Source organism: Arthrobacter sp. CDRTa11 (genome assembly GCF_026427775.1).
Taxonomy (GTDB): domain Bacteria; phylum Actinomycetota; class Actinomycetes; order Actinomycetales; family Micrococcaceae; genus Arthrobacter.
The window spans coordinates 2,344,732-2,460,074 of record NZ_CP044532.1 but is presented as its reverse complement, the minus strand read 5'-3'; the positions used below and the strand labels follow the sequence as shown (position 1 = coordinate 2,460,074).

Sequence of the window (115,343 nt, the reverse complement as noted above, 5' to 3'; positions counted from 1 at the left end):
GCAGGGAATCCCATGCGCTGAGAGCACCCGGTACCAGTGGTCCGCGGTCTGGCCTGTGGTCCGGGCCGTGATGGTGCGATCGAGATCATCGATGTGGGCTACGCGGGCGGTGTTGGTGGCAAAGCGTGGATCCTTCGCTGCCCCGGGAATGCCAAGGGCGCTGCACAGCTGCGTGAACTGCCGGTCGTTGCCAACAGCGATGACCACCGATCTGTCCGAAGCGGGGAACAGCTGGTAAGGCGCGATCGAAGGGTGCCGGTTTCCCAGGATGCCCGGAACCGCGCCCGCTGCGGTGTACCCGACGCTCTGGTTGACCATGCTGGACAGCAAAGTGCTGAGCAGGTTGACCTCCACAAGCTGGCCCCGGCCGGTTGTCTCCCGTGCCCGCAGGGCGGCCAGCACGCCGATCGCGGCATGCAGCCCCGTCAGCACGTCAACCAGGGCGACGCCGGCCTTGACCGGTTCACCGGGTGCCGGCCCGGTGACGCTCATCAGCCCTCCTACGGCCTGGACCAGCAGGTCGTAGCCAGGCAGGTCCGCGGCGGCATCGTCCGATCCGAACCCTGTGATCGAGCAGTAAACCAGCCGTGGATTGATCGCGGCCATCTCGTCGTAGGACAGCCCGTGCCGTGCCATCGTTCCGGGGCGGAAGTTTTCGATCAGCACGTCAGCCCGCCGAATCAGCTTGACCAGGTCCTCATGGTCTGCCGCTGCTGACATGTCGGCAGTGAAGGAGCGCTTGTTGCGGTTGACCGACAGGAAGTACGTCGCCTCATGATCTTCGGTAAACGGCGGACCCCAGTGACGGGTGTCGTCACCGGAACCGGGACGTTCGATCTTAATGACGTCGGCGCCAAGGTCACCGAACAACATCGTCGCGTACGGCGCGGCCAGGACCCTGCTGAAATCTGCGACGACGATCCCCGCCATTGCGCCTGCTGACGGACCGCGTGAGCCGGTGTCAGTCATTGGAACTCCTTAGTTAGTGATCAACGCCGGTGATCAGTGACCGGCCGCGCGGACCGCGTTGTTGAACAGTGGCGTCCGGACGATCAGCATGATGGCGGCGGCCGCCAGCGGCAACGCCGTCACCTGCAGCAGGCCGGCTCCTTGCCAACCGACGCTCGGCACCAGAGCTGCGAACAGGAGGCCGGAAAAGGCGGCCGATCCGTAGTAGCAGGTGACGAAAAGACCGGCGGCACGGCCCACCTGGTGCGGACGGACTGCCCGCTGGATGGCACTGTTCATGTTGGGGAAGAAGACGCCGGTACCGAATACACCCATGAGGCAGGCGAAGACGCACTGCCAGGCGAACGATGCCTGGACCTGGTAGATCAGCACACCGAGCACCGCCATCACCACCAGGGAAACGATCAGCAGCAGCCTCTGGTTGATCCGGTCCCCGATCCAGCCGCCGAGCAGGCCGGCCAGGCCTCCCAGGCCCACGAAGCTCAGCGCCACTGCTGACTCTCCGGTGGAAATGCCCAGCTGAGTTGTCAGGAACGTGGGGTACAGGCCCAGGAAGCCGTAGAGGGCGATGGAGCCGCAGCCCGCTGCCGCCGCGATCGCAATGGAGTTGCGGTTGTAGGCCTTGGCCGGCATGTAGTCATAGGATCCTTCGACGCCGGTCAGGCTGATCGCCCGTTCGGTGAATTTGCGGCTGACAGTGAACGCTACGACCACTGCGAGCAGCAGCCCTATCACCCCGAAAATGATGAAGGGGGCCCGCCAGGTTCCGAACTGGCCGGCGAACATGATGCCGAGGGCGGGTCCAAATGTTGCACCCAGTCCGAACGCGAAGCCCAGTATGCCCAGGGCGAGGCCTCTGCGATGGTGGAAGAACGCGCCCACCGCGGCGAACAGCGCTGCGGCCTGCATCCCCTCACCCAGCCCGGAGATGATTCGGTACACGGCCATATCGGCCCACGAGGAGGCAAGCGGCGTGGCCAGGGTGCCCAGGGAATAGATCACAATGCTGACTATCAGGACGGCTTTGCGTGAGAAGCGCTCCACCAGGAACCCGGCAGGGATGCCTGCGATGGCCATCCCCAGGGTGAAGATTGTAGCCAGCAGTCCGCCGGCCTGCAGGCTGAACCCGTTCTCTTTGCTGATAGTTCCCAGCAGCGGAAAGAAGACCTGCCTGTCCATCGCATTGAGCATAAAGGTCACTGCCAGCACCCCGAGCGAAACGGCAGCAACCACCTTGGTGGGCATGCCCTCGGGGTTGTCCTTGACCCGTGATGGTGCGGGGCTGGACGGAATCGCATCCATCGAAATGGCGTCCATGGGTTCAGGGTAGGTGGGCACGGCGGGCCCGGAGGCAGATCCAGCTGCAGCCGGGGCCTGGCCTGTGCTGGAGGGGGTCGAGTGGGACATCTTTGTCTCCTAGTCGAGAGAGTTGCGTTCTCATGTGGATTTAATCGGCTCTGGAATTAACCGATGATCAGCGGAATTACATGAACTACGGCAGGTGGCCGATCCTGATCACACCCGGAAGTCTCCTCCCTCTGGTCAGGTGGACCACCTGGTGCGCCGCACTGTACGGGCTGCCATTCTGCGTAACGCAAGTCTGTGCAGCTGATGCGGCGGGATATGGAACTTGTGCTAACGATAGCACCCGGCTGCGGCAAGTCAAGCGTCGACTTGCCAGAAGCTCGGAAAACTCTTCCGTGTTGACTGCAGGCCCATCGGTGCTATCGTTAGCATCAGGAAGTGGCGACGCCGGCTGGTTTGAATCCTGGCACCAAGGAGCCTCACGCGGACTGGCGTCAAAGGATGGGCGTGCCAGGCCAAGCCACATCAGTACACTGATCCCAGCCCAGTTCCCGGTAGTATCCGCTTACCGGCTTGCACAGGAGGAACGATGGTCACGACCAAGGATATCGCTGTACATCTGCAGCTGTCGGTCTCCACCGTTGGCCGGGCGCTGGCGGATGACGCCCGTATCAGCGACCAGACCAAGGCGCGGGTCCGCCAGGCAGCCTCCGAGCTGGGATACGTAGGCAACCATGCTGCCCGGATGATGCGCGGGGCTCCGAGCAACGTCGTAGGGCTGGTCATCCCGGACATTCGAAACAGTTTCTACTACACGATTGCCCACGAACTGTCCGCAATCATGGCCGGTGAGGACTATCAGTTGATGCTCGCCGAGACATTCGATGACAGGCTCATTGAGAGGCGCCACCTTCGTGAGCTGTCGGCGAGCCATGCGGCGGGGGTTGTCATCGCCCCCACCCCCAATCCACACAGCGATTCGATCAATATGCTGAGCGGAATGCCGCACGTCCAGCTGCTGCGCAAACATTCATCCTTGGGTGCCCAGTGGTTCGGCCTTGATGACCGCAGGGCGCTCAAGGATGCCACCACACACCTGCTGGATCTGGGCCACTCCCGCATCGCCTACATCGGAGCGCCCGCCGACCTGCCCACCGGCCGGGAGCGGCTCGAAGGCTACCGCCAGGCATTGCGGGAAAAGAACATTCCACAGCGCTCACAGCTGATCGAACTGGGCCCTCCGGCGTCCCCCGAGCATGCGCGGGAGGCGGCGCGCCGGTTACTGAACCGGCCCAGCCCGCCCACCGCCGTCGTCCTCGGCTCCGTCCTCCATACTGTGGGGCTGCTGGATGGATTGCTGGAAATGGGCGTCGACGTCCCCACGGAATTGTCTGTGGTGGGCTTCGGCGATCAAAGCGGATTCTCCTGGTGGGGACCCGGCCTGACTACCGTCAGCCTGCCCATCGGAGATGTGGCCACCTCCTGCGGCCTCTGGTTCATTCGCAGGCTCAACAATCCACCCGCCGGGAATGACCCCTACGAGTCCGCGTCAGTGGGCTGGCTGGTGCCGCGGGGCAGCACTGCTGCACCTCCCGCGGCATCGCGCGAGCGCTCTGCCTGAACCGCATCACCTAAAAGAAGCTGCGCCTCCTGCGCAGACACCCATAATGCGGATGCTAACGATAGCACCGTGATGATCCCATTGGAGATGGACAAATATGCTGCCACCGGTCGATCTACGTCCGCCGTTCAACATCACCCGAACCAGCCACCTGCGGCTGAATGTGGCTGACCTTGCGGCGAGCCGTGATTTCTACACCACTGTCCTCGGCCTGGTGGTCACCGAGGAGGACTCCTCCACTGTGTACCTGCGGGGCCTGGCGGAGGCCTGTCACCACAGCCTGGTGTTGGAGCAGAGCGCCGACGGCGGCACGGCCCGCCGGATAGGATTCCGAGTCTTCTTCGACGAGGACCTGGACAAGGCCTACCGCTGGTTTCGTGACCGGAGCCTCCCGGCCGAGTGGGTGGACATGCCACACCAGGGGCGGACGCTGCATGTCGCAGACCCTGTCGGGACGCCGCTGGAGCTGTGCGCAACCATGGAGACCAGGCCCCGGCTGCACATCAACTTTGAGCAGTACAAAGGCGCCCACGCCCAGCGACTGGACCACTTCCAGCTGCTCACGCCCGACGTCTACGAACTGTGCGCGTTCTACAGCGAACTGGGCTTCCGCAACTCGGAGTACCTCGAGTACGGCGACGAGCTTGTGGGCGCCTTCATGTACCGCAAGGGCACCTGCCTTGACCTGGCCATGGTGCCCGGCGACGGTCCAAGCCTCCATCACTTCGCTTACACCGTCTCCGAGAGCCATGACATCTTCACCGCCTGCGATTTCGCCGGCATCCTGGGCTACGGCGACCAGGTGGAACGCGGCCCCGGCCGGCATGGACCCGGCGGCATGCTCTTCGCTTATCTGCGTGATCCGGACGGCCACCGGGTTGAGGTCTTCAACAGCCACTACCAGACCATCGATCTTGAGACCGAGCCGGTGCGCTGGGACGCCGCATCGGTGAGCACCAACGCCCGCTGGGGCCTGCCCGCCCTGGAGCAGTGGTACTTCGAGGCCTCGCCCTTCGTCGGCGCCCCGCTGAAGTCCCCGGCTGTCCGTCCTGCCCCCATGACGCTGGAGAAGTTCCTGGCCAGCCCCCAACTCCCCTGATTGCCGGCCCCGCTGATCACCAGCCCCGCTGACCCCCAACCCGACTGGAGACCCACATCATGTCCCGAGTTCCTTCCCTGTCCCGCAACGACGCCGCTTCGGTCCACCAGCAGCCGCTGTGGGACCGCATCGAGGCGGAGCGCAAAATGCCCACTGCCAATATCTTCCGCTCACTGGCAAATGCCCCCGTCCTGCTCGACGCGTTCCTCTCCTATGCCAACGCCATGCGTGACAGCTCCGTGCTGAGTCCCAAGCTGCGGGAGCTGGCCATCCTGTCCGTGGGCCATGCCACCGGCTCTGAATATGAAATCGCGCACCACCAGTCACATGGCCGGAAAGCCGGCCTCACGGATGAGCAGCTTGCTGCAGTGGCTGAGGGCACCAGCATTCAGCTGTTCAATGACGCCGAACGCGCCGTGATAGCGCTGGCACGGGAATCCACCATCAACGTGAACGTGTCCGATGCCAGCTGGGCGGCCGCCGCCAAGCACCTCGATGACCAGCAGATGGTGGAGCTCACGCTGACCATCGCCTGGTACAACTCAGGCGTACGGATAATGGGCCTGCTCGGCATCGAACTTGAGGACAGCTACCGCAAGTAGCTGCCTGCCAACCCCCTCCCCAGAATCACCACCTTTTCCCAGAAGGAGCCGTCAATGGCGACGATGCGCGCAGCCAGACTGCATCAGATCGGCGACCCGATGTCGATCGACACCATCGAAGTACCCAAGCCCCGACCCACCGACGTACTGGTCAGGGTCAAGGCCGTCGGCATTGTGCCGAACATGGCCAACGTAATCAACAACTGGCCCACCTGGTTTCCGCACCAGCCCATCCCCAATTTCCCGGCGATCTTCGGGCTTGATCCCACCGGGGTGGTGGAAGAGGTCGGAGAGTCCGTCATCAACGTCAAACCTGGTGACCGGGTGTACGTCAGCCCGCTCCGCTCCTGCGGCAGCTGCTACGCCTGTTCAGGGGGAACCCCCAGCCGCTGCCGCTACTACACCCTCAACGGATACTTCAGCACGTCCCTCGACGGTCAGCGGATCTTCGATCTCTACCCTTACGGCGGGTTCAGTGAGTTCATGACCGCGCCGCAGCAGGCCCTGGTTAAGATTCCGGACAACCTTCCGTTTGAGCTGGCAGCCCGTTTTGGCTACATCGGCACCGCTTACGGGGCGCTCCGCCTGGCAGATGCCGGACCCGGCACAGTGGGCCTGATAGACGGCATTACCGGCACCCTGGGCGTGGCCGCGACTGTGCTCTGTTTGAGCATGGGCGTTGCAAAGATCCTGGGCACGGGGCGCAACGAGGAGCTGCTTCAGCGCGTGAAGGCACTGGCGCCGAACAGGATAGAAGTCATGAACCTCGGCGGGCAGTCGTCCGGGGAGTGGGCCAAGGCGCAGACACGCGGCGACGGCGCCCACTTCGTGATCAGTGCGCTCGGGGCCCGGGCGGACGCCGCAACCATGGTGGATTCCATGCGCGGGGTCCGGCGCGGCGGCCGCGTGGTGAACGTCGGCGGAGTTGCTGACGAGGTTCCGGTGGACATGAAATGGCTGATGGACGAGCAGGTGCAGATCATCGGCTCGAACTGGTTCACCGCAGCCCAGGGCCAGGAGATGGCAGACATGATCGAGACCGGCACCCTGGACCTCACCTACCTTGAGACCGAGGCGTTCCCGCTGTCGGACGTCAACAATGCAATCTCAGGGCGGTTGAAGGACCCGCGCGGTGGCTTCAGCAACTATGTCGTCATTCCCTGATAAAAAATTGCGGCCGGCCGTCCCTCTGGGGACGGCCGGCCCGTGGTGTCCGGGATACACCCGGACACCACTCAGGACACCACTGAGGCGCCGGCGCCGGTGAGCACAAACGCCACCGTTGCCGGCGCCTGTGTCTTGTTCCGCCAGGCATGGCGTGCGGCGAGCTGCACAACGGTGTCACCCTGCGTCAGCAGCACCTGCGCGCCGTCGTCGAGCTCCAGCCACAGCTCCCCTTCCAGCACCACTCCATAGTCGACACTGCGCGTGCGGTGCATCCCGTCCGGCTCGAACACCTCGGCGAGATCAGGAGCGTAGGAGGCCATCTCCTGCCCTGCGGCGTCCGGATCGAATCCCGGGCTCATCATTACGGATTCCGGTGCGTAACTCACAATCACGAAGCTTGCCCCGCCGGGGCCCGGCACCACGGGCCCATGGTTGTCAGTGGGCTCCGTTTCGGGGATGGTTCCGGACGGCAGGTCCGGCGTAAACCAGACCCGGACCTGAGCCTGCCCCGGCATACTCTCGAAGGCATGGCTATTGGGCACGGGTCCGTCGGAGACGAATACCGACTTTCCAGATTCGTCCATGCCGGTCACCACTCTGCGTACAGTCACGAAAAATCCTCTTCCTCTTGTGCAATCGTTAGCACTATCTCGTGCTTTGATACGCGGCGTCAAGGGATGCAAGCGACATCCAGCACTTCCCTTCCGCTGGCCCATTTAGTCGGCTAAGCGTCTGGTATTTCCAAAGGTTTGTGCTATCGTTAGCATTATGCTTGAAGAAGACAACCTCGACGACGCCCTCGCTCCAGCTGGAATCGTCCTTGCCCAGGCAGGCCTCCCCGAGGAAACCCCGGCCATCTGGCTGATGCACAGCGGCCGGGCGCTTCCCCTGCAAACCTGGGCCGGGCGCTGGCCTTGCGCGAGGTTTACCTCAGTCACCGATTTGATCGGGCATTGGGGAGCCGTTCACGCGGAGCTTCGGCAGCTCCTCGAGCTCCCGCAGACGTCGGCGACCATCAGCGAAGAGGGTGTTCCAGTGGCTTCGCTGCGGCTGGAGGCTCCCTTCCAGCCCACGCAGGTGTTCTGCACCATCGGCAACTACCGCCGGCAGGTCATCGAGGCCGCAGTGGATGCCGGCGGCCCCGCCGACGCCGCGAAGTTGGCGGCCGCCACCACCCAGGCGCTCAACCAGCGGCGCCGGGACGGCAGCCCCTATGTTTGCCTGACCAGCAACGACAGGGTGGGCCCCGCTGTTGGCGAGCTGGCCCTGGAAGCGGAGGTGGACACCCTGGACTGGGAGGTGGAAATCGGTGCCGTCATCGGAGGTTCAGGCTCCCGCTTGACTGTGCCGGAGGCTGAGGCAGTGATCGCCGGCTACTGCGTGGTCAACGACCTGACCATCCGCTCCCGCATCGTCCGGCCGGACCTGCCTGCGCTGGCCTCGGACTGGCTGCAATGCAAGGGCATGCGGGGATCCCTGCCACTCGGACCCTGGTTCGTGCCCGCCTGGCAGGTCCCGGACCCGTCCGCCCTGCGGCTTCAGCTTTCGCTCAACGGCTCGCCCATGCAGGACGACACGGCCGACGACATGGTGTTCACCATTCCCGAACAGCTGTCCTACCTGTCCCAACACACCCGCCTTCGCCCCGGAGACCTGCTCTGCACCGGCTCCCCCGCCGGGTTCGGCATCCACCACGGCCGTTTCCTGCGTCCCGGGGACACCGTGAGGGCTTCAGTAACCGGGCTCGGCGAGCAAAACACCCGGTTCGTTGGTCCCAGATCTTTTCCCAGCCCATCCCACTCAAACCTGGCCGCTTCAGGCCTAACCACCACCTAAGGAGAGCAGACTCATGACGCTGCAGCAAACAGTCCTGCTGACAGACCGGGCGTGGCCCGACGACAGTATCGAACGCGGCATCATCGAAGACGCCGGCTTCCGTCTTGTCGCCGGCCCGGCCGACCCCGCACCGGTTGAGGCCATTGACGCCCTGATCGCCGAACACCAGCCTTCCGCCATCCTCACCTGCTGGGCAACAGTGTCCGCCGAAGCAATCGCTTCCTCGGCCCCCTTGCGGGTTGTTGCCCGGATGGGCGTTGGCCTGGACAACATTGCCGTGCCCGCTGCCACGGATCGCGGCGTGCAGGTAACCAATGTGCCGGACTACTGCGTCGAGGAGGTCTCCGACCACGCCGTCGGGCTGGCCCTTGCCTGGACGCGCGGCCTGGTGGCCGCGGACCGCGAGGTACGAGCCGGACGATGGAACCCCGCCGGTGCCCGGCTTCGCCGCCTTTCCAACCTGACCTGCGGCGTTGTGGGATACGGCCGCATCGGCAGAGCCACTGCAGCCAAGCTCAAGGCGCTCGGAGCCCGCGTGGTGATCAGCGATCCGCACCCCCCGGCCGACACCGGCGGTAGTGAGGTAATGGCATTGGACGGCCTCCTGGCCGCAAGCGACATCGTGGTCCTGCACGCTCCCCTGGTCCCGCAGACACATCACCTGATCGGGGCCCGCGAACTGGCCCTGCTACCGCAGGATGCCTTCCTGATCAATGTCAGCCGCGGCGGACTGGTAGACACCGCAGCACTGCTGGCCGCCCTGCAGTCAGGCAAGCTCGGCGGAGCAGGACTGGATGTCCTGGAGGAGGAGCCCACGGTTCCCGCCGGGCTGCTGGCCCACCCTGGCGTGATCGTTACACCACACATCGCTTTCGCCTCCGACGCTTCGGTGATCGACCTGCGGCGCAGCGCTGCCGAGGAAGTGGTCCGCGTCCTGCGCGGCGAACCCGCAAACTATCCCTGTAACACCCCTTCCGTCCTCGCCACAGGAGTGTCATTGTGAGCATCATCCGCACCGTCCACGGCCGCCAGATCTTCGATTCCCGCGGCCGCCCCACCGTCGAGGTGGACATCACCCTCGAAAACGGCGTCAGCGCCCGGGCATCGGTTCCCTCCGGAGCCTCCACCGGTACGCACGAGGCCCACGAACTGCGCGATGGAGACGCATCGGTGTTCGACGGCCTCGGCGTCACCTCCGCCGTCGAGCATGTGAACGGTGAGATCGCCGCGGCGCTCCGCGGCCACGATGTCGACAACCAGCGGGCCATCGACGAAACGCTGCGGAACCTGGACGGAACCTCCACACTGTCGCGGCTCGGCGCAAACGCGGTGCTGGGAACCTCACTGGCGGTCTGCCGCGCCTCCGCTGTGGCCAGCGGACTGCCGCTGTACCGCAGGATCGCCCAGCTCGCAGGCGTCGACGAGCCCGTGCTTCCGATGCCGATGGTCAACATCCTTTCCGGCGGCCTCCACGCAGGCCGCGGCATGGACGTCCAGGATTTCCTCGCGGTACCAGTCGCGGCAACGTCCGCACTCGAAGCCATCCAGCTCACATCACGTGTCCGTGCGGCTGCGGCTGCCCTTTCTGCCAAACGGGGACTGCCCACGCTGTTGGCGGACGAGGGCGGACTGAGCCCTGGCTGCCGAACGGGCGAGGAGGCTCTCGAGCTCATCACCGAGTCCATTCTGGCCGCCGGACTGCGGCCCGGCACAGACATAGCCATCGCCATCGACGTCGCTGCCGCATCCCTGTACGACAGTGAGGCAGGTGACTACCACCTGCGACGGCAGGAACGGCACCTCAGCACAGCCGAAATGATTGACATGGTGTCCTCATGGGTTGACCGCTTCGCTATCGTCTCAATTGAAGATCCGCTCGGCGAAGACGACTGGGACGGCTGGCAGACCCTGACCAAACGCCTAGGTCACAGGATCAGGCTGATTGGCGACGACCTGTTCACCACCAACAGCGAACGGCTGGCCAGAGGCATCTCCCAGGGTGTTGCCAACGGCGTCCTGGTCAAAGTGAACCAGAACGGCACGCTGACCGGCACCCTTGACGTGGTGGCCGAGGCGCGCGCCGCTGGTTACGCCCCGGTGGTATCGGCGCGCTCCGGTGAGACCGAAGATGACTTCCTGGCAGATCTGGCTGTGGGCAGCGCCGCCGGGCAGATCAAGATCGGGTCCGTCAGGAACTCTGAGCGGCTCGCCAAGTACAACCAGCTGGTGCGCATCGCCGAGGACCCCACGCTGGACTTCAGGAACCTGCCGGCCCTGGCCTTGACCGCGGACGGTGGCCGGTGAACGTCGCCGGACCCCAGGAGCGGGTGCAGGAGTTCCTGCTCCGTCACGGGCTGATGGAGCCGGGTGAAGAGGCGATACTGAGTCCCTTGACCGGCGGCGTGAGCTCGGACCTCTGGCAAGTGTCGCTGCCGGGCCGGACGCTGTGCGTCAAGGGAGCATTGGCCCGGCTGAAGGTGGCTCACGAATGGCTCGCTCCCCTGTCCCGCAACCGCGTGGAATACGATTGGCTGCAGTTTGCCGGGACCGTCGCTCCCACACAGGTCCCACAGGTCCTCGCCTACGATGGGCAGGCCGGATTGTTCGCCATGCAGTTCCTCCCCGCCGAGGACTACCCGGTGTGGAAGGACAGCCTCCTCACCGGACAGGTTGACCCCGCTGCCGCGCACGCCGTCGGCGACCTCCTCGGCAGGCTGCACTCAGCAAGCACCAAGGATCTTTCGCTCCCGGGCAAGTTCGGCACCGACAGCAACTTCGACGCCCTGCGCATCGAGCCGTACTTCCGGGTCACTGCACGTGCCAACCCGGACCTGGCGGACCGGATCGATGTCATCGCCGAGAGAACCGCCGGCACTCACTTGGCGGTGGTTCACGGCGACGTCAGTCCCAAGAACATCCTCCTGGGTCCGGACGGTCCGGTGCTGCTCGATGCCGAGTGCGGCTGGTTCGGTGACCCGGCGTTCGACGTCGCATTCTGCCTGAACCACCTGCTGCTCAAGGCGATCATCCTGCCGGACCATACGGCGCAGCTGCACAGCTCCGCCCGCATGCTGCTGGACGGATATGCCCGCCATATTGACTGGGAGCCTGCCCCGGACCTGACGGCGCGCGCCGCGGCCCTGCTGCCGCTGCTCGCCCTGGCCCGGGTGGACGGAGCCTCGCCGGTGGAGTATCTGACACCCGAGCAACGCGGCCAGGTCCGCAACGCCGCGAGGGACCTGCTGGCCCGACCGGCACCGGCCCTCGACACGGTCCTCAAGGAATGGATGCAGATGGCAGGCGCTCCAGCGGCCGGCGCGACACCCATGAAGGAGCAGACCAGGTGACCTTTTCCCTGTCCACCGTTCGGATCGACGGAGTGCCCACTCCTGTGCTCCGGCTCCCTGACGGTCCCCTGTACAGACTCGCCGACGTCGCACCGGAGGTTCTCGACGCCAATCCGGCGGGCGGGCTCATGACCGTCTTCGCCAACTGGGAGACCTCCGAGCCTCGGCTCCTCGCTGCCGTCGAAACCCTCACCGGCAGCGGGGCAGGTCACGTGCCTGAGCCAGCCCGGCCCGAAGACTGGCTCACGCCGCTGCAGTACCCGAACAAGGTCATCTGCGCCGGCGCCAACTATTACGACCACGTGGTCAACGACGGCGGTCATGCCGGCTTTTCGAAGGAAGACAACATTCCGGTCTTCTTCCTTAAACCGCCCAGCACCACGCTCGTCGGCCAAGGCAAAGCGGTAAGGTACCCCAGCCAGACGGAAAAGTTCGACTACGAACTCGAACTGGCGTTTGTCATCGGCCGGCGCGGCCGGCACATCCCGGTGGAGCGGGCCCGTGAGCACATCGCAGGCTACACCATCGCCCTGGACCTGTCGGCCCGTGACTGGCAGCGCCACCCCAAGCACCTGGTCAAATTCGACCTCTTCGGCGGCAAGGTCTTCGACGACAGCTGTCCGCTTGGTCCGGGCATTGTGCCGGCCCGCTTCATCGACGACACCAACCTCCAGCTGCAGTTCTGGCTCAACGGAGAGCTGCGGCAAAATGCCAACACGTCGGACCTGATCTGGTCTGTTCCCGAGCTGGTCTCCCTGATCAGCGAGCATGTGACCCTCGAACCTGGCGACGTTGTGCTCACGGGAACTCCCGCCGGTGTTGGCCTCAGCACCGGAACCTGGATGCACCCCGGAGACCAGCTTGAGGGACGGATCAGCGGCCTTGGATCCATCAGCGTGCAGATCATTCCCGCCGACACCGACCAGCCAGCCTGACACCCCACCAGATTCTAAGGAGCAGACCATGAAGGCAGCCGTTCTGACCCAGACCGGAACAGTCCCCACGTACGACGATTTCCATGAGCCGGAGCCTCACAGCGGCCTTGCAGTCATCGAGGTTGCCGCGGCCGGGGTACATCATCTCGATCTGGCCAAGGCCTCGGGTGCATACGGAGATCCCGGCACCATGCCGTACGTGATAGGCGCCGACGGCGTGGGCAGGACCTCCGCCGGACGTCGCGTCTTCTTCACCTCACCGGTTTCGCCGCACGGTTCCTGGGCCGAACGCACCGTTGTGGCCGAGGAGGACCTGCTGGACCTCGCGGACGACGTGGACGACGTTACCGCGGCCGCGCTCGGCAACACCGGACTTGCCGCCTGGCTGGCCCTCACCTGGCGGGCCGGGCTCCAGCCGGGCCAGAACGTGCTGGTGCTCGGCGCAACCGGTGCACTGGGTTCCATCGCCGTCCAACTCGCCAAATCCCTCGGCGCGGCAACGGTGGTCGCTGCCGACCGTGACCCGGGCCGCCTCGCCCTGTCCCGGAAACGGGGCGCCGATGCCACCGTGACCATTAGCCCGGACACCGACCTCGTGGCCGCCTTCCGCAACACGGTCGGTGACAGCGGATTCGACGTCATTATTGACCCGGTATGGGGAGAACCAGCCCTTGCCGCTATGCACGTAGCTGCCCGGGGCGCCCGCCACGTCCAGATCGGCCAGTCCGCAGGCGCAACCCTTGAACTGCCTGCCGGCATCGTCCGCGCAGCCCGCCTGGAGCTCCTCGGGTTCGCCCACATGGATCCGCCGGCGCAGGTCCGGCGCGAGGCCTACCTGCAGCTGACAGGCCTCGCGGCCACCGGAGCTTTGGCCGTCGACACGATGACCCTTCCGCTGGCCGACTGCCAAAGGGCGTGGGAGCTTCAGCAGCAGGGTGCGCCCCGCAAGCTCGTCCTAACCCCTTAGTGCCACTCAGCAACACCATCCACCGGAACGCGCCCTGAGCTACATCAGAGCCAGGGGAAGGAGCACCATGATTAACCAAAGGACCCCCTACGCCGTAGAGGTCAGGATCAGCCACCGTAACGAACTCGAAGACGAACTCGACCAAGCCGTAGAGGGTGCGATCCGAGAAGCCCACAACGCCCCCGGGCACGGCGTGCTGGTCACCCGCCATGACGACAAGACTTTCACTGTAGAGCTCTCCCACGAGGTTCCCCACGGGACTATCAGCGAATTAGTCCTTTACCCCTAGCTAATCATCGGGGAATGATGCGTTTCTCCTGAAGCCGCTTCAACCAATAGATGATTGAGTCCTCGGTGTCGTAGCAATCTTGGAAACCCGCCAGGCGCGCCTTGATGGGGCTCGTCACAATCCTGTCCGGAGGATTCGGCTGGCCATGGGCAAAGGCATGATCAGCAAACTGCCAAGCCCCGCCAATGACTTCGTGCATGGTCAGGGGCCTTAGCCCGCTGTCCCGCACAATCTCGTTCCAGACCCCCGTCTCCCCCGGCATCTCGGCCGCCAACGACCGGCTGAGCGGCTCATCGACGTCCACTCCGAAATGCCCTGCCAGGTCAGGCCACACGTCTTGCCACACAAGCACGTCACCGTTGACCACGTTGTACGTTTCGGGACTGCCTCGGGCCATCCTTGCTACAGATTGGATAGTGATCCATACACAAGATGACCGACTCAGAGAAGAAGAACACTGACGTATAAAGTCTGCGGCGAATAAAGTCTGCGGCGAAACTTCAGGGCCGAGTTGTCAGGTTACCGGGCGCGTCAGCACCTCAGCGCCAGGCACCCGCCAGCATCTGTCGTCAAGCATTCAGGTGTCAGAGGTCGAGTCCACGCCTGTTAGTCATTCCCGCTCCCCCACAATTATTGAATGACTAGAAAGCCAAAGCAGCTTCGCTGTGCAAACGCACTGCTATCGTCTCAGTCTGTTTCGGGGCCGCTGCAGAACTGGCAATCTTCTTCACACCCGACCTCGTAGCGAGTTGACACGTAACCGCCCGATTTCGTTCGGTTGTTCGTCACTGGATTCTCCTCAATTGTTTGGTCTGCCTGGGGATGTTAGAAGTGGAGTGACTGGGTAGTGAGGAATTCTTCGATGCCATGGGCACCCCGTTCCCTGCCAAAACCGGACATCCGAAACCCCCCGAAGGGCGCATCGGGATGTGTGGCCGCGCCGTTGATGGATACGCTCCCGGTACGGATTCGTGCAGCGACCTTGCCCGCCTCAGCGGAGTCGGGTCCCCATACCGCACCGCTGAGTCCGTAAGGGGAATTGTTTGCCATGGCCACCGCTTCGTCGATGTCGCTGTATGGCACTACGGCCAGGACCGGTCCAAACACTTCTTCCCGGGCGAGTCCGCCGTCGGCGTCGGTGAGGTAGGCCTCAGCCGGAACATAGAAGCCTGCGGGGTCGCCCCAGACTGGACCGGAAGCAAGGAGTTCAGCGCCGGATTCGCGGGCAGCGGCCGTCAGGCTAAGCACTTTGTCCCTCTGGTCAGCGGTTGCGACAGGGCCAAGCACCGTGCTGGCTTTCGAGGGATCGCCAACAGGGAAGGAAGCAACCTGAGTTTTGAGTGACGCGGACACCTGTGCGAGGGCCTCTGATGGAACGAGGAGTCGGGTCAGAGCGGCACAGGTCTGACCCGAGTTTTGAAAGCTCTTTTCAAGGGTTTTGCTTACTGCCAGCTGAACGTCGACGCCAGGGAGTACCAGGCTTGCTGACTTTCCGCCCAGTTCCAGAGAAACCTGTTTGATGTGCTGGCCTGCTATGGCGGCGATTCTGGCACCGGCGCGGGTGGATCCTGTAAAGGAGACGAAGTCAATTGCCGGGTGGCTTATGAGAGCCTCTCCTGTGGTGGGTCCGTTCCCGAAGACCACGTTGAAAACTCCTGGCGGCAGACCCGCTGCTGAGGCGACGTCGGCGAGGATAGCTGCGTTGGTTGGTGCCACTTCGCTTGGTTTTAGGACTATGGTGCAGCCGGCCATAAGTGCAGCGGCGACCTTTGAGGCTATCTGATAGAGCGGGTAGTTCCACGGCGTGATGCACGCGACCACGCCGACCGGCACCTTGCGGATCCATGTAGCGTCCAGTTGTTCATCGACGAGGACTTCAGGTCCGAGCCTTGCCGCGCTTTTGAACGTTTCGACGGCAGGAGTGACCTGCATTCGGACACATCCGTGTCGGGGGGTGCCCACTTCCAGCGTGATTCCCTCGGCAAGTTCTTCTGACCGGGCAGCGAGGCCGTCGGCGATACGGGCCACGACGGCCGCCCTTTCGCTCACCGCGGTATCACGCCAGCCCGCGAATGCCTCCGAGGCGGCAAGGCTGGCGTGGTTCACATCATGGACACTTGCAGCCGTGACCTGGCCGATGCGGCTGCCGTCCGCCGGGTTGTACACATGCAAAATGTCTGTTCCGGTGGCGGGAGTCCAGCGCCCTCCGGCGAAGATGCGGCTCAACTCTGCGATTTCAGCCATTGTCCTTTTTCCTCAGCGTGTATAGAATCGTATAGGAAAGTCTATAGGAGATTTAGGGATGGGTAAATATGCAAACCGCTATTTCAGAAACCGGTTCGGGCCCGAAGATTCGGGCAGCGATCGAGGAGCTCCCGCCCTACAGCGCGGGCAGGAGCGTCCGTGACGCAGCGGGCGAGGGTGCAGTTCTCGAATTGCTGGGCCTTGCTGCGAACGAAGGGCCGTATGGTCCATTTCCTTCGGCTGCCAAGGCTGCACTGGAACAGGTAGGCCGGGCCAACTTGTATCCCGAGTCAGGTTTCCGCACTCTTCGTGGAGAACTCGCTGACATGCTTGGGGTCGATATTGCAGAGGTTGCCGTTGGCGCCGGCGGGATCGGACTGATCCACCATCTCTCAATAGCGCTCCTGGATGAGGGCACAAACATCGTTGTTTCCACACCCACTTTCCATGCATATGCCTTGGACGCCCGAAAGCAGGGTGCCACAACGCTCAGTACACCTGTCCGCCAAGACGGAAGTTACGATCTGGGTTCTATGCTGGGTCTTATCAGCGAGGCAACGCGCATTGTCTATGTTTGCAACCCGAACAATCCCACGGGCGGCATTGTCAGCAGGGAAGAGCTGCTCAGCTTTATTGCGGCCGTCCCGGAGCACGTGACGATTGTCGTGGACGAGGCCTACTTTGAGTACGCCAAGTCTCCGGAGTACTCGGACACAATCGCCGAAAGGGACTTCAAGCGTCGTAACTTGGTCACGCTGCGGACCTTCTCCAAGGCCTACGGCCTGGCGGGTCTGCGCGTCGCGTACCTGGTGGGGTCCCCCGAAATTATCGGGGCTGTCCAAAAGGTGCAGAGCAACTACGAAGTGTCCAGCGTCGCCCAGGCTGCGGCATTGGCAAGCCTGCGAGAGCACGAAGAACTCGAACGCCGTGTGGGATTAAATGAGCATGGCCGCAACGAACTAACCGAAGGCCTCCGCAACCTCGGATTTGAGCCATTAGTCTCACACGCGAATTTCGTCTACGTCCGAGTAGGTGACGCGAAGGCGTTCACCAAAGCACTTGAGGCGGAGGGCATTATCGTACGCCCCGGAAACGCCATGGGTGATCCTTCAAGCGTTCGGATCACCGTAGGAACCCCGGAACAGGTGAACGCTACGATTGCAGCTTTGGACAGAGTCGTGACGAAAGGTCTGACCAGCGGTGCGTAAAGGCATTCCTATGGAAGCTCTTCGAAAATGAAGGAGATCGCATAGGATTAGCTATACGCTTTGTAGGCTGTTGGTTGCTGATGCGGAAACGGGCAGACCATGAGCCTTGATTTCGTCCACAAAGTTGCTCCGAGAGGGAAACATGACAGCTGTCCAGTCTAAGGTCGACTTTGCCCATGAAATATTGCGGACACGCATTGTGGGCTCTCAGTATGCGGCCGGACAGCGTCTGATCATCGACAACCTCGTCAAGGACATCGGCGTCAGCCAGGCCCCCATCAGGGAGGCACTTCGTCGGCTGGAAGCCGAGGGACTGGTTGAATACGGGACAAACTCGGGACCTTCCATCGTTCAGCTTGATAAGACACATTGGTTCAATCTCATGGAGATGAAAGCCGTCCTGGAGGCGTACGCCACCCGCGCCGCAGCCCCCCTGCTGTCCGGTGAGGAGATCTCAGCCCTCCGCGAGACCAACGGTAAGCTGTTGGGCGCCTTGGAGGAGTTCGATTTTGAGGCATGGACAACGCTGAACCGGCAGTTTCACGAGATGATTCATAGTCGCTGCCCCAATGTTCTCCTGATCCGGGAACTTCAGCGGCTCTCCCAGTGGACGGACACAGTCAGCAGCTTGGTGTTCGCCCGCGAACGCGGCATCATCATTCAGACCTTGGGACTATCTGCCGGTAAGGAAACCATCGGCTTCCATACACGGATCATCGACGCCATCGAGAACGGCGAAGCCGACACAAATCTCGAAGAGATAAGCCGCGAGCACACGCTGGTCCTGGTGCGCCGTGTCCAGGAGAAACTGAGCAATCGCAGCGCAGCCTAACCGGATTCCAATCCCCGAAAGAGCGGAGCGGCTCCTAAGGGGCCGGCCCGCCTTTTCGTTGGCTAGCTGCCAAAGCTCGACGTGTCTACTCCTCCACAGGCTGCATGTCCGGGGAAGGGCCTCCTTCCGGCGGCCAACGCCTACGAGCGGAACCAGTCGCTCGTATGTTGGACCAGTTCCTTTTGGGACATGGATTCAACAACGTCCAAGGACCGCTGAACCTGTTCTTCCGTTGCCCAGAGCCTGTTGGACTGGTCTCCCAATGAGTAGACGGATCCAGTAACCTCCATGAGCTGGTCCGGGCGCAACACGAGAACGTTCCTGTGCCGCAGAACATGTTGCATCAGTTCTGCATAGAGCTCCGGATCGTATCCGGTGGAGGAGGTGCTCACTATCCCGAGTTCCTGGGCTGGTCCACGCAATGAGTTCGTGAGCTCATCCAAGAGATCCGGCGAGGCGTTGTTACTTTCGTACGAGCCCTCCCCCTGGCTCTCCATGTCTGCGGCTCGCTGGTTTTTCAGCCTCAGCTGAAGCTCCTTGGTAGGGGCCACGAGAACGAATAGCGTGCCCGGCCCCCGCAGGCCTGATTCGGCCACGTCGTCAACGACGTGGGCGAGTTCTGAGAACCTACCGCCGATGTGCGGGGCTTCAACGATGAGCAAATCATCCCTGTCGACGTGCTGGGAATACCAATCTCCGACGGCTTCCCGGACCCAAGTGCCCATCGCCGTTCGGATGCCCTCATGGGTGACGCCATCAATTTCAGGATATGTAGCCGCCGCCGAAGGGTGACTGTCCCAGGATTCTCGCGAGACGTCCCATTGCATGACGGTGCTGTGGCGTCCGTCTGCGTCGGCTGCCGCCGCGATCTCACGGACGAGGAGGCTCTTCCCTGTACCGGGCAGTCCGACGACGACGATACAGCGAAGCCCTGCGATTCTGCTCCACAGTTCCTGAAGGTACGGAGCCGGAGGACTCTTCGGTTTGTCTGTCACGGGTTTTCCCGTCACCGGAACTGGTCCACGCTGATCATGTCGCCGACTACAACCTCCACCACGGTGGGTTTGCCGGACCTGAAGGCGTTCTCGAGTACCGGGGCCAGTTCCTGCGGCGATGTGGCACGTCCGTAGGAGGCTCCGAATGACGTGACGAACTGCTCGAAGTTCGGGTTAACCAGGTCGGTGGCTATCACCTTTCCACCGTAGAGGTCCCGCTGCATCTGCTGGACGTTGCCGTACTGGGAATTGTTAAAAAGAACCGTGACCAACCCGATATTGTGCTGAACTGCAGTTGCCAACTCCGTTGCGGCGAACATGAAACCACCGTCGCCTGTCACCGAAAGCACGCGCGTGTCTGGTTTTGCGACCTTGGCTCCCAGGGCAGTGGGGAAGCCATAGCCGAGCGTGCCCATATAGCCGGTGGAGATGAAAGTCCGGGGCTTGTAGACCGGCAGCAGGATGCGGCTGGCAAAGCCGACCTGGGTGAGTTCATCGACGAAGATGCCATCGATGCCAAGCGCCTCGCGAATGACAGTGAGAAAGGCGGTCTGCTGGTCCAGTACGGCGCTGCGTTCCCGCCACTCCTTATGCACCAGTGTCATTTGCTCGGTGATGTCGGCATTCTGGATGCCTCTCTTCTCCAGTCCTTCGATGAGGACCGGGAGGTGTGATTCGAGGCGCCCCGTGATTGCCGCATCGGGCTGGCCATAGCGGCCGTGGACAGTCTGGTCGACGTCGATTCGGATCACCTTGCGCGCGCCTCTCCCCCAGCCCTGGAGAGCCGAGCGTGCGCTGCCTCCCAGAGTGATGAGAACGTCGGTCTCGGCCCACAGGGGCTTGGCCTCGGGCAGAAAGCAGCTGAGGGGATGCCGGCTGTCGACGATGCCGCGTCCTGTGCGGTAGCCGACCACGGGTGCCTGAAGAATTTCAGCAAGCCGTGTGACTTCGGCTGAGACATCCTGTGCCCCGTTGGCGACGAAGATCATGGGATTCTTGGCGTTGCCCAGGATGGAGAGGGCTTTTTCTATTCCTTCCTCATCGATGACGTCTTGGGGACCGTCAGCGACAGGGAACCGGTCCGGGACCGGAGCACGATGCTCCAGCACGTCCATCGGCACCTCAATCGCAGCCGGACGGGGCCGTCCGGTGTTCAGGGCGCCGATGGCAGCCGCAATTTTGGTTCCCGCTTCTGCTGGATGGGTGACCCTGTCGTAGTGCTTTGTGAGGGAACGAAGGAGCCCAGGCTGGTCCGGGACCTCATGCAGCGTTCCCATTTCCCGGCCAATCATCTTCTGCGGGACCTGACCGGTAAGGAACAGCATCTTTGCATTCAATCCGTACGCAGTGGCAAGCGCCGCCCCGGCGTTCAGAACGCCTGGCCCTGGCACAACATTGCAGACGCTTGGCTTGCCCGTGGCCAAGGTGTGGCCCAGAGCCATGTATGCGGCACCCTGCTCATGACGGGTGTGGATCACGCGAATGTCCTCTCCCGCGTCATAAAAGGCGTTGTAGAGCCAGTCGTTCTGTACGCCAGGCAATCCGAAAATGGTGGTTAGGCCGTTCGCCTTAAGGCTGTTGACGACGGCTTCGCCGCCGGTGTTGTACGTGGTCATAACTTAGATCTCTCCTTTGATGGGAAGTGGGACTCGCAGGAAGTCGCTGCCAACCCAGGTCTTTCCGGGAAACTCGACGCCGGCTTCGGCCAGTATTTCCTCGTCGGACGCCGGTCCGAAGGTGCCAACAGGGCAGAGGAGAAGGGCTTTCGCCTTGGCAGATGCCGCGATCCGGGCGGCGCCCGTTGGGTCGCTGTGGACTGAGTTCATGCGGGGTAGTACGCGGGCTGCCCTTGCTGGGCTGAGGTAGTCGGCAGCGTTGGCCAGATACGTGGTTTCGTGGACGAGCAAGTCCGCGTCCTGAGCGAGCCTGGCCAGGAAATTGGAGGGCCGGGTGTCCCCTGAGAAGCACACACTCAGGCCCGATTGGTCGATCCTGTAGCCGAAGGCATAAGGCACCGGTTGATGATCAACCAACACCGCGGTTATCACCGCTTTGCCAAGTTGAATGGTCGCATCCGCCTCGATTTCGATGACCTCGACAAACTCCCTCAGGTGCTTCCGTCCTTCGTCATCCATGCGGGAGCGGATGTCGAATTCGAAAGCCTCGTAGTGGAGCTCGAAAAGTCTTGCCAAGGGCGGTGGGCCGATGACCTGGATAACCCTGTCCAGCTGAGACCACGCCAAGTGCAGCAACATGGCGACGTCAGCCACATGGTCGATGTGATGGTGCGTTATGAGAATCCGTCTGAGCTGGCCCAGATCCAGCCCTGCGGTGACAAAGTGGTTGACCGTGCCGTTTCCACAGTCGATGAGCGTCACCTCATCATCGATGATGACGGCATGCGACACCGGGCGCCGGCCGGGCTTGGGTGTCGGGCCACCGGCAGAGCCAAGTACTACGACTTCATTTACGCTCGGGCGTCCGAATGCCGTGTCTGCGGTGCTGTTCATTGTCCTGCCCTTTCCGTCCTCGTCACCATGCCTGTATGGGAGCCCATGGACTCCGGGTCGGGGGGCGAAAGCTTGACTGCAAGGGTGAATGCGGATGTCAGCGCCGGACCGAGAGAGGCACCGGATCCGGCATAGCCTGGGCCCATGAGGGCGGCTGCGGATTCGCCCACTGCGAAGAGGCCCTGGATGGGTTCGCCGCGGTGGTCAAGTACACGGGAAAATTCGTCGGTGACCAGACCCCCCTTGGTGCCATTTGCGCCCAGGGTGATGGGCACGGCAACGAACGGCGGTTCAGTGATGGGGCCAAGGCACGGGTTGGGTTGATGCGCTTCTTCCCCGTTGAACCGGTCGTGCGCGTTTGCGCCGCGGCTGAACCTTCTGTCCGCTCCGGTGTGGGCTGAGTTGTTGTTCTCTGCCACGGTCAGGTGCAGGGCCGCGGCGTCGATGCCGCACTTCCTGGCAAGGGATGAGAGATCGTCCGCCTCGATGAATTCCTTCGGCGCCGGTGCCGAGGGCCCGATGCCTGCTACGGATCGGGTGCTCCTGAAGTTGGCATCGAAAATGAGCCATGCGGGTTGGTTGGGGAACCGATGGCCCGCGGCGTCAAACGTGTAGAACGACTTACCCAGATCGTTGTAGGAGCTCGCCTCATTCACGAAGCGGACGCCGGCCGCGTTCACCAGAATCGAGCCTGGGTAGGCGAGCTCCCGAACCACATTCCTGTGAAGGGCTACGCCATCGATAGTCTCGCCCTCGATAGATGCGGCGGCAGTCCACCAGGCTTCGCTCATTCCGCGCAGCCTGCCTCCCAACGCCGTGCCCAGCCGGATACTGTCTCCCAGCGACCCGGGAGCAGCCGTCGGAACAATCTCCACGGGCGGAAGGAAGTCCTTGCGGAGATCGGAGTTGCGGGCGAAACCGCCTGATGCGAGGACAACGTTTTGGGCTCCGACGTCTCCATCCTCAATGCCGAGCACGAATTGTCCAATCGACCGGCTGACGGACGTTACTCGGGCGCGGATCCGCAGTTCAACGCCGCGGCGCAAGGCCGCGCTGACGAGTCCCGCAACGAGTCCGGATCCCTGGGTCCGCACGTCGGACGCTTGCCGCTCCGCCACGAGAACGTTGTCTAGCGCAGTGCGGGTCTCGGGCCCGGTGACGGGCCGCCTGGTAGGAGAGGTACGTGTTCGTTCCCTCCAGGCGCCGAGATCCTGAGCGGGAACGGGGAGGGGTTCAACAGTGCGGCCCATCGCTGCGCCCGCCCATTCTGGGTGGTAGTCGGGACGGTCAATATTAACGACGGGTATGTTGAGCTCTTCTTCGAGGTAGGTGATGAAATTGGGTGCATTTTCCAGGAAAGACCGCAGATTGGCCGATGGGGATACCCCGAGGGTCACCCGCTGCAGGTACGCCATTGCCGCGTCCACAGAATCATGGAACCCTGCACGGATCATTGCCGGCGAGCAGGGAATCCACATCTGGCCACCCGACAAGGCGGTGGTCCCGCCAAGGAAATCTGTTGATTCCAGCACGATCACCGAAAGACCGCGGTCAGCCGCCGCGCAGGCTGCAACGAGGGCGGCTCCGCCAGAGCCAACCACCGCCAGGTCATATGTAGGCCTGCTCATGGTGATGATCCTTCGTAGTTGGTGATAATACTATTGGAAATCCTATAGGAGATCTTTACCAATGAAATGTGTTCCAGCGCGTGCTCCCTAGAGCACCAGGATTTTGGAGAGAAAGTCGCGAGCACGCTGCGTGGTTGAGTTGGTGAAGAAATCTTCGACGGGAAGATCTTCAAGGATTCTGCCGTGGTCCATAAAAACCACCCGGTCGGCCGCTCGTTTGGCAAACCCCATTTCGTGGGTAACGCAGAGCATCGTCATACCCTCCTTTGCCAGACCGGTCATGACAGCGAGCACTTCGTTGACCATCTCTGGATCAAGCGCCGAGGTTGGCTCGTCGAAGAGCATGATTTTTGGGTCCATGGCCAAGGTGCGGGCTATTGCAACACGCTGCTGTTGCCCGCCGGACAGGCTCTGCGGGTACTTGTCTGCGTGCGCCTCCAGGCCTACGCGGGCCAGCAGGTGTGCTGAGCGCTCCATCGCTTCCTTTTTGCTCCGACGGAGTACTTTGAGCTGCGGCAGAGCCACGTTCTGCAGTGCTGTGAGGTGCGGAAACAGCTCGAAGTGCTGGAAGACCATGCCGACGTTGAAGTGGAGCTTCCGGGGAACCTTCTTCCTCGGCTGCAGCGTGAAACCCGCGATGTCGATGGATCCGGAGTTAATTGGTTCCAATCCGTTGAGGGTTTTGATGAAGGTGCTCTTGCCCGAACCTGAGGGGCCGCAGATTACGACGACCTCCCCTTTCTCCACCTGGAGGGAACAACCGGTCAGGACCTCAACGTCCCCATAGGACTTCGATACGCCCTTAACACTGATCATTTGCTCTTCCTTTATTTGCGTAACGGGGTGCTGCTTGCGGCACGCCCTGTACCAAGGCGTGTAATCCGTTCATCGGGGCAGATGCGCTCTAGTTGTCAGTGGTGAAGCGCACGGAGGAACTCGATGAAGCGTGGATGGGTTGCGTTATCGATGGTTTCCTTGGCAGGTCCGTCCTCTGCGATTTGGCCGTTCTCCATGAAAATGACCCGGCTGCCTACTTCCCTCGCGAACGCCAGTTCGTGGGTTACGACCACCATGGTCATTCCCTCGGAGGCGAGCTGCTTCATTTCCTCAAGAATGTCGACCCGCAGTTCCGGGTCCAGGGCGGACGTGGCTTCGTCAAAGAGCATGACCTCCGGCTGCATTGCAAGGGCTCGCGCGATCGCCACCCTTTGCTTCTGCCCGCCGGAGAGGCTGCTGGGGAAAAAGTCCTTCTTTTCCTCCATTCCGACTTTGCGGAGCCCGGCCAGTGCGAGTTTTTCGGCCTCAGCCCGGTCTGTGTTCTTCGCCCGAAGTGGACCGATCATGGCATTCTGCAGGACCGTCCTGTGCGGGAACAGATTAAAGCTCTGAAATACCATGCCCATGGACATGCGCCATGCGGCGATGGCCCGCATTTCTGCCCGCCGGGCCTTGAAATCGAAGAAATCAATCTGGCTGTTGGACCACGTGCTGCCCTTGAACGTTATCTTTCCGCTGTCGGGGGGCGCGATGAGGTTCATGGACCGCAGTAGGGTGCTCTTCCCGCAGCCACTGGGACCTACCAACACCACTACTTCACCGGGATAAATGTCCAGACTGATGCCTTTGAGGACGGTGACTTCTTTGGGCGTCCCTGCGTTGTAGGTTTTCCTGACGTTCCTTAGGGAAATAATGGGCGTCCGCGCCTCGGTCGCTTCGGGCTGCCCATCCGGTTCCGGCATGGGTATGGGCGTGAACTCGACGGCGTCGATGTCCTCATTAGTCATGAGTTCATCCTCATTCTTAACTAGCGGATCTGTCATGGCCTTTGGCCCCTTTCATACGGTGAGTCCGCCATCGGCTGTCAGCGCTGCTCCTGTGATGTAGGAGGCGTCGTCGCTGGCCAGGAACGCCACAACGTTGGCGATCTCCTCATAGCGTCCTTCTCGCTTGAAGGGGACAATTTCCCGCACTCGGTTCCGGCGTTTTTCGATCATCTCGTCCGATGAGATCGCTTTCCGATCGGCCATGAAATTTTCGAGAATGCCGGCACAAACTGCGTTGGCCCTGATGTTTGCATCGGCGAAGTCACGGGCGGTCACTTTGGTGAGTTGCAGCAGCGCGGCTTTGGAAACGCTGTAGGCGGCTTCGTTGGTCGACGCTTTGAAGGAGGCAATGGACGCGGTGTTTACGATCACGCCACCGCCGGCGCTGACCATTCCGGGTACAACCCGGGACGTCATCATGAACGCTGAACGAAGATTGATGCTCATCGTCCTGTCCCAGACATCAAGGCTCGTTTCAACAACGTTTCCTGTCGGATTGATTCCGGCGTTGTTGAACAGGATGTCGATCCTGCCGAACTTCGCTAGGCCGGCAGCCACTACATCGTTTACGACGGTCTCTTCGCCAATGTCGCCGCCCAGTGCCACCACAGATGTACCGAATTCGGCTCTGCATTTGGCAGCCAGGGTTTCTACCTTCTCGTGGTCCAGGTCCGTGAGGATCAGTTGGGCGCCTTCCGCGGCGAACTTTCGGGTGGACGCTTCACCCAGACCGCCGGCAGCTCCGGTTATCAGGACTACCTTTCCTTGAAAACGCATGAGAACCTTTCGATTTGGTAGGTGTCGTTTAGGAGGCCAACAGGATCGAGGGGGCTGGCTATCCCAGCGCGCTTTGGAGGACAGGGGTCAGCGGGCTCGGGCACGTGAGAGCGCGGCATCATGGAATGCGCAGCTTTCTCTCGACCCAGGAGCTGAAGGTGGTCAGGATGAACACGACCACCACATACATGAGTCCGACAAGCGTGTAGTACTCGAAGTACTGGAAGGTCAACGCCGCCGTGTGGCTGGCCCTGTACATGATGTCGGCGACACCAATGACGCCAATGATGGAAGAATCCTTCAGGATGATGGTCAGCTGGCTCACCAAAGACGGGATGGCCACGCGGATTCCCTGCGGCAGGATGATGTCCGTATAGGTGCGGCCAGTGGACATTCCCAGGACGGCCGCAGCCTCCCGCTGCCCGCTTCCGACGCTGGAAAGCGCTGATCGGAGGATTTCGGCGATGTAAGCGCTATTGAGGATAGTGAGGCCGATGATACCTGCGACGATCGGTGGAATGGGGACGCCTATGATGGCAGGCAGTGCGAAGTAGATGAAGAGGACGTAGACATAGGCGGACAGCGATCTGAAGACTTGTGTCAGAGTGAATGCCGTCCTTTCGAGCCACTTCAGCCCGCTCAAACGCATCAGAGTCAAAACCAGGCCACCGACACAAGCAAGGCCGAAGGATGCGAAAGACACTGCGAGAGTGATGTAAATGCCCTCAGAAATTGCACCCGTAGAGCCCAGGACGGGACCCCAGGTGGACCATAGCTTCTCGAACCAGTCGATCATTTGATCTTTAGCCTCCTTTCAGCGAGGTTGAAGGCGAAGGAGGCTGCGAAAGCCATCAGGACCAGAACTATTGCCAGTGCTCCATAGGCTTCGAACGGCAGGAACAGGCTCGTGGAGATTTCCTGGGCCACGAAGACGGCCTCGGCGACACCGATTACGGCAGCGTAAGTGGCCCCTTTGAGCTGCATCACGAAAACGTTTCCCAACTGGGGCAAAGCGATGCGGATCGCCTGGGGGAAGAGTACGGATGTGTAGGCCTGCCACCGTGTCATGCCAAAGGACTTTGCTGCCAGCGCCTGTCCCTTGTCGAGGGCAAGGAACGAGGACCGGAAGACCTCGGCGGTTACCCCGGAGGTTGCTATGCCGAGGGCGATGATCACGGCGGCTATGGGTGGGATGTTGATTCCGATGACCTGAGACACGCCGAAGTAGACCCACAGCAGCAGGACGTACAGCGGCGCTCCGCGAATGATCTGGACAAGAATGTACGAAACGGTCCGGGAAAACCCGTTTCCGCGAGACATCGAGGCCAAGCAAAGCCCAATGACGACCGTGAGGGCGAAGCTTGCCAGCGCGATGTAGATGTCCACCGCGGCTCCCGCAAGGAAGAGGTCATACCGGCTGAGGACTGCGCCCCAATTCATATCAGGCATCGTTTCCTAGGTGGGTATTGGGCGGCCAGCGTGGGGTTAGACCTGTATGAGGCCGCCGCCTGGGCCGACGGTCACGACCGGGAGCTTGAACTCACTCCGAAGCGCGTCGCCAACCCATTTGTTCCAAAGCGCAGCGATCGTTCCGCGTCCGGCATGATGCCGCAGCCAGTTCGAAATCCAGATGTGTGACTTGTAGTCACCATGAGGCAACAGGAAAGTGTTAACGTCCACATAAAGGGGCTCGCCCGGCAGGACGGTCAGGCCCGGGTTGTTTCGGAGCCCATTCATGACATTGAAGATCGATGCCAGTGTGATGTCAGCCCGTCCCGACGCGACCTCTGCGATCGCCACCGTCGCGTCAGCCAGAGCAACGAACGTGGCCTTCGGATAGCGCTGGGCGCCAATTGATGCCTGGGAGGATCCCTGGATCACGGCGATCTTCACGGCGGGATCGTTCAGAGCCTCATCCGTTTCGATAGTGCTCCCGGGCTTACGCAGCGCGTAGATCGGTGCGTAGTTCGCGGGGATGTCAGCGAACAGGCCCTCATTGGCCCGGGCGGGCAGATTCGTGACGGGTTCGAGCATTTCAACCTTGCCCGACACCAGCGCGGGTACAAGCTGCGCGAAGGGCATTTCCGTGAAGTTGATCTTTATGTCTTTATCCAGATCCGCCATCATCATCTTGACCATCTCCACACTGAAACCGTCCGGTTCACCGGCGGAGTTGCGGAACTGCATCAGCGGAGTAGAGAATTCCCAGCCCAGGTTTGCCTCTTTGGTCCGCCGCCACTTGTCAACCAAGGGTTCCTTGTCGGTGGGCGAGCCTGCGCCGGTGGCCCCCGCTCCCCCGTCGGCTCCCGGGATGAGCCGGGTAAGTCCAAAGACTGCCGCGCCAGCCGCTGCGCCGGCGATCAGCCCCCGGCGGCCAGGATGTTCGTTGCTCGAAGTTGCAGATGCAGTCTCGGAGTCGTTCTCGGTCTTGTCGCTGATGGCCATTTCAGGTCCTTCCTGGGTTTGGACGCCCCCTCTCGGTCACGTCTCTGTGATGTAAATCATGCTATCTCATATCGTATAGGAAAACCTACAGGTTTTGCTTGCGCAATTCAAAGTTTTGAACTGATCTCCACTTGGAGTTGCTGAGGTCGACGTTTCTCAGGGCTTGGAAGTGCGAAGCCTCAACTTCATGAGGCAACCACCATGGCTCTTCGATCGAGCCGGTGCTGAACGTCCCCGGCGGGATCGGCGACTCATCATCGGCTGCCGGGTCCAGAGAGTCTTAAGTCCGGGAGCCCTGCGGGCCCCACTCGGTCAGGTAGCTCGCTGGATCGACGCAGAACGGATCAGGTACCGGTCTAGACTCATTGCCAGGTTGGCGGCCGTGCCGATCAGTTGCCCCGCCGGCTGCCAGCGGACTCCCAGCACCAGCGGACCGGCCGGCCGGCCACCCTTGGTCCGCGCCGAATCCCATCATGTCCATGTCCATCAGGAGAGCCAACACCCCATATTTGGGCTACGGCCCGGATCCGGTTCCGCGGATCAGAGACTCGGCCCGCCACCCCTCCCGGCCACTTGTATGTCATCTCCGAGGGCAGGCAGGACAAGCCTTTAGCGCTTTGCGTTCGCTTTCGTCCCCCACACTTGGCCGATGCGTACTTTTGGTGTCGAAGAAGAATTCCTGATCGTGAACCCCGACAGCGGTGTTCCCCTGCCGTTGGCCGGGGAACTATTGCGTCTGCACGATCCGGGCGTTCAGGTCGACCGCGACGCTTTGCGCCTGCCAACGCTGTCCGGGGAGCTCCAGCAGGAACAGCTCGAAGTCATCACCCGCCCGCACAGCAGCCTGGCGGCACTGGCCGCTGAGATCCGGGCTGGCCGGACCTACGCCGATTCATTGGCCCGGATGGCGGGCGCAAGAGTCGCGGCACTGGGCACCTCGCCGCTGGCCGTGACGCCCTGCCCGACCCGCACGGAGCGCTACGACTCCCTGCAGGAAAAATTTGCCCTCACGGCCCGGGAGCAACTGACCTGCGGAATGCATGTCCACGTTTCCGTCGACTCCGACGAGGAAGGGGTCGCGGTCCTTGACCGGATCCGGTCATGGCTTCCGATACTCACTGCGTTGAGCTCCAATTCACCGTTCTGGAACGGCGCAGACAGCGGATACGCCAGCTTCCGGACCCAGGCATGGAACCGGTGGTCCTCGGCAGGGCCCACAGAAGTCTTCGGATCTGCCCGGGCCTACCATGCGCTGGTGACGGACCTTGCCGGCACCGGCGTCGTTAAGAGTCCGGATTTTGATGCGCGCCTCTCCGTCAATCACCCCACAGTAGAGGTCCGCGTGGCCGACGTTTGCGTTGACTCCCGGGACGCGGTCCTTGTCGCAGCCTTGGTCCGGGCCCTGGTTGATACAGCGGCCCGGGAGTGGGAGTCTGGCCTGCACCCGGGTCGTGTCCCCGCAGTAATTCTGCGCCAGGCGGCCTGGCGGGCCAGCCGGTACGGAGTGCACGCGGACCTGCTCCACCCCATGACACACCGCCCGGACACCGCAGGAACCGTCGTCGCAGCGTTCCTCAACCATGTCCGGGACGCCTTGGACGACGCCGGGGACGCCGGCTTTGTTGCAGAGTCGCTGGCAAGGATTTCCAGTCAGGGCACAGGTGCCACCCGCCAGCGGCAGGCACTAACACGCGGCGATAGATTGGCTGACGTGGTTTCTGACGCCATTGACGGCACCCACCAGGAGTTGGCGGGGCACTTTCCGGACCTTGTCTCTGTTTTGGGCTGACCGTCCCAAAGCGAACTCGGGGTGAATTCTGGGTTAGCGCCGGCCCGTTCAGGATCACGGCTGGCTACCCTTGGCTGATGCAGTCGTTTGAGTCCGAAGAGCCCATCAATGCCCGCTCATCAACGGTGTGGGACATCATCACGGATGCCGGCAATTTCACCGTCTGGGAATCAGGAATCATATGGATCGACGGCGAGGTACGCAACGGCGCCCTGATCCGGATCAGAACCACCGGCGGTGACCGCCGGACCTTCCACACGCGCGTGCAGCAAATGCCGGGCCAGATCATGATCTGGAAGACAGGCCTGCTTCTTGGTCTGCTGACGTGGACCCGCACGTACAGCCTCTCGCCACACGCGGAGCTGACGCACCTCCGGGTCAAGGACGAATTCGGTGGGCCCCTGCTCAGGTTCGCCAGCAGCGCCATTCCGGTCTCCCGGCAGGACCTGTATTCCTACGTCGCTGCAGTCAGAAAACGCGCAGAACTCCTTGATCGGCGCTCGTAGTGGTACTTCTGCCGGCGTTCATCAGCCGTTCACTGCCCCCGGATAGGGCCTCGGCGTGAACGTTTTCGATCTGTCCCGCCACGGCTTTACTGTTCCCGACGAAGATGACGAAGACCCCTTCTCATCTCGCCGGACGGCACACCGGTCGACACCTGGCGGGAAGGCTACCCCTACACGACAAGAATGACGCGGAACCATTACGAAATGGAAAAGCGCCTGCCGCAGATCGAGCTGCTGAAGCTGCAGAAATCGCTCAAGGCTTCCGGCCGCCGACTTGTCATGGTTTTTGAAGGGCGCGACGCTGCCGGCACCCGGGACAATCAAACGCTTCCGAGCACTCCGATTCACCGGCGCGCAGGCCTACCGGCGGCCCCGCTGATAGGGGTGATGACACGGTGTTGACACCGTCAACACCCCCGTTGGCCGGATAAACTCGCCGCCAGCCACCCTCCCGGGCCCGCAGGAAACAGCGAATGGATGGAAAACCCGGATGAACGTTCCCCTTGGTCATGTCGTCAACAGAAACCTTAGCCATGAATGAGTGATTGCCAACCACGGCCATCAGAACAAACCAGAGAAGAGGACGAGTCCCCCACAGCCCAGCAGGCGGAAGGCCCACCAGCCAGGACCCTAACCCGCCACCCACACACCTGAATAGGCCCCGCGGCAGCCAGGCAACAGCCCGCGCAATAGCGTCAGAGGGACGCCATCACAAGCTTGTACACACGTTAAAGCAAAATCCCCTCGGACGAGGGAATCTCTTGTGCCCGAGGTGGGACTCGAACCGCATTCCAGGCCCTGCAAACACTGGGAACTCCCGAAAACATAAGCAATCCGGGCCAGTCCGGCCGATGTACAGCCCAGTCCGAAGCGAAAAGTGTGGACATTGTCCACACCCAAATATCGACCACTTCGAAGCAGTTCCAATTAGCTGCCACTTGCACTACTCGTGTGACGAGATGGGTCGCTAACGACGAGATTGAATGCTTCCTCACTGCTGAAGTCATGCCGCTAGCCGTCGATCCAGAGCATTAGGACCCATCAGAGTCCAGACCGCACGCTTGTTGCCGTCGATCAGCGCGTGTACCCATGCCGCCGACTCCAAGAGAACCGCCGCATTCGGGCGGTTTGTACTCTCCACCCATCAGACATCGATTCGCCTGAAGCGTGGTTCGTCACCCCCTGCTCTTACGGCCGCTGTTGCCGCTTCCCCGGTCACCTCCTCATGCGCGCTTTGCCGGGGGCTGGCTTCATGTGGCACACAGGCGTAGCGTCCGTTGGGTAGGGAATCCGCGGTGGACAGCGATCCGAGCGGCGCCCGGTGTTGAAGCCCTTGAGGTCAGTCCTTTGAAGGAGCCCAGGATGACTGGATGGAATGCTGACACTGCTGCCGGCCCTTTGGGGCCCGGGTCGGTCACACTGGTGGAAGGCTCATCCTTCTGCATCTCTGCAGCGAATGGGGACATCCATCCGGAATACCCGCACGGTGTGTTCTATGAGGACACCCGCATCCTGTCCGGCTGGAATTTGACCATTAACGGTGAGCCCGTGGAGCCGCTGGTCGCGAAGACAAAAGAACCCTACCGGGCCCTGATTGCTGGCCGCGTAAACCATTCGGACGGGTACGCCGACAGCCCCCTGATCGTCGAACGCCTTCGGGAGGTAGGCGCTGGGATCTTAGAGCGAATCACCGTCCGGAACTACTCGACGGCCCCCGCCAAATGCCTAATTTCCATCAAGGTGGAGGCGGATTTCGCGGACCTCTTCGAGGTAAAGGAGGCGCGCATCCAGCGGCACTGGGACGAGTCCCGCGCAGCCGACGGCGACGGGCTGACTATCCGGGCCACTTGGCAGGACATTCGGAAGGGCGTCCTCGTGTCTGCCGACGGCGCTGACGCCTCACCCGAAGCCCTGACGTTCCATGCCGTTGTCCCGCCCCATGGAGAATGGAGCGCCACCGTTAGTGCGGTGCCCACTGTCAACGGGACCGGTCCGGTGGCGCCGCTCGTACGTCCTGACGCCGATGAGTTATCTCCTCGCGACCTGCGCCGGCAGGAGTGGGTATCAAAGATTCCCGTCCTGCAGATGGGCAACAGCTCCATAGAGCGGACCCTTCGGCGTAGCTACGATGACCTGGGAGCCCTTCGCATCGAGGACCCGAAGCACCCGGACCGAGTCGTGGTGGCTGCGGGCGCGCCCTGGTTCATGGCGCTGTTCGGACGGGACTCGCTATGGGCGTCCCTGATGGCGCTGCCGGTGGATCCGTCACTGGCTTTCGGCACCATCCAGACGCTCGCCGAACGCCAGGGCAAGGTCGTGGATGAGATGAGCGAAGAGGAGCCGGGCAAGATCCTGCACGAGGTCCGGCTCGATGTCTCCAGCGGGCTGGCGTTGGGCGGCAAATCCGCCTATTACGGCAGCGTCGATGCCACCCCGCTGTTCGTAGCTCTATTCGGGGAGGTGAGCCGCTGGGGCTTCGCCGCAGAAACCTTCACTGCCCTGCTCCCGCACGTTGACCGGGCGCTCGACTGGATCCGGAACTACGGCGACAAGGACGGCGACGGCTTCGTCGAGTATGAACGCCTTAACGACAGGGGGCTCATCAACCAGGGCTGGAAGGACTCCTGGGACGGTATCAACTTTGCCGATGGCACTCTGGCCGAACCCCCGATCGCCCTCTGCGAAGTGCAGGCCTACGTCTACGGCGCCTATCTGGCCCGCTCCTGGATAGCCTATGACGCTGGGGACCTAGGCCTGGCAGCGGAGTACCGGGACCTCGCGGCACAGTTGAAAAGGCAGTTCAACGAACAGTTCTGGTTGCCCGACCGCGGGTACTACGCAATCGCCCTAGATGGAAAGAAGCGGCCTGTCGATGCGTGCGCTTCCAACATGGGTCAATGCCTCGTGTTTGGCATCATCGATGAAGACAAGGCCCCAATGGTGGCAGAACGGCTCATGTCCCCGGAGATGTTCAGCGGCTGGGGCGTAAGGACCCTGGCCAGCGACATGGGCGCCTACAACCCCGCCAGCTACCACAACGGATCGGTCTGGCCCCACGACAATGCCATCATCGCAGCCGGACTCCTGCGCTACGGCTTCGTCGAGCAGGCGCAGCGGATCTCCACAGCTTTGTTCGAGGCTGCCGAGTACTCGGAAGGGCGGCTGCCGGAGCTATTTTGCGGCTTTAGCCGCGAACACTTCGACGAACCCGTACCCTACCCGACTGCATGCTCACCACAGGCTTGGGCCGCCACCACCCCGATCTTCCTCATCAAAAGCCTAATGGGCTACTACGCCGACGTTGCCCGCGGCGGCCTCTGGATGGATCCTGTCCTCCCGGAATCCTACGGGGACCTGCACATCACCAACGCCCCCATGGCCAACAGCAGGATCACCATCGACATCTCCGGTTCCAGCGCGACGATCAAGGGACTGCCCGAGGGCATGCTGTTCCACCATGGAACACGACCACGGGCATCCGAATTGGTTGAACGCGCCAGACCGCGCGGAAAGGCCTAAATACGGAGTTACCGTTCCACGGAGGAAGCCGAGGTCACTCAAAGTCTCCATGGGCCGCTTCAGAGCACGCGATGAAACCATCTTTCCGGAAGCTGCCGTGCCCCCGACGGACGCAACTCCCCCCCCCGCAGCCACGACGTCCCTGGCGATTTCCCACACCGCACTGGTGGCAGCTAGAAAGCGCCTGGCTCCGCTTCTGTCCTCCATCCAGCAGTTGGCGAGCTTTCCGTGCAGGCCTCAGGACATAAGTGATTTAATGGGTTCCTAACTGTATACATAACTTTCGCTCATTAGTATTTTGAAACCGAATGGGCTGGATGTGGGAACCCGGCGTATAGGAGTTTTCACGCGGCAAAATACCCGTTTTTGCAAAGTGTCCGGAGACAGGGTCTTCCGACCAAGCGGTTAAGTGTGTACAGTTTGAGGCACATCTTCTAAGAAAACGTTCAAGAAGATGCACATATAAGCAGCGACGGGATCGAAGAGGATTCAGTATGACGAACTCACCAGCTGGCATGGGAAGCTCAACGCCAGTCAATGTCTCAAAACTTGGATACGTGGGGTTCGAAACCCCGGATGTAGACCGCATGGTGGACTACTACACCAAAATTCTTGACTTCAAGCTTGTCGAGCGCAGTGAAACCCAGGCCTTCCTCACCACAAACTTTGATCACCACTCCATCGTGATCGAAAAGGGGGATGTGAACCCGCGCTCATTCGTAGGCTACGAGATTTGGGAAGACATCAGCGATGCACAGCGACGGTTGAAGGAGGCCGGCTACGATGTTGAGCGCCGTACCGACATCGCGCCTTCGACCCCCGACGTGCTGATCGTGGAGGAGCCCTCAACCGGCATCCCGCTACACCTCTATGACGCGCAGTCCGGGAGCGGCATTGACGGTTACACGCCTATTCGACCGACCAAGCTCGGTCACGTGGCCGCATTCGTACCTGATTTGAAACCGCTGCAGGATTTTTACCAAGGTCTTCTGGGCTTCAAATGGGCTGACACCATCGGAGATTTTTTTGTGTTCCTTCGGTGCAATTCCGACCATCACGCCGCGAATTTCATGGCTTCCAAGGTCAAGCGTTCCCTCCACCACATCGCCTACGAGATGCGTGACGTCAACCACCTGCAGACCATGATCGACCACCTGGCAAAGAACGGCTACCAACTGGACTGGGGCCCCGGCCGACACGGCCCGGGCCACAACCTCTTCACCTACCACAAGGATCCGGACGGCAACAACATCGAGCTCTTCACCCAGCTCGACGTCATCCACGACGAGTCCAAAGGCTACTGGGAACCCCGTCCCTGGCACAACGACTTTCCGCAGTACCCCAAAACCTGGGAAGTCGATGTCATGACGATCAACAGCTGGGGCCCGATCAACCCAGCCCTTATGGAGCACTAAACAGCTCGACCTTTGCGAGCCGAAGCGCTGCCCGACGCTCGCCCGCATTAATCGGCAACAGCACATACACAACACCATGCACAGGCCCACAGACGTGCCTACAGGAGAATCGAATGAATAAACCATCATCGGCCCTTATCCAGTACATCCTCCCCGGGGATCCGACCCCAAGACTTGGAATCCAGGCCGACGGAGAGGTGCGCAGACTGCCCCCGCAAATCACCGCTGCAACCATGATGGAACTGCTGGAAAATTGGGACGCTTACGCTTCCGTCCTTGAAAGCCTGGACACCTCGGTGCTAGAGCCGGTACACGACGCAGCCCTCGTCGCTCCCCTGACGTTTCCCCACAAGGTGATCTGCGCAGGCGTGAACTACTACGACCATGCCCAAGAGATGGGAACCGCCCGCCCAGATTCCGAGGCGGACCCGTTTTTCTTCCTTAAAACCCCCACGACGACCATCGTGGGACCGTATGACGACATCCAGCTGCCCGGCAACCCGGCTTCGAAAGTGGACTGGGAAGCCGAGCTGGCCGTCGTGGTGGGCAAGACCTGCAAGAATGCCTCCGCCGAAGACGCACTCAGCTACGTAGCCGGGTACACAGTGGCCAACGATCTCTCGGACCGCGGTCTTTTCCCGCGCGCCGGGGCAGTGTTTCCCGCCTTCAGTTTTGACTGGTTCGCGCACAAGAGCCAGGACGGGTTCTGCCCCATTGGCCCCGGCGTCGTTCCCTCCTGGCTGGTCAAGGATCCACAAACGCTGGCCGTTCAGCTTTTCGTCAATGATGAGCTGAAGCAGGACGGAAACACCAGGGACATGGTGATAACCATCGCCAAGCTGGTGGCCGCCGCCAGCCGGCTGCTGACATTGCAGCCAGGCGATCTCATTCTCACCGGAACACCCGCGGGTGTCGGGATGCCCAAGGGGACATTCCTCAAGGCCGACGACGTTGTCAGGGTGGAAATCGAAGGTATCGGATCCATTCGGAACAGGATGATTGGAAAATGACTCCCTCCACGCTTACCACTGGCGCCTGGCCTGCTGTCACCTCTGTCCCTTCCGAAATGGCTGCGGCCGTCCTGACCAGGTTTGGCGGGCCGGAGGTGCTGCAAATGCACTCGGCGCCCACTCCGGTGCCCAAGCCTGGAGAAGCTCTGGTCAGGGTTGCCTCGGTCAGTGTGGGCCGGCTACTGGACGTAGTGGCCCGTTCCGGCAAGCACCCCTACGCCAGCTTCACCTTTCCCCATATATTGGGCGCAGAACACGCCGGCGTCGTGGCAGCTCTCGGCCCAGGCGTCACGGAACTGCAGATCGGCAACAAAGTAGCGGGATTTCCGGTTGTTGTGCAGGGCGAGGACGAGTTCACACGAGCCGGCTATTCCGAATTGTCCCCTCGCCTGCAACTCCTGGGAACCCACCGGCCTGGAGCATACGCACAGTACGTGTGCATTCCGGCCGAGAACCTCACGGTGGTTCCAGACACCATGAATCCAGCCGAGGTTGCGGCCTTGGCCCTGGCCGGACCAGTGGCCATGAATCAGTTCACCAGGGCAGGCGGAGTTGGACAGGGAACCAGGGTCATCGTCCAAGGAGCGACATCGGCCTTGGGCCTCACCACAGCACTGCTGGCAAAGCACCTGGGTGCCCAAGTCATCGTTACTTCCCGGCATGAAAGCAAACAGGCCCAACTCCGCGGCTTCGGGTTCGATCACGTCCTCGACGCCGTGGAACCCTCATTCGTTGACGAGGTCGGGGAAGTGTTTGAAGGTAAGGGCGCCCAGCTCATCTCGGATAATCTCGGCGCCCCGATGGTTTGGGAGCACGGCCTTCAGGTTCTGGCACCCGGAGGGGCCATTGTGTCCTCAGGCGCATTTCTTGGACACAACGTTCCCGTCAACCTCCAACGGCTCTACTCGAAAGGCCAGCGGATTGTCGGCGTAAAAACCGGCAACCTCGCAGCGGTCGGTCAGCTGTGGCAGGAAGTGGCCAAGGGCTTCAGGACCATCACCGATAAGACTTTTACGCTTGAGCAAGCCCCCGCTGCGCACCATTATGTTGAAGCCGGCCGCAACGTGGGCCGCGTATCCCTCGAGGTCGAGTAGCGGTTTTCTGCATAAGGCTGGGCGGCACGTAAAGGCTGCCCAGCCGGACCGGAGCCTTACCCCATACGGAGAAACCTTGCGAGAAGATGCACTAATAACCCACTTCCAAGTTGCAGATCGTTCTGTCCGGGACAAACTCCTGGAATTGGCGGTTACCCAAGCAGTAGAGGTAGCCCTCCTCCGTCGCCAGGGCGTGTTAGTGACCCGTCATGGCCACAACTGTTTCCAAGTCGAAGTGACAACAGCGGTTCCGTTCAGGACCACTCGGGAGAAGAGCACGGAGCCATGCGCAATGATTAGCCAGACATCAAGACCTCCCCGTTCGGCTCAACTGTACACACACGGATCTTGCCAGCCCTAGCCAGTAGTTACTGCGACGCGGGAGAAAGAACGCAGGGGCAAAGGCGAAGTGCCTCGAAGTTCAGAAAGAAGCGCGGCTCAACCATTGTGATCGTCGCCACTCTTCTGCCACAATAAGTGTGTACACTCTGATTGTCGCGTTAGCGCTTGGCCGCAAGGACGCGTTCAGTAAGCAACTCGGCGCCTTACCCGCTCCCCTTGAGGAAGGCGGCCAATGAAGTTCTATTTTTCATCTCAATCAAGAGGGGCGCCGGATGCAGCAATACATCGTGGCATGGCGGGACGAACGCCGGCAGGTTGAGGCCACTTAGTCCCACACCGGCGCACTCACCAGTCCGCACCCTACATCTTCAGCTCAACGTGGAGCCCAAAGACAACAAGGAGAATATTTTGAATCAACATCAGTCAGCAACTCAGGTCACGGCCGCAGCGTCGCCGGCTTTGGTCGCCACTGGTCCACGGCGCGGCGCGATCCTTCTGGCCTTCGCCGTACTCTGCCTGTCGTTCATGCTCAACGCCATGGACCGTCAGGTGTTCTACCCGCTCCTCCCCGAGATCCGCAAGGAATTCGGCTTCACGCTTGAGGAATCGGGATTCCTCGCAACCGGCTTCACTCTTGGCCTGGCGGTAGCTGGCTTTCTGGCCGGCTTCGTTGTTGACCGTTACTCGCGGAAAGTGGTTGTCATCGCCAGCATTCTTGTCTACTCGGCAGGAACTTTTGCGATCCCGCTCTCGGCGGGTTTGGTCGACATGTCGGTATATCGCATCATTTCCGGTGTGGGTGAGGGAGTGCAGGCCACCGCACTGTTCGCGATTGCCGGCTCTCTGTTTTTCCGCCGCAGGGCCTTTGCATCTGGCTTTATCGGCGTAGCGTTCGGCGCCGGGGTGTTCATTGGCCCCCTGGTAGGGGTTCCCTTCGCCATGCAGCTCCACACCTGGAAGGCGCCGTTCTTCCTCTTCGCTGCACTTGGCCTGCTGATGGTGGTTGTCATCGCCGTTACAGTGCCCCGCACGTTGACCAGCGTGGATAAAAACGCCTATTCCATATCCCAGGTCACGGTGAACTACGACCACGTTCCGGCCAACCCCTATAACCGCAACGCGATCCTATTTGGCCTCGCGGCAGTGGTTGGCGGACTCGCCTTCTACGGTTTTATGGGTCTCTACCCCACCTTCCTGCGCGAAGAGCTCGGATTCGCGCCGGGCGAAGCCACCATCGCCATTTCCATGGCCGGGCTGGGCGCCATGCTGGCGGTGCTGGCAGGATGGCTGGGTGACATCCTGAGCCAAAAATGGCTTCTGATGATCGCATTCGTTCTCGTGGCAGTCGTGGGCTGGCTAATGTACGCCGTTGTGACCGAGCCCCTGGGGCAGTACTGCCTGGCATTCCTGATGGGCGCGCTGGCGAGCGGGGCCCTGTTTCCCAATCTCGCAACAGCCATGCAACGCTCTGTCCGTCCGGCGCATATTGGCCGTGGACAGGGACTGTTCATGCTGATGTACTACGTGGCCGCGGCATTCTCAGGGCTGCTCTTCGCATCCTCGGTGTCGCAGTGGGGATGGTCTGCAGCAGGCATCTGGCAGCTGTCCGTTCTCCCGCTGGGGGCGGCCCTTATCCTGTTCTTCGTTGACACCCGAACCATGATCGGCGGCGCGCGCACTGCTTCGAGAACGGGAAGCGCATCGAGCTGACGGCCACCGCAGCGCGGCGGCCAGGCACGTTGAGGTCCTGCACAGGAAAGGAACCTCAACGTGCCCCAGCTGCTGACCTAAGGGCCGGGATCGCCGTCGGGCCTCAGGTGTGAAGCCGCAGGCTACTTCTGCCGGCTCCTGGCGCCCGTCGCCATTGCCAGCCCTTCACGAATAGCCAAAGCATCAGACTCGGGCGATACATCCTGAATGACTCTCAGCGCAGTCCTCGACAAATGCTTTGCCATGAGGCTGCCAGAGGCCTGGGGGTCCATTCCCTCCACCGCCTCCAGGATGAGTTCATGCTCTTTTAGTGCGGCATCAAAGGACTGCGGGTGCCACAGCTGGAAAAGTCGAAGATACCGTTCACTCCGCTGGGCGTAGGAGTCAATGGTCCTGCGAAGCGGTTCGCTCACACGGGACATGCAAAGGCTGTGGAAACGACGGTGGCTGTCCATCCAGGCCGACATGTCCTGAACTTTTCTCGCCTTGTCCATTTCCTCGAGGCATTCCCGTGCCTCCTGGGATTCTTCCGCTGTGAGCTTGCCGGTGCTCATCCGGCATCCCAGGCTCTCCAGACAGATGCGCGCCCCATAGAGCTGATCCAACTCCAGGGCATCCAGCCCTTTTACCTTGGCACGCTGATTCAGATCGGCCTCAATGAGACCCTCCTCCTGCAGCATTCGAAAAGCTTCGCGCATAGGTGTACGGCTGACATCGAAGACCCTGGCAAGCTCGGCTTGTTTCAAGATTGCCCCTGGAGGCAGGAGGCTATCAGTGATGAGCTGACGGAGATGGCTGTGCAGTTCCAGACTGGTGGCCCGGGGAGAGCTGAAGGTTGGTCGGGGCAGCCCTTCCAGGACAGCGGGATCGCTCAAAGTGTGGTCTCCTAGCCTGAGGGTCGGGTGGCCTTAAAGCCTCAGAAGTACATGTACTTCTGTGAGCTTAGCGCGCCGGATGAATTCTCGTCGATAACACGCCCTGCCGTCAGCAGGGACTCAGCCCAGAGCTGCCCAACACCTCAATGAATGCAATTGGACCACCTGCTGCGATTCAATGCAGCCATTGCGAGCCTACGGGACTGTATACAGAAACCTCTTAGCAAAGGAAACTACGTGGAAAAGGTAACTACAGCTGTTTTTCCGTCCGCCGGCAGTGCCCACATCTGGTACGCGCAGGACCACGGACTCTTCGAGCAGGCGGGGATCGATGTACGTGTCATCGAAGTGCGGTCATCGGAGGAACAAATGCTGCTTTGGGACACAGCACGGGCGGATTTCATGCATACGGCCCCCGATCACTTGCTGAGGGACCGTAAGCGGGATCCAGTGGCGCTGCGCCTTGAGGGGGTGGGCGAACTGGCCGTCTATGTCCGGCCGGACGTTCCGCTGAGAGGTTGGGCCACGGTCCGATGGGGTGTCGACGGGCCGGACAGCGCCTTCGCGTTTGTGCTGCAGGCCATCCTGGCAGAACGCTCAATTCCCGTCAGCGTCAGAAACGTCATACCTGTTGGCGGTACCAAGCAACGGCTCGAGGCCTTGATCTCCGGGAGTATCGACGGGACGACTCTGCATCCGCCTTTTGACGCAGCAGCCGAAGCGCATGGATGCATCCGGCTGGCCGGCCACCTCACCGTGGCGCCCGATTTGGCCACCGTAGTCCTCGTCGCTTCACGCCCGGATCTTGCTTCCAGCCGGCTCTCGGGCTACCTGCATGCCCTGGATCAGGCGAGAGAGGATCTGCAGGCGGGCGGACCCGCAGCGTTAGCCGAAGTTCTGGGCAGGCGCGGCTGGAGTCAGGAAAGCTCCGAGGCCGTGGCTGCGGACGTGATGGGCCCTCAAGGGCTGATGGCCGATCAGTCACGGCTCAAACACGGCATGGAGGAGGCGGCACGCCTCCGCGCACGATTCACCTCAGGATGGGCACCGCCCCAGGATATCGGGCAGCTGATAGCAGCCCACTCACAAGCCTGAGCTTTAACCGCACCTACATCGAAGGACGCAAGAACGCATGAGACTCCTCACCCTCCGCCTGAACAACGGCAGCAACGGCGCCGGCACCGCCGGTCCCGCCAAGACTGCGGCGGTCCGCCAGGACGGCGGCACCCTTACCGAGATCGACGGGTTCGCCGACGTCGGGGCCCTGCTGCAGGACCCCGCCTGGGAAACCACGGCCAAAGCCGCCTCCGGCGCAACGCACGCGCTCGACGGCGCGGACCTTGCCGCCGTCGTGACCTCCCCCGGGAAAATCATCTGCGTCGGCCACAACTACCGCAACCACATCAAGGAAATGGGCCGCGAAGTCCCCGAATACCCCACCCTGTTCGCCAAGTACGCCGAATCCCTGATCGGGCCCAACGACGACCTGGCCCTGCCGCAGGAATCAGACACCGTGGACTGGGAAGCCGAACTCGCCGTCATCATCGGCAAAACCGGCCGCCGCATCCCCGAGGCCGACGCCGCCAACCACATCGCCGGCTACGCCGTCCTGAACGACATCTCCATGCGCGACTACCAGTTCCGCACCATCCAATGGCTGCAGGGCAAAACCTGGGAGAAGTCCACCCCGTTCGGCCCGGCCCTGGTCACCAAAGACGAAGTCACCCCCGGCCCGCTGATGACCTCCGCCGTCGACGGGGACATCCAGCAAAGCACCCCCACCTCGGACCTGGTGTTCACGCCCGAGTTCCTGGTCTCCTACATCTCCACCATCATCACCCTGAACCCCGGCGACGTGATCGCCACCGGCACCCCCGGCGGCGTCGGCCACGCCCAAGACCCCAAACGGTACCTGCAGGAAGGCCAACTCCTCGTCACCACCATCGAAGGACTGGGCCAACTGAAAAACCGCGTGGTCAAGGAAGCCTGATGGTAGCCCGCACCGACCAAACCACGGACCCGGTACTGCTGGAGGGGCTCCTCCAGGCCCGGCGGGGGACCGCGTTCTTCGCCCGGAAACTCAGCGAGCTCTTAGTCCCCCATCTGACGGTGACCGGCTGTCACATAAAAGGCACTTTTCACCGAGTGGCAGGATCGGTTGATTATCCCGCGCATGTCAGGTGTAGGCCAGGAGTCTCCCCGCCACCGTGACACCTGACCAGGAAACTAAGGACATGACCGCGGCCATCCGAGCGGCGACAGGCGATGGCCCGCCCGAGTCCCAGGCGGCGACGTTCCGGTAGGTGCCACGGTGGAAGATCAGGATATTTAGGCCTGCAACCATGATGAGGCCAAGCTTCCACGGAGCGCTGCCGCGGTCAGCCATGAGGCTCGCCGCGGGCAGGAACATTAGGACGCCGGTGGCCGCTGCGATCACGAACCCGAGGCGTGACAGCGGGAGCAGATAGTTCGCCGCGGTCGTCACCCTTAACTTCTGCCAGCCGAGTCCCAGCAGCCGAAGATCGAAGGCTGCGGCGGGACCGATGAGGAGAGCGATACCGATGATGTGAATACTCTCGAGTACCGGATACAGGTAGGCCGTGCCACGGATGACCTCGGCAAACGGGCCGCGCTCGAGCCAGGAGAGGAAGTCGTCCATGACGGGCGCAGTCACTCTCGACGCGACCGGGCGCGCAGATACAGAGCCCCTCCTGCAACGACGACGACCAGCACCACACCGACCGTGACCCACACCGCTATCGGCGACGTACCGTCCGAGCCCTCGGCAGCAGCCCGGGCATCGTGGTCAACGTCGGCGGCAGCCGAGCCGTCCGCGGGATACGGAACCGGCAGCGGCCTCGCCGGCAGTTCACTTCCGAGCACCTGATTGACCGGCTGCCCGTCCTCGAACCAGAACACGACCGGACGAAACTCATCGTCGTGACTCGCGCCGATATAGCCGACCGCTTCGACTCGCTCGCCGTCAACGAGCGGACGGTCGAGGCCCCACCTTCCCGTGAAACTCGGGGGCGCGATGACGACCTCCAACACGTCATAGGAGCCACTGTACGACGGAGCGTCCCTGATTGGACCGCTGTCTTCAGGGGCCTGCAGCTGCTCAGGTAAAGCCAGTTCAGGCGTGTCAGCGGGGAGCTCGCTGTCGAGCGTGGCGGTGAAATAGGAATGCGGGTCGCCCCAGCGGACCTGCGAGACGGTACCCGAGATGTAGTACAGGCGGTCCGTGTCGAAGTCGTCGAACCCGTGATGGGCCTCTGCGGTGCTGGCGTGGAAGCCAATGAACGTCGCCGCGAGAATTACGGAGGCCGCCGCTAGCTTAGCGTGGCGGGCGCCGGCGCGGGTCTGTCGCGCGATGCTTGTGATGAAGCGCATGCTGAATTGATCCTTTTCCAAAAGCTGGTGTCGGATCCAGTGAATCCCATATCACGAGAATCAGGGAGGCCCTGTTGGTACACCTTTTGGCAGGGCCTGTCGGCAGATTTCTGAGCGATAGGCCGGTTTTCAGGTAGGACATGGCGTGGATCACTCTCTGCCCCCGGAGAACGCCGGGCCCGGTCGGATCAACCAGACCCACCTGCTGGAACTCGCACCCGCCACCGATCAGATCAGGTAGGCGTTCCGTACGTGCCGCCATTGGCGCGGAACGGTGCGATGTGCGGGTCATCGCTCCCGGCGATCCATGCAACCGCATTGGCCCCAATTCGTCATTTTGGTGCTCCCTGGATCGCGATTCCCGTGTAGTCGGCCAGCGAGCTAAGGAGCGCCGCCTGGAAGTGTTCATCACCTGCCGCCTGATGAGGCGCCTGCGTCTTCTGGTGGTGCCAGTAGCGCCCGCTCCGGAGTGCTTCGGGGTTCCCTGCCGCAGCCAGCCAGGCCTGTGTGACGTGGCCAAGCCGAAGTTCGTCGCTGGCGCCTGGACCGCCCATCCGGGTCGGCACCCACCCGGGATCCACGGCGTAAGTGCTCACATCCGGCCACAACCTTGCAACCGCCGCCGCGAGGGCAGTCACGAACAGCTTGCTGTCGGAATATGAACGGGGCTTTTGTCCGCCGCTCCAGTCCACCCCGGCGAGATCTGCATGGCCGCCGTGGTGCATGCTGCTGCTGAGGTAAATCAAACGGTCAGGCCGTTCCATTTCCGCTGTGAGGACGAAGGGGGCGACGACGTTCACCGACAGCAGGGACGGCCCTCCGATGACGCCAGCGTTGTGGATTACGGCGTCGAATCGGCCCAGGGCGTTTGCTTGCTGGGCCAGTCCGCGTACCTCGTCAAGCCTGGCGAGGTCGCCAACCACGGCCTGCGCGCCGCGGTCGAGGAGGTCTTGGACAACTGCCAGCCGCCCGCTCGTGCGGGCATGCACGACGACGGTATGGCCGTCGTCGAGCAGCGCTTTGGCCGCCGCGCGGCCGAGCCCGTCGGTGGAGCCGGTAACGAGGATGCGGGACACGATTTTTCTTCCGTTCTGGGTGTTGACTGGGGAAAACTCATTCGAGAGGTGTCACGAAGGTACGGAAGTCCTTCCCTTCGGTGTAGATGCGCCAGAGGCTATCGGACAGGGCGGCCGGTTCGTGCGCGGGATCGCCTCCACCGATGCCCAAGGGAATGATGAGCTGCGCGACGTGGATTCCTTCCGGTGCCAGGGCGTCGTGAAGCATCTGGGCATACGCGGATTCAGCGGCGAACGCGGCAGAGGTTCCTGCGTAGTTGTGGTTGGGACGGACGGCGCTGGAACCGTTAACGAACAAGGCGGTTCCCCGGCCGAGGGCACGCATGCCGGGAAGAACCGCGTTCATGGCGGCCGCAGCGCCCAGCGCGGAGAATTCCAGCGCAGAGCGAAGTTCTTCGCGCGTCGTTTCAAGAACAGGGCGCAGATATTCCTTAGATGGCACAGGGCTGTATTGAAGGAGTTCTATCGGCCCCAACTCGTCGGCTGCCCGGGCAAGAGCGGTGTTGAGTGACTCATGGTCACGGACGTCGGCGGCGTAGCCGCGGGCGGTAATGCCGGCGCCGGTCAGTTCAGCGGCGAGTGCATCCACGTGTTCCTGCGTACGGGAGAGGAGTGCGACGTTGAAGCCTTCGGCTCCGAAGCGGCTGGCAGAGGCGAGACCCAAGCCAGGTCCGGCTCCGATGATCGCGATGGTGGTCTTCATGGTGTCCTTCTTTCGTGGAATGTAGGGCAGTACAAACTATTTCGGGGAACCGGAAGTGGCGGCCACTGAAGTCCTGTGGCCGGGCAACACCGCGTCAGATGTGTCATCGCGGGTGCGCTTCCCCGTCGACGGCGTCCACACCGTTCACAAGTGGCAGCAGCGCCGCCGTCGTCAGCCGTCCGTGCGTATCCTCTGGGATGCGGGCTGGACGGCCTGGACGTATTCTCCCAGCTCGCCAATGAGGCGAGCAGTTGCATGCGACGGCCGACGGCGACCGACTCTGCTGTCCAGATCGTGAGCGTCAGCCCCGGCTCAACGCCCATTTCCAGCCCCTCAAAAGCGAGTCATTTCACCTGCCGAGAGGGCCCCACTGATCGTTCGCCTTTGGGCGGGGGGCGAGTTCGGGGAGCAACCGTTCCTATCAGTCGGTGTCGTAGGTGTTGGCGATGTAGACGTCACAGGGAGCGCTGTGGGCCACGCTGTTGGCAACGCTGCCGAGGACGCGGCCAATGCCCTGCATCCTCCGGTTACCGACGACGATGATCCGGGCTTCTATCCTCAGGGCCTCTTTGATGAGTGCGTCGGCCGGTCTGCCACGTACTGCGGAGTAGGTCACTTCAATGTCCCGTCCGAGCGTGTCGGCGACGGTGCGGGCGACGTGCTCGGCGGCATCCGCATTGGACACGGTCAACTGATCACTGCCGCTGCCGAAAACTTCGGCGCGGTCGCTGTCGAAGGCTGATACCACGTGCAACGATGCGCCCAACGATGCAGCAAGGTCCCTGGCTGACTCCGCTGCCTTGCCTGCCGTTCCGCTACCGTCGACTCCTACAAGGATGATTCCACTCATGTTTTGCTCCTTTGCTTGACGCGTGCGGCTTAGATGTGTGAGCACAGGCCACAGTTGCAATGGCTTCACAAATTCATCCTGGCGAGTCCGGGCAGCGCGCGGTCGGTCTGGGTCAATCAGTGTCAATAAATTTACAAGATATCCCATATATCGGGATACAGCCACCTCGAAGCCTTGTTCGGTTAAGCGCAGGCAGTCCTACCTCGCTCCAACGGATAACACGGCTGAGAAGGACACTAGCGCCCTACCCATGGGCCAATACAGCCGTGCAGAAGGGGTCGGTCGCTCCTAGAAGCGGCCACGATCCGCATTTGGCCCGGGACGCCCAGGTCTTAGTTGAGCCCTATGGGTGTTTGTTGACCTTTTCGTCCGTCTGATCTTCAGTGACGCCTGCACCCATCCGGCGGGACAATTCCCGGCAAGTTTGGACCAACATCTCGCGGGCTTGCTCCACGGGCACTGTCTCCATGCCCGATAGGCGATGGATAAAAGGCGCCGTGATCGCAGCCACGGCCTTACCGGTATGGTCAAACACCGGGGCCGAAATGTTCGTTACTCCTTGAATTGTGAGCGACGGCCCTTGGCAGAACCCAGCTTTGCGTACCTCGGTAAGATCGGAAAGAAATCGCGCGCGGCGAGCACTTGTCTCGTTGCCTGCGAGCGCCAGCAAATGCGAGAGTTCCTCTTCCTCCATGAACGCGGCAAGGACCCGGCCAGATGCAGAGTCGTCGATGGGAATCTGCGCACCGAGACGGACCGTATTTACGTTGGTATCTGGACCGTCGACCTGAGCGATAACCAGCAACTTCCCGGAATTGAGGATGCAGAGGTGAATGCTTTGGCTTATGCGATTGGCAAGTTTTTGCATCTCATCGCCGGCGATTGCCGTCAAACGCCGAATGATTGGATGACGGTGAGCGACCTCAAACAGTTTCGTCGTCAGGTGATAACGCTCACCGCTATCTAGCTCTACGTAGCCGCGCTCACGCAGCACCATCAGCACGCGGAAAATCTCCGATGTGGTACGGCCGAGCGTCTTGCCGATCTCGGCTTGGCTGAGTCCGGCTTCCGCCGAAGCGAGGAGTTCAAGAATTTCGAGCCCCTTCGCCAGGGCCGGTGCGCGATACTTGCTCTCACTTGTTTCCGTGTCCACGACGACTGCTCCTAATTCGGCCAGCGCTAAGCCGCTCAGGCCAGCACCATAGTTTTATATATGAACGTTACTCATAGCTCTAAAACAGGTCAAATGCCTTTCTGGAGTTCTCCATGATGACCCAAAGGCCCTTTTGTAAGGGCCGTTGCGATCTACAGGCAAATCGCTGTGGCCGGCTGCACTGACCCGGCGCGTGCCGCAATACCAACGCCGTCTCATCGCCCAGAATTGAGGAGCCCGGTTGAAAGCTTCTCACGATAGTTCCGTTACGGGACCAGCCAAGTTGAGCCGCCCTACCCGTGGCCTCCTTTCGACACTGAGCCCGCGTTGCGGGATTAGCTCTCACCCTAGAGTAGTAAGCCTTCAGTGGAGGGGTTCCAGGCGACCGATGCCCTAATCCCAAGGTAGTTCCCGACAAATAGCACCGGGCCCGCATGCCTCTAGTCTCAGTTCGGCGCGCGCGGTGGATACCGGACCCGTACGGCCGGGCCCTCGTAACGCTCTCTTGGCGCACCCCGGGCAACGAGCAAACCCAAATCCAGGCGCGCTGCCCGCGCTTGACGCACCCGATTGCTTCGGGCACTTACCCTTGACGACTGAACTCATATATGGAACTATCTTTTACATACAAAAGCGACGTGCTTAAGCCTCCCCCGGAACCAACCGGTCCGGAGCAGACGTGCGCGCAGATACAAGAGGAGTCTCAATGAAGCGATTCGAAGAGCGAACAGTCGTGGTCACCGGTGCCGGAAGTGGCATTGGTGCCGCCACCGTCAAGAGATTGCTTCGTGAAGGAGCAACAGTGGTTGCGGTGGACGTCACGCAGGCTGGCGTCGATGCTGCAATTTCAAGCGCGGACAACTCCAACCGGATCCACGGAGCGGTGCTTGATGTCTGTGACCAAGAAGCGACAGTGGCAGTTCTCGCCGAAATGCGTGGAAAATTTGGCGGCCTTAGTGGCTTGGTAAACTGCGCGGGTATTACAGGTGAAGGAAGTATCGTCACCACCGATCCCGAAAAGCACCGCAGGATCATGTCTGTGAATCTAGACGGAACGATCAACATGTGCCAAGCATTTGTGCTTGCAGTCAAAGACGACACAGGGCCGCGCGCCATTGTAAATATCTCTTCGGGCGCAGGTATCCTGGGCGTGCCCAACCGCCTCTCCTACGTCGCCTCCAAGTTTGGAATTTCGGGCATAACGAAATCCATGTCACCCGAGCTCGGTCCCCTCGGTATCAGGGTCAACGCCGTCGCCCCCGGGATGACCAGGACTCCCTTGATCGAATACATGATGAGCGATCCCGAGGCCGTGGCACGTATTAATGCAAGGCATCCTATTGGGCGAATAGGCAACCCTGAAGAAATCGCTGCGGTTATCGTTTTTCTTCTCACCGATGATGCAAGCTTCATGACTGGATCGGTTGTCTCAGTGGATGGCGGCCAGACTGCGTGCCTTTAGCTTGCACGCTTCGCGGGTCACTGGCTGAAAGCGTTTCGGGCGCCTTGAGCCCATACCTTGAACGGAGGAATTCATGGTTGAAATCAAGCTTTTGGTTGACTGCAAAAATCATCTTGGCGAGGGCCCGCTTTGGGATGTCCGGGACCAGCGCCTCTACTGGATTGATAGCACAGCTTGCGAGATCTGGAGTTGCAACGAAGACGGAAGCGACGTTCGCACCTACTACGTTCCGACCTATATCGGTTCGATGGCGCTGCGAGAACGCGGCGGAGCTGTTCTAGCCTTGGCCGATGGCTTCAATTTCTATGACTTTGGAACTCAAAGAGTCACTGCAATCGCTAACCCCTTCACCGATAAACCCGGCTATCGGTTCAACGACGGGAAGGTTGACCGTGCCGGCCGATTTTTTGCGGGATCTATGGGCTATGACTTCGACCCCCTGAACGTGAGCATAACCCGGAAGCCTGGTGATGGCGGGTCTCTCTACCGGCTGGATCCCGACCTTTCCGTTGCGGAGATCGACACTGGCCTGGTTTGCGCCAACGCTCCTTGCTGGAGTGCTGACGACAAAACCTTCTATTTCGGTGATTCGGAGCACAAGCTCATCTGGGCTTACGACTACGACATTAGCGCCGGCGAAGTTTCCAACAAACGGCTCCATATCTCCGACCAGAACTACGCCCGTACCGTCGACGGAGCGACCGTCGATTCCGAGGGATACCTGTGGAATGCCAAGGTACTCGGGGGTCGCATCATCCGCTACGCCCCGGACGGATCAATCGATGGGGAGTTCGAAGTTCCTGTTCGCAACGTCACCAGCGTCATGTTTGGGGGCCGGAATCTTGACGTTCTCTATTTCACCAGCATGGCCAAGGCGGTTCGTGGGGTGCCCACCACACAGGACGGTGCCGGCGGTCTGTTCGCGATCTACGGACTCGGCGTGAGGGGCCTGCCAGAAGCGCGCTTTGCCGGGTAACCCTGAACGCAATGCAGTCCTTGATGAGCATTAGACACAAACGAAAGACACGAAATGGTACACAGCGTCGATCTCTCCCACGACCTCGCAGGTTTTGCGGCAAACACGCGGTTTTCTGACCTGCCACCGCAAGCGGTCGAGGCCGCTAAGAAGAGTATTTTGGACACACTCGGCGTCATGCTGGGGGCGAGCGGGATGGAACCAGCCGTTCGACCTATAATCGAGCTCCTCACGGATGCTGGTGGCAAGGAAGAGGCCAGAATACTCGGGTTCGGCGGGCGTATACCCGCCACCGCGGCCGCGTTTGCCAATGGCACGCTAGCTCACGGCCTTGATTTCGACAGCCAAACGCCTTGGGGGGCTCATCCGGACAGTTCACTCGTACCTGCGCTTCTTGCATTAGCGGAACGCAAGGGCGACGTCACCGGCAAAGAGCTAATCACAGCTGTGGCAATTGGACAGGAACTGTTCATTCGTTTGCGTTGCAACGTGGGGTGGCGCATGGACTGGAACTTGTCGTCCGTGGTCGGAGTGTACTCCGGTGTAGCCGCCTGCGGCTCGCTTCTAGGTCTGAATGTCGGGCAAATCGCCCATTCCATGGGCATCGCCAGCCTGAACGCGGGCGGCACGATGGAGCAGATATTCGGCACAGGCAGTGAGCTGCGCGGGCTTTATGCCGGATTCATAGCACAGAACTGCGTGAACGCTGCGCTCCTGGCCCAGAAGGGGATGCTTGGAATGGCCAACCTGTTTGAAGGCGAGGCTGGCGTGTTCAAGGTCTACTTCAATGGTGAATACAACCGCGAGAAGATGCTCGAGAACCTCGGATCTGAATTCCTTTCTGCCGGCATGACCTACAAGTACTGGCCAGCGGTGGGAAACGCGCACACCTATATTCATGCTGCTCTCGAGTTAGCACGGGAAAACCCGATCAAGATCGAGGACATTGAAACCGTCCGCGTCTATGTCGGGGATTTCGCTGAGCGGATGAGTCAGCCGTTGAAGAAACGAAAAGCGCCAGAAACCCTTATGGACGCCAGGTTTTCGTTGCCCTTCCTCGTCGCCTTTGCGCTCGTCAAGGGCAGGATGGGCATCTCTGACTTCTCGACGGATACCCTCAAGGATCAGCAAATCCTCGCGCTTGCGAATCGGATTGAGCCGATAGCTGATCCGGCATACAACTGGAATCTTAAACTGCCCGCCGGAAAGATCGAAATAGTCACAAGCGACGGTCGCCTCATTGAACGCCTAGGTTCCGACGTGCCCGGGACGCCGGAACGCCCGATGACATGGGAAGAGCTCCAGCAAAAGTTCAGTGATTGCGCGGAAGCTTCGATCCAACCCGTTCCCCTTGAGAATGTCAAGAAAGTGCAAGACCTCGTGATGGCTCTGGAGGCCTGTACTGAGATCACTCAGGTCCTCGAGCTGGTCCGCTGACAGGCCAAGGCCAGAAACGGTTGGGCCCTAATGGCGCCATTCGAGTGATAACGGCCACCGCCTCGAGCTGATCATGTCAGCTCCTGAGGATGCCAGCATCTGTCGGCTTCAGCCAAATAAGCAGCTCCATCCTGCCCTCAAGAGTCATTCAGTCTCCAAACCATCCTTCAAAATCCTCAGGGACGTCACAAACGCTCTATAGATCTAGCCCAAATGGGCACAACCTACCAGGAGGTAGCAGCGTGGCTACAAGTAGTTTCATACCGGCCAAGTCGGCCGTAGACCGAAAATCGGTCATCAAGAAGGTTAGACGGACAATCCTGCCGGTCGCCTTCCTGCTGTACGCGTTTAACTATATGGATCGCGCCTCCATTAGTTATGCCCAATTGACGATGGGCAAGGAACTCGGCATTGACGTTGCGACGTACGGCGCTGTCGCCGCGATTTTCTTTGTCGCATATGTTCTCCTTGAGGTTCCCAGCAATATGATTCTCGCGAAGGTCGGCGCCCGACTCTGGCTGGCGCGCATTGCGATCACCTGGGGCCTGGTCACCATGGCTACTGGATTCGTGCACTCGGTCACACAGTTGTATTTCGCCCGCGTCCTACTAGGCATTGCTGAGGCCGGGCTTTTCCCTGGACTCATTCTTTTCCTCACCTATTGGTTCCTGAATCACGACCGCGGCCGGGCTATCGGTGCCATAGCGCTGGCCATGCCTGCTGCTCTCATTGTTGGAAGCGTAAGTGGCGGCTTGATTCTAGAGCACGTGGACTGGTTTGGGCTCAGCTCTTGGCGATGGATCTTCATCCTCCAAGGACTGCCGCCGGTCCTACTCGGGATTTGGATCCTACTGACCCTGGCGGATCGGCCGAGCAAGGCCAAGTGGCTCAATGCTGACGAAAAGAAGTGGCTGGAAGGTTCCATAGCCGAAGAGTATGCAGCCATGCCCGAAGACAAGCACGACAACTCGAGCGAGCTGCGGGCCTTGCGGAACCCCAAGATCCTGTATTTGGGCCTGATCAATGCACTAGCCGGGGTAGCAGCTTATGGGATGACCTTCTTCCTCCCGCAAGTCGTGTCCCAATTGAATCCGTCATACTCTCCGACCAATATCGGTCTATACGGAGCTATACCGTACTTGTGCGGTGCCATCGTGATGTTGCTGCTCGTCCGCTATGCAGACATCAGCGGACGACGGAAGTTTATCGTCCTGACTTGCTTCGCCACCGCTATCGTCGGCCTGCTCATGACTGCCGTGTTCCGCGGCTCCCCACTGCTGGGAATGATAGGACTCATCCTGCTGGCCTGCGGCGTGATCGGGAACATCCCTACGTACTGGGCCCTGATCAGCCAGATCCTGACAAAGCGGCAAGCAGTGGTTGGAATCGCCGTTATCAATTCCTTGGCTTCTGCCGGCGGTTTCTTCGGGCCGTTTCTCATCGGCAAGCTGGCCACTCCTGGCGACACCATTGTAGGAATGACCGTTCCGCTGGTTGCGCTCTCGCTCGCGTTCGTATTGTTGCTCTTCGTCAAAGTGCCACCCCGCAACCAGGGGGAAGCAGCGCCGTCCGAGAAGCAGGACCAGCCCGAAACTTTTGAACCAACAACTCCAATCCAGTCACCACCCAACTGAAGGATGATCGCGAAGATGACAACGACAACGTCCGAAGTGTTTGCCGGGACGCGAGAAGGAAGGCCCTTTCGTGTCGGCCTAATCTCTGCCGAGGGGGTGAGGGTTCCTTCAGCTGGCTTTGAGTTGGAGATTCATAATCCGGCTACGGGCACTGTCATTGGTTCATTGCATGAGGCTGATGCTGCAGAGATCGACGCAGTGGTCGCGGGAGCGAAGGCTGTGTATGAGAAGGTGTGGCGGGGAACGGCGCCGGAGGTCCGGGCCAGAATGCTCGGGGCCTGGGCGGATGCAATTGTTCAGCACCGTGATGAGTTGGCTGACCTGGAGGTCGCCGATGTGGGCCACCTCCGCCGCGAGGCTATGGCTGACATTGACAACAGCGCCCGGGTCCTGCGCTACTACGCAGGGATTGCTGACAAGCTCGAAGGACGTACCTTCGCGCAGTTGCCTGACCGGCTCTCGTACGGTCTTGATGAGCCCTTCGGCGTCGTCGCGGGCGTCAGCCCCTATAACGGGAACGCGAATTTCGTCGCGTTGAAGGCGGGCCCGGCGCTCGTGGCCGGGAACTGCATCGTGATCAAGGCACCCGAGGTCGCCCCTTTGCTGAACTACCGGATGGTTGAACTTGCCCTTGAGGCAGGCGTTCCGGCCGGTGTGATCAGTGTCGTGACCGGCCGTGGAGCGGTGGTCGGGCCGCTGCTCACCGAGCATCCGGATATCGGGATGATCGCCTTCACCGGCGGACCGGATTCAGGGCGGGCGATCATCAACCAGTCCGCTAAGAACATCGTGCCGGTATTCCTCGAACTCGGCGGGAAGAGCCCCGCGATCCTGCTGCCGGACGCCGACCTCGAGGCCGCTATCCCGTCGCTGCTGCACTCAAACTTCGCAAAGAGCGGCCAAAGCTGCGTGACCGGATCCCGGATTTTCGTCCCGGACTCGATGTATGCCCAGGTCAGCGAACGGCTCGGGCAGAAAGCGCAAACAGTACGGGTCGGACTTCCCACGAAGGAATCCTCGCAGATGGGCACGCTCATCAGCCGCCCGCACCGTGAACGCGTGGACAATCTGGTCAAACGCGCGATCGACGCCGGCGCGGTCGCCCTCGCCGGCGGCACCCCGGCCGAGGACGGCGAACTCGCAGGCGGCGCCTTCTACCAGCCCACGGTCCTCGCAGAGGTCAAGGACGACAATCCCGCGGCCCTCAATGAGGCCTTCGGGCCGATGGCCAGCGTGTTCTCCTACTCCGACGTCGATGAAGTAACCGCGCGCGCCAACTCCTCCGAATTCGGACTCAGCGCGCAAATCTGGGGCAACGACGCACGGACCATCCAATACCTCGCCAAACGCCTCGAGGCAGGAACGGTATGGATCAACACCTACCGCTCCTTCCACCCCACCGTCCCCTTCGGAGGCATGAAACAAAGCGGCTTCGGCAAAGAAAACGGCTTCGACTCCATCGCCATGTACACACGCCGCAAAGCCGTCGTCTGGGACCTCACCACCAAACGAGAACTACCCTACGCCGACAACTAATACAGCAGATCATTGTTCCTGACAGGAAAGGACACGCCATCGGGAACGGCGGCCACTGGCAGCAACTGAAGTCGTCCGACGATGACGCCTTGCCCTGGCCGCGTCGTGACGCGTTCAGCAACCATCCTGCCAGCATGTTTAACGGCTGGCGGTGCTCCTTGAGCGTCCGGGTTTCCCTCGACGCCCGGACAAGGTCGATATTGGCCCAGATAGATTGTCAGGAACCAGCCGTCACAGGAACCAGGGCGACGAGAAGGCGCTACATCAAGATCCTCCATACGTAGGACTGCTCACCGCGGTGCGCCATGGCTATTAGAGCCTTATCATCAAGGGCTAAATACCGCCGCGAGGATCCGTTGCTGCTGGCCTGCCCTGGCGTCCTCGAGGACACTGTGGAAGAATCGGGCATTCCGCTCTGCTAACAGCGTTTGATGATGACTCAATCTTCTGCGTTGGAGAGCACCGCGCCGTGCAGAGCCCAGAAACCCGGTTCGGCCGCGGACAGTGGCGCCCCTTGTTCCAAGGAGCGGTTACAGGCATCCTGGCTCACATCCCCCATCACCGCCTGAAAGCCATCTGTCCCCCGTAGACATACAGTGGTTGAGGTCCCTGGGCTGGGCAGCACGTGATGCTTTTTTCGCAAGTCTCTGGGCGAGATCAAGAGGGCGGCTACCTCTTGACGAAGGGAGAGTTCGCCCCCGGCGTCTACGGCGCCGCGGCACTTATTTTCACCGTTCAGAAGACAGTCTTGGGCGGCTTGGGGATCGCGTGGAACGGGAACGAGCGGCGCGACGTCCAGGTCCCTGTCGTTGCTCGGCGTCAAACAGGCGGGCAGGTTCACAACGGAAAGCCTGCTGGAGAAGCAGCGCCGTTCACGAGATCGAGGTATCCGGGAGTTCCGCTGGAAATACTGGGCCAGGCGCTTCTACGCCTGCGCTCCCCCAGCCAAAAGTACGCGTTCCCAGACTTTCACCCCCTGCGGGCTGCGACACGTGAGGCGATGCGCCCAGCGGCGCGGCTCAAGTTAGGCATTCCAAAAGCATTCCCAAAGAGTTACCAATATCCTACACTATGAGATATGACAAATTGTTGGTGTGCCCGCGTGACGGGTCGACGATACGAGGATGGTTGCTCACGTGGGTGGACGGGGTTCGTTAATCCTGGATTTGATTTTGCGCGTTCTGGAACTGTTCACGAAGAAGGGGCCTGCATGGTGGATCGTTTCCTCGTTAGAGCAGGGGGAACGTCGGACCAGCTCGTTGCTGCCCGGCTCCTCGACTGGGCAGACGAAATCGTGGCCCGTCACTGATCCATTCGGTATGCCATGGTAAACATCAGAGATCGGGTCCTGGCCGTGAGCGCATTGAGGATCGCGATGATGGCGTCCCCGCCGCGAATTTTCGAGCTGGGTGGCACGACCACACTGCACCCGTCGCGGCGACCCTCCGCTCTGCAAGGCTTGTCCACCACCGAGCACGGGCCAGCCCCGCATTACTGGTGTTGAAGCCGCTGAGTTCGCTGAAGTGTCTGCCACTTCAACACCCCTCCGTCGGCGGATTCTTTAGTCAAGGGTCAGGGCATCGCCGTTTGACTCTTTGCCGTTTTGGATGAACAAGACACTTCGGTCTGCCGACCCCCGTCGACGACCGCATGAACCCCGGCCTGGTGCAGTGCCAGCGCCGTGCCCAGAGTCACGTTCGAGCGTCGCGTTCCATCTGAGGTCAGCGCGATCACGCTGCAGCATTCGCCACCTTGCTGGATCTTAACCGAGATGGGAAGGGGATGGTTCCTGCGGAATTCGGCCTCGCCGGCCGCGTCGGGAATGTCGTCAAGGCTGTAGTTGAGGCAACTTCCCGCGAAAGTCCGAAGTTGCAAAATGGTTTTTCGGTGGTCATAGGATGCTCCAGTGACCACCGCTGATCCGACGAACTGGTTCGGCTCGTCCGGATTCCCCGCGTATTCCATGTTCTCCTCTCGATGTACGACGGATGCGGCCCCATGCGGAGCCGTCAGCCATTTGGAAAGCGGGAGCGGACTGGCCCAGGAGGGTCGCTCTTCCCCAGGCAGGATGAGTGCCTGCCGCGTCCGCTTCAGGTGCCATCGCCCGCTTAGTGGGAACCTAATCCTGAATATTATAAATATCCCATACAATGGGATTTGCTAAACAACAAGTCCTCGCGCGGTGATGTCATTTTGGATGATCCAGGACCCGTTGATCAGGTTTCGCGCCCGGGTGACCATTGGTCCCCGTACGTGTGTACGGAGAGGAGTCCCTCACGACGACGGGCTGGCCGCCACGGGTTCATCGAGCAGTTCGAAGAGGGGCGAATTGTCGACATAGATGCGCTGGTCCGTGAACTTGCCATTTTCAACAGTGAAGACGGAGCATGCCTTGATTGACACGCTCCTCCCGTTGTGGAGGTGCCAGACGCCGAGAGACTCGAAAATGACAACGCCTTCGTCTTCTTCCCATACGTTGACCAGATCGTGGTGCAACGATCGCACCCGGCCAAGCAATCCCGCCATGGCAGTGAGCGCCGCATCGCGACCGGTGATGGTGGGTGCGGGAGCAAAGGTCAGAGTTATGTCGTAAGCGAAGTACTTGCCGTACCGGTCAGGTTGGTTAGTCTCCATCGCGGCGTAGTACTCGGTCAGCAGGTTGACGATTTCCTGGCTTGCGCGCAAGATTGGGCTCCTTCTTGTCAGCGGGGGCATGGCGGTAAAGAGGCTTGCAGGGCCGGATAAGCCAGCCCTGCAAGCTTGGGACCAATAATCACTAAATCAGACTTCGGGGTCAGCGAAGGCCCGTTGCGGCCGTCATTGCCATCCCGTACGTCTCCTCCTCATTTTTTTGAGCGTCTTTGACCCGTCGCCAACATCATTTCCGTGTACGTACCCGCTGGGCCACTGTGTAGCCGGACACGGCAACGAGCAGGATGATGCCGTAAATGACCTGCTCGGTCGCGTTGGGGATGTTCAGCAGCGGGGTGACGTTGTCCAGTAGCGAGAGGAACACGGCTCCCAGGAGCGCACCGATGAAGGAGCCCCTGCCGCCGGTCATGACGGCCCCTCCCAGGAACACTGCGGCGAACGCGGGAAGCGAATATGTTGCGCCCACGGCGTTCGATCCGATGCCTGTTTGGGAAGCCAGAAGCACGCCTCCGACGACCGCCCCGAGGGCACACACGAGAAGTCCGACGGCCCGAATGACGCCGACCTGCCGGCCGATCCTTCGGCTTGCTTCCGGGTTGAAGCCGGCACCTCGCACGGCCAGCCCAGACCGGCTCCGATAGAGCCACAGCTCGAGTGCGATGGTCAACACGACCAGGCCGATAAATGGAGCTGGCACGAATGCGACGCCGAGGCTGACAGCAGTCCCGAGGTCCGGCGCGATGACACCGCCCGGTGCGGGCCGGAGGATGATGGCGATGCCTTGGACGATGCCCATGGTGGCGATGGTGGCAACGACGGCGTTGATTTTCAGCCAGCCGATCAGCACGGCGTTGAAACCCCCGATTGCCGCCGCGACCAGAAGGAGCAAGGGGATCGTTCCCGCTAAGGAAGCGGGGCTCAGATCCGGGAGCGTCATCGAGACAAGGACGACGGTAAGACTCATCGTTGAACCGACCGAAAGGTCAAAGCCTCTCGAAAGCATGGTGAATTGCTGTCCAAGGGCAACGAAAGCCAAGGGCAATGCGATGATCAGCATGTTCGCGAGGTTGGGCCACGTCCAAAAGAACGGCGACTGGCTGCCGGCGTACCCCGCCACAATTGCCGTCAGCAACAACAGAGCAAGAATGGGGAAATTCGAGGAGGCGCGCGCGATGAGTCGCGACGCCAGACCAGCATTGCTGGGTATCTGGTCAACGTGATTCTGGTCTACGCCAGCCGCGCTGACGAAGCTGCGGACGATAGCGGATTCTGTCGTCGGCCCCGCCAACTCCTGGACGACGGTGCCGCGTGACATGACATAGACCCGGTCACACATCCCCGCCAGTTCAGCTGAGTCTGAGGAATTTACGAGAACGGCCATTCCTTCCTCGGCCGCGCCGGACAAGACGCGGTAGATGTCCATGCGCGCCCTTGCATCAACTCCTTGAGTCGGTTCATCGACGACCAGCACCTTGGGGGGTCGCAAAGCTGGCCTGGCAAGGACAGCTTTTTGCTGATTACCCCCCGAGAGGCCACTGATTGGCTGGTAGGGCGATGCGGCCACGATGCCGAGCTGCTTCGACACCTTACCGAAGGCCTCCCGAAGGCGACTGGGCAGGGCAAGGCCGAAGGGGCCGCTTTCAGGACCCAGCTGGGCAGTAGCATTCTCCATCACAGACAGCTCGCTATAGACAGACTCCACAGCGCGATCGCCGCTCTGGAAACTGATGCCGGCATCCAGAGCCGCGGACGGACCGCCCCGTCCAACGGGCTTGCCGTCGACCAGGATCTCTCCCGAAGTGCGTTTTTCACCGATGAGGCCGCGTAGTAAGGCTCTCTGTCCGTTGCCTTCCGCACCTGCGACGCCGACAATCTCGCCTGGACGAACGTTGATCGATACGGGGCCGTAGCCCTGCCCGGACAGGTCCCGAACCTCCAGCCTGTTGGTCTGCGCCTTAGTCGGCGTTCGAGTCGGGAACTCAAGGTCGGTTGGGGCACCGACCATGACTTCAACTATTTCGTCCACTTCCCAGTTCCGGCCACTGTAGGTTCCCTGGATCACCCCGTCGCGGAGGACAGTAAGCCTGTCGGCAAGGCGGCGGACCTCTTCCAAGCGGTGGCTGACATAAACAATGGCGACCCCCTCGTCGCGGGACTGCCGGATCAGCTCTTCCAAGTGTGCCGCGTACTGCATGTCCAGGGCAGCGGTGGGCTCGTCAAGCATCAGGACACGTGGCTGGTGGCTCATGGCCCTCGCGACTTCGAGGAGCTGGCGTGCGCCGGGACCCAGTGCGCCTACGAGGTCCGTGGGTTTAAACGGCAGGTCATAGCGGGCAAGCAGCCGGTCAAGATCCGACGGGCGCGGCTCGCCAATGGCGTTGAAGGAGAGCGCAATGTTGTCCGCGACGGTGAGTTCCTCAACCAAGGATGTGTCCTGATATGCGGTAACGAGACCGAGTTTGCGGGCGCGTTTTACTGACCCGCCGGCCAGCGACTGACCTCCGATGGTGACTTCGCCAGTGTCATGCGTGAGTACGCCCGAAGCGATTTTGATGAGGGTGGACTTCCCGGAGCCGTTTTCTCCCACGAGCGCGTGGACTTCCCCCGGCCGGCAGTCGAAATTGACGTTTGTGAGCGCCTTCACGCCCGGATACGACTTGGACACTCCGGTAAGGACTACAGCCGGCTGCTTGGAGTCCACCTCTGCAGTCAGAGAGCCGGAATGGGAAGTCCCCACGTCCACAATTTTTTCCACTTCGTGTTCTCCTTTGATCCTTCGCGACGGCGGCGGTGTGAGTTGGCTTGTCATTTCAGAGGCCTTCCCAGTTGCAGCGCCGCAATGCGCCGAATTCCGGCAACGCCATATTGGCTGATGGTTATTGCCGCCACTGCGACGACGAGGGTGAAGCCCTGAATCATGATTCGCGCGCCTGTGGGGAACCCGGCCACAACAAGGGCCTGATCAAGCAGTTGAAGAAAGACGCAGGATACGAGCAGGCTCGCGACACTGGTTGGGCCGCCACTGAAGGTGAGCCCGGCGATGGCCACGGCCGTCACCGTCGCCAGCTGGTAGGGAGCACCGATGGAGATGTCCGGAGTACCGATGAAGCCGGCAACGAGCACCCCGGCGATTCCGTAAAGGAGGCCGACGGCGGCGAACGTGCTCATCTGAACCAGGGTGACACGTACCCCCAAGGCCATTGCTGCCCGAGGATTCGATCCGACTTGGGCGACCCTGCGCCCTGCACGGGTGTACGAGAGCACGGCAGCAAGGATCAGGCCGACAATAAGCGCGGCCATGAAACACATGTTGATGTTTAGCAGTGACCACTGGGCTACTTGCTGCAGTTGCTCCGGCGCTTCACCCGTCAGTGAGAAGGACACTCCGGTCCACAGAAGCATCCCTCCTGTGACGATTCCGTAGGTCGCCAATGTCACGATGATCGAGTTGAGCCGAAGAACGCAAATAAAGAAGCCGTTGACGATGCCTATCAACATGGACAGTACAAGGGCTGCGGGAATGACGAGCCACAGGTTGGCTCCGGGAACACCGTAGTGAACTACTATTCCGGCGGAGGCAGCCACCACGGCAGAGACTGACAGATCGATTGCGCCCAGCATTACGACGAGCATCTGCCCCATTGCTGCCAAGGCGAGGACACCGGCGAGGGCACTGACAACCCGCACGGAGTTCCCGCCCAGGCTGGCGGGAGCAACTACCACTGCAAACAGCAGCAGCAGGACCAGTGCGCCCCAACTGGCCAGATACCGGGCGGGAAACCGGTACTTCAGATCTGTCAGCCGGTTTTGGGCGGCAGCGGGCGGGATATAAGTCGGGCCGTTGCCGGTCACATCTGTAGTCATCGCGGATTCCTCCGCAGGGTTATCAACACTTCTTTGAACCTCCGGGTCAGAAGCAACATTGCTTCACTGAAGTTTCGGCCAGGGCGACCGAACGATTGGTTCGCGCAGATTGGCTGCACTTTGCTCCACTTAGCGCGAACGTGCTGTAGGTCACAAACGGTTTAAGTCATGCGCAAGGCAAGAGCCTTTTCCGCCCGCGGGCGGCCAGTCTCTCCTGCACTTGAAATGTTCATGCGATCCCAGCAAAACCAGGGACTGCGTCATTCGGCCCGTCCGCTTTATCCGCGCAGGGGCCGACGTCCATGATTGACACTATCCCACATTACGAGATATTGTTCAACCGTGAGCAAGGACACAAAAAGGTTCCTGTCCACGGGTAGATGACGCTGACAGCTGACTTCTCGCCACTCGAGCGAGGCTTTCCATGCTTCGTCACCGATGGCTGAGGCCCACAGCTTTTGCCGTATGTCCCAGCTGGCTATTTCGTGGGCGCCCATATCAACGGGGAGCCATGGGCCCCACCAAACATCCCTATGAGGAGTTACATCAATGAAAATGGCATCCCGGGCCCGTACAGGGCCCAACAAGAACCGATCGGTTCTTCAGCTGCTGGCAGCGTTTCTGCTTGCGGCGTCGCTGGCAAGCTGCTCGACGACGGGGTCCTCGGGCGGTTCAAACGCGCCCGCGACGGCGTCTGGCGAGGACATCACCGCACAAAGCGTCGATCAGCAGGCCCTCGCGGCCACGATCAAGAAGACCTTCCTGACCGACATCCCCGTTTCCGAGCTGGACCCGGTTGTGGCAGATGCCATGGCAGCGGCTTCAAAACCGCTGACACCGGAGCAGAATGAACTGTTCAAGACGTGCCTGCAGCAGAGTTCCTGCGACACAGGACGCGGCTCCCTGACCGTGGCCATCGCGCTGGAGAACAGCAACTCCTTCGCCAGCATCATGCGTGGCGAAGCCACAGCCCAGGCGCTCGCGTACCCGCAGGTTAAGAGAATCGTCTACAACAATGCCAACGGTGATGTCGCGGCGGTGTTGGCCAATCTGCGCAGCCTCGTCGCGCAGAAGGTCGACATCATTGTGACGGACCCGGTCTTTGGTGGGGCCATCTCGTCCGCACTCCAGCAGGCCAAGCAGGCAGGGGTCACCGTGGTCACATACAACACCCCGCTCCCCAGCGATGTAGCGTCCTCGGTGTCTGCCCAGGTTCCGCTGGCACTCTGCGACCTGTACACCGAAGGCGCCCAGACCCTGGTGAGGGAGCTCGGGAACAACAAGTCCTATGCTCTATACACCGGCATCCCTGGCAACAGCAACGCCGCTGCATGGCAGCCGTGCGCAAAGAAGGTTCTCGAAGATGCCGGCTGGATCCAGATCACAGAGGGCTTCACGCAATGGACAGCACAAGGCGCCGCGCAGGCTGCCAACGCCCTTCTCGCATCGGGTCAGCAACCTGACGCGATCATCTATGACGACAGCACAGATGACTTCCTGAAGCCCTACATCGCCGACCGCAAGACACCTCCGGCATTCCTGAGCGACGTGATGACCCACTCATGGTTCACCACCGTTCAGCAGGCGAAGGATGCCGGAATCAACCCGAAGTCTTGGCTCGCAAGCAGCCATGTCTGGTTCCCCCGGTTCGGCGTTACGGCCGGAATCAAGATCAAGGAGGGCCAGCAGGTTCCCGCTGAAGTGCCCGTTCGGGTACCGGTTGTCACAACCGATTCGGTTATGGACATCAACAGCCCGGAAATCCCCTCCCGTGTTCCCGCTTCCAGCCTGCTCACGCCCGAGCAGATGAACCTCGCACTGGCTGCACCATAGCCACGGATCGCCCTCACCAAAGCCGCGGGGTCCAACAATCGGGAACCCGCGGCTTTTGGGGAAGCAGGAGTGCACTGCGCTTCCTGCACAAGCCCATGAGTCACACCGCTGAGCACAGCCTGTCATCGCACCCACATCAAAGGAGAACCGTGTGCGCCTCTACCCTTCCATTAAGGAGATACACCACATGAAAATTGCATCCCCGGCCCGCTCAGGGCCCAACAAGAACCGATCGGTTCTTCAGCTGCTGGCAGCGTTCCTGCTTGCCGCATCGTTGGCAAGCTGCTCGACGACGGGGTCCTCGGGCGGTTCAAACGCGCCCGCGACCGCGTCCGGCGAGGACATCACCGCACAAAGCGTCGATCAGCAGGCCCTCGCGGCCACGATCAAGAAGACCTTCCTTACCGACATCCCCGTTTCCGAGCTGGACCCGGTTGTGGCAGATGCCATGGCAGCTGCCTCAAAGCCGCTGACCCCGGAGCAGAATGAACTGTTCCAAACCTGCCTGCAGCAGGGTTCCTGCGACACAGGACGCGGCTCCCTTACCGTGGCCCTGGCGATGCAGAGTAGCAACGCGTGGGGTAACATCTTCCGGGGCGAGGCCACAGCCCAGGCGTTGGCGTATCCGCAAGTCAAGAGGATCGTTTACAACAACGCCAACGGCGATGTCGCGGCGGTACTGGCGAACCTGCGGAGTCTTATCGCACAGAAGGTCGACATCATCGTAACCGACCCAGTCTTTGGTGGGGCCATCGCGTCCGCGCTGCAGCAAGCCAAACAGGCCGGGATCACCGTCGTCACAGTGAACACACCGCTCCCAGGTGACGCAGCGTCTTCCGTGTCCGCCCAGGTACCGCTGGCCCTGTGCGAGCTCTACACCGAGGGCGCCCAAGCCTTGATTGATGAGCTCGGGAACAACAAGACCTACGCCCTGTACACCGGGATCCCCGGAAACAGCAACGCCGCGGAATGGCAGCCCTGCCTTAAGAAGGTCCTCGACGGTGCTGGCTGGACCCAGATCACAGAGGGCTTCACGCAATGGACAGCACAAGGCGCAGCGCAGGCTGCCAACGCCCTTCTGGCCTCGGGACAGGAGCCCGCGGCAGTCATTTACGACTACACGACCGACGACTTCCTGAAGCCCTACATCGACGATCGCAAGACACCTCCGGCCTTCCTGAGCGACGTGATGAACCACTCCTGGCTCACCATGGTTCAGCAGGCGAAGGATGCTGGAATGACGCCCAAGTCGTGGCTCGCGAGCAGCCACGTCTGGTTTGGTCGGTTTGGCGTCACCGCCGGGATCAAGATAAGGGAAGGCCGGGAGGTTCCAGCCCAGGTGCCTGTGCGGGTTCCAACCGTTTCAAGCGACTCGGTCCTTGACACCAACAGCCCGGAGATCCCCTCCAGCGTCCCGGTTTCCAGCCTGCTCACGCCTGAGCATATGAACATCGCACTGGCAGCACCGTAAGCAGTTCGGCCTCACAAAGCCGCGGGTCCCACCCTTCCCGACCCGCGGCTCGTGTGAGCGGAAAGATATCGCTGACCACGAGACGATTGGTGGTCTTTCCACCTGATCCGAAAACAAAGAGACCACCCCGGCTCCATGGAACCGGGGTGGTCTTTTTTGAAATGGTGGAAAGGTTTAGTTCCGGGGCGCCAGAGCCCTCACCAGTTCCACGGCATCGGGAACAGTCTCAAGGTTCCGCGCGATTCGTTCGGCGGTGGCTAGCTGATCGGGTGTCGGGCGCGTGACAGAGGCAGCTGCACAGTCCTTGAACTTCTGCCCAATGGCCTTCCAGTCCAACGGCGCTTCCGGGTTGCCGGGGACACCGGTCCCCACTTTGTGGAATCTCCTGCCGTCGGTCATTTCGAGTTCTACGCGACCCGGGGGCAGCTCGAGCTTCCAGTCAAGGCTTGCGTCGCTTACTGGGACTATCTTCTTGGCTACGTTCAAAACTCTGGGATCTTTCAGCGCTTCCTCAGTGAAATGTGAAACCTGCACACCCCGATGAACGGCCGCCACAGCCACTAGGAAGGGAAGACTGAACTTGGCGTCTACCAGCGTTGCCGGCGCGCGCCTCTCCTCCAGCGGGCGACACATCAGATCGTGGTAGTCGCCGACGTAGAGACGGATTTCCCTAACGTCGTCCAGCAGAAGGTTGTTCTCGTTCACCAGCTCAATAATGGCGTGGATGTGGCTATGAGCGGTGCCCACGGTAGGCCAGAGCTTGTACAGCGTTCCGCTGCCTTTGAATTCTTTCCCCAGGCCTTCGAGGATGGCTTCGCGATCGTATCGGCCGTCGAAGTAGGTGTTAAAGAATCCATACTGGCCTTCGAAGACAGTCGGGACGCCGGTCACGCCTTTCTGGGCGAGCAGTACGGCGAGAACGGCACCTTTGGCTGAGAACCCGGCATACATTCCGCGTACATTGCCGCCAGTGCCGGCGACAAGCTCCATAAGCCCGGATGATTGCATAGTGGCGATGCCAAAGGCATTAATCATCTCTGCGCGCGACAGGTTCAGCAGATGGCCCGCGGCAGCAACAGCCGCGAACACTCCTATCACCGGTGAGAGGTTCCAGTCTTTTTTCCATCCGACGTTGCAGCGCAGTCGGGCGAAGATGTCCTGTCCGGCGGCGACTGCAGCGATCATGTCCTTGCCGGTCACACCCCCAATGCGTTCGGCAACGGCGAACGCCGCCGGGACGATGGAACTGGACGAATGTTGGCCCCAGGGGGTTTGATCGTCGAAATCCAGGCAGTGCGCCATAGCGCCGTTAGCGAAGGCAGCCATGATCGCGGGAGCCCTTCCTCCGAACGCAAGTATGGACGATTCTGGCCGGCCGGCGCTCTCCTGAACGATCTCCACCAAGCCGCGTACGGCCGGTTCCGTTCCACTCGCGGCAAGGATGACCCCGAAGGTGTCCAGGATGCTCTTCTTTGCCGCCTCAACAGCATCGGGAGGCGTACTTGCGTAACTGGTCTCAGCGACAAAGCTCGCGAAGTGTTCAACCAGATCACTGGAAGGCATGGGCATGAGACACCTTTCGTTGTGGAAATCGAGAATGCGCGGAATCGAGAGCTACGGCCGCAGACTTCGGGACAAGATGCGGCGCAGGCGCCCTGATCAACTCGCCGACCATGGATGACTTCGCCTGGTGCGCCCTGTCTCCCTTTTTTACGAGTAGAGCCAAGACTACCGAGTCATTGACCAAGTCCCATAATGCAGGATATCATCAAGAGGTATCGCGGGGCCATGGGGAGCATTGCCAAAGCGGTGAACACAGCGCCGCTGACCACCGAACACTCAGCCGAAGGTAGTAAGACACATGACTGGACAATGTCTGTCGAACCAGTGCCAAACGGGCACTCTCGGACCATCCGGCCGCACTCGTATTTCAAAAGTCATTCCGGAGCGGGTATTGCTGCCCCTCGCTCCCCCTGCCCCGGACGCATCCGGTAGCGCCCCCTGCCAGACACCGCCGGGAAGGGAGAAGCTCTAGCATGAAAGCTGTTGTTTTCCAGGGTGAAGGTAAGCTCGAGATCCGTGACTATCCGGACCCGGTGCCCGGGCCGGATGAAGTGGTCATCAGTATAAAAGCCTCCGGCATGTGCGGGAGCGATCTTCATCACCTCCACGGTCCGCTGCGCACCGGATCGGACCTGGTCATTGAAGGGCACGAGCCCTGCGGAGTAGTAACGCTTGTCGGCGACGCCGTCCGACCCACCGAGGCCAAAGTCGGGGACAGGGTCATGGTCCACCACTACGACGGGTGCCGTACCTGCCAATACTGCCGGTCCGGCTGGACGCAGTATTGTCAGAATCACCGGATCGTTTACGGCGGATTAAACGGTGACGGCGGGCATGCCGAGTTCATGAAGGTTCCCGCGCACACACTCATCAAATTGCCCGACTCACTCTCGTTCAAAACCGGTGCGGCGATCTCGTGTGGCACCGGCACGGCTTTCGCAGCGATCAAGAGAGTTGAGCTGTCTGCCGACGAGACCGTGGCCGTCTTCGGCCAAGGGCCCGTTGGCCTGAGCGTCACTATGCTGGCGAAGGCTTTCGGGGCCAGGGTCATCGCAATTGACGTTGAGCCTTCGCGGCTGGAAATGGCCAAGCATCTCGGAGCCGATTACGTTGTCGACCCCCGGGAGCAGGACCCGGTTGCTGCTATCCGCGAGCTGACCCGCAACGGGGAAGGTGCGGACAAGTCTGTCGAATGCAGCGCAATTCCCGCCGTACGCCGCCAGGCGATACAGGCAGTCCGGCCCTGGGGCACCGCATGCATGGTCGGAGTCTTCGGCAAGATCGACCTGGACAGCGAAGAACTCATCCACTTGCACAAAACCGTCCAGGGGTCGCTCACGTTCAGCAAGAACCAGCAGGAAGACTGTGCGCAGTTCATCGCCGAACGAGGCTTGGACGTTGAGTCCCTGTTTACGAACGAGTTCCGGCTGGCCCAAGCAGAGCAGGCTTACGAGCTGTTCGATCAGCGCAAGATCGGCAAAGGCGTCTTCATTTTTGATTGACGGAATGTCAAAGGGTCATCTGAGAGGAAAGTCATGACCGTAACCGAACAGAACTTCGCTTTGAGCGAGCAGGCGCAGGGTTTCCTGTCCCGCGATGTGCACCACCTCTTTATCGACGGAGAGAGGGTCCCGGCCGTGTCGGGGAAAACCCTGACCACGACGAATCCGTCGACCGGTGAGTTCCTGGCCCGGTTTGCTGCCGGCGGTGAGGCCGACGTCGACCGTGCGGTCATCGCTGCACGTGCGGCGTTTAAGGGTCAGTGGAGCACCTGGACACCGTACGAGCGCCAGGGGTTGCTGACACGCATCGCCCAGGTCCTTGACGAAAGATTCGAGGAACTGATCCAGATCGAGGCGCTGGACATGGGCGCCCCGATCTCAAGGCTGCGCAACTCCAAGCCTGCCCTGATGAAGATGCTGGCATTCTTCGCCGGACAGGCGACCAACATCTCCGGTGAAACGCTGATGAACGGCATCCCCGGCAACGTCGCGACCATGACATTGAAGGCCCCCGTCGGTGTCATCGGCGGCATCATCCCCTGGAACGGCCCGCTCGGCGGTCAGTTCTGGATCATCGGGGCGGTTCTGGCCAGCGGCTGCACCACCGTGCTCAAGCCGGCTTCGGAAGCTTCCCTGTCGGTTTTGCGGGTTGCCGAGCTCCTCCACGAAGCCGGCGTCCCGGCAGGCGTCATCAACGTCATCACCGGACCGGGCAAGGACGCCGGTAACGCGCTGGCGGCCCACCCGGATGTGGACCGCATCGCTTTCACCGGTTCCACTGAGACCGGCCGGCGCATCATTGAGGCGTCCACGACGAATATCAAAAAACTGCAGCTGGAACTGGGCGGCAAGTCCGCGGACATTGTGTGCGCGGACGCGGACCTGGACAAAGCCGTGCCCGGGGCCGCGATGGGCGTTTTCGCCAACTCCGGCCAAATCTGTTTCGCCGGGACCAGGGTGCTGGTTCAGCGGTCCATCGTCGATGAGTTCACCCGGCGGCTGCTGGCCTTCATGGAAACCCAGCGGGTCGGTCATAGCTTGGACGACACGGCGACGATGGGCCCGGTCATCTCCCAACAGCAGTTGGACACAGTCCTGTCTTACATCGATATCGGGAAGAACGAGGGGGCCGAACTGCTTCACGGCGGCCAACGGCTCGGGGACGAACTCGGAAACGGATACTATGTTCAGCCGACCGTCTTTGGTGGTGTGACCAACCACATGCGAATCGCCCGCGAAGAGATCTTCGGCCCGGTCCTGTCGATCCTGCCCTTCGACGACGTCGATGAGGCCATCGACATCGCCAATGACAGCGACTTTGGCCTCGGCGGAGCAGTGTGGTCACAAAGCCTCTCCACCGCTCTTCGCGTGGTCCACGGCGTACACACAGGCACAATGTGGGTGAACTGCTACGGCTACATCGACCCCCTGGTCGGATTCAGCGGAACCAAAATGAGCGGCTACGGATACAAGGGCACCGCCGCACACATGGACAACTACCTCTACACCAAAAGCGTCTACATCCAACTGTAAGCATCGGGCGGAGCTGCGGATGCAAGTTCATGCCTCGGGCTTGCGGAAGCTGCACACAAGCGTGCCTGCCGATGCCTGCCGCCCCTCATTTCGATTGGCAGCAGGCATCGCCAGTCGCATTTCTACGCGGCCACCAGGCAGCTACGCACTATAATGGACACCACATACCGTAGCCCGTCGAATAAGCCCATCGTTGAAGAGAGCTTAGAGCAGTAGCTACCTGGCGCGTCCGCTTGTTTGGTAGCCCGCCAACGCGGACGCTGATCGCCCGTTGGCTGGGTAACACAAGGAAAGGGATGGGAGTCAGGTTATGGGAGGACGCGTTTCATTGGATGGCGCTGGGGAGGCTACTGCGGCTCCAGATAGCGCGGGCAGTCTGGCAAGGATGCTGAACGTCCTGGAGCTGTTCAGCGAAGCCGACCCTGTTTGGTCAACAGCGGACATTATCGAGTCTCTCGAGACTTCCAGGTCGACGGGGTACCGGTACATCAAGACGTTGCATGATGCCGGCCTGCTCACCACGGTTCGCAACGGCTACTACAGCCTTGGCCCGCGGATCATCGAGATGGACCTGCAGATTCGCCAGACGGATCCGCTGCTCCTGGCCAGCCATGGCGTCCTTGAGGACCTGGTGGACAAGATTGGGCACTCGGCTCTGCTGTGCACCGCTTTTCGCGACTCAGTCCTGTGCATTGGGGAGTCCCGTGCCCCATCGAGCCCGGCCAACCGGTTCAGCCGCGGCCAGCGGCGCCCATTCTTTCAAGGAGCAGTATCGAAAGTCATCCTGGCTCATCTCCCCCACCATCGGCTGAAAGCCATCTACGCCCGTCACAGCACCGAAATTGAGGACGCCGGGCTGGGTGGCACCTGGAGCGTCTTCCGCAAGACCTTGGGCGAGATAAAGAAGGACGGCTACCTGCTGACCATGGGAGAATTCAACCCTGGCGTCTACGGCCTCGCAGCACCGATTTTCAACGAGCAAAAGACAGCCCTGGGCAGCGTCGGTGTCGCCTGGGATGAAAAAGCGCGGCGCGACGTCGAGGTCCAGCAAGCGGTCATTGCAGTCAAACAAGCGGCGTCGACCATATCCGAACGCCTACTGGAGAACCAACAGCGACCATAAGCAAGAAGCGGTGGGCAGCCTGCGCCCGCCACCGCACCTTCGTATTCCACGAGGCCCCAATACCCCTCGTGCTCCCAACCGCACTCGCTGATCCCGCCGAAAGGGCGCCTGGAGCAGAGAGACCTGGAAATCAACGCCTGGTCGGTGCCCGCAATTTCCTAGTCCAAGGCCCCTCCCACAACGACCGAGCCCGCCTGCCCATATGCATACAAACCCAAAAGGTCTTTCGACACAACATTGGCCCGAGCATGAGTCGAGGAAGCAGAACTTAAGCCGTCGAGCCGTTTTCTCCTTCGGGAGAATCACGCATAGTTGGGGCACGTCCGACCATAAATGACACTGGAAGAAGTCGCTGCCTGTGGTGGCGTGTGGGGTGGGTTAGCTGCTGTGGGTGTAGCCGCCGTCGCAGGCGATGGTTTGGCCGGTGATGAATGCGGCGGCGGGGGTGGCCAGGAAGAACATGATGCCGACGAGGTCGGTGGGGACCATTCCGCGGGGGATGCATTGGAGGGACGCGGCGCGTTCGCGGATTTCGGCGGTGGGGTTGACGGTGCGTTCGACTTCGGTGGCGACGCTGCCGGGCCGGATGCAGTTGACGGTGATCCCGTGGCTGCCGAGTTCGCGGGCCAGGGAGTTGGTCATGCCGATCAGTGCTGATTTGGAGGTGACGTAGTGCAGGTAGTTCGCGGTGCCGCGGGTGACTGCGTCGGATGAGATGTTGATGATGCGGCCGAAGCCTGCTTTGCGCATATGGGCAGCGACTGCCTTGACGCAGAGGTAGGTGCCGGTGATGTTGACCTTCAGCACGTTTTCCCACTGATCCAGGGGAATCTGGTCGAACGGGCCCTTTTCGATGCTGGCGAAGATCGAGGCGTTGTTGATCAGCACATCGATCCTGCCCCATGTTTGGATCACGGTGTCGACCATGGCCGTGACGGACGCTTCGTCGGCCACGTTCACCTTTACGGCCAGACCTACCCCGCCGGCGTCATGAATTTCCTTCACGACTGCTTCGGCCTTGTCGATGGCGAGGTCAGCTACCACGGCAACGGCTCCGGCCGCGGCGAACTGGCGCGCGAGTTCCCGGCCGATGCCCTGGGCTGCGCCGGTGACAATGACCACCCGCCCCTCGACGCTGAAGTCCCGCGCTGATGCCGGCACGCCGGAGTCATGGGGAATGTGAGTCAGGGGTGTCGTCGTCATGGTCGATCCTCGTGGTTTCGCGTCGTGATGGTCGTGCAGGCAGTGGTGAACGGGGTGCTGTCCTGGACAGCAATGACCCATAACCGGCTGGGCGTTATCGGGAAAACAGGAGGCGGTGTGCCCGGCCTTGCTATTGAACAATATCCCGTCATGTGGGATAGTGTCAATGGACGGCGACCGGTCTGCACGATAGCAGCGGCGGACCGGACGCCGCGCCCCCCGCGGATCTTGCCGGGGGATGACTCGACTTTATAAAGGAGCTGGAGATGCGCGTAAGCAAGGCAGCGGATACCGATATCGAAGCAGTCGGATCCATGCGTGAGGGAGTACTGGACCAGAAACACCTGCTGTTCGGTGAGGACGGCTCACCGAACAATTACGACCTGAACATGGGCCACACCGGCGGCGGTGGGTGGCGGACCCCGCGTCACCGGCACAACTTTGACCAGGTCCGCTACGTGATCAAAGGCCGGCTGCCCTACTCCGAGGAGGATTTCCTGGAGGAAGGCTGGGTCGGGTACTTCCCCGAGAGTGTCCACTACGGCCCGCAGGAACGCGCCGAAGGCCTCCGCACACTGGTTCTCCAGTCCGGCGGCGCCAGCGGCCAGGGCTACCTGTCCGTCGCCCAGCGCGAAGCGACCAACGCTGATCTGGAAAAGACCGGCGAGTTCAAGAAGGGTATGTACCACTACACCGACGCCAACGGCGCCGAGAAGGTCGTGGACGGCTCCCAGGCGATCTTCGAACACGCCACCGGTGGCAAGCTCGAATTCGCCACCCCCCGCTACGAAGACGTCATCGCCATGAACCCAGACGCCTACGACTGGCTCCCCTCAGCCGATCAGGGCGTGGCCGAGAAATGGCTGGGCACCTTCACCGAGCGCAACTTCCGCATCGGCTTCGTCCGCCTGGATGCCGGCGCCGTTTACCAGGCAGGCCAGTTCCCCTCCATCGAAATCCTGTTCCAAACCAAGGGCCAGGTCACCGCAGGCGGCGAAAAATACGGCCCCGAAACCGGATACGAATTCCTCGCCAACGAAGGCCCCGTACCCCTCGAAGCCATCGAACCCACCGAATTCCTCCGCTTCGTCCTCCACACCTTCTAAACCACCACGGGCCAACACGGGGCCCACAAGGGCCCCGTGCTCACCCCCACCCCCCACGGGTGACCAGATATACAGCAAATTCGGACGCAACCAGCACGAATTGAGCTTTACCGAAACCTTTCATTACAACGGAGTAAATAGTGACGCTTGAAGCAGACGTTCTGGCCGCCTACCCGGCCGAGGTCCCGATCTCCGCCCAGACCGTGGCTGATGCCCTTGCCTCTTCCAACGCGGAGATCCCCCGTGTCCTGGTGGTGCTCGACGACGACCCCACCGGCACACAGTCCGTGGCAGATCTGCCCGTGCTCACTCGCTGGGAAGTTGAGGACTTCATCTGGGCGTTCAGCCAGTCCAAGCCCGCCGTCTACGTCCTCACCAATACCCGCAGCCTGGACCCTGCCGAAGCGGCCGCCCGGAATGAAGAAGTGGTCCGCAACGCCCTGGCAGCAGCGGGGTCGCCTGAGGAACTGCGCCTGGGCTTCGTCAGCCGCAGCGATTCCACCCTTCGCGGCCACTACCCACTGGAGCCGGACGTCATCGCTGCCACTGTGGCGGACGTCAGCGGAGAAAAGACCGATGGCGTTGTGCTGGTCCCAGCCTTCCCCGACGCCGGGCGCGTCACCATCGGCGGCGTCCACTACATGCGCGGCACAGGCGATGCGGCTGGCACCCTCACCCCGGTGTCGGAGACGGAATTCGCCAAGGACGCCACCTTCGGCTTCACCACCTCCGTCATGGCCAACTACGTGCAGGAGAAGTCCCAGGGACGCTTCGCCGCGGCCTCGGTGATTGTTTTGGACTTAAACATCATCCGCGCCGGGGCTTCAGCCGAAAACCCGGCCGACAGGGCAAGGACCAGCGCCAACGCCATCGCCGATGCCATCGAGGCTGCTGCTGATTCCACTCCCATAGTGGCCGACATCGTCACCGAGAATGACCTTCGGGCATTGGCACTGGGGCTGGAGGAAGCCGAACGGCGAGGCAAGAAGCTCCTATGCCGGGTGGGCCCGCCGTTTGGCCGTGCCCGAATTGGCCAAGAAATCCGCACGGAACTCAGCGGCGCCGAGGCCTACGCCGGCAACACGCCGTCTGAGGCCGGCGGACTGATCGTCGTCGGCTCCCATGTGGGCGTCACTACCCGTCAGCTCAAGGCCCTGACCGAACAACACAGCTCGGCTCGGATTGTTGAGATTGACGTGGAGAAATTGCTCGCCGCCGAAACCACTGCAGCCGTTGACGCCTACCTGGACGAGACCGTGGACACGGTCGTGGACGCACTGCGCAGCGGCGACGTCATCGTCCACACCAGCCGCATACTGATCAAAACCGACGATCCTACCGAAAGCCTGCGGATCGCGCGCACGGTGTCTGCCGCCGTCGTCGCCGTGGTGAACCGGACCCTGAAGACTTTCCCGCCGCGGTTCGTCATCGCCAAGGGCGGCATCACGTCCTCCGACGTTGCCGCGCACGGCCTGGAAATCCGCCATGCGATTGTCCGCGGGCCCATGCTGCCGGGCATTGTCTCCCTCTGGGAGCCTGTGGACGGCCCCGCCAAGGGCATCCCGTACATCGTCTTCGCCGGCAACGTGGGTGACGACCAGTCCCTCGCAGATGTCACGCGCAAGCTCAGTAACACCTTCTAACCCGGAAATTTCAGGACGAACTTGAGCCGAGCCAGGATCGTCCTGACATTCGTCCACTGGATCATATGAAAGGCCTAGGCGTTTGATGCGTACTCGACTGGACCACCTGGTCACCTCCGCCCTGCAGCACGGCTCGGCCGTTCCCGCGTTCACCTGCTACGACTTCACCACCGCCCTGGCTGTGGTGGGGGCGGCAGAGGAAGCCGGCCGCGGCGTCATCCTACTCGTTGCCCCCAAAACCGCCGCAACCCCAAACGGCCTGCGGCTGATGGCAGCGCTTCGGGGCCTGGCGGACACCGCCGATGTTCCCGTGGCGGTCCAGCTGGACCACGCCTCAGACCTGAAAGTGATGGTCGATGCCGTCGCGGCGGGGGCGGATTCCGTCCTTGCGGACGGTTCCTCCCTTCCCTACAAGGACAACATTGCACTGGTCGTTGCGGCCCGCGCTCTGCTGGGTCCCGACGTCGTGCTTGAAGCAGAGCTGGGCGGCCTTGCCGGTGATGAGGACCGGGCGTTCGGTGCTGACCAGTCCGGTGTGTCCGTGGCCGGCCTGACCGACTCCTCGCAGGTGGAGGACTTCGTGTCCCGCACCGGCGCCGAACTGCTGGCAGTGGCGGTCGGCAACGTCCACGGCAGGTACAAGGGTGAGCCCCGGCTGCGCTGGGACGTACTGCAAGACATCGCGGTGCGGACTCACATTCCCTTGGTGCTGCACGGTGCCTCCGGCATCCCTGCGGAGGAACTGATGAAGGCGGCGTCCATGAACGTGGGAAAGGTAAACTTCAACACCGAACTTCGTACTGGCGTGCTCGCCACGTTGCAGGAGCAGCTGCCAGGCCACCGTGCCGACGGCGAAAACCTCCAGAGCTTACTGGGTCATTGGAACACCTCAGCCAGGAATTTCGCTGTCAGCGCCCTGGCCACCCTCACCCGTTAAGCGCACTCCCCCATGTCACCGGGTGACTGCTCCAAAATTGATCGTCAAACTGCTGAACCAGCACCAAAGCAGCCGTGGGATCACCAGGCGTGCGGTGGGTCGTCCGCAGGATCAGGCCGGGTCGCGCTTGTTCGTGGGCCAGCGCACCGACGCGGCCGCGAGCACGGCGCAAGACATCCAGAGCGCTCCGCTGGGCCCAACGGGAGCCGCCAGCAGCCCCGCCGCGGCGGGCAGGCCTACCTGGCCTACCCGATTGCCGAGTAGGCGCAGGGCCAGTGCCGCTCCTCGGGAAGCTGGTGGAACGGCCCGAGCAACAAGCACCATCGTGATTGGCTGTCCCAAACCCAGAAAGAACCCGGTGATGGCCATCAGGGCTCCCGCATCCATCAGGTTAGCGGGTACGAATCTAGCGATCGCCGATTGTCCGGCGATCACGAAGCACAATTGACCTACGCCGGGTAGAGCACTCGCTAAGATGACCAAGACAAGGGACGGAGACACTGCAAGTACAAAAGGCCCGACGGCAAGGAGCAGCGCTCCGATAGTCACGATTCCCCGCAGGGAGCTGCACCTGTCGGATATCCTGCCGAGCCATAGAGCTGCGGCCACCGGTACCAGCGCGAACGATGCCGACGTCAGACCGATGGTGATGGAGTCACCGCCCAAAGCCAGCACTTTATAGGAAATCAACGGGCGTACGAGATTTAGGGCGATTTGGGACAGGACAGCGGACGCAATCAGCATCCAAAGCCAGCTACGTGATTCCGGCCCGTCTACGTTCATGGACCCTCCACTCTTTGAAGGCCAAACCAATGCTTGGACCTGCTTCAGAAGGTCCGCAGCTGCACATTACAGGGATCAGAAAGCACGGTGGCTTGAGCAAACGAAAAGTGGCTGACCCAGGAACGCTAAGACTGGAACTCCTCGATGAAACCGTTCAGACAGCCGTGGCGTTCCCGGTCAATTCGTCAGTGTCACGCGGGGAGCTCCGCGACGCGCTGAGCGAGGTAGTCCACGCCGATACGGGGGCTCGACAGCACGGTCATCCCGGTCTTCTCCTGGAGAACCCCGGCAAGACGGTTCATGGATGCCTGCGCAAGAACGATCATGTCAACGTTTTTGGCGAGATCCGTCGCCTGCTCAATGATCATGGCATCGTGCTTTTCGCGGTCCCCCGACATGAGGACTGAGAATGCTCCTTCGCACAACCGCTGCTCGAGTGTGATGCTGCGCCCGATTTCATCTGCTTTTGCCTGGATCAGATCAGATGTCGGACCAAGCGTGGTGGGTACGGTGGCCAGGACGCCAATGCGGTTGCCTTCACGGGCGGCGGTCAGCGCCATCGCCTCGTCAATTTTCACCACAGGGGTATGAACGTTTCGGGCGGCGACGTCCAGAGCCGGTCCCAAGGAAGAGCATGCGGAGAAGATGATGTCCGCGCCTGCTGCTTCAGCCGCCTGCGCCAGATGGGTCATTCGTGCCTCACTGTTGGGTGAAATACCTTGCTCGCGCACAACTGTTGCCAGTACGTCGGAGTCTACAAAGTGCATGACTTCAGCATCGGGAATGAGCTCAGCAATGAGGTCATTGATCACAGGCTCGACAGAAACGAAAACAAAGCTTGTGTGCAGAATCGCGATTTTCTTGGGCACGCTGGTTACTTCCTTTGGTGTGGATGCCTGACGCGTCTGAAGATTCATCAGGGCAGATCTGGTATGCATGGGTGGCTCCAACTAGTTGGAGATGCGGGCTTTGATCTTCCGTGTGCTTGCCCGCGGGGGGGTGGGGGTGAGCACGGGGCCCTTGTGGGCCCCGTGTTGGCCCGTGGTGGTTTAGAAGGTGTGGAGGACGAAGCGGAGGAATTCGGTGGGTTCGATGGCTTCGAGGGGTACGGGGCCTTCGTTGGCGAGGAATTCGTATCCGGTTTCGGGGCCGTATTTTTCGCCGCCTGCGGTGACCTGGCCCTTGGTTTGGAACAGGATTTCGATGGAGGGGAACTGGCCTGCCTGGTAAACGGCGCCGGCATCCAGGCGGACGAAGCCGATGCGGAAGTTGCGCTCGGTGAAGGTGCCCAGCCATTTCTCGGCCACGCCCTGATCGGCTGAGGGGAGCCAGTCGTAGGCGTCTGGGTTCATGGCGATGACGTCTTCGTAGCGGGGGGTGGCGAATTCGAGCTTGCCACCGGTGGCGTGTTCGAAGATCGCCTGGGAGCCGTCCACGACCTTCTCGGCGCCGTTGGCGTCGGTGTAGTGGTACATACCCTTCTTGAACTCGCCGGTCTTTTCCAGATCAGCGTTGGTCGCTTCGCGCTGGGCGACGGACAGGTAGCCCTGGCCGCTGGCGCCGCCGGACTGGAGAACCAGTGTGCGGAGGCCTTCGGCGCGTTCCTGCGGGCCGTAGTGGACACTCTCGGGGAAGTACCCGACCCAGCCTTCCTCCAGGAAATCCTCCTCGGAGTAGGGCAGCCGGCCTTTGATCACGTAGCGGACCTGGTCAAAGTTGTGCCGGTGACGCGGGGTCCGCCACCCACCGCCGCCGGTGTGGCCCATGTTCAGGTCGTAATTGTTCGGTGAGCCGTCCTCACCGAACAGCAGGTGTTTCTGGTCCAGTACTCCCTCACGCATGGATCCGACTGCTTCGATATCGGTATCCGCTGCCTTGCTTACGCGCATCTCCAGCTCCTTTATAAAGTCGAGTCATCCCCCGGCAAGATCCGCGGGGGGCGCGGCGTCCGGTCCGCCGCTGCTATCGTGCAGACCGGTCGCCGTCCATTGACACTATCCCACATGACGGGATATTGTTCAATAGCAAGGCCGGGCACACCGCCTCCTGTTTTCCCGATAACGCCCAGCCGGTTATGGGTCATTGCTGTCCAGGACAGCACCCCGTTCACCACTGCCTGCACGACCATCACGACGCGAAACCACGAGGATCGACCATGACGACGACACCCCTGACTCACATTCCCCATGACTCCGGCGTGCCGGCATCAGCGCGGGACTTCAGCGTCGAGGGGCGGGTGGTCATTGTCACCGGCGCAGCCCAGGGCATCGGCCGGGAACTCGCGCGCCAGTTCGCCGCGGCCGGAGCCGTTGCCGTGGTAGCTGACCTCGCCATCGACAAGGCCGAAGCAGTCGTGAAGGAAATTCATGACGCCGGCGGGGTAGGTCTGGCCGTAAAGGTGAACGTGGCCGACGAAGCGTCCGTCACGGCCATGGTCGACACCGTGATCCAAACATGGGGCAGGATCGATGTGCTGATCAACAACGCCTCGATCTTCGCCAGCATCGAAAAGGGCCCGTTCGACCAGATTCCCCTGGATCAGTGGGAAAACGTGCTGAAGGTCAACATCACCGGCACCTACCTCTGCGTCAAGGCAGTCGCTGCCCATATGCGCAAAGCAGGCTTCGGCCGCATCATCAACATCTCATCCGACGCAGTCACCCGCGGCACCGCTAACTACCTGCACTACGTCACCTCCAAATCAGCACTGATCGGCATGACCAACTCCCTGGCCCGCGAACTCGGCAGCCACGGGATCACCGTCAACTGCATCCGGCCCGGCAGCGTCGCAACCGAAGTCGAACGCACCGTCAACCCCACCGCCGAAGTCCGCGAACGCGCCGCGTCCCTGCAGTGCATCCCCCGCGGAATGGTCCCCACCGACCTCGTCGGCATCATGTTCTTCCTGGCCACCCCCGCCGCCGCATTCATCACCGGCCAAACCATCGCCTGCGACGGCGGCTACACCCACAGCAGCTAACCCACCCCACACGCCACCACAGGAGAACCCCGACCATGAAGCAGTACCCGCACCTGTACATCGACGGTAAATGGACTGACCCGATCAACGCCCGCGAGGTGGAGCTCATCGACCCCACCCGCGAGGAGGCCTTCGCCCGGGTCACGTTGGGGAGCGCTGCGGACGTAGACCGCGCGGTCGCCGCAGCGCGACGTGCGTTCGAAAGCTTTTCCACCACATCGGTGGACGAACGAATAGCGCTGATCGACCGCATCATCGACGTCTACGAGTCGTACACCGACGAGTTCTCCGAGTTGATTGCGCGCGAAGTGGGCATCCCCGTCAGCAGCCGAGCCCAGGTCATGGGCCCTGCAGACCACATGCGGGTGGCCCGCGACATCTTGCGAGACTACCCATTCGAGTCGCGAATCGGTGGCGCCATTGTTCGACGCGAGCCGATCGGCGTCTGCGCGCTGATCTCACCATGGAACTGGCCAATCCAAACCGGTGTCATCAAGATCATTTATGGGCTGGCTGCAGGCTGCACTATTGTAGCCAAACCCAGTATTAACTCCGCAGCCAGCGGCACCCTCCTTGCCCAGGTGTTGCACGAGGCCAACGTACCGGCGGGTGTGTTCAACCTGGTGAACGGGACAGGCCGCGTCGTGGGCGATGCGCTGTCCCGCCACCCCGGCGTGGACATGATCTCCTTCACTGGGTCCACCGGTGCCGGGCAGCAGGTCGGGGCCGCCGCCGCCGAAACAGTGAAGCGCGTCTCGCTCGAACTGGGTGGAAAGTCAGCCAACATCGTGCTGCCCGACGCAGACCTCGAAAAAGCTGCCCGTTGGAACATTCAACGCAGCTTCTTTAATGCTGGTCAGTCCTGCCATGCCCCTACGCGCATGCTGGTGCACGAGAGCCAGATGGAGCAGGTTGTCCCCTTCCTCGTCGATGAGGCTCAACGCTTCCGCCTCGGTGACCCACTGGAAAACTCCACGACAATGGGTCCGGTCGTCAGTGCCGACCAGTACAAGTCGATTAGGGACCTGATTCAAACCGGTATCGATGAGGGAGCCAACCTCGTCACCGGTGGGCTTGAGCGCCCTGAGGGCCTGGAACATGGCTATTTCGTGCAGCCCACAGTATTCACTGGGGTTACACCGGACATGACGATCGCCCGGGAGGAAATCTTTGGACCCGTCCTCGCCGTCATCCCCTACCGTGACGAGGAAGAAGCCCTACGGATCGCCAACGATTCCCCCTACGGGCTCGGAGGCTACGTCTTTGGCGGCGACGAGACCAACGCCCGCCGTGTGGTAAACGGGCTGCGTGCCGGGCGAATCAGCTACAACGGCGCCGCCACGGATTCGTACACGCCCATGGGCGGATACAAGCAGTCAGGCATCGGCCGCTCCATGGGCAGATTCGGACTTGAAGAATACCTCGAAACCAAATCCGTCTACGGGTTCGAAGACGAGGCCCAAAAACTGCCGGCTCTCTTCGGCTGAAACAACCCAAGTCGATCAGGAGACATAGAACATGAACAACGAAGCCCCACTGCTGCGCAATCACGCCAAGGAAAAGTTATCCAGGGGCGAGACAGTGTATTCCATGACAGTCCGTCTGGTGCGGACCGTCGACATCGCATCTATCGCCTACACCGCAGGTTTTGACTCCATTTACATCGATATGGAGCACAGCAGCTTTTCCCTGGAGGCGGCGGGTCAAATCTGCCTTGCCAGCAATCACCTCGGCGTCACTCCTCTTGTTCGCGTGCCCGGCTTGGACCCGTCGTTCATCGCCAGGGTCATGGATTCCGGTGCAATGGGGATCATCGTCCCCGGGGTGGAGTCGGCCGAGGAGGCGCGCGCTTTGGTTCGTGCCGTCAAGCATGCGCCGCTGGGCGAACGTTCCCTGGCAGGGGCCGCGCCCCAGCTTCACTATCGCACCCTGCCGGCAGATCAAGTCGTCCGTGAGCTTGATTCGGCCTCCATGGTGGTGCCGATGATCGAGTCGCAGGCAGGCCTGGACGCGGTGGAAGCCATCGCGTCAGTAGACGGTGTGGACATGATCCTCGTGGGTGCCAACGACCTCAGCGTCGAGCTTGGTGTTGCCGGGCAGATGGACCATCCGCGGGTGCACGAGGCGTATCTTCAGGTCATCAAGGCCTGCCAGGCGAACGGAAAGTCCGTAGGTATCGGTGGACTTGGCGGGCGGCCGGATCTCATCCGCAAGTATCTCGATCTCGGTGCCGGCTACGTTTCCACGGGGAACGACATTTCATTCCTGAGCGGCGCGGCAGCACAAAAGCGTCAACAGTTCGAATAGTCGGCACAATCCGGAACAGGGAGCACACATGAAAATCTGCATCTATGGAGCAGGGGCCGTGGGCGGGCACATCGCCGGACGGCTCGCAGGGAGTGAAGCCGAAGTCTCACTGATCGCCCGCGGTGAGCAACTTGCCGCGATCCGGCAGCGCGGGCTGCGGGTGGAAACCCGTGACGGAAGCCTGATTTCCCACCCGGCTGCGACCGACCGGCCCTCGGATCTGGAGCCTCAGGACGTCGTCATCGTCGCGGTGAAGGCCCCATCCCTGCCGACCATCGCTGAGCACGTCGCTTCCCTGCTCCACCGCGACAGTCTGGTGCTGTTCGTCATGAACGGCATCCCGTGGTGGTACTTCCACTCTCACGGCGGATCCCTGGACGGCACCCGTCTTCGACGGCTGGATCCCAAGGGGGCGCTCTGGGAACACGTTGGCCCAGAACGCGCTGCGGGCGCCGTGGCCTACACCGCCTGCAGCGTGATCGCACCGGGAGTGATCCGTGCCGAGAACGCAGTTAACCGCCTGATCATCGGACGCCCTGACGGTCAGCCTGACGCAAGGCTCGACACGCTAGCGTCGCTGCTGAACCCCAGTGGCCTGGAGGTCACCATCACGCCGAAAATCCGAGACGCGGTATGGGCCAAACTGGTGATGAACCTGATCGGGGGTTCGCTGGGCGTCCTTACCGCTTCGGCCATGAAGGACGTCCTCGATAAGCCTGCCGTTGCCGGCACCGCCAAGGCGATGGCAGACGAGGGCGTCGCTATCGCCCGTGCCCTCGGATGTGACCCGGGCGATCCCGACAAGGGTTTGAGTAAGCTGGCGACATCCAGCCATCTCCAAAGCATCGCGCAGGACCTCGCGGCTGGCCGGCCTATGGAGATCGACGGACTGTTCCGTGTCCCACTCGATCTGGCCGAACTAGTGCAGGTCCCGACCCCCAACCTCGATTTGGTGATCGAGCTGGCCACCCAGCGCGCACGTGCCGCGGGGCTATATCAAGCCACCAGTAGATGACACCGCTCATCCTTGGGAAGGGCTTCCGCCCTTGAGGTGCATAAGAGCGGGCTATGAGACATCCAGGCGTCGGCAGGGCGGTTAGGGCACAGGCTTTGAACCAACCATTATCGAGTTCAAGGGGAAGTCATGATTACCAGTCGTAAGCCAGATGACGAAGACGCCTTCATGGTTGCGGGAACGGACAACGAGCTGACCAGCTCGCGTTGGATGCCGAACCCAAGCGAACTCGTTGAAGTACGACGCTTGGGGTGTGAAGTACGACGAGGGGTCATCGAGACGGTGATGGAGGACAACTCAGGCTTCTGGTTGGCCGCCAACGGCGTAGACCCCCGCTTGTTTGTGCTCCTGCACGATCAGAAACAAACCATTCGGCGCATCACGGTTTCTGGCTGACGCCGGACCTCAACAGCGAAGCTAGGGCCTGGGGCAAGGCGTTGCCCTCCGGATGATTGGCCCACATGCCGCTTGTTCTTCCGGCCTCGCAGCCCATTTTTCAGTCAATCTTGCCGGGTCCGATTGTGCTCGCAACCGGTCGGATCCGGCAAACCAAAGAGAACCGAAAGCGACCAACCGTGGCTATTGATCAGAAAGACCTAAACACCATTGAACCTCGGCTCAGGGCTACCAACTGGTCAGGACCAGTCTGCGTAGGAGACACCAACCGGAGCGATTGTCCCTTCTGCACAAGCCCTGAAACCGACTAACACTCAATACCCCAGGGCTCCGCAGTTCACGCTGCCTGACTGAATGAAACCGGCAAATGCACAGAAAGATACTTCATGGAGGAGATTATGCGCACCGTTCCCTTGGGACCAACAGGCACCCAAGTCCCCAACATCGTGGCCGGCATGATGAGGATCAAGAACAGATCCAACGAGGACATTCGTAAGCTGTACATGACAGCTCGCGATGCCGGTATCGACTTCTTCGATCACGCCGACCTGTACGGCGGAGAACGGCACACATGTGAGCGACGATTCGCCTCAGCCCTGAAACTGAGCACAACCGAGCGCGAACAGATCACCCTGCAAACCAAGACCGGCATCATTGCAGAGCAGTGGCATTACGACTCCTCCTATGAACACATCGTCACCTCCGCCGAAGAGTCGCTGGAAGCCCTCGGGACCGACTACATAGACGTGCTGCTGCTGCACCGACCCGACGCCCTCGTCGAGCCAGAGGAAGTCGCCCGCGCCTTTGACCACCTGGAGTCCAGCGGGAAGGTCCGCGCGTTCGGCGTCTCTAACCACACACCGCGCCAGATCGACCTGCTCAAGACCGCGGTGACGCAGCCGATCGTCGCAAACCAGGTGCAGCTGTCGCTGACTCACTCCACGATCTTCGCGCAGGGCCTGTCGTCAAACATGACCGGCGAGGACGACTCGATCAGCCGTGACGGAGGCGGCGTCGTCGACTACGCCCGGATCAACAAAATCACCCTGCAGGCATGGTCACCCTTTCAGAAGGGTTTCCAAGACGGCGTATTCTTCGGCTCGGGGGAGCATCCAAACCTGAACGCAGAACTCGACCGGCTCGCCACCAAGTACGGCGTCACGCCGACCGCGATTGCCACAGCCTGGATCACCCGCCACCCCGCCGGCTTCCAGGTAGTCCTTGGGACTACCACCCCCCAGCGCATCACGGACGCGGCAGCTGGCTCTGACATCCCACTGACCCGGGGCGAGTGGTATGGCCTCATCCAGGCCGCCGGCCACAACGTGCCCTGACCCAAGCCGGGCGCACATCACGGACCCGGACCGCCAGCAAGGGGCTTCCAACCACGAGTGTGCACAGGACACGCACCGGCTGCGTGCGCCGTGCTGCCCCGGGCAGGCGGGTATCCACCCCTGGACAGTCCAGCGTCCCACTCAAAATGGTTGCGCGACGCGCGATGGAGGTATTCGGGCTCGGCCTGGTGGAGTTCCAGGGCCCTGGCGATCGCGTCAAGGACACTGTCCGAGACACCAGAGAAGTTTCCGCCCCCAATGGTGGTGTCATATTCCACGCTGACTCCAGGGAGACGGGACACTTCTTCCCGCCGCAGCCCCTGCACGCGGCGCCGCCCGCCTGCGGTTCGATGCCGCCAGCTCCAGAGTGAGGCGTCCACAGCGGCTCGAGCGGAACTGCCGTATTTCGGCTCGGTTATCCAATAGGACACGTTATGACGAATCCTCAATGCCTATGGAGGTTCTGCCACAACCCGTTTCAGCAGGGTCTCGCTGTGGTTTCCTGGCAGATGGTTGGATGGTGACAACCCTACTTAGTCAACAGCCGGATGGAGCACAAACGCATGGTCCGAGCTCCAGCCACGTGAGAAGACGGCATTCATGTGCTTCATCCGCGCTCTAACACACAAAGGCGAGCGGGTGGAGTTCGTCAATGAAAGCCTGGTCTTCACCAGAGAGGACTCCCCCATGGCCAACCCCCTGCTAGGCAAGATCGCCGTTCTCGCTAAAGACCTCGAAATAGCCCCGGGACGTGCGTTGGCCGCCACGGGCGCCCACGAGGTCCCCATGCGGCACGCACGTCTGCACATATGATGGCGAACGACCAGACGCATGGGGTCCGACGCCGCTCGCTTCGGCTACTCTTGGGCCTTTTCCTGCTCGGGATTCTCGGGCCAGGGCTGGTGCTTCTCGGGCCCGGCCTGCTCAAAGGCTTGCACACCGAGATCGCCCCGGTGCTGCTGGGGCCACCGGAATGCACAGTCGAAACCTCAGAGGGAGAGGTAGGACTCGACCGTGCGGAGGCGCAGCTGGCAACAACCGCCGTCGCGCTCCAGGCCCGCGGAATGGAGGTCCCGGACACCTCCAATATTGACGAGGCGGTGTTACAGCAGCTTGCCGACGGGCCGTCCGAAGACGCTGGCCCTACCCTGACCTGTCAGGCATCGGCCGCAAATGATCTGCAGGAACAGCAGTTGAGTGTCACCGGCCTTACACCACGCGCTGAACAGTTGCGCGAAGCCATGACCGAGGTGTTCGGCCAACAGAGCCTGGGCGGGTTCGCCCCGGGTGGCATCGGTCAGGGGCACGGAGCGGACTCGACGCATTACGACGGCCGGGCAATTGACATCTTCTTCCGCCCTGTCACCGAGGAAAACCGGCGTGAGGGATGGATACTGGCCCACTGGCTCGTGGCTCATGCTGAGGACCTCGACATCCAGTACGTCATCTTTGATGACCGCTTCTGGAGCGTGCACAGCACACGAGGGCAATGGAACTACTACGACGCACCAGAGCCAGGCAACGACATCCTGCGTCACCTCGACCACGTGCACGTGGACGTGCTGGGCGGAGGTACCGACTAAGGAGCAAATTCCAAGGCCTGGCCTGGCACAAAGGCCACCTGAACCGGGACCGTCGGCGAGGAACCAAACCATTCCTGGCCAAGGGCCCTTTTCCGCTGACGTCCGATTTGACGAGGAACTCCGCGTCCCGGCAGAACCTCCCCTCCGATTGCACTGAAAGGACAGCTGGCCGGCCCAGTCCGCGGGGCGAACTGCAGATGAACAACGCGCCACGATTACCCAAATGGCCGAGAAACGCGGCCGCCCGGGCCTGCGCAAGGCCAATCGGGGATGCCTCCCCTCCCGGCACGGCCACCAAAGGAGGCCGACGGTGGCAGGCAACTGCCGCCGTCGGCCTCCTTTTTCCTGTCTGAAGCGGCCGTGGCCTGGTGGAAGGCTGCTTATAGGCGGTCGCAAAATCGCCGGGTGACTGCCCTCACGACGGGCTGTAATGGGAAGGTTCGCCCCCCGTTACAAAGTCACGACCCCGCTTATCTTCTTTCGGCCCCAAAGGTCCTGGATTGATTTCCTCTGTCAGGCTCAGGGTTTGATGAGTACCTTGAGGCTGCTGCGCTCATCCATGTCCTTGTATCCCTGAGGAATGCCGTCCATGTTGGTGGTGACGTCAAAAACTTTGCCCGGCTCTATGGAGCCGTTGAGAATTTCGGGCAGCAGCTCGTCAATGTAGGCACGCACCGGTGCGGGTCCTCCAGTGAGTTTGATGTTGTGGCGGAACAGGCTGCCGAACCCAATCGGACCCTCCTCGTACTGCGGGACGCCAACCCGGCTGATGATGCCGCCAGGTCGGACGACTCCCACTGCCTGGTCATAGGCCGGCATGTGTCCGACGGCCTCAAGAACCACGTGGGTGCCGTGGCCGCCAGTCAGGTCACGGACCTGGGCGATGCCTTCGTCGCCGCGGGCGGAAACGACGTCGGTGGCGCCGAACTCAAGGCCGAGGTCGGTGCGGGCCTTGTGCCGGCCCATGAGGATGATCTGCTCGGCGCCTAGCCGTTTAGCCGCCAGCACGGCCATCAGCCCGACGGCCCCATCACCGATGACTGTGACGTTGGTGCGCTTATTGACGCCGCCTGCGTGGGCGGCGTGGTGGCCGGTGCCAAAGACGTCGGCGAGGGTCAGCAGGGACGGGATGAGGGATGAGTCGACGGCGACTGGCAGCTTGACAAGGGTTCCGTCCGCCAACGGTACACGTGCCGCCTCGGCCTGGCCCCCTTCGTCCGGAATGGTGTCCCAAAAGGCTGCCTCGTGGTGCGAACAGGATGTATGCATCTTTTCGCGGCAGTACTCACAGGTGTTGTCGGAAATAGCGAACGGAGAGACCACCAGATCACCTTTTTTAAGGGTGGCAACAGCCGAGCCGATGTCCTCGATGACGCCGATGAACTCGTGGCCCATCCGGGCGGGTCCGTCCTCGGGGGACATGGAGTGGTACGGGTGCAGATCGCTGCCGCAGATACATGAGGCGGTCACGCGGACCAGCGCGTCAGTGGGATGTCTGATGATTGAATCCGGGACGCCCTCGACGCGGACGTCCCCAGGGCCGTACATAAGGGTTGCACGCATAGATTTTTCCTTCTCTCAATGAATGCTCGGGCGAATTTCCGCTCGCCCCCGGAAGAGGGCAGATACTATTGACTTCCTCTGAGCACCGCGGCGAAGTTGGCTCACCCGCATCTGTCGGACGTCGCCGACCCGATATAGACGCTGTACATAGGCCGAAGCAATGAACGGGAGCTTTGTTGCTTAACTAACCAGCAAGTCTAGCGCATATACTATCCCGGATTATGGGATATTGTCCATTGTGAGGTACTGATCGACGCATCTGCCAGAGACATCTGACCGTTCTAGAGATCCCTCGTTGCTCACCGGCACCATCAAGAGGCTTGGCGGCGTAGAACGGGAGCTCAGGGCGCAACCTCGACAACTTACCTGCTCTGAGCCAGGCCTCACAGGTAAAGGTGTGCGGCTGGAGTTCGTGAAATCGAACCTGGTCCTCGCGGGCGAGGACTCCCCCATGACCAACGTCATACCCTCGCTCCTGGGAGCCTTGGCCGCCCGGACCGGAACGCAGCGCACTTCCAGTTGCATTGACCACCCGCGAAATCAATCGGGACGAGACCCAGTCGGCATCTGGCATCGACCTTCCGGGCCTTGTTGCTCCGGCGACTTGTCGGCCGCAGCTCGTCGCTTGGCGGAGGAGGGCGCCTCTGCCGCGAGAGCCCGGTTTCTTTGAAAGAACCATAGGCTGAGCGCGAAAACGACGACGAGGGCTGAACAAGCCATGACCGCCGTCCACTGACCGACTTGCCAGAGCACAGCTGCCAGAGTTGAACCGAGAGCACCTCCAATGAAGTTGCTGACGATGTGGGCCGTGTTGAGGCGGCTGCGCGCGGCAGGGTCTATCGAGACCATCATCGTTTGAAGGAGCACAAGTACGGATTGAGTGCCGACGGAGAGTAATGAAATGGCAATGAGTACGGCGACGATGGATGAGCCGCCGAATCCGGCCAGAGCGACCGCCGCCAAGGTAACAACCAGCCCAATGCCGATGGCAGGAACGGCCCGCCCACGGTCATACACCCGTCCTGCGAACTGGGCGCCGATGACTCCCACCACCCCGAACAGGCTCACAAGGCCAATGTGTGATGCTGGAAGGGAGAACGGAGGGGCGGACAGTAACAATGTAAGCCCAGTCCAGAATGCAGTGAAGACACACATCAACGATGACCCAAAGAGCGGGATCACCTTGGCCCGCCGATGCCGAAAAGCAACTTGGAGGACAGAGCAGAGAAGCCTGCCGTAAGGAAGCCGCTCCCTAGGCTCGAGGACTGGAATCGCACGCCACATGATGACGGCAAGAAGAAGTATTGTCCCTGATGCCAGAACATAAATCATGCGCCACCCGAAGACGTCCGCCACTATACCGCTGACCAAACGAGACAGCAGGATGCCCGATAAGAGCCCAGAAGCCACCGTCCCGAGTACCCGTCCGCGCTGCTCATCAGTGGCAAGATCTCCCGCGAGTGGCAGCAACATCTGACCGGCTACGTTGGTGAAGCCAACCAGCGCAAGAGTCGACAGAAGGAGCGCAAAGCTCGGAACCAGCACGCAGCCCGCCAGCGACAAGGAACAGCAGATCATGATTGCAGGGATCAGGCGCTTCCTGTTCATGGTGTCGCCGAGCGGCACGACGAAAAACACACCGAGCGCGTAACCAACCTGCGTCAGCGTTACGAGCAGCCCGGCCGTGCCGGCCTCGACGTCCAGGTCTGCAGCAATCTCGCCCAGAAGCGGCTGGGCCCAATACAAGTTTCCGACGCCGACGCCGCCCACGAAGGCGAAGAGAAGGGTTAAGCCCAAGCCGATCCGCGGAACTCTGGCAGGCCCGTCTTTGCGCGTGACCAACGTGGCCCCTTTCAGCGTGTGAAATTAGGCGCATTGGTCTCTTCGGAACAACCCTGTTGCGGCACCTTGATATTAAGAATATCTCAAAAGATAGGATTATAGAAAGCGTTAGGATTTATACACCCTCCTGTTTTCCCCGTCCCTGTCCGTGGCCAATTTTCGCCAACCGGTAGTGCAACGGCGGAAGCCGTGCCACGCGGAAGTGCTGAATAGGGCCACATAGTGCAAGATATCGTCGACACTTTTCTCCAGCGTGTGCACCGGCATTGTTGCAGGCCACGAGGGCCAATCGCGTTGTGGCATGGAGAGCAATAATTCTTCCCCGCAGAGGTCACCACGGCGAGGAAGACCAGTTCGCAACACACCCCGTGTTCATGCGTATCGAATGCCAGGCAAGAGGTATTAAACGCATGTAAGCAGTAGTCCTGTGGCCATCTCCCGCGCCTGCTGCTAGTGCCTGTCTGAATCGGACAGCCATCCCAACGAAACGCTGTGCCGCACCGGCCCAGCAACCATATTCAATGGCTCTTAGGCGACCCGCGTCGGGACGTAGGATCCGAGCATGTCTGCCACCGGCATGCGTCCCAGTTCGCCAGCGATTTTCTCCATGACGGGCAGCACGCGTTCGGCCGCCTCTTCGGTGAAGCGGAAGCTGGGTCCGGACACGGTGAGTACGCCGACGATATCACTGCTGCCGGCCGCTCGGATGGGATAGGCAAGGGCGGCAATGCCCTCCTCGTAGATGTTGGCTACGTAAAGGTAACCAGCCGTCCGCGCCCTATTCAGTATGTTTAGGGCCTCTTCGATGCTGCGGGGCGCGGCAGAACCGTACTCATCCGGAAGCGCGAAACCTTCTGCCTCTAAACGTACCGCTGCCTCGTCGTCGGAGAGGCTGCTAAGCAGGAGTAAGCCGCTTGCGGTGGAGGCAAAAGGCATGATGCCGCCATGGACATGAAGGGGGTCGTACTTCAGGCCGGACTTTCTGCCCTGGGCCTTGCTGACGCGTACAAGATGGTTTCCGTCGACGAGGTTCAGACGGGCGAGCTCTCCGCTGGCCACGGCAAGATCTTCCAGCAGGGGGCCTGCGAGGGCCACCAGCGGGATTAGTTCAAGGTACTGCAGGGCGTGAGACATAAGTTTCAGCGTGAGGTGATAACGTCCAAACTCGTCGATACGCGTGTATCCCAGACGCGTCAGCTCACCGAGCAGCCTGTGCGTGGGGCCTTTGGATGCCCCTAAGGCCGTAGCGATGTCAGTGAAAGTCAACCCCCGTGGCGCGTGGCTCATCATCTCGATTGCGTGGAGTCCGCGCTCCAGTTCAGCACTCATGCCTTCTCCATACTGCATCCACCATTCTTCCTGCCGAACCGACATCCTTCAGGCGCTCAAGAATGCGGCTTCAAGACCTGCCGTTAGGTGGCGGCGCCATTCGACACTCCCAGCCTAGCCTCAATCAAAGGGGTCCTGCCAATCTTCGCCCGGTCGCGATGGAAGTTCCCTTTTTCACCATCCCCCCACACGGTCATTGACGAAATCCTGATATCCCGGATAACGTCCGCGCTGGAACCTGGTTCCAGTTCCAATATAGATGTTGACCAAATCCTAGATCGCGGGATATCGTGGCTTCGTGGAACCGAGTTCCACAAAGAGGAGGTTTCCATACACGTTGTTGAACCTCACTCTCGAGCCAAGGCATTTGGGCCCCCAGGTCAAGATAACTTCGCCACTTCACCCTTGCACCTAACCGGAGGTAGTGAAGCCGATGTCGATATCGTCCATGATCTGGGCGGGTCGCGATCCGCAGCCACCATGGGCGGAGGCACCAAATGACCTGAGACCAGATAGCTCAGAAGTTCGGCAACTGTGCGGCCACAGCCGCCATCCCGCTCACGGCGGAACAAATCCGCGCAGCACAGGAGATCACCCGCACGCTGGAGTCGCAAAAGGACGCCACGACCCTGATCGCAGTCATGAAGGGCACCTAACCGGAGGCCTGCGGCCCTTTACTGCTCACCACGTACAAACAATCCCCACTACAGCAACAATCATCCAGGCACTCAGCGAGGAGATAAGCCATGAAAAAAACTAAAAAAGAGGTTCGCCCACATCAGAGACTCATGGGCGGAGCTATCGGCAACGTCGTTGAAACCTTTGACTGGTCGGTGTACGCGCTGACGGCTCCCGCGCTGGCAGCACACTTCTTCCCGAAGGGCGATCCGGCAGCTGCTCTCTTGGGCACGTTTGCGGTATTCGCGGCAGCGTTCTTCGCACGTCCACTCGGTGGGGTGATCTTCGGTATTCTTGGCGATCGGCTCGGCCGGTTGCGCATCCTGACCCTAACGGTCCTGATGATGGGCGGCGGCACGCTGGTGACCGGCTTGCTCCCCACCTACGAGGCGATCGGCATCGCCGCCCCGATCTTGCTGGCGATCTGCCGCATCATCCAAGGTCTGTCGATGGGAGGTGAGTCTTCCGGCGGCTACACCTATGTTATTGAATCAGCCCCCGCCAAAAAGCGAGGGCTGTGGATTGGCATCGTCATGTTCGCTATCTACCTGCCGCACTCGTTCCTGTCCCTCACAATCGTCGGTGTTCAGAGTGCATTGGGGGATGCCTACATGGACTGGGGATGGCGTATCCCCTTCATCTTCGGTGGAGTCCTTGCGGTGGTCGGCTTCTGGCTGAGGAAAAACCTCGATGACCCTGAGGAGTTCGAAGCCGCCACGGCCACTAAGGTCACCATCAAGGACACTTTCCGCGGACTCGCCGAGTCCTGGAAGTCGATCGGCCGAATTCTCCTCCTGCAGGCCCCGCAGGCAGCAGTGGCATACCTGATTGTCGGCTACATGTACACGTTCGTCGTGACTCAGGGCGGCCTCAAACAGATTGACGCCCAATGGACCAGCGGAGCGGCAGTCCTCCTTCTCGCCTGCCTCGGCCCGGTCTTCGGAAAACTTAGCGACCGGGTAGGACGCAAGCCTGTGATTTGGGCAGGCTTCATCTGGCTGACAGTGACAGCGTATCCAGCGTTTGCCCTTGCCTCGAACGGCACTGTGATTGGCGCCCTCCTTGGCCAATGCCTCTTGGCCACCGCCAGCGCGCTCATCACCTCGGCGTACTTCGTCGTCGCGGTAGAGATCTTCCCGACCCGCGTAAGGTACGCCGGGCATGGACTCGCCTTCAACCTCGCAGCAGCCATCTTCGGCGGAACAACCCCCCTTGTCGCCACAGCTCTGGTGGACCAATTCGATTCCCCGGTCGCCCCCGCGTTTTACGCCATCGGGATCGCCCTGACCCTGGGCGTTGCCGGATTGCTGCTCACCCCGGAAACACGGCACGTGAGCCTCCGCCATTCTTTGCTCGGAGACAAAAAGCGCAAGGACGACTCCTCCGATGACGAAACCGCTGTCGCGAGTTCATCCACTGATCCGAAATCGTCGGACATGGATGTCGTCGCAGGCAAATAGGGAGCACGATATTCCCGTCAAGCCTGGGGTGCGAACCCGCACCCCAGGCACCCACACAGCCGCGTAATATTTTCGGAGGCGCTTTCCAATGGCTACCAATTTGATGACAGCCCACGAGTCAATCTTCATCGGGGGTGACTGGGTCGCTCCAGCAACACGTGATCGTATCGAGGTGGTATCACCGTGGAGCGAGGACGTTATTGCCACGGTGCCATCGGGCTCCAGAGAGGACGTGGACCGGGCGGTGGCCGCCGCGCAGCAGGCGCTGACGGCGGGACGGTGGCCCTCAATGTCTCTTGACGAACGGATGGCGATCCTAAAACGGTTCCGCGGGCTCCTCCTCGAACGCAGCGAGGAACTCGCCCAGCTCATTACGGCTCAGATGGGCTGCCCGATCACGCAGTCCCGCACCATCCAGGTCGTCAATCCCGTCGGCATTCTCGAGGCGTACCTGGAAACCGCAGAGACGTATCCTTTCCGTACGTTGCGCCGTTCGGCGAACGGCCAGGCTCTCGTCACCCGCGAGCCGGTGGGCGTGGTCGCGGCTGTCGTGCCATGGAACGTACCCGCCTCACTGACAGCGCAAAAGATCGTCCCGGCACTGCTGGCCGGCTGCACCGTCGTGCTCAAACCAGCACCAGAGACTCCTCTCGATGCCTACTTCGTGGCTCAACTGCTCTCGGAAGCCGGCCTGCCACCTGGTGTTGTGAACGTTGTGCCTGCCGAGCGCGAGGTAAGCGAGTACCTAGTGACGCACCCACGTGTGAACAAGGTGACCTTCACTGGTTCGAGCGTCGCCGGACGGCGGATCGCCGAGCTCTGCGGCCACGATCTGCGCCGTGTAACCCTGGAGCTTGGAGGCAAGTCGGCGGCCGTCATCCTCGACGACGCCGATTTGGATGCCGCCGTCTCGGCCCTGCGTCTTGGTTCCTTCCGAAACAGCGGACAGGTCTGCAGCCTCAAGACACGGCTCCTAGTGCCCTCAAAGCTCCAGGACGAATTTCTTGAGCGCCTCAACGCGCTGATCGACACGATGCCCATCGGTGACCCGCAGGACGAGAACACTCACATCGGCCCCCTCGTCAGTGCCCGCCAGCGCGATCGAGTTGAGGGCTACATCGCAACCGGCATCGCAGAAGGCGCACGACTCGTGCGAGGGGGAGGACGTCCCATCGGGCTGGAGAAAGGGTGGTTCGTCGAACCGACGGTGTTCACCGGTGTCGACTCGGATGCCACCATCGCGCAGGAGGAGATCTTCGGACCTGTGGTAGCGGTCATCCCATATCAGAACGAAAACGAAGCTATCGCAATCGCAAACAACTCGATCTACGGCCTCAACGGGTCAGTCTTCACGACGGACATCGAGCGCGGCTTGCGCGCAGCCAGCCGGATGCACACGGGGACGGTGGAACTGAACGGAAATCCTGCAGGATTCTGCGCCCCGATGGGCGGAGTCAAGCAGAGCGGACTCGGCCGCGAATTCGGCCCGGAAGGCATCGACGCATTCGTCGAGCTCAAGTCGATCGGAATCCCAAAGGAAATCGCCGATTCACTTCAGTGAGTAGTTCAACCCTCCGGCCCTGACGCCCCATGGTGCACGGAACGCTTTGCGCTTTCGTTGCTCCCGTGCGTTGAAACAGCCGCCCACAGACGTCGTGAGCCGCTGATCATGCTCATCAATTGCTGCTATATACAGGAGAATCCCATGCAAGGAGTTCTATTCAAGGGAGACCGCAAACTCGAATTGCGGGAGTTTCCGGACCCGACTCCGGGACCCGATGAGGTCGTCGTCGAAGTCCGCGCGTCAGGAATGTGCGGTTCAGATCTGCACGAGTATCGAAAGCCGCAGGGCCAGACCCCGAAAGCCATCGCCGGCCATGAACCCGCCGGCGTGGTCGTGGCCGTCGGCGATCTGGTGCCGGCGTCGTGGATCGGGCGCTCGGTGATGATCCACCACTACATCGGATGTGGGCGCTGCGACCAGTGCCGGACGGGTTGGACCCACATGTGCCGTAAGGAGCATCGCGCGCTCGGATACGCGGTGAACGGAGGGCACGCCAACTACATAAAGGTGCCATTCTCGATTGTTATGCCGTTGCCTGACGGTCTGTCGTTCGAGGCGGCTGCCGCCATCAGCTGCGGGACGGGAACCGCGTGGGGTGCACTCGAAATGATCAACCTGCGCGGCGACGACACCATCGCCATCTTCGGGCAAGGGCCGGTGGGTCTTTCCGCTACCCAGTTGGCCACCGAGCTCGGAGCCAAGGTCATCGCGCTCGATATCGAACCTCACCGGCTGGAACGTTCGCGCGAGTTCGGCGCAGCCGAAGTCATCAATCCGCTCGAGGTCAGCTCCGTCCGCGAGGCAGTACTCGACCTCACCAACGGCCGCGGCGTGACGAAGAGCCTTGAGACATCAGGTGCGCCGGTTGCTACCAATCAGGCGCTTCAGGTACTCGGCCTCTGGAGTACCGTGTGCTGGGTCGGGCGTGGAGCCCCGCTTCAGGTCGACATGACAGGACTGCTTTCGAAGCAAGTAACGGCCAAAACTTCCTGGACACTCTCCACGGAGCAGATGGGTCGGCTGGCAGACTTTGTCCTTGATCGCGGTGTTGACGTGGATGCTCTCTTCACTGATCGATGGAAGCTCAACCAGGCAGTCGAAGCCTATGAATGGTTCGACCGCCAGAGCAGTGGTAAGGGCGTTATCGTCCCCTGAGAATCTCTACTATGCGGATCCTGTTTGGTCGGAGCCACTCTCATTGAGGCTCTGTGCATGGTCGCCCTTTCAGAAGGGTTTCCAGCACGGCGTGTTCTTCGGCTCCGGGGAGCATCCAATGCTCAACGCCGAACTCGACCGGCTCGCCATCAGGTACGGCGTCGCCACAACGTGCCGTGACCCGAGCCGGGCGCACATCATCGGACCGGACCGTCATCAAGGGGCTTCCAACCAGGAGTGTGGACAGGACACGCACCGGCTGCGTGCGCCGTCCGCTGCCCCGGGCCGCCCCGGATCACCCGGACAGCCCACCGCAACCGGCGCCGGAAAATGATCAGACCGAGCAGGGCAAGGACCGCAGTATCGGCCCATTTAGGGGCTGGCCAGTTGTCCGGCGCGGGCGGGTATCCACCCCTGGACAGGCCAGCGTCCCGTTCAAAATGGTTGCGCGACGCGGGAAAGAGTGCCTCATCGACAAAATACGCCGTGGGGAAGGCTGACGGTCCCGCCAGTAAATTGGCGACAGCCCATTGGTCCACGTGCCGAGACTCGTGAAGCCCGAGTTCTCCCTCCTCAGACCGGGCTTGCGAAATGTTCGGCCCATACCTGACGTACAACCGCTCGCCTTCAGTCCCGTACCCATTGATGCTCAAAGGCCCGGCGCGCATTTCTCCCGGGGGCATCCACGCGACGAACACATCACCGAGGGCGCTTCCGCCGCCACTTGTCCGGGGTGGCGGCCAGAACATGACCAGCAGTGGCGGTCCGGAGCAGGACTCCATCCCCATCACCCGGCCAGCTAAAACCCCAACTCCGCTGATGGGTGTAACCAAGAAGTTGCGGGTGATACTCCATTCGACAGGCGGTGAGATTTCAAGGTATGGCTCCGGATACACTTGCCCGTCCGGGGTGATGTGACTGTGGCAAACGATCTGCGGCGAGGCCGACTCGAACGTCCGGGCAGCAGCTCCGGCGAGGAGCAGCGCCGCGGCCATGAAAACGGCCACGTTGCGCACCCTCATGTGCGACGCGCAGGCTCCGCACTTGGACGCCCGTCTTAACCGACGCACTCTGAACCGTGGCATGGACCAAATCAAGCCAGCGAGGCCGAAGCATATACCGCACGCCACAGCACGCAGGAACGGACGAGCGCTCCTGATAGAACGGCCCAGTGGTCGCGCCATAGGGGTCTACCTCACGTGTTCCAACACTGCTACAAGCACCCAAACCCTAAACATTTGTCCATGCTTGCCCCCACACCTCAAGAGGGCAACCCCGGAACGCTCCGATTCCCCAATTTGAGACAGGAGTAAAGGGAGCCCGCGCACAAGGGACTGCGCGGGCTCCCTTGCCTGATTAGAGCTGTGTCCGGAAGAAGTCCGTAAGCTTGCCAAACGGGATGAGGCCGACACGGTCGTACAGGTCGACGTGGCCGGCCCCGGGGACCCAGAAGAGTTCCTTCGGCCCGGTGGCAAGGCGGTATGCCTCTTCGCTGAACTCCCGTGAGTGTGCCTGGTCGCCGGTGATGAACAGCAGCGGGCGCGGGGAGAGCAGGTCCAGGTCGTTGAACGGGTGGAAGTTCATGAACTTGGTGTTGGTGGCCAGGGCGGGATGCGTGGTGGTGTTGGGGTGGTATCCGCGGGCCGTGCGGTAGAAGTCGTAGAACTCCCGGTCAACCGCTGTGGATTCAGCGGTGAGTACTTCCGGTGTGCCGCCGGTGTACTCAATCGCCCCGCCGGCGAACTCGACGTCGCGCTGGGCAGCTGCCTGCGCGGTGATGGCCTGGCGCTGTGCCAGGGTCACTGATTTGTTGAGCCCGTCGCGGTTGGCGGCACCCATGTCGTACATACTCACCGTGGCGATGGCCTTGATCCGGGGGTCGATTTTTGCCGCGCTGATCACGAAGCTGCCGCTGCCGCAGATCCCGATCGCCCCGACGCGTTCCTTGTCAACGAAGGCCTGGGCCCGCAGGTAATCGACGGCAGCGCTGAAGTCTTCAGCGTAAACGTCGGGCAGTACGGAGTTTCCAGGCTTGCCGGCGCTCTCACCCCAGAAGGAGAGGTCGAAGGAGAGCGTGACGTAGCCCTGTTCGGCCATCTTGGTGGCGTAGAGGTTGGCGCTCTGTTCCTTCACGGCGCCCATGGGGTGGCCTACCACCAGTGCCGGGTGGGTGGTCCCCCGGTTCAGGTTGTTGGGGACGAACAGGTTGCCCACCACCTTCATCTCATACCGGTTCTTGAACGAGATCTTCCGGACCGTGACCTGGTCGCTGGTGTAAAAGTTATCCGCCCCGTTGGAAGTGTCGCCGGGTTCCAGGTTGTTGCGTGAAGCAGCCGGCGCGGCGAAAGCCGGCCCGGCTCCTGCCAGCCCCGCTGCACTGGCGATCCCAAGGGCCGCTGCCCCTGCGCCTGTCAGCTTGATCAGGTTCCGGCGGGATACACCCTCCGCCCCGGCTCCCATGGACGTGTTGTCGCTTCCGTTGAAGTTCGTACTCATCGTATTCATCCTCGTGATAATCGGTTTCGTATCGTGATGGACTTCGTCGTCTTTTCGAGCACATCACAGGCTGAGTAGTCAGTGGGAGTCCCTCCTGAAACTGGTTTTGCCAGAGCCCCCTAAGAGAACGGCGGCTGAGTCAGGTAGCCCGGCGAACGCACGCCGGAATGGGTCAACAATCACATCCCATGCCGGTTGGTCGTTGATCTCACTGCACGACTGGGCTGACGCTCAGCAGCCGATCGTCCTCGGGGGTTGGCCTGCCACGTCCGTCCGTGTTGCTGGTGAGTATCCACAGGGTTCCATCGGGTCCCGGGATGACATCGCGAATGCGCCCATATTCGTCGCTGTAATATTCCGTCGAGGTGCCGGGATCAGATACGGGGACAGCGCGCAATACCCTCCCGCGAAGGTTGGCGATGAAGAGCGTACCGTTCAAGTGGGTCAGGCCGCTGGGGCTGGCGACGCTGGGTTCCCATTGTTGGACGGGGTCGGTGAAAGCCGCAGACCTAGCGATGCCTTCCACCATGGGCCAACCGTAGTTGGACCCGGGCGTGATGACGTTCAGTTCATCCCAAGTGTTCTGTCCAAACTCTGTGGCGAATATCGTTCCGCTGTCATCCCAGGTAAGTCCCTGGGGATTTCGGTGGCCGTAACTGTAGACGAGGGACCCCGGAAAAGGGTTGTCCTCCGGAACAGCACCGTCCGCCTCCATCCTGAGGATTTTTCCGCCCAGGGAAGCCAGGTTTTGCGCGTTGTCCCGTTGGCCGGCGTCGCCGGTGGTCGCGTAAAGCATGCCGTCCGGGCCGAAAGCTATTCTTCCTCCATCGTGATAACTAGCCGATGGGATGCTCTTTACGATGGTCTCTGCTTCTCCAAGTCCCAATGATCCGGGCGACCCACTGAGAGTGAACCTTTGAATACGGTTCCCATCCAATGCGGTGGAGTACACGTACAGCCTCTGTTCATCGTCCATCGCCAGTCCAAGCAGTCCCCCTTCGCCTGCACTGGCTACACCCTCGATCGTTCCCACGACTCGTGCCTCTCCGCCGTCAATGATTTCGAGAATGCGGGCACTGTCCCGCTCGCTGACGAGCGTTGCCCCGTCGGAGAGCACCACAGACCACGGGGCCTCCAAACCAGTGGCGATGGTCCGGGGTGGGGAGCCTGCAACTGCCTGACCTGGTTGCGACGCCGAGCTGTCAGGCAGGGCCGCGGCCGAGGGACCTGACGAGGGCGGGGTGGAGGGTGGTGGGCTGGATTCAGCGGAATCTGTAGTGCATGACGTTAAGAGCGCTGCAGCGCTGACACTAACCATCAGCAGGGCGGTCCTATACCTGAAGTTCATAGTTTCTCCTTGGGTCATGGAGGTCCGAGCGTGCTGTTCTGGCCCCGGAGCAGCCGGAAGTGCTGCCGCCGACGCTGCGCACCTCCCGGAAGGTGCTGAAGGCGAGGCGGTTAGGCGTTACTGCGCTTGACGGATGGTGACCGTGAATTCGCTCGTATGGCCCCGGACGGCGTCAGCGTTCTCAAAGGTTCCGATGGGCACAATCCCGGCGTAGTAGCCGACGTTTTCGTAGTAGAGGACTAGTCCCTGCTCGGGGACGTAGTAGCCGATGGTGAGTGGTGCAGCGTCGCTGCCGTTTGGTGCGCCTTCGAGATTCAGAGGTGCAGGAAGCACTGCGATTTTTTCCTGGCCGCCGTGGTCGCGGAAGGACAGCGTCAGGGGGAGCTGGTCGATGAGCGATGCTGAGGCTGCGCTATCGTCCAGTTCACCCGCAATTTGCTGATCTCCGAATTCTATGATGATCGGTCTCGTGATCCCGGCGGGAGCCGGTGAGCTGGCTGAGGTGGTGGAATCAGGTGACGGTGCTTGAGCAGTCGTGGCTTGCGCGCCTGTGGGGGCGTTTTCCGCTGTGCCCCCGACGCACCCGGAGAGTACGACGGCGAGCACGACGGTCATTGGAACTGCACCCATCCGCTGTACCTGCCTGAGCACGCGAAACACTTGGCGGTGCCAGCCCGGCAAGCCGCTGCCTGCGGCGCCCCCGGAATCATGCCCGGGCACGTCCCAGCTCCCCGTTCGGACGATTGCCCGAAATCAGGCTCTTGGTGAAGAAGCTCTCCAGCGTGTCGAAAGGGATGAGATCCGTTCGGTCGTAAAGATCGATGTGGCGTGCCCCGGGAACCACGATGAGCTCCTTTGGCTCTGCCGCCTGCGCATACACGGTGTCGCTGAAGTATCGCGAATGTGCGTACTCTCCCGTGATGAGCAAGATTGGCCGCGGTGCGATGTCCTGGAGATGGGCAAGGGGTCCCAAGTTGATGTGGGACAGGCTGCTTGTGACAGTGAACCCACCGATGGAGCGAGGGTGGTGGCCCCGGTCAGTGACGTAGTACTCCTGGAACTCGGAAGTGACCGGGTCAAGAGACTCCGGCTTGAACTCGTCAGGGAAGACCGGGGTCAGCGCCGTCTTACCCGCGTCCACGTCTGCCCATCGTTGTGCTGCCGTGACTTCGAGCCCGGCGCGACGCTCGTCATCGCTTTGTGAGTCTAGCCATCCGTTGCGGGAGACACGGCTGATGTCGTACATCGCGGACGTTGCGACAGCCCTGATGCGCGGGTCCACCTGGGCGGCGTTCAGTGCGAATCCCCCGCTGCCGCAGATGCCGATAGCACCGATCCGCTCGCGGTCGACGAATGGCAGGGTGCCGAGGTAGTCGACACCTGCGCTGAAGTCCTCGGCGAAGATGTCCGGTGACGATACGTGGCGAGGCTCGCCGCCGCTCTCACCGTTGTAGGAGGGGTCGAAGGCGACGGCGACGAAGCCGCGACGGGCGAGTTCGTTGCCGTAAACGCCTGGCCCTTGCTCCTTGACACCACCGTAGGGCGGCCCGATAACGATGGCTGGGTGCTTGGCTGACTCGTCGAGCCTTTTTGGAAGGTAGAGGTCAGCAGCGATCTCGATCCCGTACCGGTTCTGGTAACGGACAGACGATCGCGTCACTTCAGGGGCGGTGGAAAATGTGAGGCCGTCTTCGTACGGTGCCATGATATTGCTCCTTGATTTAGACAATTCGTTGCTGAATAGCGCGTTGAGGCGCTCGTCGACGCGGACAGCTCCCGAGGGCCGATCGACGGCCGCGTGTACAAGCTGATGCCCGGTCGCACCAGCCGGTTCAATGTCCATCCAACCCGCCGTGGAAGCTCGTAGCGAGAGTACTGGCGAAACGGGTTATGGCAGCCCCCCATTTGCGCGTAGGTTCTTAAACTGGGATTACGTGCAGTGTCCGAAGATCCCCAAACCCCGCCTCTGCTGGCGAGCACGGGAGGATGGGCAGGCCCCTTGTCGATGGCGATGGGGCGTTCGTCTGCCCTCCCCCATGATTGGTTATTGGGGCTTTACATGCTGCATACGTGGGTTTCGACCGAACTCGCCGATGTTCTCGGTCGCGGCCCAAGAGGCCAGGAGCTTCAGGGCTTCCTCGGAGGGGCTGCCCGGTATGGCGGGATAAACCGTCAGGGTATGGCCGGGGTTGTCTTCGAGTTCCATAGCCTGGTAGTTCAGTTCGAGCAGCCCGACGACGGAATGAAGGAAGGACTTTGCTCCGGAGTAATGCCGTCGTACGTTGTGCGTCGCCCACCGGGTGCGGAACTCGTCGCTTCGCATGGAGAGCTCTCCCACCAGCTCGGCGATGCCCTTGTCGTGCGGGTTTCGGCCGGCCTCGCGGCGGAGAATCGCGACATTTACGTTTGCAGCGCGGTCCCAGTCGGGATAGAAGTTATGCGCGCGGGGATCCAGAAAAATGAAGCGCGAGTGGTTGGCGGGCCGGGCGGCGCCGCGGTACATGTCGGCGTACAAAGCAAAACCCAGTGTATTGGCGGCGACGATGTCCATCCGGTTGTTCCCGATGAAGGCAGGCGCGGCCGTGATCGCATCCAGGAGATGCTGCAAAACGGGCTTCACGTCTGGAGTCGGTGTGTTTGTAGCACGTTTCCGATCGGATGTGTTCGCTGCCCTAGTGAGGTTGTAGAGGTGTTCGTGTTCGGCCTGGTCGAGTTCCAGCGCCCTGGCGATCGCATCGAGGACGCTGTCTGAAACGCCGGAAAGGTTTCCGCGCTCGAGGCGGGTGTAGTAGTCCACACTCACACCGGCCAGGCGGGCAACTTCGTCCCGCCGCAGTCCCGGTACTCTGCGCCGGCCGCCGTACAGTTCGATGCCCGCCTGCTCTGGCGTGATGCGCCCACGGCGCGTGGAGAGGAACTCTCGTACCTCGGCTCGGTTATCCATAGGGCGACTTTACGATGAATCCGTGATGCCCAGGGAGGCTCTGTCATAACCCGTTTCAGCAAACCCTCGCAAGCCTCTTTCAGCAGCCGGTTTCTTGGGGATGGCCCCTTTTAGTCAGCCACAAGACGCAGACAACCTATCCCAACCTACGGCTATGGGCCACGAGTATGTGGGCATCGTCGATGAGGTCGGCGCGGACGTAAAGGACGTCCAGGTGGGTCAGTTTGTGGTCGGTTCGTTCGCCTCGGACAACACATGCGAGATTTGCCTCTCCGGCTACCAGAACGGGTGCGTCCACCGACAGGGCGTGGGCGCTACCCAAGCGGAGTTCATGCGTATCCACCTCGCGGACGGCACGCTGGGGGCCATCCCGCAAATTCCCGACGCCGACAAGGTCCAACGCTGTTGACCGCTCTGACGTCCTGGGAACCGGACGGTTCGGCGCCAAAGCCGTCGAGTCGGGCCGGGCACGACCGTCGCTGTGGTGGGCGATGGCGCCGTCGGGCTTCTCGGGTCTTGCAGCCAAGCAGATGGGCGCCGAGCGCATAATCGCCATGTCGCGGCGTGCCGACCGGCAGGCGTTGGCACGTGAATTCGGTGCATCGGACAGCCCTGATGTCTTTCGACGTCTAGGGCGTGGATCGAGCAAGGTAGGACGAGGCGACGAACTCGTCGCCGACGTTGATTGAGCAGGGTATCAAAACGGAGATACCCTGCTCGACGCTTAGTGGAAGGTTCTTCCTCCATCTACTGCCAAGGCCGATCCAGTGATGTACGACGATTCCTGGCTGGTGAGGAAAAGAATGGCACGGGCGATCTCCACCGGGTCTGCCAGCCGATTGAGCGCGTAGGCTCCGACATTTCCCCTATGGCCATCAGCCATCGCTGTATCGACCATGCCTGGACAGACAGTGTTCACGCGGATTTTCGGGGCCAGCTCGGCCGCAAGCGCCTTCGTGAGAGCCACCACTCCCCCCTTCGAGGCAGCATAAGCCGTATACCCGGCCGCGTTCGGCAGCAGCCCCGCCGCCGAGGCAATCGTGACAACAGTGGCTAAGGGTTCCCGTGACAGCCAGGGGATGCAGCCGCGAACTACGTTGTAGGTGCCAGTCAGATTGATCTCGATTACCTTCCGCCAATCCTGAGCTGATACGTCGGCAGCATGCCCACGGAACATGATGCCCGCTGCGTTGACGACGCCATCGATCCCGCTCAGTGTGGCCGCAGCTTCCGAAATTGAACTGACAACTGCCTCATCATCGGTAATGTCCACCGGGAAAGCCCAGCCACCAATCTCCTCGGCGGCCGCCTGGAGTCTCTCTTTATCACGGTCGAGAAGCCCAACCGCTGCCCCTTCGCGTGCAAAGAGCTCCGCCGTACTCCGTCCAATCCCAGAAGCTGCTCCCGTAACAAGAATCCGGCGCCCCTTCAGCCTTTGGGTCGGAGTTTCTGCATGATCGTTCATATCCATATTCCCTTGGTTCATAATCGCGTTCGCGTTTTTCTTTCCACACGCAGCCATCTGCTGTATTAGTTGTCGGCGTAGGGTAGTTCTCGTTCGGTGGTGAGGTCCCAGACGACGGCTTTGCGGCGGGTGTACATGGCGATGGAGTCGAAGCCGTTTTCTTTGCCGAAGCCGCTTTGTTTCATGCCTCCGAAGGGGACGGTGGGGTGGAAGGAGCGGTAGGTGTTGATCCATACTGTTCCTGCCTCAAGGCGTTTGGCGAGGTGTTGGATGGTCCGTGCGTCGTTGCCCCAGATTTGCGCGCTCAGTCCGAATTCGGAGGAGTTGGCGCGCGCGATTACTTCATCGACGTCGGAGTAGGACAGAACGCTGGCCATCGGCCCGAAGGCTTCGGTGAGGGCCGCGGGATTGTCATCCTTGACCTCTGCGAGGACTGTGGGCTGGTAGAAGGAACCGTTCGCGAGGTCACCGTCCTCGGCCGGGGCCCCGCCGGCCAGGGCGACCGCGCCGGCGTCGACCGCGCGTTTGATGAGGGCATCGACGCGGGCACGATGCGGGCGGTTGATGAGCGTGCCCATCTGTGAAGATTCCTTCGTGGGAAGTCCGACCCGTACTGTCTGCGCTTTCAGGCCGAGCCGTTCGCTGACCTCGGCATACATCGAGTCCGGGACGAAAATCCGGGATCCTGTGACGCAGCTTTGGCCGCTCTTGGCGAAGTTTGAATGCAGCAGCGACGGGATAGCGGCCTCGAGGTCGGCATCCGGCAGCAGGATCGCCGGGCTCTTCCCGCCCAGTTCCAGGAACACCGGCACGATGTTCTTAGCGGACTGATGGATGATCGCCCGCCCTGAATCCGGTCCGCCGGTGAAGGCGATCATCCCGATATCCGGATGCTCGGTCAGCAGCGGACCGACTGTATGACCGCGACCGGTTACGACGCTGATCACACCGGCCGGAACGCCTGCCTCAAGGGCAAGTTCAACCATCCGGTAGTTCAGCAAAGGGGCGACCTCGGGTGCCTTGATCACGATGCAGTTCCCGGCCACGAGCGCCGGGCCCGCTTTCAACGCGACGAAATTCGCGTTCCCGTTATAGGGGCTGACGCCCGCGACGACACCGAAAGGCTCATCGAGTCCGTACGAGAGCCGGTCAGGCAACTGCGCGAAGGTACTTCCTTCGAGCTTGTCAGCAATCCCTGCGTAGTAGCGCAGGACCCGGGCGCTGTTGTCGATGTCAGCCATAGCCTCGCGGCGGAGGTGGCCTACATCGGCGACCTCCAGGTCAGCCAACTCATCACGGTGCTGAACAATTGCATCCGCCCAGGCCCCGAGCATTCTGGCCCGGACCTCCGGCGCCGTTCCCCGCCACACCTTCTCATACACAGCCTTCGCTCCCGCGACCACTGCGTCGATCTCTGCAGCATCAGCCTCATGCAACGTGCCAATCACAGTGCCCGTAGCCGGATTATGAATCTCCAACTCAAAGCCACCCGCAGGAACACTCACCCCCTCGGCAGAGATTAGGCCGACACGAAAGGGCCTTCCTTCTCGCGTCCCGGCAAACACTTCGGACGTTGACGTTGTCATCTTCGCAATCTCCTTCAAGGCCTAGCGCCCTCGGTTACCTCGGTCCGGCCTGATATGGCCACCATTGAAATTGAGATAGTTGTGGGAGTGCGCCTTCTGGTTGCACTACCCGCACCAAAGTTATTCACCTAGCTCCTCGAACGGGCTTACTGTGATACTTGGTGTCCTGCAGAAACGCTCACGACGCCGGTCAACCGTATTCGGGCACTTTGCATCGGGCGCGAACTGATGCCGCTCATTCGGTTCCTCGTTTAGGAATCTCTATACCGTGGAGCACTCCCATTCGCTCAAAGTGCCCATAAATTCGATCAACATATTTTCCGAAATCTGGCGATTCGACGAGCGCGAGGGGTCGTGGACGCGGGAGATCGACAACTATTTCGTCGACTATCTCGCCTGGACTTGGGCTCATCACAAAGATGCGGTCGGATAGACCGACAGCTTCCTCAACACTGTGAGTGATAAAGAGAACGGTTGGTCTATTGCGCAGCCAGAGTGCCTCGAGGTCCGCTCTCACCTGCAGGCGGGTAAGAGCATCAAGCGCTCCGAACGGCTCATCAAGTAGGAGCAACGATGGCTCATGGACGATAGTTCGTATCAGCGAGACCCGTTGCCGCATTCCCCCGGAGAGCTGGCGCGGATACTTGTCCATGGCTTTCTCCAAGTGAAGTTGTTTGAACAACTCGGTGGCTCGAGAACGTAGCGCCTTCTTATCCAGGCGTCGTATGTCGGCTTGGATCAGGACATTGTCCATTGCTGTCCGAAAGTCCAGCAGCAGGTGGTCTTGGAAGGCAATTCCGATATCGGTGAAGGGTCGAGTAATTGATTCACCGCCCACGTGGATGTCGCCCTCGGATCTGCTTAGGAGCCCGGCAACCATCAGCATAAGTGTGCTCTTACCACAGCCGGACGGACCGACTATCGAAATGAACTCCCCGGGGTTTACGTCCATCGAAACGGGTCTGATCGCTTCAAAGGATTTGCCCGCTGGGCTGGTGAAGGTTTTGGCCACGCCCTCTATCGATATGGGCAGACCTGCCGCCCTTGTTTGCAGTGCCGTGTCGTTCATTGCTGTGCCTTTCTCTACTTGCAGCTCTTCAGTTCCGACTCCGGGGGCAGGAAGTCGTAGGAGACGGATTCGGCTATGTCCAGGGGAGCAGGCAGGAGCTTGGCTCGCGTCAAGAGTTCGTTACTCTGCTGCCAGTGTGCGGCCTCCGCGCGGCCGATGACGTTTGCATCGGCAGCACACAACAGGGGGAGCAGGAATTCGAGTTCGGCGCGTACCGTGTCGTCGACAGAGTCTGGCAGAAGCTGTTTCACGGCCGCTACTGCATGTTCGGGATTATCGCGTGCAGTAGACAGGCCTATGAGGCTCGCGGAAACGAACTTCTTGACCGCGTCCGGGTTCTTTTCGGCGTAGTTTTTGGTGGTGAATATTGAATGTGCTACAGGAGAGACACCGTAGTCAGCGAACAAAAAGTTCTTGAACTTAGCGTTTTGCTGTTCGAGCGAAACAGCAGTGTCTTGGCCCCCCACGATTGCGTCAACGTTTCCTTGGAGTAGTGCCGCCGGCATGGACGCAAAGGGAACATTCGAAATGGTGACGTCCGTCTCGGTGAGGCCGTTCGCTTCGAGAAAGAGCGGGAAAAGGAAAGCATGGGCACTGCCCTGAGGTACAGCGACGGTTTTTCCCTTGAGATCCTGGAGAGAGTTGATCCCAGATGATTCCATGACCTGCATCGCAATGTTGGTCACCTGATTCATTGTTGCAACGATGACGAGAGGAGCGCCCTTTTCGATTTGCTGGCTGATTGGCACGGCGTCCGCGATCCCGATATCTGCCTGGCCGTTAGCCACAAGTTGCACTGCCGTCCCGGATCCTGTCCCTTGTTCAATTCTCGTGTCAATTCCGGCGGCCTTGTACAGGCCATCCGCTTGGGCGACTGCGAAGCCGGCGGTGGAGGCCGACCAGGACCAGTGCATTTGAAAGCGGACTGGGGTTTCATTACCGCCAGCGGATGGGGCAGAGCAGCCGGTGAGCATCATCGCTCCCGCGGCAATGGCGGCTGCGGCTAATTTTGTGATGCCTCTTTGCATGGTGTTTCCTCTGGGTCTTTGGCCGAATGGGTTGAATAGGGTAGGTGGTGGATCAATGTCTGACCGGACGTGATTAATAGGTCAGCTCTGGTGACTAGGCGCTGCGACGTTGCCACGGCGTCAGCAGCCATTCGACACCCTCCACCAGATAGTTGAGGATCACTCCGATGACGGTCAAGATCACCAAGATGGCAAACATGTACTCCGTATCCATCGCGCCGCTTGCCCGAAGTAGTGCATAGCCCAAACCGCTATTCGATCCAAGGAACTCCGCGACGAGTGCACCGGTGATCGCGATAGTCGCGGAAGTCTTAATCCCGGAGAAAATCACTGGAAGAGCTGCAGGGAACCGAAGTGACCAGAATGTCTGCCACCGACTCGCTCCCATGGATCGCGTCAAGTAGAGGAGTCTGTCGTCGAGAATCCTGAATCCGCTGATGCTTGCCATAAGCAAGGGAAAGAATGTTATTAGAACGACCAAAGCGACCTTGGTATCGAGGCTGAACCCGAGCCACACCAGGAGCAGCGGGGCGATCGCGATCTTCGGTACCAGCTGCAGGACCATAACCTGCGGGTAAAGCAACTGTTTGGCAGTCCTTGAAAGTGCAATGACCAGGCCCAGAGGGATGCCGATGACGATGCTGAGCAGCAGTCCGATTACAAGCACAACCAGAGTGGACTGTGTATGGGTCCACAAACTGTTTACATCACTGAATAGACGTTCGAATACGGCAAGGGGTCCGGGAAGGAGATACGCGGGAATTCTGAATAATTCGACTGCTGCGGCCCACGCCAGAAGGATCGCCACGAACACCAGTGGCGGCAACGAGGACCAGGCGATAGAGCCGATTCTTCGCCGCGTAGCGGAGGGTTCTTGCACTTTGCGAGGGGCTACTCCTGGCGATTGCAGGGCGACCGCGGCTGCTCCTGTCTCGGTTGTAAGGTTTCTTCTCTGCATGTACCTTCTCCTCCTTGAGTGGAACACGAAAACATCTATCTGAACCCATGGCAGCCTGATAGCAGGCGTGCCTCGAGTACCAACGAAAGGGGGTAGTGTCGGGGCCCTTCGGCCTGTGCTGCGGTGACGTCTTATCTAGTTCTGAACCCTCCGCGGACTATGGAGCGTCCCCGTCATCCAGCTAGAACTGACCATATCCATCATTGTGAGAATTAGTCAATGACCTATGGATCTGGAGTCGCTTAGCGAAGCTGAGCCTGTTTTGGTCGGCGGCTGCCCTCGGATCCATCGCGATGGACCTGCAGATTTCGCCTGAACGGCGCACCGCTCCTGGCCAGCCGTGAAGTCCTCGAAGGCCGTTGTTGTCACACCTGACGCACGTCGCGACGGTCCCGGTCCCGGTCCCGGCGATTGTCCCCCACCGCGACTACGTCACAGGCCTTGAACGACGGATGCAGAATTATGGCCAGCGTAGCGCGGATGTATTCGTCGACGACGACGAAGTACCGGATGTCCGGCCGCCGGAAGTCACCCGGACTGTAAGTCGAAGCTGATCATGTGCAACGAATACTAGCCGTTAGGCCCTTCTGCTTTCCGCCGGCAGGGCAAGTCGCGTTTCCTCCTCCAGTTCCCTGGTCTGTTTAAACGCATCGGCTCCTTGATAACTTCGACCATCGGGCATCCGTAGCTGAGCATCCCCCCGCCCCCTGCACCGGAGCACTGGGTACGGGTTTGCGAGAGTTGCCTATTCGACAACTCAGGATGGTTGACCATTTCTCACACTATGGGATACATTCACTTTTGCGACCCAGCGTGGAACCCCGAGTGCAGGATTGAAAGGGCTTGACAACTTCGGCCAATCTCAGCTACTCGGCGAGGCAAGCCTTGAAGGAGGCCATGAATTGGAAATCCGTTAACCGTCGGGACCTCACCAGAGAACACCAACTTCGTACAGCGGCGGCTGATTCCTCATGACGGTCAGACGTCCTCGGCGAGGACGGCCGGCCGGGGCGGGGGAAGGGCGCCACTCTAGAACCGCCGCTAAATGTCAGCGCAAGTGACCGACAAAGAACGGAAGAAGAATGTCCGCAACAAGCCAATCAGACCGCGCACAACAGTTGAAAGCGCTGCACGAGGCACAGGAGATCCTGCGCGTTGTAAACGTGTGGGATGCCATCAGCGCAGCAACCGTGGCGGCGCTTCCGGAGACGAGGGCAATCGCTACGGCTGGCCACTCTATCGCCGCCATGTATGGTTACGCCGACGGCACGATGCCCCTGAAGTTGGCACTGGCAGGGGTCAAGACGATCGTGGACGCCGTTGACCTTCCCGTCACGGCCGACCTTGATGACGGTTACGATGACCCCGCTGAGACGATTCGCAGGGCTATCGGTCTGGGCGTTGTAGGAGCCAACGTGGAAGACAGGCTTCGACCCTTCGATGAAGCTGTCACCCGCGTGCAAGCCATCATTGCCGCGGTCGACGATGAAGGCATCGCGTTTCAGCTTAACGCCCGCACGGACGCGATCATGCTGGGCGGTGACCGCCCCATCAGTGACAGCATCGATGACGCCGTCGCCCGGGGCCGAGCGTTCCTCGACGCCGGTGCCGCGTTGGTGTTCGTTCCGGGAGCACGAACCCGCCAGGTCATTGAGCCTCTGGTCGACGGACTGGGGAAAGGAAAGCTATCTGTGGGCGGCGGCGCACCGGGGGCCCTACCGGCTGCCGAAATGCAAGAACTTGGGGTCGCCCGCATCTCATATGGCCCCTTCACTCAACGTGTCGCCCTGCGCGCGCTTCGGGATCTCGCCGCCGACCTATATGCAGGCGGCGTCATTCCAGCCGACACCCCACCCCTGAATTAAGTACGCGACATCCTATGTCGGCTACCGATGATCAAAGACTGACGCAAGGCAAAGGAATTCGATAACTGGCGCGGGACATAGAAGCGCGCAAAAAGGCCTTTCAGACATATCTGGCGACAACGGCAAGGGGAAAGTATGGCCCGGAAAACACTGGTAGGAGTTGTTGCAGATGAGCTCCTTGATCGGATCATTGCCGGGGACTTTCCGCCTGGATCCAGCGTGCCCGGAGAGCATGACCTCAGCGCCAAACACGACGTGAGCCGCATGACGGTGCGCGAAGCCATGAAAACCCTCGAAGCGCAGCGGATCCTGAGCGTGGAACGCGGCCGCGGGACATTTGTGAACCCGTTGAGCCGTTGGGCCTCGCTGGAAGCTCTCCTCCGCGTCGCGTCAGAGGGCCAGAACGACGCCGAGGCCTCCGTGCAACTCATCGAACTGTGCCGAGTGCTCGAAACCGGGGCCTGCGAACTCGCGGCCGACCGGATCAGCGATGCAGGTATCCAACAATTGTTCGGCTATGTCGCTGCGATGCGGGCAGCCCACGAGGTCAATGACCTGACCGCCTTTGTAGCGGCTGACCTGGCCTTCCATGCCCTGATTCTCAGGGCGTCCGAGAACGTGTTTGTGCAAGTCCTCTTCGAGCCGCTCCACCGGGTGCTGGAAAAGCGCCGGGCAGAAACATCTGCCGCGCCACCCATCCAGGAGCACGCAATCGCGCATCACCGGAACATTGCCGAGGCGCTGGAATCGCGCAACCCGGGCCGGTCGCGCGAAGCCATGGACGCGCACATGCAACAGACCCTTGATGACCTCAAGCACCTGATCCTTCACGCGTCCTAGTACCTCTAAAACCTAGTACCATCCGATTGATAGACGTAGGTATCTACGCTTTGTTCTATCCTTCGTTAGTTTGAAGAGCCGAGGGGCTGCCGAGAACCTCAACGTCGAACGCGTGAAGGAGTTGTGTGGATACTCGGAAGCTGAAGTATTTCTTGGCAGTGGTTGACCAAAACGGGTTCAACCGTGCGGCAGAGCATTTACTTATCGCCCAGCCCTCCCTTTCCCAGGCCATCGCCGGTCTGGAGAAGGAACTGGGGGTGCCCCTGTTCCATCGCATCGGCGGACGCGCGGTCCTCAGCGAAGCGGGAAAGGAACTGGTCGGACCGGCGAGACTGGTCATGCGTGATCTAGAAGCGGCGCAGTCGGCCGTTCAGGCTCTCCGCGGTATCCGCTCCGGGCGGCTGGACATCATCACCATGCCCTCCCCCGGCATCGAGCCACTAACCTCCACAGTCGCGAATTTCACCCGATTGCACCCCTCCGTGCGGCTAAGTATCCGTGCCGCATTTACACCTGAAGAAGTTATCCACTCTGTCCGATCCGGCAGTTCCGAGATCGGCCTGGCCGGCTCCCCCAGGCCCATCAGGGTGTCAGGAATTCAGGTCCTTCATTTGGAAAGCCAGCCCCTGATTCTCATTGTCAATCCCCAAGCTGACACCTTTAAGCCTGGAGTGTCCATTCAGCGCGAAGATTTAGCTGACCACCGGCTAATCGCCAGCCAGCGCGGATCCCTGATGCGGTGGCTTGTCGATGACGCGCTGGCCCACGGCATCAACACGGAAATCGTCGTCGAAGTTGCCCACCGAACCTCCATCCTGCCACTTGTCCTGGCGGGCGTGGGACACGCGGTTATGCCATCCGCATGGGCACCGCTGGCCCACAAATCAGGACTCAGAACTCTGCTCATTGAGCCAGTCTCCAACCTGAACGTTGCCATCCTAAGCCGTAAGGACGACCTGACACCCGCAGCCCGGGCCTTCCTGGCTGCCGCGGAGCTCCACGCTTCCGTGGGCGCGGAGACCAAGGCTATCCCGCCAGTATCTACAGGCTGAGCCTATCTAAGGTATCGAATCTTGGTCTTGGACGACATCAACGAGCTTGCAGTCTGCTTGAAGGGAAAGAACGCCGTGTTGCGCGAACGGGCTCACTGCTTAACACTCTACGAGGAGGCTGGCACATGAGCGCCACCCAGAAATTCAGCATCGCTTCAATCCCCGCCGACGGTGTTGGGAAGGAAGTAGTTTCGGCAGGCCGCCTCGTCTTGGATGCCCTGGCCGAAGACTCCAATGGCAAGTTCGCCTTCGAATGGACCGAGTTCCCTTGGGGCTGCGGTTACTACGAGAAGACAGGCCAGATGATGCACCCCGATGGCTTGGAGGTCCTCAAGGACTTTGATGCCATCTACTTCGGCGCCGTGGGCTGGGAAAATGTACCTGACCACATCAGTCTCTGGGGCCTGCGCCTGAAGATCACCCAGAACTTCGATCAGTGGGCCAACATCCGCCCCGTGAAGTTCCTGGCCGGCATCCAATCCCCGCTCCGCAAAGCCGACAACGTCAAGCTTGATTGGGTTGTGGTTCGTGAAAACAGCGAAGGCGAATATGCAGGCCTGGGCGGACGCAACCTCAGCGGCCGCGGCCCAGGCAACGAAGTGGCCCTGCAGACCGCGCTGTTCACCGAAAAGGGCTGCGAACGCATCATGCGCTTCGCCTTCGACCTGGCCCGAACCCGCACAGTCAAGAAGGTTTCATCCGTGACCAAGTCCAATGCCCAGCAGTACGGCATGGTTCTCTGGGACGAAACTTTCCAGCGCGTCGCCCAGGATTACCCGGACGTGACGACCGAAAGCGTGCTGGTGGACGCAATGAGCGCCAAGTTTATCTTGCACCCCGAAGACCTGTCCGTCGTCGTGGCTTCGAACCTGAACGCCGACATCCTCTCGGACCTGGGCTCGGCCCTGGCCGGAAGCCTAGGCCTGGCAGCCAGCGCGAACCTGAACCCGGAGCGCCGCTTCCCGTCCATGTTCGAACCGGTCCACGGCTCTGCCCCGGACATCGCCGGCAAGGGCATAAGTAACCCCATCGGCGCAATCGCCAGCGCAGCGCTAATGCTTGATCACTTCGGCCTGCACGAGGAAGCCCGCCGGGTCGAAGCCGCCATCGAAGCCGCCACCGGCTCTGGCCACCTGACCAGCGACGTCGGAGGGAAGGCCACCACCGGCGATGTCACAGAGGCAATCATCAAGGCTTTGACTGACACCTTGGCCGCCGTCTAGTCGTATAACCCGGACGTTAGTGACGCTCGGCTTGGTTTGGTGACATGAAGAAGACCTCCGGGTGGAGTGGGGCTTGTCTGGAGTCCAATTCCACACACGGAGGTCTTCATGTCCCCCCCTTAAACGCTCTTCTCACACCCCGGGGCCGGCTGCAGCTCGCGCAGTGCGTCGTGGACCAAGGCTGGTGTCTGCGCCGGCCGGTGCCACCGCCATCGTCTGCTCCAGTGATTCGCTAAGCGCGCCGGTGTCCGTCCCGTTGCTGGACGACGAGCCGTTCCCAGCCGTGGAAGAGTCCGCAGCTGACCCTGGAACTTGAGGCCGGAACGGCGCCCCCGGAGAGAGGTACTGACAGGGACTCCTTGACTCCAGCGATCCTCGCTACCGTGGACCTCGGCAGAGCCCGGACGAACGAGCCCTCGCCCACGGGGCCTCCCGATCCTGCTGGCAAACCGCCAGCACCCTCGAGGCGGATCGATGGCCGGGGCCGCCGATAACATGCCGAAGTTCGAGCGTGGATCAGCAGGACCGAAAGAACCGCACAGCTGGCCTCGGCCTCTACATATCGTGAACAGTTCCGCTTTACTTCAAGCAAGCAGCGTCGTCTCGTTGCGGAAAGGCCACCAGGTGAGATTTCGTACCGTCGTTTTTGTCGGCGCCGTCGTCATCACCGTCTCGCTCACCGGATGCAACACCGCTCCAACTACGTCCCCAACCGTTGCGGCGCCGAGCGCCGGTTCTCCCGCACCCGAATCGCCGAGTAGATATTGCCGAAACAATTGCCCTGCTGCTCATCCTTCCGGCCATGATGCCGCGACGATCGTGGCCGTCATGAAGCCTGCCATGGACTGCGTACTATCCGGCAAGCAGCCTGCCAGCTCTTTGACCGCAGCCAACGAACAGGTGAAAAACCCCTTCAAGTAGGCGCCTTTCCCCAAAACCGTGACTCCGCACGTGGTCGCAGTCGGAGGTGGATGCCGCCGTTTCTCCTCGCTACGGCGGCATCCACCAACCTCATCACTGAAACAAGTCATCCGGCTCACCGGACCACAATAATTACCGAAAGAGATCCCTCGTATGGAACCCCTGCACCTCCGTTTCGCCAGTACCAGTCTGCTGATCAGCTTCGACAGCGGGGAAGCCGAGATCATCCACTGGGGCTCGGACCTGGGCGAGAACCTACCCGGTCTCGCTATCCTCGTCGAGCCCATTCCGCCCTCCGCCATTGACGCGGCCGTCCCGACAGGTCTCCTGCCGCAGGCATCCTCGGGCTGGAGCGGACGCCCGGCACTCCGTGGCCATCGGCTTGCCGACGGCGTCTCCGGACTGGATTTCTCCCCCCGCCTGCGAGTCGTCACGGTCACCTCTGAGCACAACTCCGCCGTCATCGTCCAGTCCGATACCGAAGCCGGCATTACAGTCGAATCATCCCTGATGCTGCACGAGGGCGGCCTACTGGAAGTGCGGCACACAGTCACTAACGACGGCGCCACACCGTACCAGCTCGACGAACTGGCCACTGCCCTCCCGGTGGGACCGGACGCCGTCGAAGTCCTGGACCTGACCGGCCGCTGGGCCCGTGAAAACCACCCCCAGCGTCGCTCCATCCAGCAAGGCACCTGGGTCAGGACCGGCCGGCACGGCCGCACAGGACACGATTCCTCCCTGCTTTTTGCCGCAGGCACGGCAAACTTCGGCAACCGTCACGGCAAGGTCTGGGCCACCCACCTGGCCTGGAGCGGCAACCACGAACAATTCGCTGACACCATAGGAGATGGCCGCACATTGATCGGCGGCGCTGAACTCCTGGGTCCCGCAGAGGTCATCCTCCAGCCAGGCGCTAGCTACACCACGCCCATTCTCTTCGCCGCCTACTCCGATCGCGGACTAGATGGCATCAGCGAGGCCTTTTACAGCTGGTTCCGGTCCCGCCCGCACCACGTGCTTCCCAGCGGCGCCGACGGCAAGGCCCGCCCG

97 protein-coding genes and 2 pseudogenes (2 of these 99 only partly in view) are annotated in these 115,343 nt (G+C 61.2%); 54 read left to right on the top strand and 45 right to left on the bottom strand.

What is annotated here, in order from left to right; translation table 11 throughout:
• A protein-coding gene (locus F8G81_RS11015; RefSeq protein WP_267279006.1) for a CaiB/BaiF CoA transferase family protein crosses the window boundary here: on the bottom strand, nt 1-969 show its 5' portion. It extends 327 nt beyond the left edge of the window; the window shows 969 of its 1,296 coding nt (coding positions 1-969); the start codon lies at nt 967-969; its stop codon lies beyond the left edge, outside the window.
• Between the two features lie 33 nt (nt 970-1,002).
• Nucleotides 1,003-2,376: an MFS transporter gene (locus tag F8G81_RS11010; RefSeq protein WP_267279005.1), complete on the bottom strand. Its 1,374-nt coding sequence runs from the start codon at nt 2,374-2,376 to the stop codon at nt 1,003-1,005.
• A gap of 487 nt (nt 2,377-2,863) precedes the next feature.
• On the opposite strand from F8G81_RS11010, the gene F8G81_RS11005 reads away from it, so the two are divergent.
• The 4 genes from F8G81_RS11005 to F8G81_RS10990 all read left to right on the top strand — a co-directional run bounded on the left by F8G81_RS11005 (nt 2,864) and on the right by F8G81_RS10990 (nt 6,760).
• The gene (locus tag F8G81_RS11005; RefSeq protein WP_267279004.1) at nt 2,864-3,895 is read left to right on the top strand and encodes a LacI family DNA-binding transcriptional regulator; all 1,032 of its coding nucleotides are present in this window, start codon (nt 2,864-2,866) and stop codon (nt 3,893-3,895) included.
• A gap of 97 nt (nt 3,896-3,992) precedes the next feature.
• Nucleotides 3,993-4,994 (top strand): VOC family protein, encoded by a 1,002-nt coding sequence (locus F8G81_RS11000; RefSeq protein WP_267279003.1) that lies wholly within the window; start codon nt 3,993-3,995, stop codon nt 4,992-4,994.
• 59 nt (nt 4,995-5,053) lie between these two features.
• Entirely contained in the window at nt 5,054-5,596 is a 543-nt protein-coding gene (locus tag F8G81_RS10995; RefSeq protein WP_267279002.1) for a carboxymuconolactone decarboxylase family protein, read from the top strand.
• Nucleotides 5,597-5,650: 54 nt separating this feature from the next.
• Nucleotides 5,651-6,760 carry an alcohol dehydrogenase catalytic domain-containing protein gene (locus tag F8G81_RS10990; RefSeq protein WP_267279001.1) on the top strand — a complete coding sequence of 370 codons (1,110 nt, stop codon included), beginning with the start codon at nt 5,651-5,653 and terminating at the stop codon, nt 6,758-6,760.
• Nucleotides 6,761-6,831: 71 nt separating this feature from the next.
• On the opposite strand, the gene F8G81_RS10985 is transcribed toward F8G81_RS10990, so the two are convergent.
• Entirely contained in the window at nt 6,832-7,374 is a 543-nt protein-coding gene (locus F8G81_RS10985) for a cupin domain-containing protein (protein WP_267279000.1), read from the bottom strand.
• A 157-nt stretch (nt 7,375-7,531) separates the two neighbouring features.
• Here F8G81_RS10985 and F8G81_RS10980 point away from each other — a divergent pair, with 157 nt between their 5' ends.
• The 7 genes from F8G81_RS10980 to F8G81_RS10950 all read left to right on the top strand — a co-directional run bounded on the left by F8G81_RS10980 (nt 7,532) and on the right by F8G81_RS10950 (nt 14,137).
• Nucleotides 7,532-8,599: a fumarylacetoacetate hydrolase family protein gene (locus F8G81_RS10980; RefSeq protein WP_267278999.1), complete on the top strand. Its 1,068-nt coding sequence runs from the start codon at nt 7,532-7,534 to the stop codon at nt 8,597-8,599.
• Nucleotides 8,600-8,612: 13 nt separating this feature from the next.
• A complete protein-coding gene (locus tag F8G81_RS10975; RefSeq protein WP_267278998.1) occupies nt 8,613-9,602 on the top strand; it encodes a C-terminal binding protein in 990 nt (329 codons plus the stop codon).
• Nucleotides 9,599-10,903, top strand: coding sequence for a phosphopyruvate hydratase (gene eno, locus F8G81_RS10970; RefSeq protein WP_267278997.1), 1,305 nt, complete (start codon nt 9,599-9,601; stop codon nt 10,901-10,903). The genes F8G81_RS10975 and eno overlap by 4 nt, the downstream gene beginning before the upstream one ends.
• Nucleotides 10,900-11,946, top strand: a complete 1,047-nt coding sequence (locus tag F8G81_RS10965; protein WP_267278996.1) for a phosphotransferase family protein — start codon at nt 10,900-10,902, stop codon at nt 11,944-11,946. The genes eno and F8G81_RS10965 overlap by 4 nt, the downstream gene beginning before the upstream one ends.
• Nucleotides 11,943-12,881, top strand: a complete 939-nt coding sequence (locus F8G81_RS10960; RefSeq protein WP_267278995.1) for a fumarylacetoacetate hydrolase family protein — start codon at nt 11,943-11,945, stop codon at nt 12,879-12,881. Before F8G81_RS10965 ends, F8G81_RS10960 begins: the two co-directional genes overlap by 4 nt.
• A 28-nt stretch (nt 12,882-12,909) precedes the next feature.
• Entirely contained in the window at nt 12,910-13,848 is a 939-nt protein-coding gene (locus F8G81_RS10955) for a quinone oxidoreductase family protein (protein ID WP_267278994.1), read from the top strand.
• A 67-nt stretch (nt 13,849-13,915) separates the two neighbouring features.
• Nucleotides 13,916-14,137, top strand: coding sequence for a hypothetical protein (locus F8G81_RS10950; RefSeq protein WP_267278993.1), 222 nt, complete (start codon nt 13,916-13,918; stop codon nt 14,135-14,137).
• Between the two features lie 4 nt (nt 14,138-14,141).
• Here the strand turns inward: F8G81_RS10950 and F8G81_RS10945 are convergent, their stop codons facing one another.
• Together F8G81_RS10945 and F8G81_RS10940 are read right to left on the bottom strand one after the other, a co-directional pair.
• Nucleotides 14,142-14,534: a hypothetical protein gene (locus F8G81_RS10945; protein WP_267278992.1), complete on the bottom strand. Its 393-nt coding sequence runs from the start codon at nt 14,532-14,534 to the stop codon at nt 14,142-14,144.
• Between the two features lie 428 nt (nt 14,535-14,962).
• The gene (locus tag F8G81_RS10940) at nt 14,963-16,381 is read right to left on the bottom strand and encodes an aldehyde dehydrogenase family protein (RefSeq protein WP_267278991.1); all 1,419 of its coding nucleotides are present in this window, start codon (nt 16,379-16,381) and stop codon (nt 14,963-14,965) included.
• Nucleotides 16,382-16,449: 68 nt separating this feature from the next.
• Here F8G81_RS10940 and hisC point away from each other — a divergent pair, with 68 nt between their 5' ends.
• Both hisC and F8G81_RS10930 read left to right on the top strand, forming a co-directional pair.
• The gene (gene hisC / locus F8G81_RS10935) at nt 16,450-17,589 is read left to right on the top strand and encodes a histidinol-phosphate transaminase (protein ID WP_267278990.1); all 1,140 of its coding nucleotides are present in this window, start codon (nt 16,450-16,452) and stop codon (nt 17,587-17,589) included.
• A 142-nt stretch (nt 17,590-17,731) separates the two neighbouring features.
• Complete coding sequence (locus F8G81_RS10930; protein ID WP_267278989.1) at nt 17,732-18,421, top strand: GntR family transcriptional regulator; 690 nt, start codon at nt 17,732-17,734, stop codon at nt 18,419-18,421.
• 140 nt (nt 18,422-18,561) lie between these two features.
• On the opposite strand, the gene F8G81_RS10925 is transcribed toward F8G81_RS10930, so the two are convergent.
• The 10 genes from F8G81_RS10925 to F8G81_RS10880 all read right to left on the bottom strand — a co-directional run bounded on the left by F8G81_RS10925 (nt 18,562) and on the right by F8G81_RS10880 (nt 28,599).
• On the bottom strand, nt 18,562-19,416 hold the full coding sequence (locus F8G81_RS10925) for an ATP-binding protein (RefSeq protein WP_267278988.1): 855 nt from the start codon (nt 19,414-19,416) through the stop codon (nt 18,562-18,564).
• An 11-nt stretch (nt 19,417-19,427) separates the two neighbouring features.
• Complete coding sequence (locus tag F8G81_RS10920) at nt 19,428-21,032, bottom strand: thiamine pyrophosphate-dependent enzyme (RefSeq protein WP_267278987.1); 1,605 nt, start codon at nt 21,030-21,032, stop codon at nt 19,428-19,430.
• 3 nt (nt 21,033-21,035) lie between these two features.
• The gene (locus tag F8G81_RS10915; RefSeq protein ID WP_267278986.1) at nt 21,036-21,926 is read right to left on the bottom strand and encodes an MBL fold metallo-hydrolase; all 891 of its coding nucleotides are present in this window, start codon (nt 21,924-21,926) and stop codon (nt 21,036-21,038) included.
• Nucleotides 21,923-23,554: an FAD-dependent oxidoreductase gene (locus tag F8G81_RS10910; RefSeq protein ID WP_267278985.1), complete on the bottom strand. Its 1,632-nt coding sequence runs from the start codon at nt 23,552-23,554 to the stop codon at nt 21,923-21,925. Before F8G81_RS10910 ends, F8G81_RS10915 begins: the two co-directional genes overlap by 4 nt.
• Nucleotides 23,555-23,641: 87 nt before the next feature.
• Nucleotides 23,642-24,370 (bottom strand): amino acid ABC transporter ATP-binding protein, encoded by a 729-nt coding sequence (locus F8G81_RS10905; protein WP_267278984.1) that lies wholly within the window; start codon nt 24,368-24,370, stop codon nt 23,642-23,644.
• A 95-nt stretch (nt 24,371-24,465) separates the two neighbouring features.
• Nucleotides 24,466-25,338 (bottom strand): amino acid ABC transporter ATP-binding protein, encoded by an 873-nt coding sequence (locus F8G81_RS10900; protein ID WP_267278983.1) that lies wholly within the window; start codon nt 25,336-25,338, stop codon nt 24,466-24,468.
• Nucleotides 25,339-25,389: 51 nt separating this feature from the next.
• Complete coding sequence (locus tag F8G81_RS10895) at nt 25,390-26,154, bottom strand: SDR family NAD(P)-dependent oxidoreductase (protein ID WP_267278982.1); 765 nt, start codon at nt 26,152-26,154, stop codon at nt 25,390-25,392.
• A gap of 118 nt (nt 26,155-26,272) precedes the next feature.
• Nucleotides 26,273-26,950 carry an amino acid ABC transporter permease gene (locus F8G81_RS10890; protein ID WP_267278981.1) on the bottom strand — a complete coding sequence of 226 codons (678 nt, stop codon included), beginning with the start codon at nt 26,948-26,950 and terminating at the stop codon, nt 26,273-26,275.
• Nucleotides 26,947-27,603 carry an amino acid ABC transporter permease gene (locus F8G81_RS10885; protein ID WP_267278980.1) on the bottom strand — a complete coding sequence of 219 codons (657 nt, stop codon included), beginning with the start codon at nt 27,601-27,603 and terminating at the stop codon, nt 26,947-26,949. Before F8G81_RS10885 ends, F8G81_RS10890 begins: the two co-directional genes overlap by 4 nt.
• Before the next feature lie 36 nt (nt 27,604-27,639).
• On the bottom strand, nt 27,640-28,599 hold the full coding sequence (locus F8G81_RS10880; protein WP_267278979.1) for a substrate-binding periplasmic protein: 960 nt from the start codon (nt 28,597-28,599) through the stop codon (nt 27,640-27,642).
• A gap of 649 nt (nt 28,600-29,248) precedes the next feature.
• Here F8G81_RS10880 and F8G81_RS10875 point away from each other — a divergent pair.
• From F8G81_RS10875 to F8G81_RS10840, 8 genes are all read left to right on the top strand, one after another.
• Nucleotides 29,249-30,388 (top strand): glutamate--cysteine ligase, encoded by a 1,140-nt coding sequence (locus F8G81_RS10875; protein ID WP_267278978.1) that lies wholly within the window; start codon nt 29,249-29,251, stop codon nt 30,386-30,388.
• A gap of 77 nt (nt 30,389-30,465) precedes the next feature.
• Nucleotides 30,466-30,894, top strand: a complete 429-nt coding sequence (locus tag F8G81_RS10870; protein WP_267278977.1) for an SRPBCC family protein — start codon at nt 30,466-30,468, stop codon at nt 30,892-30,894.
• Between the two features lie 204 nt (nt 30,895-31,098).
• Nucleotides 31,099-31,296, top strand: a complete 198-nt coding sequence (locus F8G81_RS10865; RefSeq protein WP_267278976.1) for a hypothetical protein — start codon at nt 31,099-31,101, stop codon at nt 31,294-31,296.
• A gap of 960 nt (nt 31,297-32,256) precedes the next feature.
• Nucleotides 32,257-34,413, top strand: coding sequence for a glycogen debranching N-terminal domain-containing protein (locus F8G81_RS10860; RefSeq protein WP_267278975.1), 2,157 nt, complete (start codon nt 32,257-32,259; stop codon nt 34,411-34,413).
• 494 nt (nt 34,414-34,907) lie between these two features.
• The gene (locus F8G81_RS10855) at nt 34,908-35,828 is read left to right on the top strand and encodes a VOC family protein (protein ID WP_267278974.1); all 921 of its coding nucleotides are present in this window, start codon (nt 34,908-34,910) and stop codon (nt 35,826-35,828) included.
• 113 nt (nt 35,829-35,941) lie between these two features.
• The gene (locus F8G81_RS10850) at nt 35,942-36,838 is read left to right on the top strand and encodes a fumarylacetoacetate hydrolase family protein (protein WP_267278973.1); all 897 of its coding nucleotides are present in this window, start codon (nt 35,942-35,944) and stop codon (nt 36,836-36,838) included.
• Nucleotides 36,835-37,932, top strand: coding sequence for a quinone oxidoreductase family protein (locus tag F8G81_RS10845; protein ID WP_267278972.1), 1,098 nt, complete (start codon nt 36,835-36,837; stop codon nt 37,930-37,932). Before F8G81_RS10850 ends, F8G81_RS10845 begins: the two co-directional genes overlap by 4 nt.
• Nucleotides 37,933-38,682: 750 nt before the next feature.
• The gene (locus F8G81_RS10840) at nt 38,683-39,984 is read left to right on the top strand and encodes an MFS transporter (RefSeq protein ID WP_267278971.1); all 1,302 of its coding nucleotides are present in this window, start codon (nt 38,683-38,685) and stop codon (nt 39,982-39,984) included.
• Nucleotides 39,985-40,106: 122 nt separating this feature from the next.
• On the opposite strand, the gene F8G81_RS10835 is transcribed toward F8G81_RS10840, so the two are convergent.
• Entirely contained in the window at nt 40,107-40,859 is a 753-nt protein-coding gene (locus F8G81_RS10835; RefSeq protein ID WP_267278970.1) for a GntR family transcriptional regulator, read from the bottom strand.
• Between the two features lie 237 nt (nt 40,860-41,096).
• Here F8G81_RS10835 and F8G81_RS10830 point away from each other — a divergent pair, with 237 nt between their 5' ends.
• The 3 genes and pseudogenes from F8G81_RS10830 to F8G81_RS10820 form a co-directional block, all read left to right on the top strand.
• On the top strand, nt 41,097-41,954 hold the full coding sequence (locus F8G81_RS10830) for an ABC transporter substrate-binding protein (RefSeq protein WP_267278969.1): 858 nt from the start codon (nt 41,097-41,099) through the stop codon (nt 41,952-41,954).
• A gap of 37 nt (nt 41,955-41,991) precedes the next feature.
• Nucleotides 41,992-42,849 (top strand): fumarylacetoacetate hydrolase family protein, encoded by an 858-nt coding sequence (locus F8G81_RS10825; protein ID WP_267278968.1) that lies wholly within the window; start codon nt 41,992-41,994, stop codon nt 42,847-42,849.
• Nucleotides 42,849-42,950 (top strand): annotated as a pseudogene (locus F8G81_RS10820) (maleylpyruvate isomerase); the annotation flags it as partial. The gene F8G81_RS10825 and the pseudogene F8G81_RS10820, both read left to right, overlap by 1 nt.
• A gap of 85 nt (nt 42,951-43,035) precedes the next feature.
• On the opposite strand, the gene F8G81_RS10815 reads toward F8G81_RS10820, so the two are convergent.
• From F8G81_RS10815 to F8G81_RS10790, 6 genes are all read right to left on the bottom strand, one after another.
• A complete protein-coding gene (locus F8G81_RS10815) occupies nt 43,036-43,518 on the bottom strand; it encodes a hypothetical protein (RefSeq protein ID WP_267278967.1) in 483 nt (160 codons plus the stop codon).
• A gap of 11 nt (nt 43,519-43,529) precedes the next feature.
• Entirely contained in the window at nt 43,530-44,249 is a 720-nt protein-coding gene (locus tag F8G81_RS10810) for a DUF6152 family protein (protein WP_267278966.1), read from the bottom strand.
• Nucleotides 44,250-44,581: 332 nt separating this feature from the next.
• Nucleotides 44,582-45,325: an SDR family NAD(P)-dependent oxidoreductase gene (locus F8G81_RS10805; protein ID WP_267278965.1), complete on the bottom strand. Its 744-nt coding sequence runs from the start codon at nt 45,323-45,325 to the stop codon at nt 44,582-44,584.
• A 37-nt stretch (nt 45,326-45,362) separates the two neighbouring features.
• Nucleotides 45,363-46,028, bottom strand: coding sequence for an SDR family NAD(P)-dependent oxidoreductase (locus tag F8G81_RS10800; RefSeq protein WP_267278964.1), 666 nt, complete (start codon nt 46,026-46,028; stop codon nt 45,363-45,365).
• Between the two features lie 421 nt (nt 46,029-46,449).
• Nucleotides 46,450-46,878 (bottom strand): universal stress protein, encoded by a 429-nt coding sequence (locus tag F8G81_RS10795; protein ID WP_267278963.1) that lies wholly within the window; start codon nt 46,876-46,878, stop codon nt 46,450-46,452.
• Nucleotides 46,879-47,221: 343 nt separating this feature from the next.
• Nucleotides 47,222-48,031 (bottom strand): IclR family transcriptional regulator, encoded by an 810-nt coding sequence (locus F8G81_RS10790; RefSeq protein WP_267278962.1) that lies wholly within the window; start codon nt 48,029-48,031, stop codon nt 47,222-47,224.
• A 706-nt stretch (nt 48,032-48,737) separates the two neighbouring features.
• Here F8G81_RS10790 and F8G81_RS10785 point away from each other — a divergent pair.
• The 5 genes from F8G81_RS10785 (at nt 48,738) to F8G81_RS10765 (ending at nt 55,076) form a co-directional block, all read left to right on the top strand.
• Complete coding sequence (locus F8G81_RS10785; RefSeq protein WP_267278961.1) at nt 48,738-49,493, top strand: SDR family NAD(P)-dependent oxidoreductase; 756 nt, start codon at nt 48,738-48,740, stop codon at nt 49,491-49,493.
• A 73-nt stretch (nt 49,494-49,566) separates the two neighbouring features.
• Nucleotides 49,567-50,469, top strand: a complete 903-nt coding sequence (locus F8G81_RS10780; RefSeq protein ID WP_267278960.1) for an SMP-30/gluconolactonase/LRE family protein — start codon at nt 49,567-49,569, stop codon at nt 50,467-50,469.
• Between the two features lie 54 nt (nt 50,470-50,523).
• Nucleotides 50,524-51,906: an MmgE/PrpD family protein gene (locus tag F8G81_RS10775; protein WP_267278959.1), complete on the top strand. Its 1,383-nt coding sequence runs from the start codon at nt 50,524-50,526 to the stop codon at nt 51,904-51,906.
• A 242-nt stretch (nt 51,907-52,148) separates the two neighbouring features.
• A complete protein-coding gene (locus F8G81_RS10770; RefSeq protein ID WP_267278958.1) occupies nt 52,149-53,540 on the top strand; it encodes an MFS transporter in 1,392 nt (463 codons plus the stop codon).
• Nucleotides 53,541-53,705: 165 nt separating this feature from the next.
• Complete coding sequence (locus F8G81_RS10765; RefSeq protein ID WP_267278957.1) at nt 53,706-55,076, top strand: aldehyde dehydrogenase family protein; 1,371 nt, start codon at nt 53,706-53,708, stop codon at nt 55,074-55,076.
• Between the two features lie 1,572 nt (nt 55,077-56,648).
• Here the strand turns inward: F8G81_RS10765 and F8G81_RS10760 are convergent.
• The 4 genes from F8G81_RS10760 to F8G81_RS10745 form a co-directional block, all read right to left on the bottom strand.
• Entirely contained in the window at nt 56,649-57,041 is a 393-nt protein-coding gene (locus tag F8G81_RS10760) for a hypothetical protein (protein ID WP_267278956.1), read from the bottom strand.
• A 309-nt stretch (nt 57,042-57,350) separates the two neighbouring features.
• Entirely contained in the window at nt 57,351-57,761 is a 411-nt protein-coding gene (locus tag F8G81_RS10755) for a nuclear transport factor 2 family protein (RefSeq protein WP_267278955.1), read from the bottom strand.
• Nucleotides 57,762-57,954: 193 nt separating this feature from the next.
• On the bottom strand, nt 57,955-60,483 hold the full coding sequence (locus F8G81_RS10750) for an ATP-binding cassette domain-containing protein (RefSeq protein ID WP_267278954.1): 2,529 nt from the start codon (nt 60,481-60,483) through the stop codon (nt 57,955-57,957).
• Between the two features lie 50 nt (nt 60,484-60,533).
• Complete coding sequence (locus F8G81_RS10745) at nt 60,534-61,592, bottom strand: ABC transporter permease (protein ID WP_267278953.1); 1,059 nt, start codon at nt 61,590-61,592, stop codon at nt 60,534-60,536.
• 549 nt (nt 61,593-62,141) lie between these two features.
• Between F8G81_RS10745 and F8G81_RS10740 the strand changes: the two genes are divergently transcribed.
• Nucleotides 62,142-63,425: a substrate-binding domain-containing protein gene (locus F8G81_RS10740; RefSeq protein ID WP_267278952.1), complete on the top strand. Its 1,284-nt coding sequence runs from the start codon at nt 62,142-62,144 to the stop codon at nt 63,423-63,425.
• 187 nt (nt 63,426-63,612) lie between these two features.
• A complete protein-coding gene (locus F8G81_RS10735) occupies nt 63,613-64,896 on the top strand; it encodes a substrate-binding domain-containing protein (protein WP_267278951.1) in 1,284 nt (427 codons plus the stop codon).
• Nucleotides 64,897-65,070: 174 nt separating this feature from the next.
• Here F8G81_RS10735 and F8G81_RS10730 read toward each other — a convergent pair whose 3' ends face one another.
• Nucleotides 65,071-66,459 carry an MmgE/PrpD family protein gene (locus F8G81_RS10730; protein ID WP_267278950.1) on the bottom strand — a complete coding sequence of 463 codons (1,389 nt, stop codon included), beginning with the start codon at nt 66,457-66,459 and terminating at the stop codon, nt 65,071-65,073.
• A gap of 473 nt (nt 66,460-66,932) precedes the next feature.
• Here F8G81_RS10730 and F8G81_RS10725 point away from each other — a divergent pair, with 473 nt between their 5' ends.
• The 3 genes from F8G81_RS10725 to F8G81_RS10715 all read left to right on the top strand — a co-directional run bounded on the left by F8G81_RS10725 (nt 66,933) and on the right by F8G81_RS10715 (nt 70,617).
• Nucleotides 66,933-67,961, top strand: coding sequence for a zinc-dependent alcohol dehydrogenase family protein (locus F8G81_RS10725; protein WP_267278949.1), 1,029 nt, complete (start codon nt 66,933-66,935; stop codon nt 67,959-67,961).
• 33 nt (nt 67,962-67,994) lie between these two features.
• On the top strand, nt 67,995-69,494 hold the full coding sequence (locus F8G81_RS10720) for an aldehyde dehydrogenase family protein (protein WP_267278948.1): 1,500 nt from the start codon (nt 67,995-67,997) through the stop codon (nt 69,492-69,494).
• Between the two features lie 385 nt (nt 69,495-69,879).
• Nucleotides 69,880-70,617: an IclR family transcriptional regulator gene (locus F8G81_RS10715; protein ID WP_267278947.1), complete on the top strand. Its 738-nt coding sequence runs from the start codon at nt 69,880-69,882 to the stop codon at nt 70,615-70,617.
• A 378-nt stretch (nt 70,618-70,995) separates the two neighbouring features.
• Here the strand turns inward: F8G81_RS10715 and F8G81_RS10710 are convergent, their stop codons facing one another.
• The gene (locus F8G81_RS10710) at nt 70,996-71,820 is read right to left on the bottom strand and encodes an SDR family NAD(P)-dependent oxidoreductase (RefSeq protein WP_267278946.1); all 825 of its coding nucleotides are present in this window, start codon (nt 71,818-71,820) and stop codon (nt 70,996-70,998) included.
• Between the two features lie 266 nt (nt 71,821-72,086).
• Here F8G81_RS10710 and F8G81_RS10705 point away from each other — a divergent pair, with 266 nt between their 5' ends.
• The 3 genes from F8G81_RS10705 (at nt 72,087) to F8G81_RS10695 (ending at nt 75,506) form a co-directional block, all read left to right on the top strand.
• Entirely contained in the window at nt 72,087-72,926 is an 840-nt protein-coding gene (locus F8G81_RS10705) for a hypothetical protein (RefSeq protein ID WP_267278941.1), read from the top strand.
• Between the two features lie 140 nt (nt 72,927-73,066).
• On the top strand, nt 73,067-74,569 hold the full coding sequence (locus F8G81_RS10700) for a four-carbon acid sugar kinase family protein (RefSeq protein ID WP_267278945.1): 1,503 nt from the start codon (nt 73,067-73,069) through the stop codon (nt 74,567-74,569).
• Between the two features lie 85 nt (nt 74,570-74,654).
• Nucleotides 74,655-75,506: a class II fructose-bisphosphate aldolase gene (locus F8G81_RS10695; protein ID WP_267278944.1), complete on the top strand. Its 852-nt coding sequence runs from the start codon at nt 74,655-74,657 to the stop codon at nt 75,504-75,506.
• Between the two features lie 111 nt (nt 75,507-75,617).
• Here F8G81_RS10695 and F8G81_RS10690 read toward each other — a convergent pair whose 3' ends face one another.
• The 3 genes from F8G81_RS10690 to F8G81_RS10680 all read right to left on the bottom strand — a co-directional run bounded on the left by F8G81_RS10690 (nt 75,618) and on the right by F8G81_RS10680 (nt 78,178).
• Nucleotides 75,618-76,289, bottom strand: a complete 672-nt coding sequence (locus F8G81_RS10690; protein WP_267278943.1) for an MFS transporter — start codon at nt 76,287-76,289, stop codon at nt 75,618-75,620.
• Nucleotides 76,290-76,480: 191 nt separating this feature from the next.
• Entirely contained in the window at nt 76,481-77,158 is a 678-nt protein-coding gene (locus F8G81_RS10685; protein WP_267278942.1) for an aspartate/glutamate racemase family protein, read from the bottom strand.
• A gap of 180 nt (nt 77,159-77,338) precedes the next feature.
• On the bottom strand, nt 77,339-78,178 hold the full coding sequence (locus F8G81_RS10680; protein WP_267278941.1) for a hypothetical protein: 840 nt from the start codon (nt 78,176-78,178) through the stop codon (nt 77,339-77,341).
• Nucleotides 78,179-78,444: 266 nt separating this feature from the next.
• On the opposite strand from F8G81_RS10680, the gene F8G81_RS10675 reads away from it, so the two are divergent.
• The 8 genes from F8G81_RS10675 to F8G81_RS10640 all read left to right on the top strand — a co-directional run bounded on the left by F8G81_RS10675 (nt 78,445) and on the right by F8G81_RS10640 (nt 85,904).
• On the top strand, nt 78,445-79,269 hold the full coding sequence (locus F8G81_RS10675) for an SDR family NAD(P)-dependent oxidoreductase (protein WP_267278940.1): 825 nt from the start codon (nt 78,445-78,447) through the stop codon (nt 79,267-79,269).
• Nucleotides 79,270-79,304: 35 nt separating this feature from the next.
• Nucleotides 79,305-80,756 carry an aldehyde dehydrogenase family protein gene (locus tag F8G81_RS10670; RefSeq protein ID WP_267278939.1) on the top strand — a complete coding sequence of 484 codons (1,452 nt, stop codon included), beginning with the start codon at nt 79,305-79,307 and terminating at the stop codon, nt 80,754-80,756.
• A gap of 31 nt (nt 80,757-80,787) precedes the next feature.
• Nucleotides 80,788-81,576, top strand: coding sequence for an HpcH/HpaI aldolase family protein (locus tag F8G81_RS10665; RefSeq protein WP_267278938.1), 789 nt, complete (start codon nt 80,788-80,790; stop codon nt 81,574-81,576).
• A 28-nt stretch (nt 81,577-81,604) separates the two neighbouring features.
• Nucleotides 81,605-82,591 (top strand): ketopantoate reductase family protein, encoded by a 987-nt coding sequence (locus F8G81_RS10660; protein ID WP_267278937.1) that lies wholly within the window; start codon nt 81,605-81,607, stop codon nt 82,589-82,591.
• 129 nt (nt 82,592-82,720) lie between these two features.
• Nucleotides 82,721-82,987, top strand: coding sequence for a hypothetical protein (locus F8G81_RS10655; RefSeq protein WP_267278936.1), 267 nt, complete (start codon nt 82,721-82,723; stop codon nt 82,985-82,987).
• A gap of 398 nt (nt 82,988-83,385) precedes the next feature.
• Complete coding sequence (locus tag F8G81_RS10650; RefSeq protein WP_267279188.1) at nt 83,386-84,321, top strand: aldo/keto reductase; 936 nt, start codon at nt 83,386-83,388, stop codon at nt 84,319-84,321.
• A gap of 639 nt (nt 84,322-84,960) precedes the next feature.
• Nucleotides 84,961-85,134: a hypothetical protein gene (locus F8G81_RS23590; RefSeq protein WP_416377126.1), complete on the top strand. Its 174-nt coding sequence runs from the start codon at nt 84,961-84,963 to the stop codon at nt 85,132-85,134.
• Complete coding sequence (locus F8G81_RS10640) at nt 85,131-85,904, top strand: hypothetical protein (RefSeq protein WP_267278935.1); 774 nt, start codon at nt 85,131-85,133, stop codon at nt 85,902-85,904. The genes F8G81_RS23590 and F8G81_RS10640 overlap by 4 nt, the downstream gene beginning before the upstream one ends.
• Before the next feature lie 519 nt (nt 85,905-86,423).
• On the opposite strand, the gene F8G81_RS10635 is transcribed toward F8G81_RS10640, so the two are convergent.
• The 3 genes from F8G81_RS10635 to F8G81_RS10625 all read right to left on the bottom strand — a co-directional run bounded on the left by F8G81_RS10635 (nt 86,424) and on the right by F8G81_RS10625 (nt 90,638).
• Nucleotides 86,424-87,467, bottom strand: a complete 1,044-nt coding sequence (locus F8G81_RS10635) for a zinc-binding dehydrogenase (RefSeq protein ID WP_267278934.1) — start codon at nt 87,465-87,467, stop codon at nt 86,424-86,426.
• 540 nt (nt 87,468-88,007) lie between these two features.
• The gene (locus F8G81_RS10630) at nt 88,008-89,309 is read right to left on the bottom strand and encodes an MFS transporter (protein WP_267278933.1); all 1,302 of its coding nucleotides are present in this window, start codon (nt 89,307-89,309) and stop codon (nt 88,008-88,010) included.
• Nucleotides 89,310-89,837: 528 nt separating this feature from the next.
• Nucleotides 89,838-90,638: an IclR family transcriptional regulator gene (locus tag F8G81_RS10625; RefSeq protein ID WP_267278932.1), complete on the bottom strand. Its 801-nt coding sequence runs from the start codon at nt 90,636-90,638 to the stop codon at nt 89,838-89,840.
• A 746-nt stretch (nt 90,639-91,384) separates the two neighbouring features.
• Between F8G81_RS10625 and F8G81_RS10620 the strand changes: the two genes are divergently transcribed.
• From F8G81_RS10620 to F8G81_RS10610, 3 genes are all read left to right on the top strand, one after another.
• Nucleotides 91,385-92,776: an MFS transporter gene (locus tag F8G81_RS10620; RefSeq protein ID WP_267278931.1), complete on the top strand. Its 1,392-nt coding sequence runs from the start codon at nt 91,385-91,387 to the stop codon at nt 92,774-92,776.
• 88 nt (nt 92,777-92,864) lie between these two features.
• Entirely contained in the window at nt 92,865-94,337 is a 1,473-nt protein-coding gene (locus F8G81_RS10615) for an aldehyde dehydrogenase (RefSeq protein WP_267278930.1), read from the top strand.
• A 144-nt stretch (nt 94,338-94,481) separates the two neighbouring features.
• Entirely contained in the window at nt 94,482-95,495 is a 1,014-nt protein-coding gene (locus F8G81_RS10610; protein ID WP_267278929.1) for a zinc-dependent alcohol dehydrogenase family protein, read from the top strand.
• A 197-nt stretch (nt 95,496-95,692) separates the two neighbouring features.
• Here the strand turns inward: F8G81_RS10610 and F8G81_RS10605 are convergent, their stop codons facing one another.
• The 6 genes from F8G81_RS10605 to F8G81_RS10580 all read right to left on the bottom strand — a co-directional run bounded on the left by F8G81_RS10605 (nt 95,693) and on the right by F8G81_RS10580 (nt 102,283).
• On the bottom strand, nt 95,693-96,517 hold the full coding sequence (locus F8G81_RS10605; RefSeq protein WP_267278928.1) for a hypothetical protein: 825 nt from the start codon (nt 96,515-96,517) through the stop codon (nt 95,693-95,695).
• A 334-nt stretch (nt 96,518-96,851) separates the two neighbouring features.
• The gene (locus tag F8G81_RS10600; protein WP_267278927.1) at nt 96,852-97,991 is read right to left on the bottom strand and encodes an alpha/beta hydrolase; all 1,140 of its coding nucleotides are present in this window, start codon (nt 97,989-97,991) and stop codon (nt 96,852-96,854) included.
• A gap of 208 nt (nt 97,992-98,199) precedes the next feature.
• Complete coding sequence (locus F8G81_RS10595) at nt 98,200-99,339, bottom strand: PQQ-dependent sugar dehydrogenase (RefSeq protein WP_267278926.1); 1,140 nt, start codon at nt 99,337-99,339, stop codon at nt 98,200-98,202.
• A gap of 117 nt (nt 99,340-99,456) precedes the next feature.
• Nucleotides 99,457-99,969 (bottom strand): cyclophilin-like fold protein, encoded by a 513-nt coding sequence (locus F8G81_RS10590; RefSeq protein ID WP_267278925.1) that lies wholly within the window; start codon nt 99,967-99,969, stop codon nt 99,457-99,459.
• Between the two features lie 76 nt (nt 99,970-100,045).
• On the bottom strand, nt 100,046-101,044 hold the full coding sequence (locus tag F8G81_RS10585) for an alpha/beta hydrolase (RefSeq protein WP_267278924.1): 999 nt from the start codon (nt 101,042-101,044) through the stop codon (nt 100,046-100,048).
• A 339-nt stretch (nt 101,045-101,383) separates the two neighbouring features.
• Complete coding sequence (locus F8G81_RS10580; RefSeq protein WP_267278923.1) at nt 101,384-102,283, bottom strand: helix-turn-helix transcriptional regulator; 900 nt, start codon at nt 102,281-102,283, stop codon at nt 101,384-101,386.
• Nucleotides 102,284-102,383: 100 nt separating this feature from the next.
• Here F8G81_RS10580 and F8G81_RS10575 point away from each other — a divergent pair.
• Nucleotides 102,384-102,891 (top strand): annotated as a pseudogene (locus F8G81_RS10575) (alcohol dehydrogenase catalytic domain-containing protein); the annotation flags it as partial.
• A gap of 116 nt (nt 102,892-103,007) precedes the next feature.
• Here the strand turns inward: F8G81_RS10575 and F8G81_RS10570 are convergent.
• From F8G81_RS10570 to F8G81_RS10550, 5 genes are all read right to left on the bottom strand, one after another.
• Entirely contained in the window at nt 103,008-103,754 is a 747-nt protein-coding gene (locus F8G81_RS10570) for an SDR family NAD(P)-dependent oxidoreductase (RefSeq protein ID WP_267278922.1), read from the bottom strand.
• Nucleotides 103,755-103,813: 59 nt separating this feature from the next.
• Complete coding sequence (locus F8G81_RS10565) at nt 103,814-105,196, bottom strand: aldehyde dehydrogenase family protein (RefSeq protein WP_267278921.1); 1,383 nt, start codon at nt 105,194-105,196, stop codon at nt 103,814-103,816.
• Between the two features lie 373 nt (nt 105,197-105,569).
• Nucleotides 105,570-106,403 (bottom strand): ABC transporter ATP-binding protein, encoded by an 834-nt coding sequence (locus F8G81_RS10560; RefSeq protein WP_267278920.1) that lies wholly within the window; start codon nt 106,401-106,403, stop codon nt 105,570-105,572.
• 14 nt (nt 106,404-106,417) lie between these two features.
• Nucleotides 106,418-107,431 carry an ABC transporter substrate-binding protein gene (locus F8G81_RS10555; RefSeq protein WP_267278919.1) on the bottom strand — a complete coding sequence of 338 codons (1,014 nt, stop codon included), beginning with the start codon at nt 107,429-107,431 and terminating at the stop codon, nt 106,418-106,420.
• Nucleotides 107,432-107,525: 94 nt separating this feature from the next.
• Complete coding sequence (locus tag F8G81_RS10550; RefSeq protein ID WP_267278918.1) at nt 107,526-108,239, bottom strand: ABC transporter permease; 714 nt, start codon at nt 108,237-108,239, stop codon at nt 107,526-107,528.
• A gap of 1,232 nt (nt 108,240-109,471) precedes the next feature.
• Here F8G81_RS10550 and F8G81_RS10545 point away from each other — a divergent pair.
• The 5 genes from F8G81_RS10545 to F8G81_RS10525 form a co-directional block, all read left to right on the top strand.
• The gene (locus F8G81_RS10545; RefSeq protein ID WP_267278917.1) at nt 109,472-110,254 is read left to right on the top strand and encodes an isocitrate lyase/PEP mutase family protein; all 783 of its coding nucleotides are present in this window, start codon (nt 109,472-109,474) and stop codon (nt 110,252-110,254) included.
• Between the two features lie 135 nt (nt 110,255-110,389).
• Entirely contained in the window at nt 110,390-111,094 is a 705-nt protein-coding gene (locus tag F8G81_RS10540) for a FadR/GntR family transcriptional regulator (protein ID WP_267278916.1), read from the top strand.
• 125 nt (nt 111,095-111,219) lie between these two features.
• Nucleotides 111,220-112,146, top strand: a complete 927-nt coding sequence (locus tag F8G81_RS10535; protein WP_267278915.1) for a LysR family transcriptional regulator — start codon at nt 111,220-111,222, stop codon at nt 112,144-112,146.
• Between the two features lie 125 nt (nt 112,147-112,271).
• Complete coding sequence (locus F8G81_RS10530; RefSeq protein WP_267278914.1) at nt 112,272-113,369, top strand: tartrate dehydrogenase; 1,098 nt, start codon at nt 112,272-112,274, stop codon at nt 113,367-113,369.
• A 1,074-nt stretch (nt 113,370-114,443) separates the two neighbouring features.
• Nucleotides 114,444-115,343: the 5' end (the start) of an alpha-galactosidase gene (locus tag F8G81_RS10525; RefSeq protein WP_267278913.1), read on the top strand. 1,287 nt of this gene lie beyond the right edge of the window; 900 of the gene's 2,187 nt are visible here — the first part of the coding sequence; its start codon is at nt 114,444-114,446; its stop codon lies off the right edge, out of view.

Coding starts and splice junctions, on each gene's coding strand:
- F8G81_RS11010 (WP_267279005.1), bottom strand. CDS start 2,376: ATGTCCCACTCGACCCCCTCCAGCACAGGCCAGGCCCCGGCTGCAGCT.
- F8G81_RS11005 (WP_267279004.1), top strand. CDS start 2,864: ATGGTCACGACCAAGGATATCGCTGTACATCTGCAGCTGTCGGTCTCC.
- F8G81_RS11000 (WP_267279003.1), top strand. CDS start 3,993: ATGCTGCCACCGGTCGATCTACGTCCGCCGTTCAACATCACCCGAACC.
- F8G81_RS10995 (WP_267279002.1), top strand. CDS start 5,054: ATGTCCCGAGTTCCTTCCCTGTCCCGCAACGACGCCGCTTCGGTCCAC.
- F8G81_RS10990 (WP_267279001.1), top strand. CDS start 5,651: ATGGCGACGATGCGCGCAGCCAGACTGCATCAGATCGGCGACCCGATG.
- F8G81_RS10980 (WP_267278999.1), top strand. CDS start 7,532: ATGCTTGAAGAAGACAACCTCGACGACGCCCTCGCTCCAGCTGGAATC.
- F8G81_RS10975 (WP_267278998.1), top strand. CDS start 8,613: ATGACGCTGCAGCAAACAGTCCTGCTGACAGACCGGGCGTGGCCCGAC.
- F8G81_RS10955 (WP_267278994.1), top strand. CDS start 12,910: ATGAAGGCAGCCGTTCTGACCCAGACCGGAACAGTCCCCACGTACGAC.
- F8G81_RS10950 (WP_267278993.1), top strand. CDS start 13,916: ATGATTAACCAAAGGACCCCCTACGCCGTAGAGGTCAGGATCAGCCAC.
- F8G81_RS10945 (WP_267278992.1), bottom strand. CDS start 14,534: ATGGCCCGAGGCAGTCCCGAAACGTACAACGTGGTCAACGGTGACGTG.
- F8G81_RS10940 (WP_267278991.1), bottom strand. CDS start 16,381: ATGGCTGAAATCGCAGAGTTGAGCCGCATCTTCGCCGGAGGGCGCTGG.
- hisC (WP_267278990.1), top strand. CDS start 16,450: ATGCAAACCGCTATTTCAGAAACCGGTTCGGGCCCGAAGATTCGGGCA.
- F8G81_RS10930 (WP_267278989.1), top strand. CDS start 17,732: ATGACAGCTGTCCAGTCTAAGGTCGACTTTGCCCATGAAATATTGCGG.
- F8G81_RS10920 (WP_267278987.1), bottom strand. CDS start 21,032: ATGACCACGTACAACACCGGCGGCGAAGCCGTCGTCAACAGCCTTAAG.
- F8G81_RS10915 (WP_267278986.1), bottom strand. CDS start 21,926: ATGAACAGCACCGCAGACACGGCATTCGGACGCCCGAGCGTAAATGAA.
- F8G81_RS10910 (WP_267278985.1), bottom strand. CDS start 23,554: ATGAGCAGGCCTACATATGACCTGGCGGTGGTTGGCTCTGGCGGAGCC.
- F8G81_RS10905 (WP_267278984.1), bottom strand. CDS start 24,370: ATGATCAGTGTTAAGGGCGTATCGAAGTCCTATGGGGACGTTGAGGTC.
- F8G81_RS10900 (WP_267278983.1), bottom strand. CDS start 25,338: ATGACTAATGAGGACATCGACGCCGTCGAGTTCACGCCCATACCCATG.
- F8G81_RS10895 (WP_267278982.1), bottom strand. CDS start 26,154: ATGCGTTTTCAAGGAAAGGTAGTCCTGATAACCGGAGCTGCCGGCGGT.
- F8G81_RS10890 (WP_267278981.1), bottom strand. CDS start 26,950: ATGATCGACTGGTTCGAGAAGCTATGGTCCACCTGGGGTCCCGTCCTG.
- F8G81_RS10885 (WP_267278980.1), bottom strand. CDS start 27,603: ATGCCTGATATGAATTGGGGCGCAGTCCTCAGCCGGTATGACCTCTTC.
- F8G81_RS10880 (WP_267278979.1), bottom strand. CDS start 28,599: ATGGCCATCAGCGACAAGACCGAGAACGACTCCGAGACTGCATCTGCA.
- F8G81_RS10875 (WP_267278978.1), top strand. CDS start 29,249: ATGCGTACTTTTGGTGTCGAAGAAGAATTCCTGATCGTGAACCCCGAC.
- F8G81_RS10870 (WP_267278977.1), top strand. CDS start 30,466: ATGCAGTCGTTTGAGTCCGAAGAGCCCATCAATGCCCGCTCATCAACG.
- F8G81_RS10865 (WP_267278976.1), top strand. CDS start 31,099: ATGGAAAAGCGCCTGCCGCAGATCGAGCTGCTGAAGCTGCAGAAATCG.
- F8G81_RS10860 (WP_267278975.1), top strand. CDS start 32,257: ATGACTGGATGGAATGCTGACACTGCTGCCGGCCCTTTGGGGCCCGGG.
- F8G81_RS10855 (WP_267278974.1), top strand. CDS start 34,908: ATGACGAACTCACCAGCTGGCATGGGAAGCTCAACGCCAGTCAATGTC.
- F8G81_RS10850 (WP_267278973.1), top strand. CDS start 35,942: ATGAATAAACCATCATCGGCCCTTATCCAGTACATCCTCCCCGGGGAT.
- F8G81_RS10845 (WP_267278972.1), top strand. CDS start 36,835: ATGACTCCCTCCACGCTTACCACTGGCGCCTGGCCTGCTGTCACCTCT.
- F8G81_RS10825 (WP_267278968.1), top strand. CDS start 41,992: ATGAGACTCCTCACCCTCCGCCTGAACAACGGCAGCAACGGCGCCGGC.
- F8G81_RS10815 (WP_267278967.1), bottom strand. CDS start 43,518: ATGGACGACTTCCTCTCCTGGCTCGAGCGCGGCCCGTTTGCCGAGGTC.
- F8G81_RS10810 (WP_267278966.1), bottom strand. CDS start 44,249: ATGCGCTTCATCACAAGCATCGCGCGACAGACCCGCGCCGGCGCCCGC.
- F8G81_RS10800 (WP_267278964.1), bottom strand. CDS start 46,028: ATGAAGACCACCATCGCGATCATCGGAGCCGGACCTGGCTTGGGTCTC.
- F8G81_RS10795 (WP_267278963.1), bottom strand. CDS start 46,878: ATGAGTGGAATCATCCTTGTAGGAGTCGACGGTAGCGGAACGGCAGGC.
- F8G81_RS10785 (WP_267278961.1), top strand. CDS start 48,738: ATGAAGCGATTCGAAGAGCGAACAGTCGTGGTCACCGGTGCCGGAAGT.
- F8G81_RS10780 (WP_267278960.1), top strand. CDS start 49,567: ATGGTTGAAATCAAGCTTTTGGTTGACTGCAAAAATCATCTTGGCGAG.
- F8G81_RS10775 (WP_267278959.1), top strand. CDS start 50,524: ATGGTACACAGCGTCGATCTCTCCCACGACCTCGCAGGTTTTGCGGCA.
- F8G81_RS10760 (WP_267278956.1), bottom strand. CDS start 57,041: ATGGAATACGCGGGGAATCCGGACGAGCCGAACCAGTTCGTCGGATCA.
- F8G81_RS10745 (WP_267278953.1), bottom strand. CDS start 61,592: ATGACTACAGATGTGACCGGCAACGGCCCGACTTATATCCCGCCCGCT.
- F8G81_RS10740 (WP_267278952.1), top strand. CDS start 62,142: ATGAAAATGGCATCCCGGGCCCGTACAGGGCCCAACAAGAACCGATCG.
- F8G81_RS10735 (WP_267278951.1), top strand. CDS start 63,613: ATGAAAATTGCATCCCCGGCCCGCTCAGGGCCCAACAAGAACCGATCG.
- F8G81_RS10730 (WP_267278950.1), bottom strand. CDS start 66,459: ATGCCTTCCAGTGATCTGGTTGAACACTTCGCGAGCTTTGTCGCTGAG.
- F8G81_RS10725 (WP_267278949.1), top strand. CDS start 66,933: ATGAAAGCTGTTGTTTTCCAGGGTGAAGGTAAGCTCGAGATCCGTGAC.
- F8G81_RS10720 (WP_267278948.1), top strand. CDS start 67,995: ATGACCGTAACCGAACAGAACTTCGCTTTGAGCGAGCAGGCGCAGGGT.
- F8G81_RS10715 (WP_267278947.1), top strand. CDS start 69,880: ATGCTGAACGTCCTGGAGCTGTTCAGCGAAGCCGACCCTGTTTGGTCA.
- F8G81_RS10710 (WP_267278946.1), bottom strand. CDS start 71,820: ATGACGACGACACCCCTGACTCACATTCCCCATGACTCCGGCGTGCCG.
- F8G81_RS10705 (WP_267278941.1), top strand. CDS start 72,087: ATGCGCGTAAGCAAGGCAGCGGATACCGATATCGAAGCAGTCGGATCC.
- F8G81_RS10695 (WP_267278944.1), top strand. CDS start 74,655: ATGCGTACTCGACTGGACCACCTGGTCACCTCCGCCCTGCAGCACGGC.
- F8G81_RS10690 (WP_267278943.1), bottom strand. CDS start 76,289: ATGAACGTAGACGGGCCGGAATCACGTAGCTGGCTTTGGATGCTGATT.
- F8G81_RS10680 (WP_267278941.1), bottom strand. CDS start 78,178: ATGCGCGTAAGCAAGGCAGCGGATACCGATATCGAAGCAGTCGGATCC.
- F8G81_RS10675 (WP_267278940.1), top strand. CDS start 78,445: ATGACGACGACACCCCTGACTCACATTCCCCATGACTCCGGCGTGCCG.
- F8G81_RS10670 (WP_267278939.1), top strand. CDS start 79,305: ATGAAGCAGTACCCGCACCTGTACATCGACGGTAAATGGACTGACCCG.
- F8G81_RS10665 (WP_267278938.1), top strand. CDS start 80,788: ATGAACAACGAAGCCCCACTGCTGCGCAATCACGCCAAGGAAAAGTTA.
- F8G81_RS10660 (WP_267278937.1), top strand. CDS start 81,605: ATGAAAATCTGCATCTATGGAGCAGGGGCCGTGGGCGGGCACATCGCC.
- F8G81_RS10655 (WP_267278936.1), top strand. CDS start 82,721: ATGATTACCAGTCGTAAGCCAGATGACGAAGACGCCTTCATGGTTGCG.
- F8G81_RS10650 (WP_267279188.1), top strand. CDS start 83,386: ATGCGCACCGTTCCCTTGGGACCAACAGGCACCCAAGTCCCCAACATC.
- F8G81_RS10640 (WP_267278935.1), top strand. CDS start 85,131: ATGATGGCGAACGACCAGACGCATGGGGTCCGACGCCGCTCGCTTCGG.
- F8G81_RS10635 (WP_267278934.1), bottom strand. CDS start 87,467: ATGCGTGCAACCCTTATGTACGGCCCTGGGGACGTCCGCGTCGAGGGC.
- F8G81_RS10625 (WP_267278932.1), bottom strand. CDS start 90,638: ATGAGTGCTGAACTGGAGCGCGGACTCCACGCAATCGAGATGATGAGC.
- F8G81_RS10620 (WP_267278931.1), top strand. CDS start 91,385: ATGAAAAAAACTAAAAAAGAGGTTCGCCCACATCAGAGACTCATGGGC.
- F8G81_RS10615 (WP_267278930.1), top strand. CDS start 92,865: ATGGCTACCAATTTGATGACAGCCCACGAGTCAATCTTCATCGGGGGT.
- F8G81_RS10610 (WP_267278929.1), top strand. CDS start 94,482: ATGCAAGGAGTTCTATTCAAGGGAGACCGCAAACTCGAATTGCGGGAG.
- F8G81_RS10605 (WP_267278928.1), bottom strand. CDS start 96,517: ATGAGGGTGCGCAACGTGGCCGTTTTCATGGCCGCGGCGCTGCTCCTC.
- F8G81_RS10600 (WP_267278927.1), bottom strand. CDS start 97,991: ATGAGTACGAACTTCAACGGAAGCGACAACACGTCCATGGGAGCCGGG.
- F8G81_RS10595 (WP_267278926.1), bottom strand. CDS start 99,339: ATGAACTTCAGGTATAGGACCGCCCTGCTGATGGTTAGTGTCAGCGCT.
- F8G81_RS10590 (WP_267278925.1), bottom strand. CDS start 99,969: ATGGGTGCAGTTCCAATGACCGTCGTGCTCGCCGTCGTACTCTCCGGG.
- F8G81_RS10585 (WP_267278924.1), bottom strand. CDS start 101,044: ATGGCACCGTACGAAGACGGCCTCACATTTTCCACCGCCCCTGAAGTG.
- F8G81_RS10580 (WP_267278923.1), bottom strand. CDS start 102,283: ATGGATAACCGAGCCGAGGTACGAGAGTTCCTCTCCACGCGCCGTGGG.
- F8G81_RS10570 (WP_267278922.1), bottom strand. CDS start 103,754: ATGGATATGAACGATCATGCAGAAACTCCGACCCAAAGGCTGAAGGGG.
- F8G81_RS10560 (WP_267278920.1), bottom strand. CDS start 106,403: ATGAACGACACGGCACTGCAAACAAGGGCGGCAGGTCTGCCCATATCG.
- F8G81_RS10555 (WP_267278919.1), bottom strand. CDS start 107,431: ATGCAAAGAGGCATCACAAAATTAGCCGCAGCCGCCATTGCCGCGGGA.
- F8G81_RS10545 (WP_267278917.1), top strand. CDS start 109,472: ATGTCCGCAACAAGCCAATCAGACCGCGCACAACAGTTGAAAGCGCTG.
- F8G81_RS10540 (WP_267278916.1), top strand. CDS start 110,390: ATGGCCCGGAAAACACTGGTAGGAGTTGTTGCAGATGAGCTCCTTGAT.
- F8G81_RS10530 (WP_267278914.1), top strand. CDS start 112,272: ATGAGCGCCACCCAGAAATTCAGCATCGCTTCAATCCCCGCCGACGGT.